The organism is Cedecea neteri (genome assembly GCF_000758305.1).
GTDB lineage: Bacteria > Pseudomonadota > Gammaproteobacteria > Enterobacterales > Enterobacteriaceae > Cedecea > Cedecea neteri_C.
Genome location: NZ_CP009458.1, coordinates 1 through 115,343 on the forward strand (window position 1 = coordinate 1; position 115,343 = coordinate 115,343).

97 protein-coding genes, 2 tRNA genes, 3 rRNA genes, 1 other RNA gene, 6 pseudogenes and 1 other annotated feature (1 of these 110 running past the window's edge) are annotated in these 115,343 nt (G+C 54.4%); of the genes and pseudogenes, 40 read left to right on the plus strand and 69 right to left on the minus strand.

Translation table 11 applies throughout. The features are described 5' to 3' along the window. Position 1: 1 nt before the first annotated feature. Positions 2 to 1,332, plus strand: a pseudogene (locus tag LH23_RS24345) (FGGY-family carbohydrate kinase); the annotation flags it as partial. Beyond that, positions 1,329 to 1,926 (plus strand): annotated as a pseudogene (locus tag LH23_RS00010) (SIS domain-containing protein). The pseudogenes LH23_RS24345 and LH23_RS00010, both read left to right, overlap by 4 nt. A gap of 44 nt (positions 1,927 to 1,970) precedes the next feature. Here the strand turns inward: LH23_RS00010 and glyA are convergent. Then, a pseudogene (glyA, locus tag LH23_RS00015) lies at positions 1,971 to 3,225 on the minus strand (serine hydroxymethyltransferase). A 328-nt stretch (positions 3,226 to 3,553) separates the two neighbouring features. Between glyA and hmpA the strand changes: the two are divergent. Continuing rightward, positions 3,554 to 4,741: pseudogene (gene hmpA, locus LH23_RS00020) on the plus strand (NO-inducible flavohemoprotein). Between the two features lie 90 nt (positions 4,742 to 4,831). Here the strand turns inward: hmpA and glnB are convergent. The 5 genes and pseudogenes from glnB to purL form a co-directional block, all read right to left on the minus strand. Beyond that, positions 4,832 to 5,169: pseudogene (gene glnB, locus LH23_RS00025) on the minus strand (nitrogen regulatory protein P-II). Positions 5,170 to 5,235: 66 nt separating this feature from the next. Beyond that, a complete protein-coding gene (glrR, locus tag LH23_RS00030) occupies positions 5,236 to 6,573 on the minus strand; it encodes a two-component system response regulator GlrR (protein WP_039286660.1) in 1,338 nt (445 codons plus the stop codon). After that, entirely contained in the window at positions 6,570 to 7,331 is a 762-nt protein-coding gene (gene qseG / locus LH23_RS00035; protein ID WP_039286666.1) for a two-component system QseEF-associated lipoprotein QseG, read from the minus strand. The genes glrR and qseG overlap by 4 nt, the downstream gene beginning before the upstream one ends. Further along, positions 7,324 to 8,760, minus strand: coding sequence for a sensor histidine kinase (locus LH23_RS00040; RefSeq protein WP_039286669.1), 1,437 nt, complete (start codon positions 8,758 to 8,760; stop codon positions 7,324 to 7,326). The genes qseG and LH23_RS00040 overlap by 8 nt, the downstream gene beginning before the upstream one ends. A gap of 696 nt (positions 8,761 to 9,456) precedes the next feature. Further along, entirely contained in the window at positions 9,457 to 13,344 is a 3,888-nt protein-coding gene (gene purL, locus LH23_RS00045; RefSeq protein WP_039286671.1) for a phosphoribosylformylglycinamidine synthase, read from the minus strand. Positions 13,345 to 13,592: 248 nt separating this feature from the next. On the opposite strand from purL, the gene mltF reads away from it, so the two are divergent. After that, the gene (gene mltF / locus LH23_RS00050; RefSeq protein WP_039286675.1) at positions 13,593 to 15,143 is read left to right on the plus strand and encodes a membrane-bound lytic murein transglycosylase MltF; all 1,551 of its coding nucleotides are present in this window, start codon (positions 13,593 to 13,595) and stop codon (positions 15,141 to 15,143) included. On the opposite strand, the gene tadA is transcribed toward mltF, so the two are convergent. Both tadA and yfhb read right to left on the minus strand, forming a co-directional pair. Beyond that, a complete protein-coding gene (gene tadA, locus LH23_RS23165) occupies positions 15,034 to 15,504 on the minus strand; it encodes a tRNA adenosine(34) deaminase TadA (protein ID WP_286175196.1) in 471 nt (156 codons plus the stop codon). The genes mltF and tadA overlap by 110 nt on opposite strands. 96 nt (positions 15,505 to 15,600) lie before the next feature. Continuing rightward, positions 15,601 to 16,239, minus strand: a complete 639-nt coding sequence (gene yfhb, locus LH23_RS00060) for a phosphatidylglycerophosphatase C (RefSeq protein ID WP_039286681.1) — start codon at positions 16,237 to 16,239, stop codon at positions 15,601 to 15,603. Positions 16,240 to 16,446: 207 nt separating this feature from the next. On the opposite strand from yfhb, the gene LH23_RS00065 reads away from it, so the two are divergent. Then, positions 16,447 to 17,295, plus strand: coding sequence for a MurR/RpiR family transcriptional regulator (locus LH23_RS00065; protein ID WP_039286684.1), 849 nt, complete (start codon positions 16,447 to 16,449; stop codon positions 17,293 to 17,295). On the opposite strand, the gene LH23_RS00070 is transcribed toward LH23_RS00065, so the two are convergent. Beyond that, entirely contained in the window at positions 17,292 to 17,849 is a 558-nt protein-coding gene (locus LH23_RS00070) for a recombinase family protein (RefSeq protein ID WP_039286687.1), read from the minus strand. The genes LH23_RS00065 and LH23_RS00070 overlap by 4 nt on opposite strands. A 29-nt stretch (positions 17,850 to 17,878) precedes the next feature. Between LH23_RS00070 and LH23_RS23170 the strand changes: the two genes are divergently transcribed. Both LH23_RS23170 and LH23_RS00075 read left to right on the plus strand, forming a co-directional pair. After that, positions 17,879 to 18,232, plus strand: coding sequence for a gp53-like domain-containing protein (locus LH23_RS23170; protein WP_197062500.1), 354 nt, complete (start codon positions 17,879 to 17,881; stop codon positions 18,230 to 18,232). A gap of 1 nt (position 18,233) precedes the next feature. Next, positions 18,234 to 18,674, plus strand: coding sequence for a tail fiber assembly protein (locus tag LH23_RS00075; protein ID WP_039286690.1), 441 nt, complete (start codon positions 18,234 to 18,236; stop codon positions 18,672 to 18,674). On the opposite strand, the gene LH23_RS00080 is transcribed toward LH23_RS00075, so the two are convergent. The 21 genes from LH23_RS00080 to LH23_RS00180 form a co-directional block, all read right to left on the minus strand. Beyond that, entirely contained in the window at positions 18,646 to 19,245 is a 600-nt protein-coding gene (locus tag LH23_RS00080) for a tail fiber assembly protein (protein ID WP_039286695.1), read from the minus strand. The genes LH23_RS00075 and LH23_RS00080 overlap by 29 nt on opposite strands. Next, positions 19,245 to 20,066: a tail fiber protein gene (locus tag LH23_RS00085; protein ID WP_039286697.1), complete on the minus strand. Its 822-nt coding sequence runs from the start codon at positions 20,064 to 20,066 to the stop codon at positions 19,245 to 19,247. The genes LH23_RS00080 and LH23_RS00085 overlap by 1 nt, the downstream gene beginning before the upstream one ends. Next, the gene (locus LH23_RS00090; RefSeq protein WP_039286700.1) at positions 20,066 to 20,746 is read right to left on the minus strand and encodes a DUF2612 domain-containing protein; all 681 of its coding nucleotides are present in this window, start codon (positions 20,744 to 20,746) and stop codon (positions 20,066 to 20,068) included. The genes LH23_RS00085 and LH23_RS00090 overlap by 1 nt, the downstream gene beginning before the upstream one ends. Beyond that, positions 20,743 to 21,942 carry a baseplate J/gp47 family protein gene (locus LH23_RS00095; RefSeq protein ID WP_039286703.1) on the minus strand — a complete coding sequence of 400 codons (1,200 nt, stop codon included), beginning with the start codon at positions 21,940 to 21,942 and terminating at the stop codon, positions 20,743 to 20,745. The genes LH23_RS00090 and LH23_RS00095 overlap by 4 nt, the downstream gene beginning before the upstream one ends. After that, entirely contained in the window at positions 21,943 to 22,293 is a 351-nt protein-coding gene (locus LH23_RS00100) for a hypothetical protein (protein WP_039286706.1), read from the minus strand. Beyond that, positions 22,290 to 22,973 carry a Gp138 family membrane-puncturing spike protein gene (locus LH23_RS00105; RefSeq protein ID WP_039286709.1) on the minus strand — a complete coding sequence of 228 codons (684 nt, stop codon included), beginning with the start codon at positions 22,971 to 22,973 and terminating at the stop codon, positions 22,290 to 22,292. The genes LH23_RS00100 and LH23_RS00105 overlap by 4 nt, the downstream gene beginning before the upstream one ends. Positions 22,974 to 23,017: 44 nt before the next feature. Next, the gene (locus LH23_RS00110) at positions 23,018 to 24,019 is read right to left on the minus strand and encodes a hypothetical protein (protein ID WP_039286712.1); all 1,002 of its coding nucleotides are present in this window, start codon (positions 24,017 to 24,019) and stop codon (positions 23,018 to 23,020) included. Positions 24,020 to 24,029: 10 nt separating this feature from the next. Then, positions 24,030 to 24,338, minus strand: a complete 309-nt coding sequence (locus tag LH23_RS00115; protein ID WP_039286715.1) for a phage baseplate plug family protein — start codon at positions 24,336 to 24,338, stop codon at positions 24,030 to 24,032. A gap of 9 nt (positions 24,339 to 24,347) precedes the next feature. After that, positions 24,348 to 24,926 (minus strand): phage baseplate protein, encoded by a 579-nt coding sequence (locus LH23_RS00120; RefSeq protein WP_039286721.1) that lies wholly within the window; start codon positions 24,924 to 24,926, stop codon positions 24,348 to 24,350. Then, complete coding sequence (locus LH23_RS00125) at positions 24,926 to 26,257, minus strand: hypothetical protein (protein ID WP_039286724.1); 1,332 nt, start codon at positions 26,255 to 26,257, stop codon at positions 24,926 to 24,928. Before LH23_RS00125 ends, LH23_RS00120 begins: the two co-directional genes overlap by 1 nt. Positions 26,258 to 26,318: 61 nt before the next feature. Then, on the minus strand, positions 26,319 to 26,507 hold the full coding sequence (locus LH23_RS00130) for a DUF6889 family protein (RefSeq protein WP_052050079.1): 189 nt from the start codon (positions 26,505 to 26,507) through the stop codon (positions 26,319 to 26,321). Next, entirely contained in the window at positions 26,507 to 26,920 is a 414-nt protein-coding gene (locus tag LH23_RS00135; RefSeq protein WP_039286727.1) for a phage tail assembly chaperone, read from the minus strand. The genes LH23_RS00130 and LH23_RS00135 overlap by 1 nt, the downstream gene beginning before the upstream one ends. 3 nt (positions 26,921 to 26,923) lie before the next feature. Beyond that, positions 26,924 to 27,364, minus strand: coding sequence for a phage structural protein (locus LH23_RS00140; RefSeq protein ID WP_039286728.1), 441 nt, complete (start codon positions 27,362 to 27,364; stop codon positions 26,924 to 26,926). Between the two features lie 10 nt (positions 27,365 to 27,374). Beyond that, on the minus strand, positions 27,375 to 28,514 hold the full coding sequence (locus tag LH23_RS00145) for a DUF3383 domain-containing protein (RefSeq protein ID WP_039286729.1): 1,140 nt from the start codon (positions 28,512 to 28,514) through the stop codon (positions 27,375 to 27,377). 3 nt (positions 28,515 to 28,517) lie between these two features. Then, the gene (locus LH23_RS00150) at positions 28,518 to 29,057 is read right to left on the minus strand and encodes a hypothetical protein (protein WP_039286732.1); all 540 of its coding nucleotides are present in this window, start codon (positions 29,055 to 29,057) and stop codon (positions 28,518 to 28,520) included. 45 nt (positions 29,058 to 29,102) lie between these two features. After that, positions 29,103 to 29,981, minus strand: coding sequence for an esterase/lipase family protein (locus LH23_RS00155; RefSeq protein ID WP_039296242.1), 879 nt, complete (start codon positions 29,979 to 29,981; stop codon positions 29,103 to 29,105). Positions 29,982 to 30,031: 50 nt separating this feature from the next. Beyond that, the gene (locus LH23_RS23765) at positions 30,032 to 30,484 is read right to left on the minus strand and encodes a lysis protein (RefSeq protein WP_039286737.1); all 453 of its coding nucleotides are present in this window, start codon (positions 30,482 to 30,484) and stop codon (positions 30,032 to 30,034) included. Further along, complete coding sequence (locus LH23_RS00165) at positions 30,481 to 30,972, minus strand: lysozyme (RefSeq protein ID WP_039286739.1); 492 nt, start codon at positions 30,970 to 30,972, stop codon at positions 30,481 to 30,483. Before LH23_RS00165 ends, LH23_RS23765 begins: the two co-directional genes overlap by 4 nt. Continuing rightward, positions 30,972 to 31,271 carry a hypothetical protein gene (locus LH23_RS00170; RefSeq protein WP_008459490.1) on the minus strand — a complete coding sequence of 100 codons (300 nt, stop codon included), beginning with the start codon at positions 31,269 to 31,271 and terminating at the stop codon, positions 30,972 to 30,974. Before LH23_RS00170 ends, LH23_RS00165 begins: the two co-directional genes overlap by 1 nt. A gap of 57 nt (positions 31,272 to 31,328) precedes the next feature. Next, on the minus strand, positions 31,329 to 31,664 hold the full coding sequence (locus LH23_RS00175; RefSeq protein WP_039286747.1) for an antitermination protein N: 336 nt from the start codon (positions 31,662 to 31,664) through the stop codon (positions 31,329 to 31,331). 364 nt (positions 31,665 to 32,028) lie between these two features. Beyond that, positions 32,029 to 32,775: a LexA family transcriptional regulator gene (locus tag LH23_RS00180; RefSeq protein WP_039286750.1), complete on the minus strand. Its 747-nt coding sequence runs from the start codon at positions 32,773 to 32,775 to the stop codon at positions 32,029 to 32,031. A gap of 261 nt (positions 32,776 to 33,036) precedes the next feature. Here LH23_RS00180 and LH23_RS00185 point away from each other — a divergent pair, with 261 nt between their 5' ends. Further along, positions 33,037 to 33,297 (plus strand): YfhL family 4Fe-4S dicluster ferredoxin, encoded by a 261-nt coding sequence (locus tag LH23_RS00185; protein ID WP_039286753.1) that lies wholly within the window; start codon positions 33,037 to 33,039, stop codon positions 33,295 to 33,297. On the opposite strand, the gene acpS is transcribed toward LH23_RS00185, so the two are convergent. The 12 genes from acpS to rseD all read right to left on the minus strand — a co-directional run bounded on the left by acpS (position 33,294) and on the right by rseD (position 42,920). Continuing rightward, positions 33,294 to 33,674 carry a holo-ACP synthase gene (gene acpS, locus LH23_RS00190; RefSeq protein ID WP_008459499.1) on the minus strand — a complete coding sequence of 127 codons (381 nt, stop codon included), beginning with the start codon at positions 33,672 to 33,674 and terminating at the stop codon, positions 33,294 to 33,296. The genes LH23_RS00185 and acpS overlap by 4 nt on opposite strands. After that, positions 33,674 to 34,405, minus strand: coding sequence for a pyridoxine 5'-phosphate synthase (pdxJ, locus tag LH23_RS00195; protein WP_039286756.1), 732 nt, complete (start codon positions 34,403 to 34,405; stop codon positions 33,674 to 33,676). Before pdxJ ends, acpS begins: the two co-directional genes overlap by 1 nt. Positions 34,406 to 34,479: 74 nt before the next feature. Further along, positions 34,480 to 35,217, minus strand: coding sequence for a DNA repair protein RecO (recO, locus tag LH23_RS00200; RefSeq protein WP_039286760.1), 738 nt, complete (start codon positions 35,215 to 35,217; stop codon positions 34,480 to 34,482). Between the two features lie 6 nt (positions 35,218 to 35,223). Further along, positions 35,224 to 36,132, minus strand: a complete 909-nt coding sequence (gene era, locus LH23_RS00205; RefSeq protein ID WP_039286765.1) for a GTPase Era — start codon at positions 36,130 to 36,132, stop codon at positions 35,224 to 35,226. Next, positions 36,129 to 36,809: a ribonuclease III gene (rnc, locus tag LH23_RS00210; protein ID WP_008459505.1), complete on the minus strand. Its 681-nt coding sequence runs from the start codon at positions 36,807 to 36,809 to the stop codon at positions 36,129 to 36,131. Before rnc ends, era begins: the two co-directional genes overlap by 4 nt. 172 nt (positions 36,810 to 36,981) lie before the next feature. Beyond that, positions 36,982 to 37,956 (minus strand): signal peptidase I, encoded by a 975-nt coding sequence (gene lepB, locus LH23_RS00215; protein ID WP_039286770.1) that lies wholly within the window; start codon positions 37,954 to 37,956, stop codon positions 36,982 to 36,984. Positions 37,957 to 37,970: 14 nt separating this feature from the next. After that, positions 37,971 to 39,770, minus strand: coding sequence for a translation elongation factor 4 (gene lepA / locus LH23_RS00220; protein ID WP_039286780.1), 1,800 nt, complete (start codon positions 39,768 to 39,770; stop codon positions 37,971 to 37,973). Between the two features lie 194 nt (positions 39,771 to 39,964). Continuing rightward, a complete protein-coding gene (rseC, locus tag LH23_RS00225; RefSeq protein ID WP_039286783.1) occupies positions 39,965 to 40,447 on the minus strand; it encodes a SoxR-reducing system protein RseC in 483 nt (160 codons plus the stop codon). Beyond that, positions 40,444 to 41,409 (minus strand): sigma-E factor regulatory protein RseB, encoded by a 966-nt coding sequence (gene rseB / locus LH23_RS00230; protein ID WP_039286786.1) that lies wholly within the window; start codon positions 41,407 to 41,409, stop codon positions 40,444 to 40,446. Before rseB ends, rseC begins: the two co-directional genes overlap by 4 nt. Next, positions 41,409 to 42,056, minus strand: coding sequence for an anti-sigma-E factor RseA (gene rseA / locus LH23_RS00235; protein ID WP_039286790.1), 648 nt, complete (start codon positions 42,054 to 42,056; stop codon positions 41,409 to 41,411). Before rseA ends, rseB begins: the two co-directional genes overlap by 1 nt. Before the next feature lie 31 nt (positions 42,057 to 42,087). Beyond that, on the minus strand, positions 42,088 to 42,663 hold the full coding sequence (gene rpoE, locus LH23_RS00240) for an RNA polymerase sigma factor RpoE (RefSeq protein WP_016537822.1): 576 nt from the start codon (positions 42,661 to 42,663) through the stop codon (positions 42,088 to 42,090). Then, complete coding sequence (gene rseD, locus LH23_RS24415; protein ID WP_039286798.1) at positions 42,660 to 42,920, minus strand: rpoE leader peptide RseD; 261 nt, start codon at positions 42,918 to 42,920, stop codon at positions 42,660 to 42,662. The genes rpoE and rseD overlap by 4 nt, the downstream gene beginning before the upstream one ends. Positions 42,921 to 43,095: 175 nt before the next feature. Between rseD and nadB the strand changes: the two genes are divergently transcribed. Further along, positions 43,096 to 44,712: an L-aspartate oxidase gene (nadB, locus tag LH23_RS00250; protein ID WP_039286801.1), complete on the plus strand. Its 1,617-nt coding sequence runs from the start codon at positions 43,096 to 43,098 to the stop codon at positions 44,710 to 44,712. On the opposite strand, the gene trmN is transcribed toward nadB, so the two are convergent. Further along, positions 44,697 to 45,434 (minus strand): tRNA(1)(Val) (adenine(37)-N(6))-methyltransferase TrmN, encoded by a 738-nt coding sequence (trmN, locus tag LH23_RS00255; protein WP_039286804.1) that lies wholly within the window; start codon positions 45,432 to 45,434, stop codon positions 44,697 to 44,699. The genes nadB and trmN overlap by 16 nt on opposite strands. A 121-nt stretch (positions 45,435 to 45,555) precedes the next feature. On the opposite strand from trmN, the gene srmB reads away from it, so the two are divergent. Continuing rightward, positions 45,556 to 46,893: an ATP-dependent RNA helicase SrmB gene (gene srmB / locus LH23_RS00260; RefSeq protein WP_039286807.1), complete on the plus strand. Its 1,338-nt coding sequence runs from the start codon at positions 45,556 to 45,558 to the stop codon at positions 46,891 to 46,893. A gap of 29 nt (positions 46,894 to 46,922) precedes the next feature. On the opposite strand, the gene LH23_RS00265 is transcribed toward srmB, so the two are convergent. Further along, on the minus strand, positions 46,923 to 47,807 hold the full coding sequence (locus LH23_RS00265; protein ID WP_039286810.1) for a LysR family transcriptional regulator: 885 nt from the start codon (positions 47,805 to 47,807) through the stop codon (positions 46,923 to 46,925). A gap of 104 nt (positions 47,808 to 47,911) precedes the next feature. Between LH23_RS00265 and eamB the strand changes: the two genes are divergently transcribed. Beyond that, entirely contained in the window at positions 47,912 to 48,499 is a 588-nt protein-coding gene (gene eamB, locus LH23_RS00270; RefSeq protein ID WP_039286813.1) for a cysteine/O-acetylserine transporter, read from the plus strand. 49 nt (positions 48,500 to 48,548) lie between these two features. Here eamB and grcA read toward each other — a convergent pair whose 3' ends face one another. After that, positions 48,549 to 48,932: an autonomous glycyl radical cofactor GrcA gene (gene grcA / locus LH23_RS00275; protein ID WP_008459527.1), complete on the minus strand. Its 384-nt coding sequence runs from the start codon at positions 48,930 to 48,932 to the stop codon at positions 48,549 to 48,551. A gap of 319 nt (positions 48,933 to 49,251) precedes the next feature. Between grcA and ung the strand changes: the two genes are divergently transcribed. Continuing rightward, positions 49,252 to 49,941, plus strand: coding sequence for a uracil-DNA glycosylase (gene ung, locus LH23_RS00280; RefSeq protein ID WP_039286818.1), 690 nt, complete (start codon positions 49,252 to 49,254; stop codon positions 49,939 to 49,941). Positions 49,942 to 49,997: 56 nt separating this feature from the next. On the opposite strand, the gene LH23_RS00285 is transcribed toward ung, so the two are convergent. After that, complete coding sequence (locus LH23_RS00285) at positions 49,998 to 51,068, minus strand: tRNA/rRNA methyltransferase (RefSeq protein ID WP_039286821.1); 1,071 nt, start codon at positions 51,066 to 51,068, stop codon at positions 49,998 to 50,000. A 206-nt stretch (positions 51,069 to 51,274) separates the two neighbouring features. Here LH23_RS00285 and trxC point away from each other — a divergent pair, with 206 nt between their 5' ends. The 4 genes from trxC to pssA all read left to right on the plus strand — a co-directional run bounded on the left by trxC (position 51,275) and on the right by pssA (position 56,635). Further along, positions 51,275 to 51,694, plus strand: coding sequence for a thioredoxin TrxC (gene trxC, locus LH23_RS00290; protein WP_038479759.1), 420 nt, complete (start codon positions 51,275 to 51,277; stop codon positions 51,692 to 51,694). A 76-nt stretch (positions 51,695 to 51,770) separates the two neighbouring features. Beyond that, a complete protein-coding gene (locus LH23_RS00295; RefSeq protein WP_039286826.1) occupies positions 51,771 to 52,472 on the plus strand; it encodes a tRNA-uridine aminocarboxypropyltransferase in 702 nt (233 codons plus the stop codon). A gap of 32 nt (positions 52,473 to 52,504) precedes the next feature. Next, the gene (locus LH23_RS00300; RefSeq protein WP_039286829.1) at positions 52,505 to 55,165 is read left to right on the plus strand and encodes a bifunctional acetate--CoA ligase family protein/GNAT family N-acetyltransferase; all 2,661 of its coding nucleotides are present in this window, start codon (positions 52,505 to 52,507) and stop codon (positions 55,163 to 55,165) included. Between the two features lie 114 nt (positions 55,166 to 55,279). After that, entirely contained in the window at positions 55,280 to 56,635 is a 1,356-nt protein-coding gene (gene pssA, locus LH23_RS00305) for a CDP-diacylglycerol--serine O-phosphatidyltransferase (protein WP_039286832.1), read from the plus strand. 34 nt (positions 56,636 to 56,669) lie between these two features. Here pssA and LH23_RS00310 read toward each other — a convergent pair whose 3' ends face one another. From LH23_RS00310 to rluD, 9 genes are all read right to left on the minus strand, one after another. Further along, positions 56,670 to 57,968 (minus strand): MFS transporter, encoded by a 1,299-nt coding sequence (locus LH23_RS00310; protein WP_039286834.1) that lies wholly within the window; start codon positions 57,966 to 57,968, stop codon positions 56,670 to 56,672. A gap of 371 nt (positions 57,969 to 58,339) precedes the next feature. Next, positions 58,340 to 58,455, minus strand: a 5S ribosomal RNA gene (rrf, locus tag LH23_RS00315). Between the two features lie 99 nt (positions 58,456 to 58,554). Next, a 23S ribosomal RNA gene (locus LH23_RS00320) occupies positions 58,555 to 61,460 on the minus strand. A 197-nt stretch (positions 61,461 to 61,657) separates the two neighbouring features. Then, positions 61,658 to 61,733, minus strand: a tRNA-Ala gene (locus LH23_RS00325). Positions 61,734 to 61,846: 113 nt separating this feature from the next. Continuing rightward, positions 61,847 to 61,923 (minus strand) — tRNA-Ile (locus LH23_RS00330). A gap of 68 nt (positions 61,924 to 61,991) precedes the next feature. After that, positions 61,992 to 63,533, minus strand: a 16S ribosomal RNA gene (locus LH23_RS00335). Together the 16S, 23S and 5S rRNA genes with 2 tRNA genes alongside form the textbook arrangement of a ribosomal RNA operon. Before the next feature lie 446 nt (positions 63,534 to 63,979). Continuing rightward, a complete protein-coding gene (clpB, locus tag LH23_RS00340; RefSeq protein WP_039286837.1) occupies positions 63,980 to 66,553 on the minus strand; it encodes an ATP-dependent chaperone ClpB in 2,574 nt (857 codons plus the stop codon). 130 nt (positions 66,554 to 66,683) lie between these two features. After that, the gene (yfiH, locus tag LH23_RS00345; RefSeq protein WP_039286841.1) at positions 66,684 to 67,415 is read right to left on the minus strand and encodes a purine nucleoside phosphorylase YfiH; all 732 of its coding nucleotides are present in this window, start codon (positions 67,413 to 67,415) and stop codon (positions 66,684 to 66,686) included. Beyond that, positions 67,412 to 68,392 carry a 23S rRNA pseudouridine(1911/1915/1917) synthase RluD gene (rluD, locus tag LH23_RS00350; RefSeq protein ID WP_008458156.1) on the minus strand — a complete coding sequence of 327 codons (981 nt, stop codon included), beginning with the start codon at positions 68,390 to 68,392 and terminating at the stop codon, positions 67,412 to 67,414. Before rluD ends, yfiH begins: the two co-directional genes overlap by 4 nt. A 133-nt stretch (positions 68,393 to 68,525) precedes the next feature. Between rluD and bamD the strand changes: the two genes are divergently transcribed. From bamD to pheA, 4 genes are all read left to right on the plus strand, one after another. Continuing rightward, positions 68,526 to 69,263 (plus strand): outer membrane protein assembly factor BamD, encoded by a 738-nt coding sequence (gene bamD / locus LH23_RS00355; RefSeq protein ID WP_008458157.1) that lies wholly within the window; start codon positions 68,526 to 68,528, stop codon positions 69,261 to 69,263. A 268-nt stretch (positions 69,264 to 69,531) separates the two neighbouring features. Then, on the plus strand, positions 69,532 to 69,876 hold the full coding sequence (gene raiA / locus LH23_RS00360) for a ribosome-associated translation inhibitor RaiA (protein ID WP_008458158.1): 345 nt from the start codon (positions 69,532 to 69,534) through the stop codon (positions 69,874 to 69,876). A 108-nt stretch (positions 69,877 to 69,984) separates the two neighbouring features. Continuing rightward, positions 69,985 to 70,109: a sequence feature (Phe leader region), on the plus strand. Continuing rightward, positions 69,986 to 70,033, plus strand: coding sequence for a pheA operon leader peptide PheL (pheL, locus tag LH23_RS24150; protein ID WP_193216298.1), 48 nt, complete (start codon positions 69,986 to 69,988; stop codon positions 70,031 to 70,033). (Overlaps the previous feature by 48 nt.) A 21-nt stretch (positions 70,110 to 70,130) precedes the next feature. Continuing rightward, positions 70,131 to 71,291: a bifunctional chorismate mutase/prephenate dehydratase gene (pheA, locus tag LH23_RS00365; protein ID WP_039286850.1), complete on the plus strand. Its 1,161-nt coding sequence runs from the start codon at positions 70,131 to 70,133 to the stop codon at positions 71,289 to 71,291. 37 nt (positions 71,292 to 71,328) lie between these two features. On the opposite strand, the gene LH23_RS00370 is transcribed toward pheA, so the two are convergent. The 3 genes from LH23_RS00370 to aroF form a co-directional block, all read right to left on the minus strand. Beyond that, on the minus strand, positions 71,329 to 72,201 hold the full coding sequence (locus tag LH23_RS00370) for an SMP-30/gluconolactonase/LRE family protein (protein ID WP_039286853.1): 873 nt from the start codon (positions 72,199 to 72,201) through the stop codon (positions 71,329 to 71,331). 77 nt (positions 72,202 to 72,278) lie between these two features. After that, positions 72,279 to 73,400, minus strand: a complete 1,122-nt coding sequence (tyrA, locus tag LH23_RS00375) for a bifunctional chorismate mutase/prephenate dehydrogenase (protein ID WP_039286856.1) — start codon at positions 73,398 to 73,400, stop codon at positions 72,279 to 72,281. Positions 73,401 to 73,410: 10 nt separating this feature from the next. After that, a complete protein-coding gene (gene aroF, locus LH23_RS00380) occupies positions 73,411 to 74,481 on the minus strand; it encodes a 3-deoxy-7-phosphoheptulonate synthase AroF (RefSeq protein ID WP_039286859.1) in 1,071 nt (356 codons plus the stop codon). 541 nt (positions 74,482 to 75,022) lie between these two features. On the opposite strand from aroF, the gene LH23_RS00385 reads away from it, so the two are divergent. The 3 genes from LH23_RS00385 to LH23_RS00395 are packed head-to-tail and all read left to right on the plus strand — an operon-like array spanning position 75,023 to position 77,212. Next, positions 75,023 to 75,493, plus strand: coding sequence for a YfiR family protein (locus LH23_RS00385; RefSeq protein ID WP_139827424.1), 471 nt, complete (start codon positions 75,023 to 75,025; stop codon positions 75,491 to 75,493). After that, complete coding sequence (gene dgcN, locus LH23_RS00390) at positions 75,486 to 76,730, plus strand: diguanylate cyclase DgcN (RefSeq protein WP_039286865.1); 1,245 nt, start codon at positions 75,486 to 75,488, stop codon at positions 76,728 to 76,730. The genes LH23_RS00385 and dgcN overlap by 8 nt, the downstream gene beginning before the upstream one ends. Then, positions 76,727 to 77,212 (plus strand): OmpA family protein, encoded by a 486-nt coding sequence (locus tag LH23_RS00395; RefSeq protein WP_039286867.1) that lies wholly within the window; start codon positions 76,727 to 76,729, stop codon positions 77,210 to 77,212. Before dgcN ends, LH23_RS00395 begins: the two co-directional genes overlap by 4 nt. A 74-nt stretch (positions 77,213 to 77,286) precedes the next feature. Here the strand turns inward: LH23_RS00395 and rplS are convergent, their stop codons facing one another. The 5 genes from rplS to ffh all read right to left on the minus strand — a co-directional run bounded on the left by rplS (position 77,287) and on the right by ffh (position 80,903). After that, complete coding sequence (gene rplS, locus LH23_RS00400) at positions 77,287 to 77,634, minus strand: 50S ribosomal protein L19 (protein ID WP_008458168.1); 348 nt, start codon at positions 77,632 to 77,634, stop codon at positions 77,287 to 77,289. Between the two features lie 164 nt (positions 77,635 to 77,798). Continuing rightward, positions 77,799 to 78,566 carry a tRNA (guanosine(37)-N1)-methyltransferase TrmD gene (gene trmD, locus LH23_RS00405; protein WP_039286871.1) on the minus strand — a complete coding sequence of 256 codons (768 nt, stop codon included), beginning with the start codon at positions 78,564 to 78,566 and terminating at the stop codon, positions 77,799 to 77,801. Between the two features lie 46 nt (positions 78,567 to 78,612). After that, positions 78,613 to 79,161: a ribosome maturation factor RimM gene (gene rimM, locus LH23_RS00410; protein ID WP_008458170.1), complete on the minus strand. Its 549-nt coding sequence runs from the start codon at positions 79,159 to 79,161 to the stop codon at positions 78,613 to 78,615. 18 nt (positions 79,162 to 79,179) lie between these two features. After that, complete coding sequence (gene rpsP, locus LH23_RS00415) at positions 79,180 to 79,428, minus strand: 30S ribosomal protein S16 (protein WP_038479704.1); 249 nt, start codon at positions 79,426 to 79,428, stop codon at positions 79,180 to 79,182. 113 nt (positions 79,429 to 79,541) lie between these two features. Beyond that, positions 79,542 to 80,903 carry a signal recognition particle protein gene (gene ffh, locus LH23_RS00420; protein ID WP_039286878.1) on the minus strand — a complete coding sequence of 454 codons (1,362 nt, stop codon included), beginning with the start codon at positions 80,901 to 80,903 and terminating at the stop codon, positions 79,542 to 79,544. Positions 80,904 to 81,070: 167 nt separating this feature from the next. Here ffh and LH23_RS00425 point away from each other — a divergent pair, with 167 nt between their 5' ends. Next, complete coding sequence (locus tag LH23_RS00425) at positions 81,071 to 81,859, plus strand: cytochrome C assembly family protein (RefSeq protein ID WP_008458173.1); 789 nt, start codon at positions 81,071 to 81,073, stop codon at positions 81,857 to 81,859. Between the two features lie 24 nt (positions 81,860 to 81,883). Continuing rightward, a complete protein-coding gene (locus LH23_RS00430; protein ID WP_039286882.1) occupies positions 81,884 to 83,170 on the plus strand; it encodes an HlyC/CorC family transporter in 1,287 nt (428 codons plus the stop codon). A 48-nt stretch (positions 83,171 to 83,218) separates the two neighbouring features. Here the strand turns inward: LH23_RS00430 and grpE are convergent, their stop codons facing one another. Further along, positions 83,219 to 83,797: a nucleotide exchange factor GrpE gene (grpE, locus tag LH23_RS00435; RefSeq protein ID WP_008458175.1), complete on the minus strand. Its 579-nt coding sequence runs from the start codon at positions 83,795 to 83,797 to the stop codon at positions 83,219 to 83,221. Positions 83,798 to 83,920: 123 nt separating this feature from the next. Between grpE and nadK the strand changes: the two genes are divergently transcribed. From nadK to bamE, 3 genes are all read left to right on the plus strand, one after another. Continuing rightward, the gene (nadK, locus tag LH23_RS00440) at positions 83,921 to 84,799 is read left to right on the plus strand and encodes an NAD(+) kinase (protein ID WP_008458177.1); all 879 of its coding nucleotides are present in this window, start codon (positions 83,921 to 83,923) and stop codon (positions 84,797 to 84,799) included. A 210-nt stretch (positions 84,800 to 85,009) separates the two neighbouring features. Then, on the plus strand, positions 85,010 to 86,671 hold the full coding sequence (recN, locus tag LH23_RS00445; protein WP_039286897.1) for a DNA repair protein RecN: 1,662 nt from the start codon (positions 85,010 to 85,012) through the stop codon (positions 86,669 to 86,671). A 219-nt stretch (positions 86,672 to 86,890) separates the two neighbouring features. Next, complete coding sequence (gene bamE / locus LH23_RS00450; protein WP_008458182.1) at positions 86,891 to 87,235, plus strand: outer membrane protein assembly factor BamE; 345 nt, start codon at positions 86,891 to 86,893, stop codon at positions 87,233 to 87,235. Positions 87,236 to 87,297: 62 nt separating this feature from the next. On the opposite strand, the gene LH23_RS00455 is transcribed toward bamE, so the two are convergent. After that, positions 87,298 to 87,588, minus strand: coding sequence for an RnfH family protein (locus LH23_RS00455; protein WP_039286900.1), 291 nt, complete (start codon positions 87,586 to 87,588; stop codon positions 87,298 to 87,300). Further along, entirely contained in the window at positions 87,578 to 88,015 is a 438-nt protein-coding gene (locus LH23_RS00460; RefSeq protein WP_039286903.1) for a type II toxin-antitoxin system RatA family toxin, read from the minus strand. The genes LH23_RS00455 and LH23_RS00460 overlap by 11 nt, the downstream gene beginning before the upstream one ends. A 153-nt stretch (positions 88,016 to 88,168) precedes the next feature. Between LH23_RS00460 and smpB the strand changes: the two genes are divergently transcribed. The 9 genes and pseudogenes from smpB to LH23_RS00495 all read left to right on the plus strand — a co-directional run bounded on the left by smpB (position 88,169) and on the right by LH23_RS00495 (position 109,659). After that, positions 88,169 to 88,651 carry an SsrA-binding protein SmpB gene (gene smpB / locus LH23_RS00465; protein ID WP_008458185.1) on the plus strand — a complete coding sequence of 161 codons (483 nt, stop codon included), beginning with the start codon at positions 88,169 to 88,171 and terminating at the stop codon, positions 88,649 to 88,651. 787 nt (positions 88,652 to 89,438) lie between these two features. Further along, a complete protein-coding gene (locus tag LH23_RS00470; protein WP_039286906.1) occupies positions 89,439 to 102,011 on the plus strand; it encodes a BapA/Bap/LapF family large adhesin in 12,573 nt (4,190 codons plus the stop codon). 81 nt (positions 102,012 to 102,092) lie between these two features. Further along, the gene (locus LH23_RS00475; protein WP_039286909.1) at positions 102,093 to 103,499 is read left to right on the plus strand and encodes a TolC family outer membrane protein; all 1,407 of its coding nucleotides are present in this window, start codon (positions 102,093 to 102,095) and stop codon (positions 103,497 to 103,499) included. After that, positions 103,496 to 105,703, plus strand: a complete 2,208-nt coding sequence (locus tag LH23_RS00480; RefSeq protein WP_039286912.1) for a type I secretion system permease/ATPase — start codon at positions 103,496 to 103,498, stop codon at positions 105,701 to 105,703. Before LH23_RS00475 ends, LH23_RS00480 begins: the two co-directional genes overlap by 4 nt. 7 nt (positions 105,704 to 105,710) lie before the next feature. Beyond that, positions 105,711 to 106,874 (plus strand): HlyD family type I secretion periplasmic adaptor subunit, encoded by a 1,164-nt coding sequence (locus LH23_RS00485; protein WP_156107057.1) that lies wholly within the window; start codon positions 105,711 to 105,713, stop codon positions 106,872 to 106,874. A gap of 117 nt (positions 106,875 to 106,991) precedes the next feature. Further along, positions 106,992 to 107,355: a transfer-messenger RNA gene (ssrA, locus tag LH23_RS23190) on the plus strand. 120 nt (positions 107,356 to 107,475) lie between these two features. Next, positions 107,476 to 108,444, plus strand: coding sequence for a hypothetical protein (locus LH23_RS00490; protein WP_231560182.1), 969 nt, complete (start codon positions 107,476 to 107,478; stop codon positions 108,442 to 108,444). A gap of 49 nt (positions 108,445 to 108,493) precedes the next feature. Beyond that, a pseudogene (locus LH23_RS24225) lies at positions 108,494 to 108,751 on the plus strand (integrase); the annotation flags it as partial. 104 nt (positions 108,752 to 108,855) lie between these two features. Beyond that, positions 108,856 to 109,659, plus strand: a complete 804-nt coding sequence (locus LH23_RS00495; protein ID WP_039286918.1) for a hypothetical protein — start codon at positions 108,856 to 108,858, stop codon at positions 109,657 to 109,659. A gap of 205 nt (positions 109,660 to 109,864) precedes the next feature. On the opposite strand, the gene LH23_RS23885 is transcribed toward LH23_RS00495, so the two are convergent. Together LH23_RS23885 and LH23_RS00505 are read right to left on the minus strand one after the other, a co-directional pair. Continuing rightward, positions 109,865 to 110,197, minus strand: a complete 333-nt coding sequence (locus LH23_RS23885) for a hypothetical protein (RefSeq protein WP_039286921.1) — start codon at positions 110,195 to 110,197, stop codon at positions 109,865 to 109,867. A 91-nt stretch (positions 110,198 to 110,288) separates the two neighbouring features. Further along, the gene (locus LH23_RS00505; protein WP_039286924.1) at positions 110,289 to 110,690 is read right to left on the minus strand and encodes a hypothetical protein; all 402 of its coding nucleotides are present in this window, start codon (positions 110,688 to 110,690) and stop codon (positions 110,289 to 110,291) included. A 311-nt stretch (positions 110,691 to 111,001) separates the two neighbouring features. On the opposite strand from LH23_RS00505, the gene LH23_RS00510 reads away from it, so the two are divergent. The 3 genes from LH23_RS00510 to LH23_RS00520 all read left to right on the plus strand — a co-directional run bounded on the left by LH23_RS00510 (position 111,002) and on the right by LH23_RS00520 (position 114,963). Then, positions 111,002 to 111,340, plus strand: a complete 339-nt coding sequence (locus LH23_RS00510) for a SymE family type I addiction module toxin (RefSeq protein ID WP_052050087.1) — start codon at positions 111,002 to 111,004, stop codon at positions 111,338 to 111,340. A 238-nt stretch (positions 111,341 to 111,578) separates the two neighbouring features. Next, positions 111,579 to 112,868, plus strand: a complete 1,290-nt coding sequence (locus LH23_RS00515; RefSeq protein WP_039286927.1) for an HlyD family secretion protein — start codon at positions 111,579 to 111,581, stop codon at positions 112,866 to 112,868. Continuing rightward, complete coding sequence (locus LH23_RS00520; protein WP_039286930.1) at positions 112,861 to 114,963, plus strand: peptidase domain-containing ABC transporter; 2,103 nt, start codon at positions 112,861 to 112,863, stop codon at positions 114,961 to 114,963. The genes LH23_RS00515 and LH23_RS00520 overlap by 8 nt, the downstream gene beginning before the upstream one ends. 197 nt (positions 114,964 to 115,160) lie before the next feature. Here the strand turns inward: LH23_RS00520 and LH23_RS00525 are convergent, their stop codons facing one another. Next, positions 115,161 to 115,343 carry the 3' portion of a hypothetical protein gene (locus LH23_RS00525; RefSeq protein ID WP_039286933.1) on the minus strand. Its footprint extends 69 nt past the window's final position, so only the last 183 of its 252 coding nucleotides appear in the window; its start codon lies off the right edge, out of view — the gene reads right to left on this strand; its stop codon occupies positions 115,161 to 115,163.

The following is a 115,343-nucleotide window of genomic DNA, read 5'->3' on the forward strand; positions in this document are numbered from 1 at the left end:
CAGCGAACAAAACATCATTGTGTGGATGGATCACCGCGCCATCACCCAGGCCGACAGAATTAACGCCCTGCACCACCGCGTGCTGGACTACGTGGGCGGGATTATTTCCCCGGAAATGCAGACGCCAAAATTGCTGTGGCTTAAACAGCACATGCCGAATACCTGGTCGAACGCGGCTACTATTTTGACCTGCCGGACTTCCTGACCTGGCGCGCCACCGGGGATGATACCCGCTCACTCTGTTCCACCGTTTGTAAATGGACCTACATGGGCCACGAAGACAAATGGGACAGCAGTTATTTCCGCCAGATTGGGCTGGAAGATTTGCTGGAGCACGATGCAGAAAAAATTGGCCGCTATGTGAAAACCATGGGCGAGCCTCTGGGCCACGGCCTGACGCAGCGCGCCGCAAGCGAGATGGGACTGATTGCCGGCACCGCCGTCAGCGTCTCGATTATTGATGCCCATGCCGGCACGCTCGGTACGCTCGGCGCCTGCGGTGTTTCAGGCGAAGTGGCAGATTTTGACCGCGCGTGGCGCTCATCGGCGGCACTTCTACGGGCATATGGCCATTTCAAAAGAAGCGCGCTTTATTAACGGCATTTGGGGGCCTTATTACTCCGCCGTGCTGCCGGGCTACTGGCTAAACGAAGGCGGCCAGTCGGCCACCGGGGCGCTTATCGACCATATTATTCAGTCTCACCCTTGCTATGAGACGCTGCTTGCCCAGGCGAAAACTCAGGGGCAAACCATTTATGAACTGCTGAACGCCCTGCTGCGTAAAATGGCCGGGGAGCCGGAAAACATCGCCTTCCTGACGAAGGATATGCACATCCTGCCCTACTTCCACGGCAACCGTTCCCGCGCGCCAATCCGACGCTAACCGGTGTCATCAGCGGCTGAAGCTTTCCCGCACGCCGGAAGATATGGCGCTGCAGTACCTGGCGACGATTCAGGCTATCGCGCTTGGTACCCGCCATATTATCGAAACCATGAACCACAGCGGCTACACCATCGACACCATCATGGCGAGCGGCGGCGGCACCAAAAACCCAATTTTCGTTCAGGAACACGCCAACGCCACCGGCTGCGCGATGTTGCTGCCGGAAGAGAGCGAGGCGATGCTGCTGGGCAGCGCGATGATGGGCACGGTGGCGGCGGGCGTGTTTGACTCCTTCCCGGAAGCGATGTCGGTCATGAGCCGCATTGGCAAAAACGGTCACACCGCAGACTAACCGCATCAAGCAGTACTACGACCGCAAATACAAAGTGTTCCACGAGATGTACCTCGACCACATGAAATACCGCCAGCTGATGCAGGAGGAAGCATGAGTGCCTCCTGGCAGCAGGCCGTAAACGCATGGGAAACCTGTAGTCGCGAACTTGCAGCTCTGGAACAGCACTTGAGCGAGCCGCAGTGGCTCGCCTTGCTGGCCGAACTGAGAAACTGCAAAGGCAAGATTGGGTCACCGGCGTCGGCACTTCCGGCATCGCCGCGAGGAAAATTGCCCATATGCTGGCCTGCGTCGAACACCCGGCCATTTATCTCAGCGCGACGGACGCGGCGCATGGCGATCTGGCTTTTTACGTGCGGACGATCTGATGATCATGCTTTCCCGGGGTGGGAATTCCGACGAACTGACGCGCCTGTTGCCGGGCATCGCGGCCAGAAACGTCCCGCTCATTAGCGTGACCGAAAACCCGGATTCGGCCATCGCCCAGTCGGCAAGGTTGGTGATTTCTACCGGCGTGAAGCAGGAAATGGATCCGCTGAATATGCTGGCGACCACGTCGATAATCCTGGCGCTGGCGATTTTTGATGCCGCCTGCGCCTGCCTGATGAGCGAGAGCGGTTATTCGAAAGAGACGCTGCTCGCCGTTCATCCCGGTGGGGATGTCGGGCTGACGTTAAGCCAGCAGAAATAAAAAAGGCTCCCGCCTGGGAGCCTTTCAACATTTCAGCTTAACGATTATGCGTAAACCGGGAAGCGGGAACAGATATCCAGCACTTTACCTTTGACGCGCTCGATAACCGCTTCGTCATTGATGTTGTCCAGAACGTCACACATCCAGCCAGCCAGTTCTTTCACTTCCGCTTCTTTAAAGCCACGGCGAGTCACAGCCGGAGAACCGATACGGATACCGGAGGTCACGAACGGGCTCTTCGGATCGTTTGGTACGCTGTTTTTGTTCACGGTGATGTTGGCACGGCCCAGGGCAGCGTCAGCTTCTTTACCGGTCAGGTTTTTATCAACCAGATCCAGCAGGAACAGGTGGTTTTCAGTGCCACCGGAAACCACTTTGTAGCCACGGTTCAGGAACACTTCCACCATCGCTTTGGCGTTTTTAGCAACCTGCTGCTGGTAAACCTTGAACTCAGGCTCCATTGCTTCTTTCAACGCAACGGCTTTAGCCGCGATAACGTGCATCAGCGGGCCGCCCTGCGCGCTTGGGAATACGGCAGAGTTCAGTTTCTTGTAGAGATCTTCGTCGCCGCCCTTCGCCAGGATCAGGCCGCCGCGTGGACCCGCCAGGGTTTTGTGGGTGGTGGTGGTCACAACGTGAGCGTGTGGTACCGGGTTCGGATAAACGTCTGCGGCAATCAGGCCCGCAACGTGCGCCATATCAACGAACAGGTAAGCGCCGATGCTGTCTGCGATTTCGCGCATCTTCGCCCAGTCAACCACGCCGGAGTAGGCAGAGAAGCCGCCGATGATCATCTTCGGCTTGTGCTCTTTAGCCTGCTTCGCCATGTCTTCGTAGTCAATTTTACCGGACTCATCGATACCGTAAGGAATGATGTTGTACAGTTTGCCAGAGAAGTTAACCGGGAACCGTGAGTCAGGTGGCCGCCCTGCGCGCCAGGTTCATGCCCAGCACGGTATCGCCCGGCTGCAGCAGCGCGGTGTATACCGCGAAGTTAGCCTGGGAACCGGAGTGTGGCTGCACGTTCGCATAGTCTGCACCAAACAGCTCTTTCGCACGGTCGATAGCCAGCTGCTCAACGATGTCCACATACTCGCAACCGCCGTAGTAGCGCTTGCCTGGGTAACCTTCAGCATATTTGTTTGTCAGCTGAGAACCCTGAGCCTGCATCACGCGCGGGCTGGTGTAGTTTTCGGAGGCGATCAGTTCAATGTGCTCTTCCTGACGTACTTTCTCTTGCTCCATGGCCTGCCACAGTTCGGCATCGTAATCGGCAATGTTCATTTCACGCTTTAACATTCGCATCTCCTGACTCAGCTAACGGTAAAAATTTTACTGCAATGAGGGGGCCCATTTGGGCGACGGGCAACAGTGTAAACCGAAACCCTTTCGGGTGATAGGGCTTGACAGAGGTTTTTACGCAAACGATTACCCAGGCATGAAATAAGGCTTCCATGCAATAAAGTCTGCCTCTTTTTGCCGGATATTTCTTCATCAGCGCTATGCGTATTTTTCATGTTCTGTGAACTCAGTCGTTAACAACAATAACCCATTTACAACATAAGGCCATTTCTATAAGATGCATTTAAAATGCAATTTATACATTACGCCGTTTATGGAGACCGCCATGCTAGACGCACAAACCATCGCCGTTGTTAAGTCGACCATCCCTCTGCTGGCCGCAACCGGGCCTAAACTTACCGCCCATTTTTATGAGCGCATGTTCAGCCACAACCCGGAGCTGAAGAGATCTTTAACATGAGCAATCAGCGCAACGGTGACCAGCGCGAAGCGCTGTTCAACGCCATTTGCGCGTATGCTTCCAACATCGAAAATCTGGCTGCCCTCTTGCCAGCGGTAGAGAAAATCGCCCAGAAGCACACCACCTTCCAGATCAAGCCAGAGCAATACAACATCGTGGGCAGCCATCTGCTGGCCACGTTAGACGAGCTGTTCAGCCCGGGCAGGAAGTGCTGGACGCCTGGGGAAAAGCCTACGGCGTTCTGGCGCAGGTCTTTATTAACCGCGAGTCAGAAATTTACCAGGATAACGCCGCTAAGCAGGGTGGCTGGGAAGGTACGCGTCCCTTCACTATCGTAGAGAAAAAAGAGCAAAGTTCACTGATCACCAGCTTCGAACTTGTCCCGCTGGACGGCGGCCCGGTGGCGGATTATCAGCCGGGGCAATATCTCGGCGTCTGGCTGAAGCTGTTGGTTTCCCGCATCAGGAAATTCGTCAGTACTCTTTGACCCGCCAGCCGAACGGAAAAAGCTACCGCATTGCCGTGAAGCGTGAAGAGAAAGGTATGGTCTCAAACTGGCTGCATAATCATGCTCAGGCTGGCGATCGGGTGCATCTGGCTTCACCGGCAGGCGACTTCTTTATGGACGTCAACTCCGGCACGCCGGTGACGCTGATTTCCGCAGGCGTCGGCCAGACGCCGATGCTCTCGATGCTGGACACGCTGGCGAACAGCGGCCACCAGGCGCAGGTCAACTGGCTGCACGCCGCCGAACACGGGGATGTACACGCCTTTAGCGAAGAAGTGGCCGAACTTGGCGCGAAGCTGCCGAAATTTGAAAGCCACGTCTGGTACCGTGAACCCTCCGCAGAGGATCGTGCCCTGCCGCGCTTTAATCGCGAAGGACTGATGAATTTGCTGGAAATCGAAGGGAAGTTAAGCGACCCGGCGATGCAGTTCTATCTTTGCGGCCCGATCAACTTTATGCGTTTTGCGGCGGAACAGTTAGTGAAGATTGGCGTGAATAAAGACAGCATTCACTACGAGTGCTTTGGCCCGCACAAGGTGATGTAGTTTAGTACGATTTCCCCTCACCCCAACCCTCTCCCCAAAGGGGCGAGGGAGTAAAGGCAATGTCCGCCTGGGTGAGGGTAAAAACTTAAATCAAATCGCCGCGTCATCTTCTTCGCCGGTACGAATACGCACCACGCGTGCTACATCAAACACGAAAATCTTACCGTCACCAATCTTGCCTGTCTGGGCCGTGCGGATAATGGTGTCCACGCAGGTATCAACGATATCGTCGGTCACCACAATTTCAATTTTTACTTTTGGCAGGAAGTCCACCATGTACTCGCACCGCGGTACAGCTCGGTATGCCCTTTCTGACGGCCAAAGCCTTTCACTTCCGTCACCGTCATGCCGGTAATGCCTACTTCAGCCAGCGCTTCGCGCACATCATCCAGTTTGAAAGGTTTAATAATCGCATCAATTTTTTTCATGGTATTACCGGTGTCCCCGCGCGGCGTTTTGTACTGTTAGTAATCGGTTGCTCACACTACCACAGCCTACTCTTTAAAGTCATTGGCCTCGAGTTCATGCCTGGCCAGTAATTTATAGAATTCGGTTCGGTTACGCCCCGCCATGCGCGCGGCATGGGTGACATTTCCTTTGGTAATTTGCAGCAGCTTACGCAAATAGTTTAGCTCGAACTGGTTACGCGCTTCGACAAATGTCGGCAAGGCGGTGTTTTCGCCTTCCAGCGCCTGCTCCACCAGCGCTTCGCCAATCACCGGGGCTGAGGTCAGCGCCACGCACTGCTCAATCACGTTCACCAGCTGGCGCACGTTGCCTGGCCAGCTTGCGGTCATCAGCCGCTTCATGGCGTCGGTGGAGAAACTCCGAACGAAAGGTTTGTGCCTGTCGGCGGACTGGCGTAACAAATGATTCGCCAGCAGCGGAATATCTTCGGCGCGTTCATGCAGCGCAGGAATTTTCAGGTTCACAACGTTGAGGCGGTAGAAGAGATCTTCACGAAACTCCCCGCGCTCCATGGCTTTCGGCAAGTCCCGGTGCGTGGCGGAGATAATCCGCACGTCAATGTCCAGATCGCGGTTGCTGCCCAGCGGGCGAACTTTCCGCTCCTGCAAAACGCGCAGCAGCTTAACCTGGAGCGGGATTGGCATATCGCCGATTTCATCGAGGAACAGCGTTCCACCTTCCGCCGCCTGGAACAGCCCTTCACGGCTGCTGACCGCGCCGGTAAAGGCCCCGCGAGCGTGACCAAACAGCTCGGATTCCAGCAGTTGCTCAGGCAGCGCGCCACAGTTAATCGCAATAAACGCTTTTTTGCTGCGAGGGCTGGCGTTATGTATTGCCTGAGCCAGAATCTCTTTCCCGGTGCCGCTTTGGCCGTTAATCAACACGCTGACGTCCGACTGCGCCACCATGCGCGCCTGCTCGAGCAAACGCTGCATAATCGGGCTGCGGGTCACAATGGTGTCGCGCCACATATCATCGCCAGCGATGATCGTGTGCTCAAGCGCATTGTTGATGGCCTGATAAAGCGCATCTCTGTCCACCGGCTTGGTGAGGAAGCTGAATACACCCTGCTGGGTTGCCGCCACGGCATCAGGGATAGAGCCGTGCGCAGTCAGAATGATCACCGGCATCCCCGGCTGGCCTTTTTGGATCTCCGCGAACAGCGCCATGCCGTCCATTTCGTCCATTCTGAGATCGCTTATCACCAGATCGATTTTCTCTCGCGCCAGGACTTTCAGTCCCTCAGCCCCGCTTTCAGCCGTGGTGACCGTATACCCCTCGCTCGACAGGCGCATTCCCAGCAGTTTTAACAGGCCGGGATCATCATCCACTAAGAGTAAGCGCGCGGGTTTCCTTTGCGTCATGGTTTTGCCTCCGGCTGCGATTTGTTTGGCGTACCGCTATCGTCGTCGTCGTTATCTTCCGAACTATGTGTGTCAGGCACCAGATTACTTCCCGGCTTGCGGCTGGAAAGCTGACGCTCAATATCAGTCAGATTTTCCAGCTTGCGTGTTGTGAGATCGAGCTGGCCACGCAAGCGCTGCTGCTGTTCCCGCAGCGTATCCAGCTCGCCGTCCGTTGACTGCTGCAGCTTGCTATAGCGCGTGCGCTCATCCGAAAGCTTGAGCTGTGACAACTGCCCGTCACGCCAAATCTCAAACAGGGAACGTACCTGTACAGGCACTTCGCTGGTCATGGTGTCGAGCTGGGTCATGTAACGGCGGCGCTCGGTCGGGGTAATTTTAGCCGTGGACAGCAAAATGCCGCGCTTAAATGTGTCCTGCCAGGTTTCTGCTGGCCACTGGCGAGCTTCTGCACGGGCTTCTGCCGGTGGCAGGCGCTGCGCGCAATCCATACCGCGCAGCCAGTAAAGCGGGTTACTGCTAACGTCATGTCCCGTCAGCGCCCATATTTCGGTGCAGTCCGTGGACAGGTAATCAGGAATTTGTTGTTCCGGGATATGTGGTTTGTGGGCTTCATCCAGGCTGCTGGACACGCTTGATGGTGCGCATCCTGTCAACAATGTCGCACCGGCCAGCGCCCCGGATACCCAGCCAATAAGGCGAGCCAAAGACCCGCGGCGTGGTTCACGCAATAAAAGTACTTTCATCGTTTTAATCATTCTCAGGGAAAACCGGTAATTCGATACGGAAGCATACTTCCGCGCTGTTAGCGTTAATCAGGCTAAGTTTTCCGTGCATACGGCGAATGCAATCCCTGGCGATACTTAACCCCAGGCCACTTCCCTTGACGGAACCCTTCCGCTGGTGGCTGCCCTGGAAGAAAGGCTCAAAAATCATCTCTTGTTCCGTGGCCGGAATCGGCTCGCCTGTGTTCGCGACCTCAATGTAAAGCATCGCACCCACCTGCGAACTCCGGAGGTAAATGGTACCGGATTCACTGCCGTAGTGCACCGCATTGGAGTAGAGATTATCCAGTACGCTCATCAGCAGCGTCGGCTCTGCGAGGCAAGCTTTCGGGCTTAATTGCATCTCGGTATGCATCATTTTAGCCCTTGCCGGGAGGCTGTGGGCAGAGATAACCATTTCCACGATCGGAGCCACCTCGACCCTTTCCAGGGTTACCACGCCGTCTGCCAGCTTGCGGTTATAGTCCAACAGCTGTTCAATCAGCTTTTGCAGGTGGCGACTGCTGTTGTCCAGGATGGCGACGACCTCTTTCTGGTCAGAATTGAGCGGCCCGGCAACCTGGTCAGCAAGCAGTTCCGTCCCCTCTCTCATACTGGCGAGCGGGGTTTTTAACTCATGAGAAAGATGGCGGAGAAACTCGTGGCGCTGGGATTCAAGCCAGGACAGGCGTTCGCTGAGCCAGACAATACGCTGCCCAACGGAGCGCAGTTCGCGTGGCCCTTTAAATACTTCGCTGTTGCCGAGAGAGCGCCCTTCCCCCAGCCGGTTGATCATCCGTTCGATGCCTTTAACCGGGCCGATAATCATGCGGGTGAAGATGATGACCAGCCCCAGGCTGAGCAGAAACAGCACCAGGGCCTGCCAACCGAAGAACTGGCCTCGTTCGGCAATTTCCTGCTGCAGCTGCTGTCCGCGAGAGAACACCACCGTTCGCGTGGCCTGCACCATTTCAGCATTGGTTGAGGCGAACTGCTCAAGTTGATTTGCAGCCGCTGCTTCCGGCCCGCTGTTTTTACATTTCAGTTCAGCCAGATCGCTTAAAGACTGGCTGAGCGATTGGTAGAGTTTCGGATCGGGTAATACGGAGGCGTGGGCTTCAAGCATTTGAGCATAGCGCTGACGCTGCCCCTGATACAGCTGAGCAAGGCGCGAGTCATCAAGCACGCAGTACTGGCGGTAGCTACGCTCCATTTCCAGCGCGACATTGGTCATCGCTTCGCTGCGGCGGGCATCGGTTAGCGTGGTGCGGTTAGTCAACGCGGCCTGAGCGCTCAGGGCGTTAAGACTTTGCCACGCCTGCCACGCAAGCACCAGCAGCGGTACGAGCACCAGTAAAAAGGCCATCATGACAAGCTGGCGCAAAGATCGGGGGAAAAAATGCCACTGGTTCAATAGCTTCATCTCACATTACCTGTATGACACGATGCTAGCCGCGATTGCGCGTGGTGGAAAGGTGCGATTCCCGGAAACAACAAAGGCAGGGTCAAAAACCCTGCCTTTGTTTAGGAATTAGGCGGCGCCTTACTCAACGTTTCGCCCGGAGCATGATAAGCCGCAAGGCATTTATCAAAAAATCGGACGGCAGGCACCTTTTTGTGCGTCATTCGGCGGTTTATGTAGTCTGTCTGAAAAGACGCTGACATAAGAGATTGAATGAGCCACTGAGTCTTATTAAGCAGATATCGTGCCAATATTGCGAGAAACTATTTAATCCATTGTTTTTATTATAGTTAATGACAATAGACAGAAGATATATTATGCGTAATTTTTGTTCTGAGTGTCGCCATTTCACAACACTCTTAAACCATCTCAATCACCCCATTAAAAATCAATGAGTTAAATGTCTCTTTTTGGCGACACATTAAAAACAAGAGTGTCGGGGTTTAGTGACAAAAAAAGCCCCTCACCCTGGCCCTCTCCCCAAAGGGGAGAGGGAACTGGATCGGAGCCTGTCTGGTATTTCCTACCCTATGAAAGCAAGGAACTGGATCGGAGCCTGTCTGCTATTTCCTACCCTATGAAAGCAAGGGATTGGATCGGAGCCTTTCCCCTATTTTCCCCCTCTCCCTTTTAGGGAGAGGGTCGGGGTGAGGGTAATCAGCCCAGTTGCTTACGCGCGTTACGGAAAATACGCATCCACGGGCTGTCTTCGCCCCACTCTGCCGGGTGCCAGGAATTACTCACGGTGCGGAACACGCGCTCAGGGTGCGGCATCATGATGGTGACGCGCCCGCTTTCGTTGCTCACCGCAGTGATCCCGTTCGGTGAACCGTTCGGGTTAGCCGGGTAGGTTTCGGTCACGTTCGCGAAGTTATCCACGAAGCGCAGCGCCACCAGCCCTTTGCTTTCAAGCGCGGCGAGATGAGCGGCATCACGCACTTCCACACGACCTTCGCCGTGAGAAACCGCGATAGGCATATGGGAACCGGCCATGCCCTGCAGCAGCAGCGACGGGCTGGAGGTCACCTCAACCAGGCTGAAGCGCGCTTCAAAGCGATCGGACTGGTTACGCACGAAGCGCGGCCACAAATCACTGCCTGGGATCAGCTCACGCAGGTTAGACATCATCTGGCAGCCGTTACAAACGCCAAGCGCCAGGGTTTCCGGGCGATGGAAGAAAGTTTCAAACTCATCGCGCACGCGAGCGTTGAACAGAATGGACTTCGCCCAGCCCTCACCCGCGCCCAGCACGTCACCATAAGAGAAGCCGCCGCACGCCACCAGCGTGTGGAAGCTTTCCAGCCCGGTACGGCCCGCCAGCAGGTCGCTCATATGCACGTCGATGGCGTCAAAGCCCGCACGGTGGAAGGCAGCCGCCATCTCAACGTGGGAGTTAACGCCCTGCTCACGCAGGATGGCCACTTTAGGACGCGCGCCCGTCGCGATAAACGGCGCCGCAATATCTTCTTTGATATCGAAGCTCAGCTTCACGTTCAGGCCAGGATCGTTATCGTTCGCCTTGGCGTTGTGCTCTTCATCCGCGCAGTCTGGATTGTCGCGCAGGCGCTGCATCTGCCAGGTGGTTTCTGCCCACCACATACGCAGCGTGGTGCGGCTTTCGCTGAACACCGCGTGTCCGTCAGCGCTAATGGTGAAGCGGTCACCTTCGACAGCTTTACCGAGGTAATGCACGCAGTCTGCCAGGCCGTGCTTAGCCAGCAGCGCCTCAACGGCCTCGCGATCTTCCGCGCGAACCTGGATCACGCCGCCCAGCTCTTCGTTAAACAATGCGGCCAGGCGATCGTTGCCGAGACCGGCAATATCAACCTCAACGCCGCAGTGGCCGGTAAAGGCCATTTCAGCCAGGGTCACCAGCAGCCCGCCGTCGGAGCGGTCGTGCCAGGCCAGCAGTTTGCGATCCGCCACCAGCGCCTGCATCGCGTCCCAGAAGCCTTTCAACTGCTCAACGCTGCGAACATCCGCAGGCTTGTCGCCCAGCTGGCGGTATACCTGAGACAGAGCGGTCGCGCCCAGCGCATTATGGCCTTTACCTAAATCGATCAGCAGCAGGGCGTTGTCTTCGGTGCTCAGCTGCGGCGTCACGGTGCCACGCACGTCTTCCACGCGGGCAAACGCAGTGATCACCAGCGACAGCGGAGAAGTCATCTCGCGCTGCTCGTTACCTTCCTGCCAGCGGGTTTTCATCGACATAGAGTCTTTGCCCACCGGAATGGTGATCCCCAGCGCCGGGCAAAGCTCTTCGCCCACGGCTTTAACCGCTTCATACAGACCGGCGTCTTCGCCAGGATGACCGGCTGCGGCCATCCAGTTTGCGGACAGCTTAATGCGCTTCAGCGAGCCAATTTGGGTCGCGGCGATGTTGGTTAAGGCTTCGCCCACGGCCAGACGGCCGGATGCCGCGAAGTCCAACAACGCTACTGGCGCACGTTCACCGATAGACATCGCTTCACCGTAGTAGCTGTCCAGGCTGGCGGTAGTCACCGCGCAGTTGGCGACAGGGATTTGCCACGGGCCAACCATCTGATCGCGGGACACCATACCGGTTACCGTGCGGTCGCCGATGGTCACGAGGAAGGTTTTTTCAGCCACTGTTGGCAAGTGCAGAACGCGTTTCACCGCATCGGCAATAGAAATTTCGCTGCTGTTGAAGGCATCGCCTTTGGCTTTCAGCGTCTCGACGTTGCGCTCCATCTTCGGCGTTTTGCCCAGCAGCACGTCCAGCGGCATGTCGATAGGCTGGTTATCAAAGTGGCTGTCGTTGAGCGTCAGGTGCTGTTCGGTGGTAGCTTCACCGATCACCGCATACGGCGCGCGCTCGCGGCGGCAAAGTTCATCAAACAGCGGCAGCTGCTCTGGCGCAACGGCCAGTACATAGCGCTCCTGAGATTCGTTACACCAGACTTCGAGCGGGCTCATACCCGGTTCGTCGTTAAGAATATCGCGCAGCTCGAAGCGGCCACCACGTCCACCGTCGCTGACCAGCTCAGGCATGGCGTTGGACAGGCCACCCGCGCCAACGTCGTGGATAAACAGGATTGGGTTGTCGTCGCCCATCTGCCAGCAGCGGTCGATCACTTCCTGGCAGCGGCGTTCCATTTCCGGGTTGTCGCGCTGCACGGAAGCAAAATCTAAATCCGCATCGGACTGGCCGGAAGCCATCGACGAAGCCGCCCCGCCGCCCAGGCCAATGTTCATTGCCGGGCCGCCCAGCACAATCAGCTTGGCGCCAGGGGTGATTTCGCCCTTCTGGACGTGGTCGGCACGGATGTTGCCGATCCCGCCCGCGAGCATGATAGGTTTGTGGTAGCCGCGCAGCTCCACGCCATTGTGGCTGTTCACCTGCTCTTCGTAAGTACGGAAGTAGCCGGTCAGCGCTGGACGGCCAAATTCGTTGTTAAACGCCGCCCCGCCCAGAGGGCCTTCGGTCATGATATCCAGCGCGGTAACGATGCGGTCTGGCTTACCGAAATCCTGCTCCCACGGCTGTTCGAAGCCCGGAATACGCAGGTTAGACACGGAGAAGCCCACCAGGCCCGCTTTTGGCTTGGCACCGCGTCCGGTCGCGCCTTCGTCGCGAATTTCACCGCCGGAGCCGGTTGCCGCGCCAGGCCACGGAGAGATGGCCGTCGGGTGGTTGTGGGTTTCAACCTTCATCAGGATATGCGCGTCTTCCTGGTGGAAGTCATAGCGCCCCGCTTCACGATCGGCGAAGAAGCGGCCGACGGCGGAACCTTCCATCACCGCGGCGTTGTCTTTATAGGCAGACAGCACGTAATCCGGCGTTTTCTCGAAGGTATTTTTGATCATTTTGAACAGCGATTTTGGCTGTTTCTGCCCGTCAATAATCCAGTCGGCGTTAAAGATCTTATGGCGGCAGTGCTCGGAGTTCGCCTGAGCAAACATGTACAGTTCGATGTCGTTCGGGTTACGACCAAGCTTGTTGAACGCATCCTGCAGGTAGTCGATTTCGTCTTCCGCCAGCGCCAGGCCAAGGCGAATGTTCGCTTCTACCAGCGCATCGCGCCCTTTCCCGAGCAGATCAACGCTCTGCACCGGAGCCGGTTGCTGCTGGGTAAACAGCTGCTGCGCATCGTTCAGAGAGGTAAACACGCTCTCCATCATGCGGTCGTGCAGCAGGGCTGCCACGTCCTGCAACTGCTCAGCAGTCAGCGTACTGCCGGAAACGTACCAGGCCACGCCGCGCTCAAGGCGCTTAATCTGCGGCAGGTCACAGTTGTGGGCGATATCGGTAGCTTTAGAAGACCAGGGGGAGATGGTGCCAGGGCGCGGGGTCACTAACAGCAGGGAGCCTTCCGGCGCATGCTCTGCGAGGGTTGGACCATACTTCAACAGCCGCTGCAGGCGGGCAAGCTCGTCGGCGTTCAGCGGTGCCTCGAGGTCGGCAAAATGAACATACTCGGCATAAATATCGCTTACCGGGAGGTTAGCATCGTTGAAACGGGCCAGGAGTTTGTTAATACGAAATGCCGAAAGAGCAGGCGAACCACGCAGAATTTCCATCATTAAAGATCTCTCGTCTTCAGGGCGAAGGGGGGAAAACGGGCGTCATTATAGAGAATCCTCCGCCGCGACGAAACCGTTTGCGTAGAAATAACAGCAGAAGTTTTTATTGCACGAAAAGTAAACGATATATTCTTAAAAGTTGCTTACTGGCGTTTTCTTACGCAAAATGCGCCTCATTCACTGACGGGGTTCAGACAAATCATGGTTATTGTTGGCTAAGGCTCATCCTGCTGCAGAATGTTATCTATTTGAAAAGAATAAAGATTAATTATCTGCTTATCGGTATCGTCACCTTGTTGCTGGCAGTGGCTTTATGGCCCTCCATTCCAGGTTTCAATCAAGCCGAAAACCGTATCGCCGCGATCAAAGCGCGGGGGGTTTTGCGCGTCAGTACCATTTCATCGCCGCTCACCTGGACGATGATTAACGGCAAGGCAACGGGTCTCGATTACGAGCTCGCGAAACAGTTTGCAGACTACCTGGGCGTAAAGCTATTAGTGGTCGTGCGGCCAAACATTAATGCACTGTTTGATGACCTGGATAATGACAACGCCGACCTGCTCGCCGCAGGCCTGGTGTACAACTCTCGCCGCAGCAGCGATTACCAAGCGGGACCAACCTATTATTCAGTTTCACAGCAGATGGTCTACCGCGTGGGTAGCCCGCGCCCTAAATCTCTCGGCGGCGTCAAACCTTCACAACTGGTGCTCTCTTCCGGCCAGGCCGTGGTGAGCGATCTGCAAAAGTTAAAAGAGAGTCAGTACCCCGACCTGAGCTGGAGCATCGACGCCAAACAAACCAGCAACCAGCTCTTACAGCAGGTGGTGGATGGCAATATCGCATTTACCGTCTCGGACTCCATCGCCATCAGCCTTTTCCAGCGCGTACATCCTCAACTGGCCGTTGCTCTGGACGTCACCGATGAACAGCCGGTGACCTGGTTCTCCAAACGCGATGGCGACGACAGCATGAGCGCCGCGCTGCTCGATTTCTATAATCAGATCAGCAGTGACGGGACGCTGGCAAGGGTTGAGGAAAAATACCTGGGGCATATCGGCGATTTTGATTACGTCGATACCCGAACCTTCCTGAATGCGGTGGATGCCGTTTTGCCGGAACTCCAGCCACTGTTTGAAAAGTACTCCGATGACATTGACTGGCCGCTGCTGGCCGCGATTTCCTATCAGGAATCCCACTGGGATACCCACGCGACTTCGCCGACGGGCGTGCGCGGGTTAATGATGCTGACAAAAAATACGGCCCAAAGCCTCGGCATCACCGACAGGCTGGACGCCGAACAGAGCATCAGCGGCGGCAGCCGGTATCTGAAAGATATGATGAGCAAAGTACCGGCCACGGTACCGGAATACGAGCGCATCTGGTTCGCGCTGGCGGCCTATAACATGGGCTATGCCCACATGCTGGATGCCCGCCAGCTGACGGCCAAACAGAAAGGCAACCCGGACAGCTGGGCCGATGTGAAAACACGTCTGCCGTTGCTGAGCCTGAAGCCTTATTACAGCAAAACAACCTATGGATATGCTCGTGGACACGAGGCTTACGCGTACGTGGAGAACATTCGCAAGTATCAGCTAAGTCTGGAAGGGTATTTGCAGGAGAAACAGAAGAAGGCGCTCCAGGCAGACAAGTTTGCCGAGGCTTACCCTGCGGTTGCCCCGGTTGAACTGGCTAGTCCGTCTTACGGGCCTTTTCCTTTAGGGCCTTTTTCTCCAGGCGACGAGCGCGAAAAAAATCGCTCAGCATGGCTGAGCACTCTGTCGCGAGCACCCCTTCACTGACCTGCACCTGATGGTTCATGCCGGGGTGGCCGAGCACGTCCATCAGCGAGCCTATCGCCCCGGTTTTAGCGTCACGCGCCCCAAACACTAAATGGCCAATGCGGCTATGCACCATCGCGCCTGCGCACATGACGCAGGGTTCAAGCGTGACGTAGAGCGTGGTATCCAACAGACGGTAATTTTGCAGTACCAGCCCGCCCTGGCGCAGCGCCATGATCTCCGCGTGCGCCGTAGGATCGTGGCGACCTATCGGGCGATTCCAGCCTTCACCTATGACCTGATTATTGTGTACCAGCACCGCACCGACGGGCACTTCCCCTTCATCCCAGGCTCGCTGAGCGAGGGTCAGAGCGTGGCGCATCCAGTGTTCATGGGTAAATTCTGTGTCTGACACAATGCTCTCCGCGGCAAAAGTGGGCGGCGCATTATACACACCGCTTAACGGATTCAAAACGCCTCACTCGAGCTGCTGCAGCTCTCCCTGAGGCGTGACGCGCCAGCGGTGCTCGCAGAAATACAGCAAGGGATTATCCTGATGGCTGTCGCTATAGCCGCTGTAGAGCCGCAGCGGCGCGCCGAGATGCTGCTCCAGCTGAACCACTTTTTCATGACCGAGACAGCGCAGGGTCAGGATCCACCCGCCGTGAGCCCGTGCAATCTGGCTGGCAATCACCTTCACTTCCGGCAACCACGGAGTATCAAAGTAGACTTTCTCCACCAGCGGCTGCGGCGAGCCGGTAATCAGCCAGACGTCAGCATCCGGGCTGTGCAGGTAATCCGTGAGGCGCTGCTGGACGACGGGGAATGCCCTCACCTTCTGCCGAAACCAGGCGACAAATTCGCTTTGCAGCCGCTGAAGCCGGGTCTCGCTGCGCCCAAACGTAATGCCCCATAACAGCAGGCTCATTGGCTGACGGGCTGCGCTCCCTTTGATCAGCATCATGCCGCCAATCAACGGCAGCAAGATAATAACCAACGGCACGTTAAGCGGCAGGCGGCGCAGGAGATAAAACAGGAAGCTGCCGAACATGTCCTGCTGATGCAAGGTGCCATCCAGGTCAAAAAAGATGACGCGGCGCGGGTGATGAGGTGTCAATTCAGGCTCCTTTAGGACTCGCGTTCACAAAACGACGCAAACTAAAGCCTAACAGATAGCCTCGTGGTTTTCCGCGCGCCTTCCTGGCTGGCAGGTTGAACACAACAGAATATTTAATTCGGCAACATTGCTCTATAATGGAATTTATAATTCGCTCAGATGCTTACCAGAGTAAGTCGTTATCAGAAGTGCCGCCCCGGAGGTGAAATGAACTGTTTACTGCGCATTCGAAGCCGTTACGCCATGCTTGCCCAGAGTGACCGCAAGCTGGCCGACTTTTTGCTCGCTGAGCCCGAACGCGCACGCCATCTCAGTTCACAACAGCTGGCGGAAGAAGCCGGGGTCAGCCAGTCCAGCGTCGTCAAATTCGCGCAGAAACTGGGGTTCAAGGGCTTTCCTGCGATGAAACTGGCCATCAGTGAAGCGCTGGCGAGCGGCCAGAATCCTAACTCCGTCCCGGTTCACAACCAAATTTTAGGTGACGATCCGCTGAGGCTTGTTGGGGAAAAATTGATCAAAGAGAATATCGCGGCGATGCACGCCACGCTGGATATTAATGCGGAAGAGAAATTGCTGGCGAGCGTTTCGCTGCTGCGCAATGCGCGGCGCGTGCTGCTGGTTGGAATAGGCGCATCAGGCCTGGTAGCGAAGAATTTTTCGTGGAAGTTAATGAAGATTGGTATTCACGCCGTCGCCGAGCAGGATATGCATGCCCTGCTGGCAACCGTGCAGGCGATGACGCCGGAAGACGTGCTGCTAGCCATTTCTTATTCGGGCGAGCGCCGTGAGATCAATCTGGCAGCCGATGAAGCGTTGAACGCCGGGGCGAAAATCCTCGCCATTACCGGTTTTACGCCCAACGCCCTACAGCAGCGCGCCAGTCTGTGCCTGTATACCATCGCGGAAGAACAGGCCACGCGCAGCGCCGCTATCTCCTCTACCAGCGCCCAAATGATGCTCACCGACCTGCTGTTTATGGCCCTGGTGCAACAGGACCTGGAAAACGCGCCGGAGCGGATCCGCCAGAGCGAGGCGCTGGTGAAGAAGCTTGTTTAGGGTTTCGCATTTGCCGGAAATTTTTTATACAGCGTAGAGACGCCGACATCATAAATAATTGCCACCTGCTGCCTTGTTTCTCCGGCCGCAATTAACCTCCCGGCCTGCGCCCATTGCTTTGCCGACAGTTTAGGCCGCCGCCCGCCAATTCGCCCTTCCGCTCTGGCCGCGGCCAGTCCAGCCCGGGTTCTTTCGACGATAAGCTCGCGCTCCATCTCGGCTAACGCGCCCATCACGTGAAAGAAAAATCGCCCCATTGGCGTAGAGGTATCAATGCTGTCCGTTAGGCTGCGGAAGTTAATCCCGCGCGAACGCAGTTCCTCAATAAGCGAAACAAGGTGGCGCATGCTGCGCCCCAGCCTGTCCAGCTTCCAGACGACCAACGTGTCGCCTTCGCTGAGCGTCCTGAGCACTTTTTTTAACCCTGGCCTGTCCGCCGTTTTACCGCTGATTTTATCCTCAAAAATCAGCTCACATCCTGCACACTCCAGCGCATTTTTCTGTAGCGCGGTGTTTTGGTCATTTGTTGACACCCTGACGTAGCCTACCAGCATGACGTTTTGCCTCATAAAAGGCTGGAAGCATGCCACGGCGCGGCAGGATGTGCATTTTCTTAAAGGTTGGTTTGGGGGATGGGTCTGCGAGTTTGTCTACCAATGGATGGCAGAAGCTTTCTTCCGGGCTTATTTTACAGTGGGGATACAATGTAGTTGCTAATGGTGTAGTCAGTGTAACTTTCCCTATTCCATTTCCAACTTCTTTCTTTTGTATATCAGGTAATCATGGATTTCTAAATACGACAGCTGGCCCAGCGATTGTAGTAAAAACAAGCGCAGGGATGGACCGAAATAAAGTTACACTGTTAGTAACCAACAGCTTTGCAACGATTAATACTGTTGATGGTTGGGGATGCTTCTGGATTGCTCTGGGGTGCTAAAATGAAATATATATACAGTAAATCACAAAATGCATTTTATCCTTTCTCTCTCCGTGAATTATATGAATTAACGGGTACCTGGCCTTCCGATGGTGTAGAGGTCTCTATGGAGGTTTTCGAAACTTATACATCAACGCCTCCAGTTGGTAAGCACAGAGTCACTGGAGTTGATGGATTGCCTGCATGGGAGGATATCCCATTGCCGACCAAAGAGCAGGTAGTCAGCATGATGGAAAATGAGAAAAAATCCAAAATTAATTATGCCAATGATTTTATCAATAATAAGCAATGGCAAGGAAAAGCCGCTGTTGGACGTTTAAATAATGATGGGTTGTTGCAGTACAATATATGGTTAGACTACCTGGATGCACTGGAAGCCATTGATACTTCCAGCGCACCAGATATTGAATGGCCTACGCCGCCGGTTTATCCGGCCAGCTAACATCAGGGGCGGTGGAGGTGTCTGTCGCTTTCACCGCTTTGATATAGTCCATCCAGGCAATAAGTTTTTCTTTATCAGAATCGCTGATAATACCGAGGGCAAGCTCAGTTCGCCAATCGGCTGTGACATTGTTTGCATCACTGAGCAATGTTTGCCGTTTTAGTTCCGCATCAGAAATATCACCTGCTTTCTTCGCAACGACATCGGTTACCCATTTTTCGCCGTCCCATTTATCATACGGTGATGTAGGGGCTGTGAAGGTCATACACTCGGGACAATCCCCCAGTGTCGTCACTTGAACTTGTTGCATTGTCTCTGTGTTATAAACGGTTCGACCTCTATGGTCGGATATATATTCCCATGATGTAAGATCAGTAGTACGGCAAATAGCAAAGCCGCTTTTACTTTCTCCCGGCGCGTCAATGCACGAATTTGCAGGAATACCGACACCCGCGCAGAGGTATTCAATGGATGAAGAAAGGTATTCGCGGCTCCCACCATCATAGTTAAATACTGTGACATTACCGGCAACCGTTGCGATCAGCTTTTGATTCAATTCAACTTTCGACATTATGCGGCCCTCACTATGTAATTAAAGGCCACGTTGCGCGGCCGAATAGATCCTGCATAACGATATAGCGCCGTCGCCCTAATATCTGGATCAATTGCTAACCGTCCCCAGGCAACATTCCTGCTCATCGTTTCAATTGTTTCAGACTCCCAAAAATCATGAGAAATATCTTGATCGCAGTACCATGCATTACCTGTTCCGGCTCCATCGTTACCAAAAAGCTGCCCGTTAATTTTTGTTGCCTGTTGAGTGGACGACACGGCTCTACCAGTATCAATCCCTCTCCCATCATCCCAACCACGAATAAACTCCCCACGTAAATCAGGAAGCACAAGCGCTGGGTATACCTGTGCAAGCTTTGGATATTGAGCTGCTGAAAATGCCGCACCATTACATTTCAACCATCCTATAGGTGCTGCCGACAATGCCCACGGCACAGGCACACCCACTGGTAGAGCACTCCCATCCCCCAAACCAAGGTTTGAGAGAGCCGAAGAAATCGCGGCGGCACCATCGGCCTTAATATCCGCAAACGGATTCTGGCGGCTGAGATATTGCTTCCCGAAGCCGGTGGTTAACTTCGCGAGGAAAGCGGCGATATCACCGTCGTCCAGCACATCCTGCCCGCTTTTATCGCTGACGAACTGGGCCAGCGCGGCGGCAATAAATGACGTCTGGCGCAGCGCTTTGTTCACCTGAGCGCTGCTGGCTTTACCGCCGGCAAAGCCGCTTAACAGCGCGGGCAAATTTTCCCATTCATTTTGCGGCGTGACGTTGGCGTCAGGCCGGGTTGCAAAAGGTTTAAACTGATTTGTAGCCATTAGAGTTTCCTCTCCCATGCGCCGTCGTCAAAACCGGCGATATAGTGATTGTTGATATCAAAGCCAAAGAATTTGCCGCCCTGCGACGGCGCTTCCACTGACGGGGTCTGAATGTCTCCCGCCCAGACGCCCGCCGCTTTCACCGTCAGGTATCCCTGTTTGATGGCCGCGAGAAGCTCGAGGGACACGTCAGCAATGTCCGTTTCTGGCAGAACCCAGACAGAAATGGTCATGTCCTGGTTGTCGACGATTTGCATTCGCAGCCCTGCCCCTGCCGTGGCGGCGTCCAGAATCGCGGGCAGCGTGTCGTTCTGCCCGTCCCAGTTGTTCATCGCGATTTTTGCCTTGAGGATGATGCGGTAGGTTTCATCGCTCAGTGAGGTGTAGCCTGCATCGGGATCGTAAGGTCCCTGCCACACGCCCTGGTCGTAGCCCAGGGCATCGGTGTCCCAGCTAAAATAGACGCCGGAAATCGGCTGGCTAACGACGCGGCTTCGCCCAATCCACAACCCCAGCGCATCAAGCTGCACCCCAACCGCAGCGTCGATATCAAATGCGTTGATCAGGCTTTCGGTGGTCGTTGCGGTTTCAGTAAAAGGGCGGGTACTCAGATCAACATGGGCAAAAAACAGGGGCTTGCTGGCGTGGTAGCTGGTGATGCGCCCGGTATATTTACTCATGAGCTCACCGTGATATTGATGTTGTCCACGCTGCAGGAGGCGGCCTCGTTGTAACCGATATTGACGTTAGCCGCCGCGACCGCAGAGGTGGATTTGCCGATTAGCAAGTCGGTGATGTCGTAATACCGCGCTTTCCCGCCGCTGACCACGCCGAGGTTGGCCGGGGAGTAAATGCGGCTCAGCAGCACGCTATCGCCAATGCCCAGGCCGTTGATATAGTCGGCAATCGCCTGCTTCATCTGCTCGCCGATTTGCGACGTATAGCCGGTGAACACTTTCAGCACGATGTCGACGTAAATCGGTACATTGGCGGACCGTGAGAAAGCAATACTGTGGGGATTGCCGTAGAGATCGGGCACCACAATGGACGTTGCGCCAAAGGTTGCCACGCCCTGGCCTTTTTTGCCCCTGATCGTCTGGGCAATGTCCGTCACATCCCCGCCGTCCACAATCGCAGCGATGGAATGCGGAGGCAGGCCATTGGCGTTGACGGCGCCGGTATCATTTTCGTAGAGCTTGTGGCGGGTTACGCCTGCGATGTTGGCAATCGCCCCCTCGACCGCCTCAAACGGCGTGAGCGCAGGCAAAGCAACGCTCTGCGACTGCCGGATGCGTAATTCAGCATCGCTTTCCGCCGCCACGCCCGGCGTAGCAGCCTGAGGGTTTGTGACCGCAGCCCAGCCGCGCGTTGGGGTGCCCATAATGGTAATAGATCCCGCAGGTGCCGCCATTACGCCGCTGCTGGCACAGGTTGCGGTGGCGATGACTGAGCCATCAACGCCTATCGACACCACCTCAGGCAAAAACCACGTCACCCCGCTGCCATCTCTCACAGAACCACGGGTTATGGTCGTGCCAGGAATGCCAGTGAGCAGCAGATCAACCGTCGAGAAGGTCGCCGCCCGCCTGACAATGCCATTGATCTTAACGTTGCTCGATAACGCCCGTCCCATCGCCGTCGCAGGGGAAAAGCTGTTGTAGGCAGCAATCGCCGCGTTGTTGGCGTCGTGAATGGCCAGCGCCATCAGCGAGATGAGCTGTCCGTCTTTGCTGTCCGGCTCCAGATACGCATCGGTGCCGTAGATTTGCCTGAACGCATCCATCAAAGTCCCTAACAGGCTTTGATAATCAGGCGCGGTTATCCCCTGGGCCGTTACCGTTGCCGATAACCCCAGCGTTTCAGAATTGAGGGCCATTTATGCCTCGCTGTTTAAAGTGGTGGGACCGTAAACGGTGTCGATGGTGGCGTTAAAGGTGACGGTACGTTTTTCAGTACGCGCGGCGGTGACCTCCAGCACGGACTTAACGCCCATGGTCTGGCTGACGCGGTCAATCAGCATTAATACCCAGGTGTCGTCCTGCTGTTTGCCAAGCACGGACTGGCGGTAAGGCGTGCCGGTCCGGTTATCCAGAAACCACTCGCCCTGCCACAGCTTGAGCCGGGTGCTCACCGCCTGAGCCACGCATTCCGGCGAGTTTTCCAGGAAGGTGTTTTCTCCCTGGCCAAAGGTGTAATCCCCGTCGCTGCTTTCTCTGCGGTATTTCATACCGGACCTCCCGTGTTTGCACCGCCGGACTGCACGCCGCCGTGGCGGTGCTTCGTCAGGCTTATCCCACTGGCCGAGACATCCCCGCTCACGGTCACGCTGCCTTTGATATTGACCTCCCCGGTCAGGTCAATGCTGGCCGCTGTCGCGGTAAGTTTTCCCGGCGTAGCGAGCGTGATGCTGTGGCTGTTGGGATCCAGCTCAACAAAGGCTTTGCCGTCTTCGCTGCGTAGCTGAACCGCCGTGGGGCTGATGCCGCTGATTTTTTTCGCCTGTGACTGAGGGCCGGGCAGCACGAAAGCGTCAGACAACGAGTGCTGCCGGGCATCAACCGGCTCCTGAATGCCTCCGCTTTGCCACCAAAAATCGATGGCGCGATCGGCGAATATAACCAGGCATTCATCTCCCGCTTTAAGCGGAAACGTCAGCGAGCAGCCTCCGCCATGCGGGAAAATAACTGGCACATCCACCAGCAGCGGGTAGGCGACTGAAGCGACTGTTCCATCGCGGCCCATTTTTGCCCCACGGATAGCGGGGGCTACTTCACAGGTAACAGATTGCGGATCAAAAGACTGAATAATGCCGGGTAATGCGACCCGAAGATCGTTGCTTAATGCGGCCCGGCTGGCCGCAAGCGTATCGGCCAGCTCACCGCTGAGAGCCGAAGTCGTCAGAGCCATGATTCCTCCAGGGATAAAAAAACCCGCAAAGGCGGGTCTGGCTTTTATTTATTAGAGGCGGAATGTTTTTTCCACGCCTCTCCCACATCCTCAACGTACTGGCCTGCCGGGAAGCACATCATGGTCATATACCATTGATCCCCCCGGGTATCCCCGTTGTAGGTAATGCCATAAATATCGTACACGCCGTCCGGCGAGGGCCGGATATAGTCATCCTCAGCAGTCAACGCAGGCTTATAGAGCGTGTTTTGATCTAACTTCAGCTGGCCGTGGAGCAGGATTGTGGGGTTAATCAGGCATTTCAGGGTTACACCCGCATCCGTTGACGTTTGCGGCCGCCCAATCAGTCCACTCTGGCTATTAAGACTCACGGGCGGGTGCGCTTTTTCAGCTGCGTTGAAATAGTCCAGCCGGTCATTCGACAGCTTCCAGGTGGCCTTGCACAGCTTACCGATTTGATCGAGATAGCTGCTGACTTTGCCGTGGAAGGTATACCCTCTGGGAAACTTCGTTTCAGGAAAAGGCGGCAACCTGCCGGGCAGAACGCCAAAAGGTTTCAGCGCGCCAGCCGCAAACTGGTACATGTCATATACCGTGTAGCCTTTAGCAAGCGTGGCGCTAAGCACTGCGGACATCAGCGCCTCATGGCCATCAATGGCCTGAATTAAAATCCAGTCGTCAGGAGTATCCTCTCGCCCCGTCATCCAGATGCGAATGTCGCCGCTGAAGATCACCCCAAAGTTCATGCCGTCTCGCGGCCCCCACTCGACAGGTTCGACAACCCGAATTTTTCCCACTTCGCTGCTGCTTACCACCGGTTCTAATCCGTTGTAGCCCGCAATCAGCCGGATTTTGCTGTACTCCTTCTGGGCAATACGATTCACGTTGTCCGGCGCGAGATTATAGATTTTCACCTCGGCCGTTTTGGGTGAGCTGCCGGCATGCCAGTCGATTTTAAACGTCACCTTAAAACCAGAGAGCGCAATGCCACTACCGTCTTCCTTCAGAAGCTGGAGCTCAAAGTGGCGAGACCAGTTTTGACTCATCTCCTCCCCCTTAATCTGCCGTCACGAAGTAAAGATGGCTGCCGCGCCCGAGATCGGTTTTGCTCGGGTAATCCTGAGCCTCATTATCACAGCCGATCCATAGGCCTCCGCCAAACCCAAGCCAGGTATATGGCGCCAATAAATCAGCACCAGCCACCAGCGGGATCCCGCTCACGATGGGCTGGTTGTCCGCATCGAGAATATCCAGAACCCAGCCTGCAGCATCCCGGTAAAGCAGCCGCATGCGCAGGGTCTGCCCGGCAAGTTGGATCGTAAATACCTGGTTATCCGCGCTGAGGGGAATTTCTGCAATTGACATGGTCTCTCCTCATTTTTTTTCAGGCTGAAGCGGCGTAATTTTGCCCGCCCCCATGGGAGTGGTAACCACTTTTTCGCCCTTATCGCCGACCGAAGCTGTAGTTACCCCTTCATCCATCGCCGTTTTAGGCGCTGCCGGGCGCGCTTCCGTGGCCGTCATTAATACTTCAGCCAGCACCAGCTTGCAGCCAAGAATGTTTTCCGATTTGACGCCGGTCGTCACATTCAACGTTTTGATCAGCATATTGTCGTAGGAACGACGGCGGGTGATGACCCTAAAGGGCTCTGCTTTTGTCTGTAGATCAAGCAACTGCTGGTAAATTTGTGCCGGGCTGGGGCCCGCGCTTAGCCAGGAGCCGAGCGCGGTCGTATTGGCAAAGTCAACCAGTGAACCGCCTGCCTTAAAGAGGCAATCAATCGTTACCTCGCCGGGCTCGGCCCAGGCATGGTCGCTGATGTTTGGGCCAAACTCGACGGGATGAGAGGCGATTTTCAGCGTGTCCGAATGGAGTTCGCTAATCACCACATCCGGCACCAGAAAACCCGAGAAGCTCGTGCGCGGCTGAAAGTAAGCACCAAAAATATCCATTAGCTCATGCTCCTTTCGTACTGCTGCGCCAGTTGAGAATGAACGTTGAACAAACGCTCAGATGTCTCGGTCGCCGCCAGATGAGGTTCAGAGACGCCATTCACGACGATATGGGTATTGCTGTTAATCGTCGGGGAATGCGTAGTGCTGTTGTTCGCCGTGGAGAAATCGCCAGAGGTCGCCAGGCGTTCATTGCTGGCAACCCCGGCGGGAAGTAACATTGAGACAGGATCGGGTTGGCTGAGATTATCGATCGCCACAGGAAGCCGACGACGAGTGTCTTTCTTTTCCTGGCTGTTAAACCATTCTTTGAAAGCTGACGCCCCTGCAACGGCCTTTTCGTCGAGAAAATTGAACGTACCATTAACCATTTTATAAGCTGGAGATTGGGTCACGCTACTGACCACTAGCTCTTTGCCGATGGTCATTGCCTCAGACCACTTTCCTTCTTTAAGCGCATTTATCAGCTTGCCCACCTGCCTGAACATCTCTTCCAGCGCTTTAAATTCCCCCATCAACCCTTCAAAAATCGTGCTGATAGACCATTTACTGAAATCAATGCCCAGCAAATCACCGAGCGAGCTTCCAAGCGCCTTTATCGTATTTGAAACGCCGTCGATCATGGCGGAGGCCAACTCAAGAACGGGTTTCCACGCCCCCCAGTTAATCAGGCTTTCGCCTCCATCTCGCCACTTCATGTAATCGTCATAAAGCAGGCCGATTGACGTTGCCAGCGCCAGGACTAAACCAATGGGGGAAGCCATGAATGCCGTATTCAGTCCATACCAAATCGCAATCATGCCTGCCACTGTGGCAATCACGGTTTGTGTAGAACCATCAAGCATTTGCCACCATTCAATCAACTGGGTAACCCAACCGATTGTGCCGTTGATGGCGCTGCCAACAACGTTCGCTATGCCACCCAACACACTTAAGATGCTGTTAACGGTAGGTTCGATTTTAGGAAAACTGACCAGGATTGTATTTGTCAGCGTCTCAAAGGGCTGCGCCAGATTTTGTGCCAGGCCACTGCCCGCCTTCTCACGCAAAATATCAAACACGGTTTCCAGACGATAAAGCGAAACCTGATATCGTTCAGATTGTTTAGCCGCCGTGTCGGCATCAAAATTCAGGTTGCCTGCAATCTGGTGATATTCCTCAGCATAAAAAGGAACCAGTTCAGGCGTGGCCGCAGCCTGCCGCGTGGCATAGCCTTCGGCACGATAATCCTTGAGGTTAACGCCATCAAGTTTTGCTGAAATACTGTCGATCCGAAGATCTTTTGTTAACCCATCAAAGAACGTTCCCAGCGATTCAATGAAGGAGCCCATTTTTTCTGTGGCTCCGGGGAGTTTTTCGATTAATTTATTGAGGACATCAGCAGATAAAGGACTAGCGCTCATTTTCCTCTCTCCAGCGTGCGACACAGGCCTTATTCTCGGCCTGCATCTCAAGGTAATCATTCATCAGCGCAATGTCGTAGAGATCCACCGCGCCGCTTTTCAGATCCAGCCAACTGAGGCCGAAGACCTCCGCCGGGCGAAGAATGTAATCTTCCCCGCCCGAGAGCGTCTCCAGCATCAGGCCGCCGACGGAGCCGGGTTTTCGCTGCCGGGGAGTTCTTGCAAAAAATTTCCCAGCGAGTCGGCCACCACCCGGGCCACCAGCTGCAGCAGCGTCATCAGGTCTATATCGTCAAAGGACAATGCGCCCTGACTAAAGACCGGCACCCAGCCCTTCATGTGTTCACGCGTCACGACCGACAGGCAAGGGTACAAAATGGTGTTGCAGTCCTCATCGCTGAGATCGGCAAGGGTGCGGGCAATTTTTGGCAGCACGGTTTCGAGGGCGTTACCGCCCTCCTTACCCTGTAAGCTGCGAAAATCACCCACAACGCCCGCCAGAACCGGCAGTAGTTTGCGCGCAACGCTGAGCTGCTCAAAAACGCCGAGCTTGCCAATGCGGTAGTTCACCGCTTTCAGGGTAATTTCCATGGTTTAGAACTCCCCGAGCAGCTGATCGATTTTGCCGCAGTCAAACTTCCAGTCCATGGTGCCCGCCTCTTTGCCGTTGGCATTGGCCGGTAGCTGTGAAAATGCTACGTCACGAGCGGTGACCAGATCGCCGGAGGAAGTGTTGCGCACGACAATTGTGTTCTTACCCCACAGTGCCGAGGAGAGCGTTTGGGCGTTGTAGGCCAGCATCAGCTTTTTATTCACCGGGGAGGTTTTCATCAGCGTCACGGTGATGGAGCCGTTTTTGGCCGGAGAGAGGTTATGCATCACCTCACCGTCAATGCCGACGGTCATGGTGTTTTTTGTGGTCGCCATTTCCACTTTGATCCCGGTGTCGCCGTTCGCACTGCCCGCGCCCAAATCAATCACGCCGGTTGGCCCTACAAGAGAAGCCGTAACATCCATAAAAGAATAAGTACCCATTTAAATCTCCTTAACGAACAACATTGATTTCGACGTCGGCGAAGTGCACGGCACCCGCCAGTTTGCAGGCCACCTGAATCACCGGCGCTTTACGCGCTTCGCGGTCCGACTGCGCCTGAGTGGCAACGGCAGGGGCGTAGACGTAGTAGCCTTTGGTTAGCGTGTCGCCGGAGGCCAGTTGGCCAATATCGGCGCCATTCCAGACACCCGGTGCGACCAGACCATTGGTGACCGCCTGCGCCATAGAGTGCTCAACGTTGCTCAGCAGACGGGTCACACCGGCATCGGTTTGCGGGATTTTGGTGGTGCTGGTGTAAAGCAGATTGTAGAGGTTGGTCTGCACATAGTTTTGCAGCCAGTCCAGGCCGTGGCGCTCGTCGATGAAGCTGCCGTTGCTCATCACGCCTTCCTGAATAATGGCGGTGTCGTTGTTGTAATTCACAAAGACGTTGGCATTTTTCGCGGACAGGGCATTGATTTGCGTTTGGGTCAGCGTTTCTGCGGCAATACCCGGCTCCTGCTTGAATTTCAGAGTAATGGTGGTGTTATTGCCGTTGAAGTTAACGGTAAACGCGCGGCCAAACAGAGAGGCAGCCGCAAACGGCGTAGCGCTGGAGTACTGACCAAAAGTGCGAGCAAACTTAGCCGCTTTCAGTTTGCTGAAGATATCGGTGCTGTCGTTGGCATCCAGCACTTTCGCACTAGCAGAGGTGTGGCCAAAGATACGGGAGACACCGTCACCTTCAATGACCGCCGCCACAGCCAGCACGGCTTCATCGGTAATGGTGTCGTCTGCAATCACCAGACCATACCAGTCGGTCGAGTGTGCACTCAGCGCGGAGACGCATTCGGCGATGGTTTCGCCTGCTTTGCCCTCCCCGCCTTCTTTTACCCAGCGCCCGATATACAGGTCGGCGGGCTGCGGGGACTGCTGGTAGTAGAGGCTGGCGGCTTTGTATTCCGGCGCTTCCAGACCAAAGTCGGCGGCCACGCCGCTCAGGCTGGAATAAGCACGCATACGCTCTTTGGCGTCAATAACGTTGCTCGCGCCTACGACCAGCAGTGCACCATAGTTACGGGACTGCGCCGCACGCGGCGCCATATTCACTGTCACGCTGACAATGTTAGATACAGGTAAACCCTGTGACATAGCTTACTCTCCAATGATTTTTACTGCGGATGAAAGGATGGAACGAATACCGTAGCGCCGGGCAATACTGCGCTTGAGCGCCACGGTGAGGGTGTAGCGGCGTAGCCACTGGTTATTGATAAATTCAGGGTCCGGCGTGATGTCGCCGCACTGCATAAACGTCAGGCCCAGCCGGTTCAGCTCAGCATTGTTTTGCGGCACGTTCAGGCCGTCACGAAAAAGAGCGGCAACAGCCTGAGCGCCAGGACCATAAAAGCCACAGGTCACGTCAACAGACTCGGTGCTTTGAAGTACGCTTTGATCGCTGTCCTGCGAGTGGAAGAAAGGCGTTTCCGCCTGCTTCACGTTGGTAAAAAAGTCACACCAGGTAATGCCAGCTTCCGGCGTGGCGGGCGGCGGATCGCTCCACTTCGCCATCACCATTTCCGGCGGCAGGCCCGATACTCCGACTATCCAGCCGATGAGCTCGGCATCAAGTGCATCGTCGTAATGTGGCGATGCCCCCAGCGGCGTCAGAAAGCCCGGACGCGTGGTGTCATTCATTGATTTCTCCAAAGAAAAACCGCCCGAAGGCGGTTGAGGTCAGGCTTACAGTCCTTTAGCCTGCAGACGAGCAACGTGGTCGACGTACAGCTTGACCGGGTCGCTGTTGCTGGCCACCACGCCAGCAAGCTGGTTGATGGCATCGACGTGATCCATCGAATAGTCGGAGCCAATCACCTTGCCCAGGTGGCTGCTGTAGCGGCCGACCAGGCCATCGTTCTGGAAACGCTCGTTGGTAAACAGGATGGAAAACGCCAGCATCGCCACATGCAGCGGATCGAGGTTGTTCGCCCCCTGGTTCAGCGGGTTGTAGTCGATAATCCCGCTCCACGAGTAGTAGTAGACGCCGTTATCCAGCTCTTTGCCCTGGCCGCCCCATTGCGAAGGCAGCCCCTGCGGATACTTCTTGTTAAAGGCAGCCACGCCTTCGCTGGTCAACGCATCCAGAGCATCCACGCCGGATTGCGGCAGCCGGGGTGCCCCCGCCAAAGCAGAAAGCAGCTGGCCGAAAGCCGACAGGGCCGCATTGGCGATAGACTCTGGCAGGCGGCCTGGCTTCAGCGCCAGACGAACAAGGTCTGCCACTTCGGAGCCGTGGTTAACGCCGTTCACCGAAGTGACGGAGGCAATAAGTTCAGGATGGGTCGCCGCGGCATAACGACAGGCCAGCGGCCCCTGGCTGTGACCAATCAGGTTAACTTTTGCCGCACCGGTTTCGGCCCGAACTTTACGGATAAACTCCAGCAGCTGCTCGCCGCGCATTTCATTGCTGTTTAGCGCGGAAATCGTGGCGATGTAGACCTTCGCCCCAGCCTTCTCCAGCGCCTCTTTGATGCCGTAGAAGTAGGAATAGATCCCGCCAATTTTGTCGAAACCGAACAGACCGTGGACCAGAACAATCGGGTACTTCAGGGATGTAGACATAGGAATGACCTCTTTGACGTAGGAATAAAAAAGCCTCGAAAATTCGAGGCTCAGTTCAGGCACTGATTGCGGATGTACTCCTGCAGCCCCGCCAGCTGCTTGTTGCTCGTTTCTATTCGCTCCCGGAGACGGAAATAATCCCGTTGAGCGGCGTCAGTAAGTCCGGGGGTGGCAGCATCATCCAGCCTGGAGGCGGCGGTGGAGCCAGGCACGGCCTGGCAGGTAGCGTTGACGCGCAGCCGCTTAGTGCCAGCAGCCACATCACGCTGCAGATTTTCAATGGTGAACCGGGCATGGGCTAACTCCTCGCTATAATGGGCATCCAGTTCAGCTATTGCCTGCTGGCGCCGGACAAGGTTTTGCAGCTCATTTTTTTGCTGAGCCAGCTGCTGCAGGGCTGTCTCAGCCCTTTGTTTTTGCAAGGTATACCGTTGCTGAAACCACCAGCTGCTGGCGATAAGCAGCGCAAAAACCGTCAGCACAATCGTGGTTACCGGTTTCATTTCTCCGGCCCCGGCCAGGTACAAAGCTGGTATTCCACCTCTCGGCGGTTGATCAGCCCCTGCCATTGTTTCCCACCCGCCCAAATCCATTTTTTCAGGCCAGCGCAGGCCTGCTCGTAATCACCGGCATTTAACGTTCTTAGCACGGAGGAGCGCAGAAAAGCGGCTGTGCCGACGTTGTAGGTAAAGCTGATCAAAGCGGCTCGTTGGTACTCACTAACCGGGACGGTGACTGCCCTTGAGACAACCTGAGCCGCAGGGCGAAGATCCCGATCGAGCCAGCGCCTGCACTCAGACAAGGTGTATGTTTTATCGGGAATAATGTCTTTGCCGGTATGGCCGTAACAAACGGTCAGCACTCCGGCAACATCGTAATAAGGCGTGTAGCTCACGCCTTCCAGCTCGGGCAATAGCGAACCTGCAATTGTCAGAGCGCCCGCCCCTGACAATCCGAGTAATGTTTTTCTGAGTCCGGGAGAAAGAGCCATCAGTTACCTGCCTTTTTCAGTACCTCGCTGACTGCCCTGATAATCTCAATCTGCTCGGCTCGGTTTAGGGTTTGCAAGTCATCCACCAGCGTCTGGAGGATGCGGGTGCGTTTTTGATCTTCGAGATGCTGCCGGTGGGCATCCAGCCTGCCTCCCAGCCACGAAGCCAGTGAAATCAGTACGCTAAGCAGCCCGAATATCATGTAGACCATATCCTGTGTCGTGATACCCAGACCGGCGGCAAGCGCCGCCAGCCACGCAAAAGACTGCGTGACCAGATTTGCGGGTTGGTCGTTCATGGAAGAACCTTCGGTTGAGGTGTCGAACTGCCGTTGGGGTAAAGAAGCGGCGTGGTGCTAAATCAGCGGAAGAGATTTTCCGCGTCGGGTTTGTTTGCCGGTCGCTTCCGGTAAGCCGGATTCGTTGCGAGGCGCGGCCTGATAAACGCTTTTTTGCCTGGCGTCTAACTTCTGGCGCAGTCGCTGATGATGTTCTGCCTGCTGGATGATTTGCAGGCCATAGATGTTAATGACCTCCAGCGCCCTGTCAGGACGATGCCCGGGTTTACGGGCTAGCGAGAGAATAAGCCGTGCGTCAGGTTTTGCTCTTACCCCGACTAACAGCGGGTTGGCAGCTTTCCAGATGGCCTGCTTAGCTTCCCGGCGCTGGCGGCGACGTGTCTGTGCGTCCATACAACCTCCTGTCAATCAACTTTGGTGATATCTCTCTGATATCCCAAAGCTTCTTGCTTTGGTGTATGTGCCCTTTTTCAGGGCCTGATGTTAAGGAGCGTTCACTTGCCTTGTGAGTCGGTGCGTCCTGCCGATGAATTGATATTGAACCAATAGTACAATTACGTCAAGAACCAAAAGTACGAATCATTTAAAAAAAGATTGTATTGATAATTAACTATTGATTAATAACATTATTTTTAGATGGGTTAGCATTCGAGTTGCAGCAAGGCGGCAAGGGAGCCAGCCTCAGGAGCTTACCAAGGTAAGTGACTGGGGCTGGAGAGTGTAGTCAACACGGCTGCAGCTTGAAGGATGAGCTATCTCAGGCGTGGCGGCGAATGGAATGGCTATACATCACCCGACCAATGATTTTGAGGTGCTGTTCGTTCTCTTCGCTAATGCGCCAGTCGGCATATTTGGGGTTGTCCGAGCGCACCAGCAGGCAGTCGTGGGTCATCTGCAGGCGCTTCACCAGCAGTTGTCCCTTATAGAGGAACACGTAGATGCCGTCCCCGTCGAAATAATCTTTGCCGATGTCGACGAAGATATAGTCGCCCAGCTCAATGGTGCCGGACATACTGTCGCCGGTGACGGTAATGACTTTGATCGTTGAAGCCGGGCGGTGGCCGAACAACTCCAGTGCTTCCTGACTGTCGTAAACGATGTGGTTAATGGTTTCGGTCACCTCGCTGGAGACCAGCCGCCCAGGCCCTGCGCTAGCCTCAATGTCCAGCACATCGATACGGAAACCCTGCTCTTCGCGCGGCTGGAAAGGATAAATGGCCGCCTCTTCATGGCTGCCCTGGCTTTCGCGACCTTCGCTTTGGTAGCCCGTTTCGCTGCCGTGCTGAAGCCAGAGCGCATCGGCCCGAAGAAACGTTGCCAGCTCGTACATTTTATCCTGTCGGGGGATGGCTTCGGCGTTCAGCCACTTACTGACGGCCTTGGAGGAAACGCCCAGCGCGCGCGCTATCGCCATACCGCGCCCGAACTCATCGAGGTTTGCTTCGCTGCAGGCCTGCGCCAGCCTGCGGGAAAAAGCTTCGCGCAGTTGTTCTCTCTGTACCATAAGTACGATCCCATCGTGTTTATCGTGACCAATAGTTCAATGATAACACGTACTGAAAGTACACAAAGCACAAAACTTAAAGGCGCAGTATCATTGGGGATGATCTGCTTTTGTGGTAAAGTGCGCGCCATCGAAACGTCCCTGCCTTAGCCATTATCTTTAATCAGATTTAATACTGGTTAAATATACAGGTTTTTGCAATGTTTCGGGCGAGAAATGTGAATATATCTTTTAGTCCGGTGGGGCTGGTAACAGGTTGAAATGGCGTTATTAATTACGAAGAAGTGCATCAACTGCGATATGTGCGAGCCGGAGTGCCCGAATCAGGCCATCTCCATGGGAGACGCTATCTACCAGATCGATACCGACCGCTGCACGGAATGCGTTGGCCATTACGAAACCCCGACCTGCCAGAAAGTTTGCCCGATTCCCAACACGATAATTCACGACCCGGCGCACATTGAGAGTGAAGAGCAGCTGTGGGATAAGTTCGTGCTGCTCCACCATGCGGATAAACTTTAGCTTTCGATGATCACCGTCGCGCAGGCGTAATGGCGCTCATCTGCCAGGGTAACGTGAACTGAGCGGACGCCCATTTTTTCAGCCAGCCGCTCCGCCTCTTCCCAAAACCGCAGTTGAGGTTTGCCCAGCGCGTCGTTAAACACTTCAAACTGGTTGAACGCCAGCCCGTTGCGAATTCCGGTGCCAAAAGCTTTCGCTGCTGCTTCTTTCACTGCAAAACGCTTCGCCAGAAAACGCACCGGCTGCTGATGGGCCTGGTACAGCACCCATTCGTTTTGGCTCAATACGCGCTTAGCCAGCCGGTCACCGGAACGGGAAATTACGCTCTCAATACGCGCAATTTCCACAATGTCCGTGCCGAGGCCGAGAATGGCCATTAGCGACGCGCTTCCTGCATCAGGCGTTTCATTTCAGCCACGGCCTCTTTAAGACCGCTCATTACCGCACGCCCGATAATCGCGTGGCCGATGTTCAGCTCGTGCATTTCCGGGATCCGCGCGATGGCCTGAACGTTGTGATACGTCAGACCGTGGCCAGCATTCACCTTCAGCCCTTTAGCAGCAGCATAGCTCGCGGCTTCAGCAATACGTGCCAGCTCTTTGGCCTGGGTCGCTTCGTTTTCAGCGTCCGCATAGCAACCGGTGTGAATTTCAATGTAAGGCGCCCCCACGGCCACCGCCGCGTCAATCTGCGCATGGTCGGCATCAATAAACAGAGAAACCAGAATACCGGCATCGGCAAGGCGCTGGCAGGCATCACGCATTTTATCCAGCTGACCGGCAACATCCAGACCACCTTCGGTGGTCACTTCCTGGCGTTTTTCCGGCACCAGGCAGCAGAAATGCGGTTTCGTCTGGCAGGCAATACCGATCATCTCTTCGGTGACGGCCATTTCCAGATTCATGCGGGTATCGAGGGTTTCACGCAGAACGCGAACGTCACGGTCGGTGATATGGCGGCGATCTTCACGCAGGTGCACGGTAATGCCATCGGCACCCGCCTGCTCCGCGATAAACGCGGCCTGAACCGGATCCGGGTATGCCGTGCCGCGTGCGTTACGCAGGGTAGCGATGTGATCGATGTTGACGCCTAACAGTAATTCAGCCATGACAATCCTCAGAGTTCGCAGACAGATGCCGGGCAGTGTACACCTGCCGGGGAAAGCCTGGCTACGGTCTGTGATTACTGTGAGCTATCTGAAGGCTCAGGTGGTGTTTTTTTAGGCACAAACTGGCGGAACAGCTCGCGGCTTTTGAGGGGCTTCCCCTGGAGATACGGCTTGAGGGCCATACGCGTGAAACGCTTGGCGGCACGGAGCGTGTCGGCATCGGGAAATTCGCGCTCGGCCAGCGCTCTGAGCTGGCGGCCAGTAAAGCTGCTGTGGCCAATCACCACGCTGGCAATAAAACCTTTCTCTTCGCGATAGGTGTAAGTCATGGTGTCATCGACGCCCGCCCCGCTGCCGGCGCAGTGCAGGAAATCCACGCCATAGCCAAGGTGCCCTAACAGCGCCAGCTCAAAACGGCGCAGCGCAGGCTCCGGTGTACCCGTAGCGCCGGCTAAGGCCTGAATGCAGTGGAGATAATCGAAGAACAGTTCGGAGAAGCGAGTTTCCTGCTCGAGGACGCGAGCCACTAGTTCATTGACGTACAGGCCGCTGTAGAGTGCGATACCGCTTAAAGGAAGGGCCAGCGAAACCGCTTCGGCGCTGCGCAGCGTTTTGACTTCGCCACGGCCGCCCCAGCGAACCAGCAGAGGGGTAAAAGGCTGCAAAGCGCCTTTCAGATTTGAGCGTTTAGAGCGCGCGCCTTTGGCAATCAGGCGTACGCGCCCGGACTCTTCGGAAAACAGGTCGAGCAGAAGGCTGGTTTCGCTCCAGGGGCGACTATGCAGGACAAAAGCCCGTTGCCAGCCTTCCATATAGTTTTAGCTCAGGTCGTCGGTATAACCGAGACTGCGCAGTGCACGCTCGTCATCGGCCCAGCCGGATTTCACCTTCACCCAAAGTTCGAGGTGAACTTTGGCTTCGAACATCTCTTCCATGTCTTTACGGGCTTCAATACCGATAGTTTTTATTTTGGCCCCTTTGTTGCCAATCACCATCTTCTTCTGCCCTTCGCGCTCAACGAGGATCAGCCCGTTGATGTCGTAGCCGCCGCGCTCGTTAGTCACGAACTGCTCGATTTCCACGGTCACGGAATACGGCAGCTCGGCCCCCAGGAAGCGCATCAGCTTTTCACGAATGATCTCAGACGCCATAAAGCGCTGGGAGCGATCGGTGATGTACTCTTCCGGGAAGTGGTGGGTAGCTTCCGGCAGGTGCTTACGAACGATTTCCGCGATGGTATCAACGTTCATCCCGGTTTCCGCCGAAATCGGCACGATATCGAGGAAGTTCATCTGGCTACCGAGGAACTGCAGGTGAGGCAGCAGAACGGTTTTATCCTGAACGTTGTCAACTTTGTTGACGGCCAGGATTACCGGCGCACGGCTATCGCGCAGCTTGTTCAGCACCATTTCGTCATCCGGCGTCCAGCGGGTGCCTTCCACTACGAAGATAACCAGCTCCACGTCACCGATCGAGCTGCTCGCTGCACGGTTCATCAGGCGGTTAATGGCGCGTTTTTCTTCCATGTGCAGCCCTGGGGTATCGACGTAAATCGCCTGATACGGCCCTTCGGTATGGATGCCCATGATGCGGTGACGCGTGGTTTGCGCCTTACGCGAGGTAATCGAAACTTTTTGCCCAAGCAGCTGATTCAGCAGCGTGGATTTGCCGACGTTCGGGCGGCCTACAATGGCCGCAAAGCCGCAATATGTTTTTTCTTCGCTCATTCCAGCTCCAGCTTTTTCAGCGCCTGCTCAGCCGCAGCCTGTTCCGCTTTACGGCGGCTTGAACCTGTTCCTACGACAGGCTCAGGCAGGCCACTCACCTGACAGTGAATGGTAAATTCTTGATCGTGCGCTTCACCACGCACCTGCACCACCAGATACGACGGTAGCGGCAGATGGCGACCCTGCAGGTATTCCTGCAGACGCGTTTTCGGATCTTTTTGCTTGTCGCCTGGGCTGATTTCGTCGAGACGGGTCTGATACCAGGAGAGAATCAGACGCTCAACGTTCTGAATATCGCTGTCGAGGAAGACGCCACCGATCAGCGCTTCCACGGTATCGGCAAGAATCGACTCCCGACGGAAGCCGCCACTTTTCAGTTCACCCGGCCCAAGACGCAGGCACTCACCCAGTTCGAACTCGCGGGCGATTTCTGCCAGCGTATTGCCGCGCACCAGCGTCGCGCGCATGCGGCTCATGTCGCCTTCATCTACGCGAGGAAAACGGTGATACAGCGCATTCGCGATGACATAGCTGAGAATGGAGTCACCCAAAAACTCAAGACGCTCGTTGTGTTTGCTGCTGGCACTCCGATGGGTTAATGCCTGTTGCAACAGATCCTGATGTTGAAAAGTGTAGCCCAGCTTCCGCTGCAGCCTATTTATTACGATGGGATTCATGCGATACCAAAATTAATGAATGCGTCAACTATTCAGCACACGGAACAGACCTGAAAAAAGGAAACCAACGCTGTTTCGTGTGCCGTGGCTCCCTTTCGGGAGCCAATCTTTAAAGGCGGGAATATTCTATACACAACGACAGGGGATGTCGTTAGTTTGTGGGATTAATTGTTTAATGAATGCCGCCAATCCGGCTTAAACGAACACCCGTTGGCCATTCACCTTCTTGTTTCTCGAAACTCATCCAAATTGCTGTCGCTTTACCGACCAGATTTTGCTCCGGCACAAATCCCCAATAGCGGCTGTCTGCGCTATTGTCGCGGTTATCACCCATCATGAAATAGTGACCCGGCGGAACAATCCATGTCGCCAGCGGCAAGCCGGACTGCTGGTAGTACATTCCCACCTGATCCTGAGCGATAGGCACCGTCAGAATGTTATGGGTGACGCTACCCAGCGTTTCTTTACGCTCGCTCAAGCGAACTCCGTCTTCACGGGTCTGATCTTTAGGCAACTGGAAGAAGCCGGAGGTGGCTTCACTGCCGTTGCGGCGGGCAAACGTCTGCACAAAATCGCTGGCTTCCACGTTGGAATACGTGATTGGCAGCGCATTGTCGCAGGCCTGGCCGGAACTGCAATTAGGCTGCACGGTAACTTCTTTTGACTGCGGGTCATAGCTTACCCGGTCGCCCGGCAGCCCAACAACGCGCTTAATATAATCCAGGCGCGGATCTTCAGGGTATTTAAATACCGCGATATCACCGCGTTTAGGGTGCCCGGTTTCAATTAAGGTTTTCTGATAAATCGGATCTTTAATCCCGTAGGCAAACTTCTCTACCAGAATAAAATCACCGATTAACAGCGTTGGCATCATCGAACCGGATGGGATCTGGAAAGGCTCATAAATAAATGAGCGCACCACCAGCACAATCGCCAGCACCGGGAACACCGACGCGCCGGTTTCCAGCCAGCCCGGTTTAGGGCCGACTTTTTTCAGCGTCTTTTTGTCCAGTGCATCACCGGTGGCAGCCTGTGCTGCCGCCTGTTTTTCACGACGTTTTGGTGCAAAGATAAATTTGTCCAGACACCACAAAATGCCCGTCACCAGCGTGGCTACCACGAGGATCAAAGCAAACATATTCGCCATGCCAACTCCTTAGATTATTTGCTGTCTTTGCCGACGTGCAGAATGGCCAGGAACGCTTCCTGAGGCAGCTCGACGTTACCGACCTGCTTCATGCGTTTCTTACCGTCTTTCTGTTTCTGCAGCAGCTTTTTCTTACGGCTGACGTCACCGCCGTAGCATTTAGCCAGAACGTTTTTACGCAGCTGTTTCACCGTCGAACGCGCAATAATGTGGTTGCCGATGGCAGCCTGAATCGCGATGTCGAACTGTTGGCGAGGGATCAGATCCTTCATTTTTTCCACCAGCTCACGGCCGCGGTAAGGCGCATTGTCGTTGTGTGTGATAAGCGCCAGCGCATCAACGCGATCGCCATTGATCAGTACATCAACGCGCACCATGTTGGAAGCCTGGAAACGTTTGAAATTGTAATCCAGCGATGCATAGCCGCGAGAAGTGGACTTCAGGCGATCGAAGAAGTCGAGCACCACTTCCGCCATTGGGATTTCATAGGTCAGCGCAACCTGGTTGCCGTGATAAACCATGTTGGTTTGCACGCCGCGTTTTTCGATACACAGCGTGATCACGTTGCCGAGGAACTCCTGCGGCAGCAGCATGTGACATTCCGCAATCGGCTCGCGCAGCTCTTCAATGTTGTTAAGCGGCGGCAGCTTAGACGGGCTATCAACGTAGACGATTTCTTTGCTCGTTGTTTGCACTTCGTAAACTACGGTTGGCGCGGTGGTGATCAGGTCGAGATCGTATTCACGCTCCAGACGTTCCTGGATGATTTCCATGTGCAGCAGACCCAGGAAGCCACAGCGGAAGCCGAAGCCCAGCGCCGTTGAGCTTTCTGGCTCGTAGAACAGAGAGGCATCGTTCAGGCTCAGCTTACCGAGCGCATCACGGAAGTTTTCGTAGTCGTCTGAGCTGACCGGGAACAGGCCAGCATAAACCTGCGGCTTCACTTTTTTGAAGCCAGGCAGCGCTTTGTCCGCCGGGTTACGTGCCAGCGTCAGGGTATCGCCTACCGGCGCGCCCAGGATGTCTTTGATTGCACAAACCAGCCAGCCTACTTCGCCGCACTTCAGTTCGGTACGGTCAATCTGCTTAGGCGTAAAGATGCCCAGGCGATCGGCGTTGTACACCTGGCCGGTGCTCATCACTTTGACTTTGTCGCCTTTACGCAAGGTGCCGTTTTTCACGCGGATCAGGGAAACAACGCCCAGGTAGTTATCGAACCAGGAGTCGATGATCAGCGCCTGCAGCGGTGCGTCTGGATCGCCTTCCGGCGCAGGGATATCACGCACCAGGCGTTCTAATACATCCGGTACACCAACGCCGGTTTTCGCCGAGCAGCGCACTGCGTCGGTGGCGTCGATGCCTACGATGTCTTCAATTTCTTCCGCCACGCGCTCAGGATCGGCCGCCGGCAGGTCAATTTTGTTCAGAACCGGCACCACTTCCAGGTCCATTTCCATCGCCGTGTAGCAGTTCGCCAGGGTTTGAGCCTCAACGCCCTGCCCGGCATCCACTACCAGCAGCGCCCCTTCACAGGCCGCAAGCGAGCGGGATACTTCATAAGAGAAGTCAACGTGTCCTGGGGTATCGATGAAGTTCAGCTGGTAAGTTTCACCGTCGCTGGCTTTGTAGTCGAGGGTGACGCTCTGCGCTTTGATGGTAATACCACGCTCGCGTTCCAGATCCATTGAGTCGAGGACCTGCGCGGCCATTTCACGGTCGGACAGGCCGCCGCAAATCTGGATGATACGGTCAGACAGCGTCGATTTACCGTGGTCGATGTGGGCAATAATAGAAAAGTTACGTATGTTCTTCATAGTTAGAGGTTTTATGCCTTACAAATGGCCTGTGAGCTCGGCGCTTCGCGCTGTACGGAGCAGGATGTCAGAGACTGTCTTCTGCCTGAAACGCCGCATTCTACACTACAACCAGAAAGTGAGGAAACTGCTCATCCTGCAAGCTTAGGTAAGCGATAAGCAGGATGTGCAAAGAGATGTCATTTGAAGAGAATTTATTGATTTTCAGCCGGTGGTGCGGATGTATCGACGCGCAGTGCATCCGGGCTAAGCGCAACGCTGAGAATCACCGGCTGCCAGCTCTCGCGGCGGCTGAAATGTTGGGAAAAACCGCGAGCAAGCAGGAAGCCCCCCACGCCACCAAGCAAAGCCCCGCACATAGCGGCCAGATTGGTGCCAAACAGCGTCTGGAAAAGCGCTGAGCACAAGAAAAGCCCCACCAACGGCGACATATACACCAACAACGCGGACCCTAACAGGCTGCTTTCCGCAATACCCAGTTCCACTTTTTGCCCGGCCACCAGCGGCTGCTCGCTTGGAACAGTCAAAAGATGACTGGTTTGTGGCCCCAGCTTATTCAATACGCGAGTGCCGCAGCCAGAGCGAGAAGCGCAGCTGTTGCAGGATGCTTTCACATCACAGTGCAGCAGCGCTTCACCGTTTTGCCAGGAGACGACCGTCGCCCATTCTTTAATCATTGCGCCGCTCCGTTAAACTTCACGCTATCGCCAATGCGTTTCGCCGTTTGTGGAGGCAGCTCACCGACAACGGTAATTTCGGTTTTATCACGAATTTCGGTGCTGATAGTCCGACGACCGGTACGTACCAGCTGCTCGCCATTACTTCCCTGAGCCGGGGCCTGGCTGATATTCACTGAGAAGCTAAATAGCCCGTCAGAATAAAGGCGGGATTCGATGGGCACGCCCACAGTCGGCAGCGGTCGGCGGCTGCTCGACACTTCGCTAAAGCCTTGCGGCAGCCAGGTCGGTGCCCATGTAAAGGTAGCCTTTTCTGCACCAGGAACGGAAAGCAGCGGAGGCAGCGTCGCCTTCGCTAAATTCTGCATTAGCCCGTTTGCCTGATTTTCGACAGAGAACGAAACAACCCGGAACTGTTCAAGCGTTTCGCCATCGCGATCCAGTAAATCGACGCGCAGCGGCAGCTTGGTTTCGGTATCGATCCAAACAATGTAGTTGTAGCGAGTACCGTCCCGGGCGACGACGCGAATCACTTCGCATAGCCTGTCGGCAATACGCGTACGCCCGACGGAAATAAAATCATAGTACGGCGTCAGGCGTTTGAAATCGGTATAAACGATGGAAGGCAGAGAATCGACAATGTAGTCCCCAGTAAGAGTGAATGGCTCAAGCCCAGGTTCAAAGTAGCTGATTTCATTGCCGCGCTGAACGACTTCGCGGCGCGGACCGTCCATTTGCAGGAATTGCGCAAGCGGGCGATTATCAAGACGTGCGTGGCGATAACTAAGGGACTCAATCCCTTGTTTGCTGATATTGATAAACGCCAGCTCATAATTGAGTGACTGACTAGCCTGGTTCATCTGCTGCAACAACGCCCCGGACGAAACAGTGTCCGCCGAGGCGCTGGAGGTGAACAACAGGCTGCCTGCCACGAGAGACAGGGCACACCAAAGTTGCTTCATTACTGCGATTGCGTTCCTAAAGTTTGGTTTCCTGGCACTTGCACAGCGGCTTGCTGGGTTTGCGCCTGTTCAAACTGGAGCTGCTCGGAGTGTAAACGACGCTGCAATTCATAATCCTGCAGCATAGCGTTAATACGACGACGCTGTTCCTGTACTTGCTGACTGCTGTTGCTGGCGGTCGTGTCAGACGGTACGCCCAAGCTTACCGGACTGGCTTTGCCCATCATCGGCAAGGTGTTAAACACTGGCGTTTCCGGCTGCGCGGTGCTGTCAGACTGGCCATTATAGTGCTGCACACCCACGATAACCGCAAGCGATACGCACGCAGCAACGCCCATTTGGGTAAGCTGACTCGCCCACGGACGTACCTTGTGCCAGAACGGCATTTTCTGCCACTGCTGAGGCTGCGGCTGAGATTCGGTAATGAGCGGCGCAACGTTACGCGCAGGTTCATTTGCGATAGCCGCCATCACGTTGGCAGAAATATCAAAGTGGAGCACTTCGCTGGTATCTCCGCGCATTGTGTCGCGGATAAGGTGGTAACTCTCCCAGCTTTGCTGCAATTCACTGTCGTTTGACAGGCGATTGAGCAGCTCACTATCGAGAGATTCGCCATCCATTAAAGCGGAAAGTTGTTCTTTCTGCATGCCTAAATACCCTTCCAGTAATCCGCTATCGTCAACGCCTGATAAGCGGTTGAACTTTATTATCAATAGCTTCCCTTGCGCGGAAAATACGAGAACGCACTGTACCTACCGGGCAATCCATGATGGCGGCTATCTCTTCATAGCTCAGGCCATCCAGCTCCCGTAACGTAATTGCCATACGTAAATCTTCCGGAAGCGACTCAATAGTACGGAAAACTATTTGTCTCAGTTCTTCAGACAACATTAAGTTCTCAGGGTTCGAAATTTCTTTCAATGCGCTGCCACTTTCGTAGTTTTCAGCGTCAATGGCGTCCACATCACTTGATGGAGGACGGCGGCCCTGAGCAACCAGATAATTTTTAGCCGTGTTGACCGCAATGCGATACAACCACGTATAAAACGCACTATCACCGCGGAATGAATCCAGCGCGCGATACGCTTTAATAAAAGATTCCTGCACCACGTCGGGAACATCTCCCGAAGGCACATAGCGGGAAACCAGACTCGCAACCTTATGCTGGTAGCGCACCACCAGTAGGTTAAATGATTTCTGATCTCCCTTTTGGACCCGTTCGACGAGGACCTGATCCGTTAACTGCTCGCTCATCCGAGGTAATGTCTCCCCAAACCCAATTCCCACGCGTAATCGAAATGCCACTCGAACCCTGCATTTTTGAGCAAGCTTTGAGTTTGAGTGCCCGAGGCCAGCAAAGTTCCGTTACGCCTTTGTTTTTCTGTCATGTTTAGCGGATTGCATCTTTTCATTATAAGTTCCGCTTCGCAAAACGGTAACGCCGATTCTTCTGAATCAATGCTCAAAAAGTTAGCGAGCAGAGTATCGCATGAATCCAGGTATTTCATCATCTAATCTGCCGTATATCCTTTTGTAGTGAGATTTATTTACGCAATTTGCTCAGTTCCTCGCAATCACTTTATCGACAAGCCTGTTTAGTCTGCGCAACGCTAAAACAAAAAAAGAGTGTTCAACATCTCACCTGATGCTATGCTCCGGTCACTCTTGTTTAGTAAATTAAACACAATGAACACAAATAGCGATCTGGTCTGTGACGTATTAATTGTCGGTAGCGGCGCTGCCGGTCTTTCTCTCGCGCTGCGCCTGGCTCAAACCAGCAAGGTCATTGTGCTAAGCAAAGGTCCGGTTAACGAAGGCTCAACCTTTTATGCACAGGGAGGGATTGCCGCCGTTTTCGATGAAACCGACAGTATCGCCTCTCATATTGACGATACGCTGATTGCTGGCGCGGGAATTTGCGATCGTGACGCAGTAGAATTTGTGGCAAGTAATGCAAAGCACTGCGTCCAGTGGCTGATTGATCAGGGCGTCATGTTCGATACCCACACGCTGGCGAATGGTGAGGAGAGCTACCATTTGACGCGTGAAGGCGGCCATAGCCATCGCCGTATCCTTCATTCGGCAGATGCCACCGGGAAGGAAGTTGAAACCACACTAGTCGGCAAAGCCCTCAATCACCCCAATATTCGAGTTATCGAGCGCAGCAATGCAGTAGACCTGATTATTTCGGACAAAATTGGCCTGCCGGGCACAAGGCGCGTCGTTGGGGCCTGGGTCTGGAACCGGAACCTTGAAAAGGTCGAAACTTGCCGTGCGAAATCCGTCGTTTTAGCCACCGGTGGCGCTTCAAAAGTCTATCAGTACACGACAAACCCGGACATCGCCTCCGGTGACGGTATCGCTATGGCATGGCGCGCAGGCTGCCGGGTCGCCAACCTGGAATTCAACCAGTTTCACCCGACGGCACTGTTCCATCCTCAGGCCAGAAACTTCCTGCTAACCGAAGCGTTACGCGGCGAAGGGGCATACCTGAAGCGTCCGGATGGTTCACGCTTTATGCCGGAGTTTGATGAACGTGCCGAACTTGCACCGCGTGATATCGTCGCCAGAGCTATCGATCACGAAATGAAGCGTCTGGGCGCAGACTGCATGTATCTGGATATCAGCCATAAGCCAGAGGCGTTTGTTCGCCTGCACTTCCCCACTATTTATGAGAAGCTGCTTGGGCTAGGCATTGATTTAACCAAAGATCCGGTTCCCGTGGTGCCTGCCGCGCATTATACCTGCGGCGGCGTGATGGTAGATGAACACGGGCGCACCGACGTTGACGGGCTGTATGCCATTGGCGAAGTGACGTATACCGGCCTGCACGGCGCTAACCGCATGGCATCAAACTCTCTGCTCGAATGCCTGGTTTATGGCTGGTCGGCTGCGGAAGATATTCTGAAGCGCTTACCCTATGCGCGTGAAAGTAAAAATCTGCCCGACTGGGATGACAGCCGCGTCGACAACCCTGACGAACAGGTTGTTATCCAGCACAACTGGCATGAGCTGCGGCTCTTTATGTGGGACTACGTCGGGATAGTTCGCACCACACGCCGGCTGGAGCGGGCGCTACGAAGAATTACCATGCTGCAGCAAGAGATTGATGAGTACTATGCCAATTTCCGCGTTTCAAACAATTTGCTTGAGCTGAGAAACCTGGTGCAAGTTGCCGAACTCATTGTGCGCTGCGCCATGCAGCGTAAAGAGAGTCGCGGCCTGCACTACACTCTGGATTATCCGGATCAGCTCGCTGAATCCGGCCCAAGCGTGCTTTCCCCGCTCTACATAAACAGGTAGAAGTCCTGGGTCAGGCTGCAATAACCTTCAGAGTAGGTTTGGTCTGGCCCACGGATCACCAGGCGGTCGTTGTAGTACTCACCGTTGGTCGGGGAAAGCGCGAGCATCACCCGATGCGGCAGACGAGTTTCATTGTCGGCCACATCAGTACGGTAGCGAACGTGCCAACCCTGTGATTTTGCCAGCTCGCTGAATGCCGTTCCGGCAGTTTCCGGCATGATCACACAGAAGAAACCGTCTTCGGTGATCAGTTGTTCAGCGCTGCTGAGCAAGGCCTGATGATCCAGCGTCGTGGTATAGCGTGCCTGAGCTCGTTCTGGCGATGCGCAGTTGCTGCCCTGCTCAAAGAAAGGCGGGTTACTGACAATTAAAGAGTAGCGCTGAGTTGCCTGCTGCGCCCACTCGCGGATGTCCGCGCAGTGAACGTGAATACGCGAAGCCCAGCGACAGCCTTTGGCGTTTTCTGCCGCCTGTTCTGCGGCAATCGGATCCAGTTCCACGGCTTCAATCGTGACGTCATCAGCGGTTCTCTGAGCGAGCATCAACGCCAGCAAACCGCTGCCGGTGCCAATATCCAGAACACTTTTTACGTTCACCACCGGCACCCATGCACCGAGCAGCGTCCCATCTGTTCCCACCTTCATGGCGCAGCGATCATGCGCCACAAAAAACTGTTTGAAGGTGAAACCATCCCGACGTAATACCGCTTTTTGATCCGACATCTTATCTACCTTGCAAAGAAACCGCCGTAGCATAAGTGAAACGGCCCCCTACGGAAAGACACAAACAGATGAAGATCGCAGGCATAACGTCTATAATCGGCGTCCCAAACAGAGGTAGACCATGACTGTAAGCACTTTTTCCGAACTCGAACTTGATGAAAGCCTTTTGGACGCGCTCCAGGAGAAAGGCTTTACTCGCCCGACTGCCATCCAGGCTGCGGCCATTCCTCCTGCACTTGAAGGACGCGACGTGCTGGGTTCAGCACCGACGGGTACCGGTAAAACCGCAGCTTACCTGCTGCCAGCGCTACAGCATCTGGTCGACTTTCCTCGTAAGAAATCTGGCCCGCCGCGTATTCTTATCGTCACGCCGACCCGCGAACTCGCTATGCAGGTCGCCGACCACGCGCGTGAATTGGCAAAACATACCCATCTGGATATCGCCACCATCACCGGCGGCGTAGCCTATATGAACCACGCTGAAGTTTTCAGCGAGAATCAGGATATTGTGGTTGCTACCACTGGCCGACTGCTGCAATACATAAAGGAAGAGAACTTCGACTGCCGCGCGGTTGAAACGCTGATCCTTGATGAAGCAGATCGCATGCTGGACATGGGCTTCGCGCAAGATATTGAAACCATTGCAGCGGAAACCCGCTGGCGCAAGCAAACCATGCTGTTCTCCGCTACCCTGGAAGGCAACGCGGTTAAAGACTTTGCCGAACGCCTGCTGGAAGATCCCGTTGAAGTTTCCGCCACGCCATCCACGCGTGAGCGCAAGAAGATTCATCAGTGGTACTACCGTGCCGATGACGTTGAGCACAAAACAAAATTACTTGTTCATTTGCTGAACCAGCCGGATACCACCCGCTCTATCGTTTTTGTGCGTAAGCGCGAGCGTGTGCATGAGCTGGTTGCCTGGCTGCGCGAAGCAGGCATCAACACTTGCTATCTCGAAGGTGAAATGGTGCAGGCCAAACGTAACGAAGCCATCAAGCGCCTGACCGATGGTCGCGTCAACGTTCTGGTCGCTACCGACGTTGCTGCACGTGGGATCGATATTCCTGACGTTAGCCACGTGTTTAACTTTGACCTGCCGCGCACAGCGGATATTTATCTGCACCGTATTGGCCGTACAGGTCGCGCAGGCATGAAAGGAACTGCACTTTCGCTGGTTGAAGCGCACGATCATCTTCTGCTGGGTAAAATTACCCGCTACATGAAAGAGCCGCTGAAATCCCGCGTTATCGACGAACTGCGCCCAACGACGCGTGCGCCAAGCGAAAAGCTGACCGGTAAGCCATCCAAGAAAGTGCTGGCTAAGCGCGAAGAGAAGAAGAAAGAGAAAGACAAAGAAAAGCCGCGCGTTAAAGTGCGCCATCGCGATCAGAAAAACATCGGTAAGCGCCGTAAACCAACGGCAGCTACCACGACAGAGTCGCCGAAAGCCGACGAATAACATGAACGCCGGGATAATCCCGGCGTTTTTTATTGTCCGGGTTGTGTATTTTCCTGCAAGCACTCCATAAAAATCTTCATCGCCGGGCTAACCACCTTCCCCGCGTGGTATGCACAAATCGCGTTAAGCATTAACGGCTGCTCGCTAAACGCCAGCTCCACTAACTCACCGGATGACAGCTCCTTTTCAACGGTAAAACGAGGCAGGAAACTCACGCCCAGGTTTGCCGCAACGCACTGCTTAATGCTTTCTATGCTCCAAAGCTCGATAGTATTTTCCAGCGTGATCCGGCGTTTTCTCAGCTGTGATTCGAAGATCAGTCTAAACACGCACTGCGGCTCATTGATCACAAAACTGACCGGGATATGCCTGTCCGGCTGCAGGAAATCGACATCTTTCAGCGCCGGAGATGCCACCAGCACCAGTGAAGGCTCACCGATAGCCTGCATATGCAGTGCCTCATCATTGCCTACCCGATAAAACACGCCCAGATCGACACGATCGTCCAACAGCGCATCACGAATGGTGTAGCAGTTCAGAGACTGCAGGGAGAGTTTTACCCTCGGCGCCCTTTCCTTAAAACGCTGCAGCACGTGCGGCATTTTGTACGCCAGCAATGTTTCTCCACTGGCAACCCTGAGTTCGCCTTCGGGTTCCGCATCCTGCCTTGCGGCCTGCCTGATGGTATCGATGACGCGCGTCAGCTCATAAACGTGTGGCATGAGTTTTTTACCGCTCTCGGTCAGGCGCATTCGGCGGCCAATTTTCTCAAACAGCTGCAGCGAGAGTTCCTGCTCAAGCTGCTGAATATGAAAAGTGACCGTCGACTGTGTGCAGCATAACTTTTGCGAGGCAAGTAGAAATGAGCCCTCTTCAACCACTGTTTTTAACGTGACAAACCGACGTAAATCCATCCAGCCTCCAATACATCGAAACTATCGAACTCAGAGTGTAGAAACATTCATTTTTTTAACTCTTTTGTTTTTCGTACTCTCTGCGAAAACAAAGGAGAACTCAAGTGATAGCCATTTTCTTTAGCGCTTTTTGGACGTATACCCTGATTACCGCCCTGACTCCAGGCCCCAACAACATTCTGGCGCTGAGTACTGCAACCAGCCACGGACTGCGGCAAAGCAGCCGCGTGCTGGCAGGCATGAGCCTTGGATTTCTGATAATCATGCTGCTCTGCGCAGGCATTGCTTTCTCGCTGGTCAGCCTCGATCCGAGATTTACTCGCGTTCTTGGCTGGGTAGGCGCAATTTACATTCTGTGGCTGGCGCTGAAGATAGCCACCAGCCAACCGCCTGGCTCAGCGGCCGACGTTCAGCCCATTGGCTTCTGGGCCAGCTTTGGCCTGCAATTCTTAAATGTAAAAATCATTCTTTACGGCATCACCGCTCTATCAACTTTTGTCCTGCCGTATACAACCGAGATAAGCGGCATTGTGGGAATGAGCGTGGTGCTGGCGGCGATAGGAAGCCTGGGGAATCTTTGCTGGGCGCTGGCTGGCCATGTGTTTCAGAAAGTGTTTCAGCGCTTTGGACGCACGCTGAATATTCTTCTGGCGCTGATGCTGGTTTACTGTGCAGTGCGGATTTTCTACTAACGAAAAGAGCGCCAGAAGGCGCTCTTTCTTCATTATGGCAGGAACTGAATTACAGGCTTTCAGTGAAAGTACGGGTGATCACGTCGCGCTGCTGTTCCGGGGTCAGGGAGTTAAAGCGCACCGCGTAGCCGGAAACACGAATGGTCAGCTGCGGATATTTTTCAGGATGCTTAACCGCATCTTCCAGCGTTTCACGACGCAGAACGTTAACGTTCAGGTGCTGCCCACCTTCAACGCGAACTTCCGGTTTCACTTCCATTGGAATTTCGCGGTATTCAAACTGGCCCAGTTTACTGACCGCTACTACTTCATCTTCCGCAAAACCTGCTTTCGCGCACACGCAGCGAGCTTCACCTTTTTCGCTGTCCAGCAGCCAGAAAGAGTTCAGAAGTTCGTCGTTTGCCGCTTTAGTAATTTGGATACCAGTAATCATTTTATTTCTCCCTCAGGGTAATGTGCTGATTCTTTGGGCCAGCGCTCTGGCTCATTGGTAAAACCTTTGTTGCTTTGTTGTTCTTATATCAGTCCACCAGGCGCGATTCTTTGACTTAAATCAATTAAATCCACACACTAAAAATGGCTTTAGCTGGTTTTATTTGTTTTACATCAACTTAGACAGTCAGCGCCACGCTAAAATTTTTGTAAATTTTCAACTTTATTTATCACTGTAGCTCATTGATGCCACGCACTATTTTGCTCATGAGGAAGAAGCAGTTAAGCTATCGGGCAATACAGATTCGCGGGAGAGCGAGATGACTACCCACCTCACCTGGCACGACGTGCTGGCAGAAGAGAAACAGCAGCCCTACTTTATCAATACGCTCAGCGCCGTCGCGGCAGAGCGCGCAGCGGGCGTGACCGTTTACCCTCCGCAAAAGGATGTTTTCAACGCTTTTCGCTTTACCGAGCTGGGCGATGTCAAAGTCGTGATTCTGGGGCAGGATCCCTATCATGGACCAGGCCAGGCGCATGGACTTTCATTCTCCGTCCGTCCAGGCATTGCGCCCCCGCCTTCGCTGGTCAATATGTATAAAGAGCTGGAGGCTTCCGTTCCAGGCTTTACCCGCCCTACGCACGGCTACCTTGAAAGCTGGGCGCGGCAGGGCGTGTTACTCCTCAATACAGTGCTTACCGTCGAAGCGAGCAAAGCGCATTCTCATGCTAATTTTGGCTGGGAGACTTTTACCGACAAGGTTATCGCCCTCATTAATGAACATCGTGAAGGCGTTGTGTTCCTGCTGTGGGGCGCTCATGCCCAACGCAAAGGCAGCATTATCGATCGCCAGCGTCACCATGTCCTGACCGCACCGCACCCTTCTCCGCTTTCGGCGCATCGTGGTTTTCTGGGCTGCGGGCATTTTGTTAAGGCGAATGAGTATCTGGCCGGACGCGGTGAACAGCCCATCGACTGGGTGCCGCAGTTGCCACAGGAAAATGGCTAAAGCCGGGCGAAAAAAAACCAGCAATTACGCTGGTTTTTTTATCGCTGGGAAAGGTATTACGCCTTGTTCTGGCGCCACCATTCACCCAGCAGCACGCCGGTCGCTACCGAAACGTTGAGGCTTTCAACATTCCCTGTGCCTTCAATGGCTACGCTCATATCTGCGCTTTCAAAAGTCGTGTCGGATACACCATCACGCTCCTGGCCCAGTACCAGCACCATTTTCTTAGGCAGCTCAGCTTTGTACAGCGGGGTGCCCTGATGGCTTGACGTTGTCACAATGGTGTAACCGGCTTTACGGAAAGCTTCCAGCCCATCGCCAAACGTCTCGCCGCTGATCGCCACCACGTGCTCGGCACCACCTTCTGCGGTACGAATCGCCGCGCCGGATTCCAGCAGAGAAGCATCCTGAATCAACAAGCCTTTCACGCCGAAGTGTGCACAGCTGCGCATGATTCCACCGAGGTTGTGTGGGTTGCCCACATCCTCCAGCGCCAGCACGCAGTCTTCTTCCCCGGCTTTGTTCAGCCAGGTCTGCACGCTGATGCCGCTGCGTTTTTTAATAATGAAGCAAACACCACCGTGGTGTTCCGTGCCGGAGGCTTTTGTCAGCTCGGCGTCATCCACCACGTGGTAAGCCTTGCGATTTGCCGCCATCCAGCGAAGCGCTTCTTTAAAACGAGGCGTAACGCTCTGGATAAACCAGGCACGCACGATGCTTTCCGGGCGACTCTGGAACAGTGCCTGACAAGCATTCTCCCCGTATACTCGGGCTTCTTCGGCGCGCTGGCGACGAATCACTTCCGGGTCAACGATGTGCTTAGTTGTACCTTCATTGTCAGAAGCCGACGATGAAGAGTCTACCGGGGCACGGGAAACCGTACGCCATGGAGAAGCCGCTTCACCGCGATCGCCTCTGTCGCTACGTTCATTACGATCGCGCCCGCCGCGAGGTTTATCATCGTGACGAGCCTGACGGCGACCGCCGCCTTCACCACGTGACGCACCGGCAGGACGCCCACCGCCTTTCCCGGTACGCGGGTTTTGGCTGCGCTGTTCGCTTTCGTCGTCACCGCGGACATACATCACTTTGACCTTGCCGCTTTTACCTTTAAATTCGTCGTTCATTGTTCCTCCACCTGGCTGAGCGCGAAGCGCGCAGATTACCTGATGTGCCATGGGTTAGCCATTAACTTTGCTTAAAAGCTAAAAACTATTGTACTCATCGAATAAATCACTTTGTTGGCTTCCCCATCTTCGCCGATAATATGTAACATATTTGAAACATCCGCGGTGCGTGACACCGATTTCAATCATTCTCTTTGAGGTTAGTTATGAATACCGTTTGTGCCGACTGCCAGGCTATTAACCGCATTCCTGACGACCGTATCGATGACGGTGCAAAATGCGGTCGCTGCGGTCATGAACTGTTTGACGGTGAAGTCGTCAACGCCACGACGGCGACTCTGGATAAGCTCCTGAAAGATGAGCTGCCGGTTGTGGTTGATTTTTGGGCGCCGTGGTGCGGCCCGTGCGTGAACTTCGCCCCTATTTTTGAAGATGTTGCCGAGGAGCGCAGCGGCAAAGTTCGCTTTGTGAAGGTCAACACCGAAGCGGAACAGGAACTGAGCGCACGTTTTCGCATCAGAAGCATCCCGACCATTATGATTTTCAAAAATGGCCAGGTCGTCGACATGCTGAATGGCGCCATGCCTAAAGCCCCGTTTGATAGCTGGCTGGACGAAAATATCTGATTTTGAGGGGGCATTTTTTAAGCCCCCTTTCTTTATCTACGGTAGAATGGCGTTTTTAGCCAACCATCCTTCATTAATGACCGAAAACGCCGTTCTTCGCCTTCGTGCAGCCCGCCTTGCTCGAGCAACTCGTCCCTTTCTCGCCCGTGGCAATCGCGTTCGTCGCTGCCAGCGCTGCCTGTTGCCGTTAAAAAACTGCCTGTGCGAGACACTTCAGCCGCAACATGCCCGCAGCCGCTTTTGCCTGGTGATGTTTGACACCGAACCCATGAAGCCGAGTAACACCGGGCGGCTTATTGCCGATGTTTTGCCGGAAACCGAAGCATTTCAATGGTCGCGCACGGAGCCTCCTCAGGAGCTGTTGGATCTTGTTGCTAATCCGAATTACCAGCCGATGGTGGTTTTCCCCGCCTCTTATGCCGATGTAAGTCGCGAGGTACTGACTACGCCGCCAACCACCGGTAAGCCACCGCTGTTTATCATGCTTGATGGCACGTGGACTGAAGCGCGTAAAATGTTCCGTAAAAGCCCTTATCTCGATGCGCTACCGGTCATTTCCGTAGATTTAAGTATTACCTCGGCTTATCGCCTGCGCGAGGCCCATGCGGACGGTCAGTATTGCACCGCAGAAGTCGCCGCAGCTCTGCTTGAACTGGCGGGGGATGTAGTAGCATCCAAAGGATTAACCCAGCATTTCACTCTTTTCCGCGAGCGCTATCTGGCGGGGAAACCCCATCATCAGGGCAGCATCACAGCAGAAGTGGAAGAAAACGTTTAGACTCTCCTGAACATCACTCAGGGGAGAGCGTCGTGAGTCAACGAGGCCTGGAAGCACTGCTGCGTCCAAAATCCATTGCCGTTATCGGCGCTTCGGCAAAAACCGACCGCGCCGGTTATTTAATGATGCGCAACTTGCTTGCTGGCGGATTCAACGGTCCGGTAATGCCGGTCACGCCGACTCATAAAGCCGTTTGCGGGGTGCTTGCCTGGCCAGATATTGCCAGCCTGCCGATGACCCCCGACCTCGCGATTATCTGTACGCATTCCCAACGCAATCTTACGCTGCTTGAAGCGTTGGGTAATAAAGGCTGTAAGGCCTGTATTATCTTATCTGCTCCCCCAGAGCAATTACCCGAATTGCTGGCCTGCGCCACTCGCTGGCAAATTCGTCTGCTTGGTCCGAATAGCCTGGGCCTTCTGGCTCCGTGGCAGGGACTAAATGCCAGCTTCTCTCCTGTCCCTATCCAAAAGGGTAAACTGGCGTTTATTTCTCAGTCAGCTGCGGTATCCAACACCATTCTGGACTGGGCCCAGCAGCGAGAAATGGGCTTTTCCTGGTTTATCGCGCTTGGCGATAGCCTGGATATCGACGTGGATGAACTGCTTGACTACCTGGCCAGAGATACGAAAACCAGCGCCATCCTGCTGTATCTCGAACATCTGAGCGATGCCCGACGCTTTGTTTCCGCCGCAAGAAGCGCCTCACGTAACAAACCGATTCTGGTCATCAAAAGCGGGCGCAGCAGCAAAGCGCAAACGTTACTGAAAACCCATCCAGGTCTGGATGCCGCCTGGGATGCGGCTATTCAAAGAGCAGGCTTACTTCGGGTACAGGACACTCATGAGCTTTTTTCTGCCGTAGAAACTCTCAGCCATATGAGACCTCTACGCGGTGAGCGGCTGATGATTGTCAGTAACGGCGCAGCACCTGCAGCGCTGGCCCTTGATGAGCTGTGGATACGTAATGGCAAACTAGCGACGTTAAGTGAAGAAACCCTGCAGGCTCTTGCGGGCGTGCTTCCTTCTGGCGTTGAGGCTGGAAACCCGATAGATCTACGTGATGACGCGACGCCCGGTCGTTACCTGCTGGCCGTGGAAAAATTACTGGATAGCCATGATTTTGATGCCTTAATGGTTATTCATTCCCCCAGCGCCGCCGCTCCAGGCACAGCAAGTGCCCTTGCCCTGATCGATCAGCTGCAGCGACATCCTCGTGGTAAATATCTCACCATTGTCACCAACTGGTGCGGGGAGTATTCCTCCCAGGAAGCCAGACGCCTGTTTAGCGATGCCGGTATTCCAACTTACAGAACGCCAGAGGGCGCGGTAACGGCATTTATGCACATGGTCGAGTATCGCCGTAACCAGAAGCAACTGCGCGAAACCCCTGCTCTGCCGGCTAACCTGACGGCAAACGCCAGCGACGCTCACCATCTCATTCAGCAGGCATTGCATCAGGGGGCAACAACGCTGGATACCCATGAAGTCAGGCCGGTGCTTGAAGCTTATGGCTTAGCCACCCTGCCAACGTGGATTGCAGGAGACAGCGCAGAAGCAGTCCATATCGCTGAGCAAATTGGTTATCCGGTTGCATTAAAGCTTCGTTCTCCGGATATTCCCCACAAGTCGGAAGTTCAGGGCGTTATGCTCTATTTGAGAACGGCCAGCGAAGTGCAGCAGGCCGCCGAAGCCATCATCGACCGTGTAAAAATGGCCTGGCCCCAGGCTCGTATTCACGGCCTGCTGGTGCAAAGCATGGCAAATCGCGCTGGCGCTCAGGAATTAAGAGTCGTCGTTGAGCACGATCCGGTATTTGGTCCATTGATCATGCTGGGCGAAGGCGGCGTAGAGTGGCGGCCTGAGAGGCAGGCGGCGGTCGCCCTCCCCCCGCTAAACATGAATCTGGCCCGATACCTTGTCATTCAGGCGATCAAAAGTGGCAAGATCCGAAGCCGGAGTGCATTACGTCCGCTGGATATTGCCGGGATCAGCGAAGTTTTGGTGCAAGTCTCTAACCTGATCGTTGATTGCCCGGAGATAGTGAGGCTTGATATTCATCCGTTACTGGCTTCCGGCAGCGAGTTCACCCTGCTCGATGTCACTTTGGAATTAGCCGAGTTTACGGGGGATGCGGATGCCAGGCTGGCCGTGCGTCCTTATCCTCATCAGCTTGAGGAGCTGGTACAGCTTAAAAATGGCGATCGCTGCCTGTTCCGGCCGATCCTGCCCGAGGACGAACCTCAGCTGCAACGTTTTATTGCCCAGGTAACAAAAGAGGATCTCTACTATCGCTATTTCAGCGAGATCAATGAATTTACCCATGAAGATTTAGCCAACATGACGCAGATCGACTACGATCGAGAAATGGCGTTCGTTGCCGTCAGAAGAATGAAAGGCAGTGATGAGATCCTCGGCGTCACCCGTGCCATTTCAGACCCTGACAACGTTGATGCTGAGTTCGCCGTGCTGGTTCGCTCTGATCTGAAAGGCCTCGGACTTGGCCGACGTTTACTGACTAAGCTCATTGATTACACCAAACAACACGGCCTTCAGCGCCTAAATGGCATCACGATGCCGAATAACCAGGGCATGATTACGCTGGCACGTAAACTGGGTTTCAGCGTCGATATTCAGCTAGAAGACGGCATTGTAAGTCTCACGCTCCCACTGAGTAAAAGCGCAGATTCGTGAGTAAGGTACTGGAAAACATACTCACTTTGCGTAGCAGTAGTGGTATTATCAGCAGGTTCTGACGTCTGGATTTTGCAGAGGGCCATCCAATGAAGAGAGAAGATAAGCACTGTGATGTTGTCTAAATTTAAGCGTAATAAACATCAACAACACCTTGCCCAGCTACCGAAGCTTTCTCAATCAGTTGATGATGTAGAAACCCTGTTCTCCCCAGCGGATTTCCGCGAAACGCTGTTGAAAAAAATCGCCAGCGCAACGCAGCGTATTTGTATTATTGCGTTGTATCTTGAGCAGGATGACGGCGGCAAAGGAATTCTGTCCGCGCTTTATCAAGCCAAACAGCAGCGACCAGATTTGGATGTTTCCGTTCTGGTTGACTGGCACCGTGCTCAGCGCGGACGCATTGGTGTTGCCGCAGCCAACACCAATGCGGACTGGTATCACCGCATGGCCGAACAGTTCCCTGATGTGAATGTCCCGGTCTACGGCGTTCCCGTCAATACTCGCGAAGCCCTGGGTGTGTTGCATTTCAAAGGCTTTATTATTGATGACAGCGTCATCTATAGTGGCGCCAGCCTCAACGATGTTTATCTGCATCAGCATGATAAATATCGCTATGACCGCTACCAAATCATTCGCAACCGCTCGCTGGCTGACATCATGCATGGCTGGGTTAACCAGAATCTGGTGAATGGCCGGGCGGTTCATCGTCTGGATGTCGCCGAGCGCGTAAAAAGCCCGGAAATCAAAAACGATATCCGCCTCTTCCGCCAGGAATTGCGTGAGGCTAATTTTGTCTTCCAGGGTGATGCAGATAACGATCAGCTGTCGGTGACGCCACTGGTTGGGTTGGGAAAATCCAGCCTGCTGAATAAAACGATCTTCCATCTCATGCCTTGTGCGGAGCAAAAGCTCACTATCTGCACGCCATACTTCAACCTACCTGCAGTGCTGGTCCGCAATATCATTCAACTGCTGCGGGACGGCAAGCAGGTTGAGATTATCGTTGGCGATAAGACAGCGAATGATTTCTATATTCCGGAAGATCAGCCGTTTAAGATTATTGGCGCGCTGCCTTATCTCTATGAAATTAATCTGCGCCGCTTCCTCAGCCGCCTGCAATATTATGTGAATACCGGGCAGTTGATTGTGCGTTTGTGGAAAGATGGGGATAACAGTTACCACCTAAAAGGCATGTGGGTGGACAATGAGTGGATGCTGCTGACAGGGAATAACCTTAATCCACGTGCGTGGCGCCTGGACCTGGAAAATGCCCTACTGATCCACGACCCAAAAAGAGAGCTGGAAGGTATCCGTACTAAAGAACTGGAGCTTATCCGCACACATACAACGGTCGTTCAGCATTATCGCGATTTACAAAGCATCGCCGAATATCCGGTGAAAGTGCGCAAACTGATTCGGCGTCTGCGTCGTATCCGTATTGACCGATTGATAAGCCGCATTCTTTAAAAGCTTAAGCCCTGCACTGCAGGGCTTTTTCTTTCTAGAGCTTGATGCCTTTTCCTTTACGGTGCAGCAGCAGAGAAACAGCAAATGCCAGCGCCCCCATCCCAGAGACATACCAGAAGAAGATCGTTTCGCTACCCATCGATTTCAGTGATAAGGCGACATATTCTGCGGAACCACCAAACAAAGCGTTGGCAACCGCATAAGACAGGCCGACGCCCAGAGCACGAACTTCCGGCGGGAACATTTCTGCCTTAAGAATGCCGCTGATTGAAGTGTAAAAGCTGACAATCAGCATCGCCGCCATCACCAGGGCAAAGGCTGCGTAGGGTGAACTAACATTCTGCAACGCCGTCAAAATGGGTACCGTCAATACCGCTGCCAGCCCACCAAAACAGAGCATAGAGCTACGACGGCCAATTTTATCCGACAACGCACCGAAGAACGGCTGAAGTACCATGAAAATAAACAGCGCTAAGGTCATCAACGCACTGGCCGTGTTAGCGTGCATTCCTGCAGTATTCACCAGGTATTTCTGCATATAGGTGGTGAAGGTATAGAAAGCCAGGGAACCGCCGGCAGTGAAGCCAAGCACCATAATGAAGGCTTTTTTATTTTTCCACAGCCCGGAAAGCGTTCCAGCGTCCTTATTCTCGCGGGTGGCTTTATCCGATGTTTCATCCAAAGAACGGCGAAGGTAGAGAGCAACTATCGCCAGCACGGCCCCAATCGCAAACGGGATTCTCCATCCCCAACTACGCAAATCTTCATCACTTAGTACTTGCTGGAGAACGACCACAACAAGCAACGCAGCCAGCTGCCCGCCAATAAGCGTAACGTACTGGAATGAGGCATAGAATCCTTTACGGCCTTCGACCGCCACCTCACTCATGTATGTTGCACTGGTGCCGTACTCTCCTCCAACAGATAAGCCCTGGAACAGGCGGGCTAATAGTAATAACGCTGGAGCCCATGTGCCAATGGTGGCATATCCGGGTAAGCAGGCAATCACCAGCGATCCAAAACACATCATGCAAACGGAGATCAGCATGGAGTTTTTACGTCCATGTTTATCGGCAATGTATCCGAATAACCAACCACCAATCGGCCGCATCAGAAAACCAGCGGCAAAAACACCGGCGGTTTGCAAAAGTTGAGTTGTGGTATTTCCTGTTGGGAAAAAGATATGAGCAAAGTAGAGCGAGCAGAATGAGTAAACATAAAAATCAAACCACTCGACCAGATTCCCTGATGAAGCGCCAACAATGGCCCAGACACGCCGGCGGGTATCGGCTGCCGACGGCACAATATTTGATTCACTTGTTGTTTCAATCATTTTATTTTCTTCTCCTGTCTTCCTGAATGGGTCAAATAGCCCAGGATCCAGTAAAGCAGGAGAAAGAAATTTTATGAGGTGAAGTATCTTGTTGCGGAGTTATTACATTAACTTTTGTGAACAGGCTAAGCTTTTTGCGAAAAGAGGTGGTTTAAAAAGCAAAAAACCCCGGCCTTTCGGTCGGGGTTAATGCTTAATTTGATGCCTGGCAGTTGTATGCCGGGCTGTCCTGCCCGTCACCCTGCGGGCAGCCTCCGGCTGTGCAAAATCGTTCCTGACGATTTTATCCTGCTCTCTGAGAGTTGAAAGTGGTAGAAACCAGAAAACAAAAAACCCCAGCCATCAGGCTGAGGTTTTCTGTTTTATTTGATGCCTGGCAGTTCCCTACTCTCGCATGGGGAGACCCCACACTACCATCGGCGCTACGGCGTTTCACTTCTGAGTTCGGCATGGGGTCAGGTGGGACCACCGCGCTACGGCCGCCAGGCAAATTCTGTTTATTGACCGTTATATTTTTATATAACCATCAACTAAATCCTGAACTAAGCTGAAAATTTACTTCTCTCTAAAACACCTTCGGTGTTGTAAGGTTAAGCCTCACGGATCATTAGTACTGGTTAGCTCAACGTATCGCTACGCTTACACACCCAGCCTATCAACGTCGTAGTCTTCAACGTTCCTTCAGGACCCTTAAAGGGTCAGGGAGAACTCATCTCGGGGCAAGTTTCGCGCTTAGATGCTTTCAGCGCTTATCTCTTCCGCATTTAGCTACCGGGCAATGCCATTGGCATGACAACCCGAACACCAGTGATGCGTCCACTCCGGTCCTCTCGTACTAGGAGCAGCCCCCCTCAATTCTCCAGCGCCCACGGCAGATAGGGACCGAACTGTCTCACGACGTTCTAAACCCAGCTCGCGTACCACTTTAAATGGCGAACAGCCATACCCTTGGGACCTACTTCAGCCCCAGGATGTGATGAGCCGACATCGAGGTGCCAAACACCGCCGTCGATATGAACTCTTGGGCGGTATCAGCCTGTTATCCCCGGAGTACCTTTTATCCGTTGAGCGATGGCCCTTCCATTCAGAACCACCGGATCACTAAGACCTGCTTTCGCACCTGCTCGAGCCGTCACTCTCGCAGTCAAGCTAGCTTATGCCTTTGCACTAACCTCACGATGTCCGACCGTGATTAGCTAACCTTCGTGCTCCTCCGTTACGCTTTAGGAGGAGACCGCCCCAGTCAAACTACCCACCAGACACTGTCCGCAACCCGGATCACGGGTCTACGTTAGAACATCAAACATTAAAGGGTGGTATTTCAAGGTTGGCTCCACGCAGACTGGCGTCCACGCTTCAAAGCCTCCCACCTATCCTACACATCAAGGCTCAATGTTCAGTGTCAAGCTATAGTAAAGGTTCACGGGGTCTTTCCGTCTTGCCGCGGGTACACTGCATCTTCACAGCGATTTCAATTTCACTGAGTCTCGGGTGGAGACAGCCTGGCCATCATTACGCCATTCGTGCAGGTCGGAACTTACCCGACAAGGAATTTCGCTACCTTAGGACCGTTATAGTTACGGCCGCCGTTTACCGGGGCTTCGATCAAGAGCTTCTCCTTGCGGATAACCCCATCAATTAACCTTCCGGCACCGGGCAGGCGTCACACCGTATACGTCCACTTTCGTGTTTGCACAGTGCTGTGTTTTTAATAAACAGTTGCAGCCAGCTGGTATCTTCGACTGCCTTCAGCTCCACCCGCGAGGGGTTTCACCTAACGACAGCGTGCCTTCTCCCGAAGTTACGGCACCATTTTGCCTAGTTCCTTCACCCGAGTTCTCTCAAGCGCCTTGGTATTCTCTACCTGACCACCTGTGTCGGTTTGGGGTACGATTCAATGTTACCTGATGCTTAGAGGCTTTTCCTGGAAGCAGGGCATTTGTTACTTCAGCACCGTAGTGCCTCGTCATCACACCTCAGCGTTAATAAGAGTCCGGATTTACCTAAACTCTCCGCCTACATGCTTAAACCGGGACAACCGTCGCCCGGCTAACATAGCCTTCTCCGTCCCCCCTTCGCAGTAACACCGAGTACAGGAATATTAACCTGTTTCCCATCGACTACGCCTTTCGGCCTCGCCTTAGGGGTCGACTCACCCTGCCCCGATTAACGTTGGACAGGAACCCTTGGTCTTCCGGCGAGCGGGCTTTTCACCCGCTTTATCGTTACTTATGTCAGCATTCGCACTTCTGATACCTCCAGCAAACCTCACAGTTCACCTTCAACGGCTTACAGAACGCTCCCCTACCCAACAACACATAGTGTCGCTGCCGCAGCTTCGGTGCATGGTTTAGCCCCGTTACATCTTCCGCGCAGGCCGACTCGACCAGTGAGCTATTACGCTTTCTTTAAATGATGGCTGCTTCTAAGCCAACATCCTGGCTGTCTGTGCCTTCCCACATCGTTTCCCACTTAACCATGACTTTGGGACCTTAGCTGGCGGTCTGGGTTGTTTCCCTCTTCACGACGGACGTTAGCACCCGCCGTGTGTCTCCCGTGATAACATTCTTCGGTATTCGTAGTTTGCATCGGGTTGGTAAGCCGGGATGGCCCCCTAGCCGAAACAGTGCTCTACCCCCGAAGATGAGTTCACGAGGCGCTACCTAAATAGCTTTCGGGGAGAACCAGCTATCTCCCGGTTTGATTGGCCTTTCACCCCCAGCCACAAGTCATCCGCTAATTTTTCAACATTAGTCGGTTCGGTCCTCCAGTTAGTGTTACCCAACCTTCAACCTGCCCATGGCTAGATCACCGGGTTTCGGGTCTATACCCTGCAACTTAACGCCCAGTTAAGACTCGGTTTCCCTGCGGCTCCCCTATACGGTTAACCTTGCTACAGAATATAAGTCGCTGACCCATTATACAAAAGGTACGCAGTCACCCCATAAAGAGGCTCCCACTGCTTGTACGTACACGGTTTCAGGTTCTTTTTCACTCCCCTCGCCGGGGTTCTTTTCGCCTTTCCCTCACGGTACTGGTTCACTATCGGTCAGTCAGGAGTATTTAGCCTTGGAGGATGGTCCCCCCATATTCAGACAGGATACCACGTGTCCCGCCCTACTCTTCGAACTCACAGCCTGTGCATTTTAGTGTACGGGAGTATCACCCTGTACCCTGCGACTTTCCAGACGCTTCCACTAACACACAAACTGATTCAGGTTCTGGGCTGCTCCCCGTTCGCTCGCCGCTACTGGGGGAATCTCGGTTGATTTCTTTTCCTCGGGGTACTTAGATGTTTCAGTTCCCCCGGTTCGCTTCATTACGCTATGTATTCACGTAATGATAGTGTGTCGAAACACACTGGGTTTCCCCATTCGGAAATCGCCGGCTATAACGGTTCATATCACCTTACCGACGCTTATCGCAGATTAGCACGTCCTTCATCGCCTCTGACTGCCAGGGCATCCACCGTGTACGCTTAGTCGCTTAACCTCACAACCCGAAGATGTTTCGCTTCAGATTATGAAAATTTGAGAGACTCGAACATGTCTTAACCTCATTCTTTATTACGGAAGAATGAGACGACATGTCGTTTCAATTTTCAGCTTGTTCCGGATTGTTAAAGAGCAAATACTTCGCAGCACACCGTCACCGGTACACTCTGAAGTAGATTTTTGTGCATGAAATGATGGTGGAGCTAAGCGGGATCGAACCGCTGACCTCCTGCGTGCAAGGCAGGCGCTCTCCCAGCTGAGCTATAGCCCCATCGATTTCGTAAAACCTTTGATTACCATGAATTTTCATCTGGTCAAGGCGCAACTTAGCGACGCATACTGAGGTATGCGAGTCTGAGGTGCAACGCAGAACAGGGGAAAATTTGGTAGGCCTGAGTGGACTTGAACCACCGACCTCACCCTTATCAGGGGTGCGCTCTAACCACCTGAGCTACAAGCCTATAAGGTTTTACTGCTCGTTTTCTATCAGACAATCTGTGTGAGCACTACGCGGGTTGTATCTATTAGGTAAGGAGGTGATCCAACCGCAGGTTCCCCTACGGTTACCTTGTTACGACTTCACCCCAGTCATGAATCACAAAGTGGTAAGCGCCCTCCCGAAGGTTAAGCTACCTACTTCTTTTGCAACCCACTCCCATGGTGTGACGGGCGGTGTGTACAAGGCCCGGGAACGTATTCACCGTAGCATTCTGATCTACGATTACTAGCGATTCCGACTTCATGGAGTCGAGTTGCAGACTCCAATCCGGACTACGACGCACTTTATGAGGTCCGCTTGCTCTCGCGAGGTCGCTTCTCTTTGTATGCGCCATTGTAGCACGTGTGTAGCCCTACTCGTAAGGGCCATGATGACTTGACGTCATCCCCACCTTCCTCCAGTTTATCACTGGCAGTCTCCTTTGAGTTCCCGGCCGAACCGCTGGCAACAAAGGATAAGGGTTGCGCTCGTTGCGGGACTTAACCCAACATTTCACAACACGAGCTGACGACAGCCATGCAGCACCTGTCTCAGAGTTCCCGAAGGCACCAATCCATCTCTGGAAAGTTCTCTGGATGTCAAGAGTAGGTAAGGTTCTTCGCGTTGCATCGAATTAAACCACATGCTCCACCGCTTGTGCGGGCCCCCGTCAATTCATTTGAGTTTTAACCTTGCGGCCGTACTCCCCAGGCGGTCGACTTAACGCGTTAGCTCCGGAAGCCACGCCTCAAGGGCACAACCTCCAAGTCGACATCGTTTACGGCGTGGACTACCAGGGTATCTAATCCTGTTTGCTCCCCACGCTTTCGCACCTGAGCGTCAGTCTTTGTCCAGGGGGCCGCCTTCGCCACCGGTATTCCTCCAGATCTCTACGCATTTCACCGCTACACCTGGAATTCTACCCCCCTCTACAAGACTCAAGCTTGCCAGTTTCGAATGCAGTTCCCAGGTTGAGCCCGGGGATTTCACATCCGACTTAACAAACCGCCTGCGTGCGCTTTACGCCCAGTAATTCCGATTAACGCTTGCACCCTCCGTATTACCGCGGCTGCTGGCACGGAGTTAGCCGGTGCTTCTTCTGCGAGTAACGTCAATCGCTAAGGTTATTAACCTTAACGCCTTCCTCCTCGCTGAAAGTACTTTACAACCCGAAGGCCTTCTTCATACACGCGGCATGGCTGCATCAGGCTTGCGCCCATTGTGCAATATTCCCCACTGCTGCCTCCCGTAGGAGTCTGGACCGTGTCTCAGTTCCAGTGTGGCTGGTCATCCTCTCAGACCAGCTAGGGATCGTCGCCTAGGTGAGCCATTACCCCACCTACTAGCTAATCCCATCTGGGTTCATCTGATGGCAAGAGGCCCGAAGGTCCCCCTCTTTGGTCTTGCGACGTTATGCGGTATTAGCTACCGTTTCCAGTAGTTATCCCCCTCCATCAGGCAGATCCCCAGACATTACTCACCCGTCCGCCGCTCGTCACCCAGAGAGCAAGCTCTCCCGTGCTACCGCTCGACTTGCATGTGTTAGGCCTGCCGCCAGCGTTCAATCTGAGCCATGATCAAACTCTTCAATTTAAAAGTGTTTGATGCTCAAAGAATTAAAACTGTTTATAAAATCAGTAGTCACTCTTCAAGACTTGATATTTGTTTGCATCCGAAGATGCTGAGATATCAATCCTGCGAGCGCCCACACAGATTGTCTGATAAATTGTTAAAGAGCAGTGAGTTAGGCGCTTTCGCTTGCTAACTCGAGGTGGCGTATATTACGCCTTCCTCTTTCAGAGTCAAGCGTTTATTTTCGCTTTCGTCCGACTGACTTTCGGGTTGTGAAGCCGCTTTCGAAGCCGCTTCGCCGTGTCAGTGGAGGCGCATTATAGGGAGTTCTCAGAGCCTGACAACCCCTAATTTGAAAAAACTTTCTGACTGCTCACTTTCCAGGCTAAAAGTATAAAACCCGGTCAGCAATGGCTGTTTTACAAACAAAAACGAGCCCGGATGGGCTCGTTTTTTCGTTAAGTGACTTACTGTACAGCTACGATGCGGTCGTCTTTGACTTCCAACTTTATTGTTTTGCCAGGAATCAGCTCACCGGAAAGGATTTGCTGAGCCAATGGGTTCTCAATTTGCTGCTGAATAGCGCGTTTCAACGGACGTGCACCGTAGACCGGGTCGTAACCGTTCTCGCTGATGAGCTTCAATGCGTCATCTGAGATACTTACGCCATAGCCACGCTCTTCCAGCCGTTTGTAAAGACGCTGCAACTGAATCTGCGCAATAGAAGCAATGTGGCGCTCACCGAGAGGATGGAAGACAACAACCTCATCGATACGGTTAATGAACTCCGGACGGAAGCTTTGACTCACCACGCCCAGCACCAGATCCTTCATATGGCCGTAATCCAGTTCACCGAAACGCTCCTGAATTAAGTCTGAACCAAGGTTAGAGGTCATAATGACAACCGTATTGCGGAAATCAACAGTACGGCCCTGCCCATCGGTCAGACGACCGTCGTCCAGAACCTGCAGCAGAATGTTAAACACATCCGGATGCGCTTTCTCTACCTCATCCAGCAGGATCACGGAATAAGGACGACGACGAACAGCTTCCGTCAGATAGCCACCTTCTTCATAACCAACATAACCCGGAGGCGCACCCACCAGCCGCGATACGGAATGTTTCTCCATAAACTCGGACATGTCGATACGCACCATCGCATCGTCGCTGTCGAACATAAAGTTCGCTAACGCCTTGCACAACTCCGTCTTACCTACCCCGGTTGGCCCCAGGAACAGGAACGAGCCGATTGGGCGATTAGGGTCAGATAACCCGGCACGGCTACGACGAATCGCATTAGAGACGGCTTCGACGGCTTCATCCTGACCAATCACACGCTGATGAAGCTCTTTTTCCATGCGCAGAAGTTTGTCGCGCTCCCCTTCCAGCATTCGGGCAACCGGGATCCCGGTCCAGCGAGCCAGGACTTCGGCGATTTCGGCATCCGTCACTTTATTACGCAACAGACGCATGGTTTTCCCTTCGCTTTGGGTCGCCGCGGCCAGCTGTTTTTCAAGCTCTGGAATTTTGCCGTACTGCAATTCAGACATGCGACCAAGATCACCCACGCGGCGAGCCTGCTCAATTGCGATTTTCGCCTGTTCAAGCTCAGCCTTAATGGTCTGTGTACCTGACAGCGAGGCTTTCTCCGCTTTCCACTCTTCTTCGAGCTCCGAATACTGACGCTCTTTATCTTCGAGCTCTTCATTCAACATGCTGAGACGCTTCTGACTAGCTTCATCAGATTCTTTCTTCAACGCCTGTTGTTCCAGCTTGAGCTGGATAATGCGGCGGTCAAGACGGTCCAGCTCTTCCGGCTTGGAGTCTATCTGCATACGAATGCTGGATGCGGCCTCATCAATAAGGTCAATCGCTTTATCCGGCAACTGACGATCGGCAATATAGCGGTGAGACAGCGTAGCTGCCGCGACAATCGCCGGATCGGTAATTTGCACATGGTGATGCAGCTCATAGCGTTCTTTCAGCCCACGCAGAATTGCGATGGTGTCTTCTACTGAAGGCTCAGCCACAAACACTTTTTGGAAACGACGCTCAAGCGCGGCATCTTTCTCGATATATTGGCGGTATTCATCAAGCGTGGTTGCGCCAACGCAGTGCAGTTCACCACGAGCAAGCGCCGGCTTAAGCATATTCCCGGCATCCATTGCGCCGTCTGCCTTGCCTGCGCCCACCATGGTATGCAACTCATCAATAAATAGAATGACGTTGCCTTCCTGCTTAGCGAGATCGTTCAGCACGCCTTTAAGACGCTCTTCAAATTCGCCCCGGTATTTGGCGCCAGCCACCAGCGCCCCCATATCCAGCGCAAGCACGCGTCGGCCTTTCAAGCCTTCAGGTACTTCACCATTAATGATGCGCTGTGCAAGCCCTTCAACGATGGCCGTTTTACCGACGCCCGGTTCACCAATCAGGACCGGGTTATTTTTGGTACGGCGCTGCAATACCTGGATAGTACGGCGAATTTCTTCATCACGGCCGATTACCGGGTCCAGCTTGCCTTGTTCGGCCCGCTCAGTTAAATCAACGGTATATTTCTTCAATGCCTGACGTTGGTCTTCGGCACCTTGATCGTTCACGCTCTCCCCTCCACGCATTTGCTCAATCGCGGCGGTGACGTTGGCTGGCGTTGCGCCTGCCGCTTTCAGCAGGTCGGTCAAAGTGCCGCGTGAGTCAAGTACCGCCAGAACAAACAGCTCTGACGAAATAAAGTTGTCGTTTCTTTTTTGTGCAAGCTTGTCGCACAGGTTCAATACGCGCACCAGATCCTGAGAAGGCTGGACGTCGCCGCCGGTACCTTCTACCTGCGGCAAGCGACTGAGTGCCTGCTCGATGTCGGTACGTAATTTGCCCGCATTGACTCCCGCAGAGGTCAGTAACGGACGCACGGATCCTCCCTCCTGATTGAGCAGAGCGCTCATCAGATGCAGAGGTTCGATGAATTGATTGTCGTGCCCAAGAGCAAGAGATTGGGCATCGGCGAGAGCAAGCTGGAATTTATTGGTAAGACGATCCAGACGCATAACTCCTCCCATAAACAGGTCAAATTTGCTACTGGAGATTAAATGAGGTCATCCCTCAATTATTCAAGGTTAATGACCTGAAATATATGAAGCGTGAGCTACCCGCACTGGATCGTCTTGATTCGATAGGTTATATCAGCCAGATGAAACTTGCCATACGACCTGTGGTTCTGTCGCGCCGGTATGAGAAGAAATCACCGCTTTCGGTCCAGGTACAGCGGTCGCCGCCGTACAGCTGCGTAACACCCACGTTCGCCAGCCGCTGCCTTGCAAGCTGGTAGATATCAGCATAGTACTTTTCACCCGCTGCACGGAAAGCGCTTGCCGCTTTTTCGTCCTTTGCCATAAAGGCTTCACGGACTTCCGGCCCCACCTCAAATGCCAAAGGGCCAATTGCTGGCCCGAGCCAGGCACGAATATTCTGCGGGCGATCCTGGAAACAGGCTACCGTCTCTTCGAGCACGCCTTCACATAAACCGCGCCAGCCAGCGTGCGCTGCCGCGACTTCGGTTCCGGCTTCATTACAAAACAGCACCGGCAGACAATCCGCCGTCATTACCGCACAAACCGTCCCCGGCGTATTGCTATAAGAAGCATCCGCTCGCTTTGAGGCATATGGCTCGCCCGTGAGCTTCAATACCGTTTTACCGTGCACCTGCTCAAGCCAGACTGGCTTCGAAGGCAAGTCTGCAGCTGCATAAAATAACCGGCGGTTCTCTTCAACATGAGCCAGATCGTCGCCGCAATGGGCGCCCAGATTCATCGAGTCATACGGCGCGAGGCTAACGCCACCCACGCGGGTTGAGCTACAGGCAGCAACGCCTGCCGGAAGCGGCCAGTGCGGGACGATCGTTTTGGTCATAGCCAGTCCAGTTGATCTTTATGGGTTTCGGTATCAGCACGTAGCGCTTCGATCAGTTCAACCATATCCTGTGGGATCGGCGCGCTCCACTCCATCAGAATACCGCTGATAGGATGGTACAGGCGCAGCATGGTCGCGTGTAGCGCCTGGCGGTCAAACTTGCGCAGTACGCTGACGAATTCTTCCGATGCGCCTTTCGGCGGACGAGGACGGCCACCGTAAAGCTGATCACCCACCAGCGGATGGCTGATATGTGCCATGTGAACGCGGATCTGGTGAGTACGGCCGGTTTCCAGGCGCAGACGCAGGCGCGTATGCACGCGGAAGTGTTCCATAATGCGGTAGTGTGTCACCGCTGGTTTGCCCATTGGATGCACGGACATGTGGGTACGTTTAGTTGGATGGCGGCTGATTGGTTCTTCTACCGTACCACCGCCAGTCATGTGACCAATAGCCACAGCTTCGTACTCACGGGTAATTTCACGCAGTTGAAGGGCTTCAACCAGGCGAGTTTGCGCCGGAACAGTTTTTGCTACAACCATCAGGCCGGTGGTGTCTTTATCCAGACGGTGCACAATACCCGCACGCGGCACATCCGCAATTGGCGGATAATAGTGCAGCAGCGCATTCAACACCGTGCCGTCCGGATTGCCCGCGCCGGGGTGTACAACGAGATCGCGTGGCTTATTGATCACCAGAATATCTTCATCTTCATAGACGATATTCAGCGGGATGTCCTGAGCCTCCCAGCGCACCTCTTCTTCAATTTCAGCATTGATGGTTACGCTTTCGCCACCCAACACTTTCTCCTTCGGCTTGTCCCAGACAACGCCGTTGACCGTAACTCGCTGGTCAAGAATCCATTCTTTTATGCGCGAACGCGAATAATCCGGGAACAATTCGGCCAATGCCTGATCTAAGCGTTGACCCAGTTGTGAATCGGACACCGTTTCGGTGAGTTGTACTAGTTGTGCCATAGACAGCTTCTTTCGTTAACGTTGGGTTTTACGGCAATGCCGTTTAATATAATGTGCTATTGTAGCTGGTCTTTATCGGGAGCCGGAACACGAACTCTCCCGGAAATAACATTACTTAGGAAAGTCAAACGTCATGACGCGCATGAAATATCTGGTGGCAGCGGCCACGTTGAGCCTGGCTTTGGCTGGTTGCTCCAGTTCCAAGGATGAGGTTCCTGATAATCCGCCTTCTGAGATCTACGCGACTGCCCAGCAAAAGCTGCAGGACGGTAACTTTAAAGCGGCGATAACGCAACTGGAAGCGCTGGATAACCGCTATCCATTCGGCCCGTACTCTCAGCAAGTGCAGCTCGACCTGATCTACGCCTACTACAAAAATGCGGACTTACCGCTGGCTCAGGCGGCGATCGATCGCTTTATGCGCCTCAATCCAACTCATCCAAACATTGACTACGTACTTTACATGCGTGGCCTGACAGACATGGCGTTGGATGACAGCGCGCTACAGGGCTTCTTTGGCGTTGACCGTTCCGACCGTGATCCACAGCATGCTCGCGATGCTTTTAACGACTTCTCGAAGCTGGTGCGTGGCTACCCGAACAGTCAGTACGTTACCGATGCCACTAAACGCCTCGTGTTCCTCAAAGATCGCCTGGCGAAGTATGAGCTTTCCGTGGCGCAATATTACACGAAACGCGGCGCATGGGTGGCAGTAGTTAATCGCGTTGAAGGTATGCTGCGTGATTATCCGGATACTCAGGCCACCCGTGACGGCCTGAAACTGATGGAAAATGCTTACCGCGAGCTGCAGATGCCGGGTCAGGCAGAGAAAGTGGCGAAGATCATTGCTGCCAATAGCAGCAACACCTGATAGACAATCTCACAAGAAAAACGGCAGCCTCGGCTGCCGTTTTTTTATCTGCCGACGCAAAAACTGAAACGGTTTAGCGTCAGGTCATCCCATCAAATATGGACGTAATTTCCGATAACCACAAGCCTTAAAAACACATATCCTGTCCTGCCTCACAAAAAGGTCGCCTTGACAAAAAGTGACAAAATAACGTGATTTACATCACACATTTTGACATTAAGAACGGTATGCTGGAGTTACCAAGACGGCAAAGACAAGAGGTAAATTTATGACAATGAACATTACCAGCAAGCAAATGGAAATCACTCCAGCTATTCGCCAGCATGTCGCCGACCGTCTCAGCAAACTGGACAAGTGGCAAACTCATCTCATTAATCCACATATTATCTTGTCCAAAGAGCCTCAAGGTTTTGTGGCTGATGCCACGATTAACACACCGAATGGGCACCTCGTAGCCAGTGCCAGACATGAAGATATGTATACGGCTATCAACGATTTGATCAACAAACTGGAGCGGCAGTTAAATAAAGTGCAACACAAAGGTGAAGCACGTCGCGCAGCAGGTTCAGTGAAAGACGTGTCCTTCGCAGAAGCAGAAGCTGACGAAGAGTAATACATTACTCTCCTTCCACTCACCGCAACGCGCCTCCGGGCGCGTTTTTTATTGACAGAACGAAAACAGAGCAGGTACTTTACCTCTCAGATTCCTCAGGAAACCTGACATGAAACTTTTCCCGTTCTTCTTCGCATTCTTTTTTACCTTCCCCTGACTGGGAGGCAATTCGTCGTGTGATAAAGAATGCGAAGACGAACAAACAAGCCTCCCAAACGGGAGGCTTTTTTTATGGACATCGAAAAGGTAGCGTTATGACCGAAATTAATCCGTTGCTGGCCCTGCGCGATAAAATCAGCGCGCTGGATGAAAAGCTGTTAGCCCTGCTGGCAGAGCGCCGCCTGCTGGCAGTTGAAGTTGGCAAAGCCAAACTCGCTTCTCACCGCCCGGTACGCGATATCGATCGTGAAAGAGATTTACTGGAACGCCTGATTACCCTAGGTAAAGACCACCATCTCGATGCCCACTACATCACGCGCCTGTTCCAGCTCATTATTGAAGATTCTGTACTTACCCAACAAACCCTGCTGCAGCAGCATTTGAACAAAACGAACCCGCATTCTGCCCGCATCGCTTTCCTCGGCCCTAAAGGGTCTTATTCTCACCTTGCTGCGCGCCAGTATGCCGCGCGTCACTTTGAGCAGTTCATCGAAAGCGGCTGTGCCAAATTCCATGACATCTTCAACCAGGTGGAAACCGGTCAGGCCGATTACGCTGTAGTGCCGATTGAAAATACCAGTTCGGGCGCCATTAACGACGTCTACGATCTGCTGCAGCACACTAGCCTGTCGATCGTCGCCGAAATGACCGTGCCGATTGACCATTGTGTACTGGTATCCGGCTCCACCGATCTCGAGCAAATCCAAACGGTTTATAGCCACCCTCAACCTTTCCAGCAGTGTAGCCAGTTCATTAACCGCTACCCGCACTGGAAAATTGAATACACCGAAAGTACCTCTGCGGCGATGGAAAAAGTCGCTCAGGCCAACTCGCCTCACGTTGCCGCTCTGGGCAGCGAGGCAGGAGGCGCACTTTATGGCCTGCAGGTGCTGGAACGTAATCTCGCGAACCAGACTCAGAACATCACCCGCTTCATTGTGCTGGCACGTAAGGCTGTCGAAGTATCTGACCAGGTACCCGCAAAAACCACATTGCTGATGGCGACTGGCCAGCAGGCCGGTGCCCTGGTAGAAGCACTTCTGGTATTACGTAATCACAACCTGATCATGACCAAGCTGGAATCACGTCCGATCAACGGCAACCCGTGGGAAGAAATGTTCTATCTGGATATTCAGGCAAACCTGAAAGATGAGGGCATGCGTAAGGCGCTGCGCGAGTTGGGGGAAATCACCCGTTCCCTGAAAGTACTCGGCAGCTACCCAAGCGAAAACGTTGTACCGGTCGACCCGGCCTGATAACAATGCCAGCCCGGCTAAAACCGGGCTGCACAAATCACACTTCCCGAAACTTCAGTTTTTCCATTCCGGCCACCGCAACGCGGAGGGAGAAAAGCGCCCCGGAAAGCGGTAATCGGGCCACTTCGTCTTCGTCCATGTTTTCTCTGGTGGTGGTAATAAACAGCGTTTTCATATCGTCACCGCCAAAACAGACCATAGTCGGGCAACGCACGGGCAAGCGATGCTCTTCCACAATCTCACCCTGCGGCGAAATACGCACAATGCGATAGCCATCAAACAGCGCCGTCCAGTAATAGCCTTCGCAGTCCATCGCTGCGCCATCTGGAATGCCCTCGCCTTCGGCAAATCGTCTGAAGACTTCGCGTCGGCCAGGCTCACCTTGTGCGTCCAGTGGCGTGCGGTAAATCACGGCATTGGGCGTGTCTGAGGTATACATCCATTTACCATCCGGACTAAATGCCAGCCCGTTTGCGCCATGGATATCATGCTGGATCACATGCGGTGTCAGATCGTTATCCACCCTGCAAAGTAGCGCACCGTTGTAATCGCCTGGCCCCCAGAATGTGCCGGCATAAAAACGCCCCTGCCTGTCGGTACCGCCATCGTTGAAACGCGCCAAATCAGGGTTACTCGGGTTATCACAGACTTTGCCAACGATCAGTCCGGTATTATTGGTCAGCCAGATACCACTGCGCATTGCCACAATAAACCCGCCTGACTCGCGCAAGGCAAAGCAACCTACCTCTTCAGAAAACTGAATAACATCATGTTTGCCGCTGGCCAGATGGTAGCGGTGTATTTCATTCTCAAGAATATCCGTCCAGTAGAGGCTACCTTCTTCTGCGCTCCACGTAGGGCATTCGGGTAAGTGACCGGTGTAGTCGAACAGCAGCTGCGGCTCAGACATTTCAGGGATCCTTTTGACAAACAAAAAAGCCAGCGGGCAGACTCCCACTGGCTTTTGATTATAAGACCTTTTGGCACTTACTGACGGTTATCATTTGCCTGCCGTAGCAGGACACGGCTCTCATTCTGGAAACGCTGCGCGTAATCCCCGAACCAGTGCTCCACTTTCCGGAAGCTGTCGATAAACGCCTGCTTGTCGCCGTGTTCCAGCAGGCCGATCGCCTCGCCGAACCGTTTGTAATAGCGCTTGATCAGCGCCAGGTTACTTTCCGACGACATGATTATGTCGGCATAGAGCTGTGGATCCTGAGCAAACAGTCGGCCCACCATCGCCAGCTCCAGGCGGTAAATCGGCGAAGACAAAGCCAGCAGTTGCTCAAGCTGCACGTTTTCTTCCGCCAGATGCAGACCATAGGCGAATGTGGCGAAGTGGCGCAACGCCTGAATAAACGCCATGTTCTGATCGTGCTCGACCGCGCTGGAACGGTGCAAGCGCGCACCCCAGACCTGAATCTGTTCCAACAGCCACTGATAGGCTTCTGGCTGACGGCCATCGCAGTAGACTACAACCTGTTTTGCCAGGCTGCCGCTGTCCGGGCCAAACATCGGGTGCAGACCAAGTACCGGGCCAGAATGCACAGTAAGCATCGCCTGCAGAGGGCCATTCTTCACCGACGCTAAGTCCACCAGAATGCAATCCGCCGGCAGCGGAGGCAGCTTAGCGATAACCTGCTCAGTGATATGAATCGGCACGCTGACAATCACCATGCCCGCATCGGCCAGCAGCGCCGGGGCTTTGTCCCAGTCTTCTTTTTCAAGAATACGAACCTGGTAGCCGGAAAGCGTCAGCATTTTTTCAAACAGACGGCCCATCTGGCCACCGCCGCCCACAATTACCACCGGACGCAAAGCAGGATGCAGGGTTTTAAAGCCCTTGTCGTTCTCGCTGGAGTACGACTCGCGCATCACGCGACGCAGCACGTCCTCAATTAAATCCGGCGGAACGCCCAGAGCTTCAGCCTCTTTGCGGCGAGACGCCAGCATGGAGGTTTCTCGCTCCGGCACATAAATCGGCAAGCCGAAGCGGCTTTTTACTTCACCCACTTCCGCTACCAGCTCCAGCCGCTTAGCCAGTAAATCCAGTAGCGCTTTATCCACTTCATCGATTTGATCGCGCAGCGCGGTCAATTCAGCCACCATAGTAAACCTCTTATGCCTGACGAGCCGCCAGCACACCGCTCAGATCTTTGTGGATCTCACGCAGCAGGCTGTCCGTAGTTTCCCAGTCGATGCAGGCATCGGTAACGGACACGCCGTATTTCATTTCGCTGCGCGGCTGCTCTGATGATTGATTCCCTTCATGGATATTACTTTCAATCATCAGGCCAATAATAGAGCGGTTACCATCTTTAATCTGAGCAATGGCGGATTCGGCCACGCCCGGCTGGCGACGGAAGTCTTTATTTGAGTTGCCGTGGCTGCAATCGATCATCAAGGAAGGACGCAGGCCTGCTTTCTGCATTTCAGTTTCGCACTGAGCGACATCAGCCGGACTGTAGTTCGGCGCTTTACCGCCGCGCAGAATCACATGCCCATCAGGGTTACCCTGAGTCTGCAGCAGACAAACCTGCCCTGCCTGGTTGATACCCACGAAACGATGCGGCATTGCAGCTGCACGCATCGCGTTAATCGCCGTGCCCAGACTACCGTCAGTCCCATTTTTAAAACCAACCGGCATAGAAAGGCCAGAAGCCATTTCGCGGTGGGTCTGGGATTCAGTGGTACGAGCACCAATTGCAGACCAGCTAAACAGATCGCCCAGGTATTGCGGGCTATTTGGATCCAGCGCCTCGGTTGCCAACGGCAGCCCCAGGCTTACCAACTCAACCAGCAGGCGACGCGCAATTTTCAGCCCTGCTTCCACATCAAACGAGCCATCCATATGCGGGTCGTTGATAAGCCCTTTCCAACCCACGGTCGTACGAGGCTTTTCAAAATAGACGCGCATCACGAGGTACAGACTATCGCTAACTTGTTCAGACAGAGCTTTAAAACGACGAGCGTATTCAATCGCAGCTTCCGGATCGTGGATCGAGCAAGGTCCACAAACAACCAGCAGGCGCGGATCGCGGCCAGCAATAATATTGGAGATCGTTTGGCGAGACTGCTCAATTTGCGCTTCCTGAGCCGCAGTGAGTGGAAATTCCGCTTTCAGCTGATCCGGCGTGATGAGTATCTGTTCGTCAGAGATATGAACGTTGTTGAGCGCGTCTTTTTGCATGATGTCTGTCCTGTATTTAGCTCGTTTGCGATAGTCGTTTCCTCGTCGAGGAGGGCTTACTGTAACCGCGCACAGTAAAGATTGCAATCCATTATACGTAAAATAATCGTTACACCATCAATTAAAATCCGCATAACACCATTAAATATGTAAACATAAAATTACACAAAGCATAAAAATGCGCAATTTTCGGTCAAAAATGCATGACTAAACAAAAGCGCGCGTAAAAATTCAATCTGCCTTCTATGCTGATATTATCCCTTGTGAGTGCATTTTTCGTGGGGGAAGCCGATAACGATTTACGCCATCATTCCAGGGCTATTCTCGTTATTATTTTGGATAATCAGGAATATCATCACACCTGGGAATGAATGACGGAAATACGTGGGAGTGATATGCTCGAAGGCAACATCATAAATAATAAAGGCTGGCTTCACTGGCCAGGATGCTTTTGGGCTGGTGACGCGTGAAAACCACGTCTCAACTCCGCGGGCTGGCGTTATTTTTAACGTTTGTCGTCCTCCTGCTAACAATATTCAGAATGCAAGCTGCGCAGGCAACGAGCGCCGTGCTGCCCGATAAAGTCCGCACTACAGTGACCGGGATTGTCAGCTACACACGTTGGCCTCAGTTGCAGGGGCTTCCTAAACTCTGCATATTTTCAACGGCAACCTATGCCGCGACGCTAAGCACGAAAAATAACGATATCTCATATCAACCTCTGCTCGTTCAGTCATCAGACGAGGCATTGCGAGCGAACTGCGACGGGATATATTTTGGTAACGAGTCACCACAACAGCAGTTGCAATTAATAGAACGTTATCAATCCCGGCCTTTATTACTCATTGCCGAGCAGAACCCACAATGCATAATTGGCAGTGCTTTCTGCCTGAATATTCATAATGACGCAGTTTCTTTTTCGGTAAACCTTGATGCACTCAGCCGCAGCGGCGTCAGGGTTAGCCCGGATGTATTACTGCTGGCCCGGCCAGGGAATAATAGTCATGAATAAGGATTTGACTACGTCGTCACGTCCAACGTTTAAAGGAACGTTACGTAGAATCAGCATAATCAGCGTGGTCATTGCCATGCTGGTTGTCTGGCTACTGCTTTCCGTCGCCTCGATGCTGACGCTAAAACAGTACGCTCAAAAAAATCTCGAATTGCTGGCGGTGACAGTGAGTCACAGCCTTGAAGCTGCGGTTGTTTTCCGTGATGGCACAGCAGCCAATGAAACCCTGGCTGTTCTGGGTAAACAAGGGCAATTTACCGCCGCAAAGGTGGTCGATGTTAATGGCCAGGAGCTAACGCATTGGCAGGCAGACAAGCCCTCTCAGCACGACATGGTGGGAGGCCTGGTCACCCGATGGCTATATCCTCATCCGATCAAGCAGCCTATCTGGCATAACGGCAAAATCATCGGTGAAATGCGCCTGATAGGCACGGATGCTACCGTGACCTTGTTCGTCTGGCTCTCATTAGGCGTGCTGACAGCCTGTATTTTACTCGCCTCAGTTATCGCATTAGGCATTTCACGCCATTTACACCGCGATATTGATGCCGCCCTGCAGAATATTACCGATGTTGTCCATGACGTTCGCAGTAACCGTAACTTTTCTCGCCGCGTATCACCGGAAAAAATTGAAGAGTTCCACCTCTTTGCCCAGGACTTCAACAGCTTACTGGATGAGATGGAAGAATGGCAAAAACAGCTTCAGCTGAAAAATGCTTCACTGCAGAAAACGGCGCTCCAGGATTCATTGACTAGCCTGGCAAACCGGGCTGCCTTCCGAACGGCGCTGGATAAACTGATTGCAGATCCAGAAACACTCCATAACAGTGCGTTGCTGTTTATGGACGGCGACAACTTCAAGTTTGTTAATGATACATGGGGACATGCGGCCGGAGATACCGTGCTTATCGAAGTCGCAAAACGGTTGCAGGTGTTCGCCAATACGCGTCACCTCGCCTTCCGCCTTGGCGGGGACGAATTTGCCATGCTGCTTCATTCGGTGAATAGCGAAGAACAGGCCGCTTCCGTGCTGAAACAACTGAAAGAGATAGTCGAACAGCCAATACTTTTACCTGGTGAGCACTGGGTCACCATGACCCTAAGCGTCGGCGTTGCGCTCGCAAAAGATATCACTTCAGCGGAAAGCCTGATGGAAACCGCTGACCGCAATATGTACATAGAAAAACACAAGCAACGTGAGTTGCTAATAAAACAGCCCCAAAGGGATACATTATGAAAGCTTCACGCTTATTTGCACCGGCAATCCTCTTCTCGTTTCTGTTAACCGGCTGCCAGGCACCGCCATCGACGTTCTCCCCTGAGCAAGTCGCCGCGATGCGCTCGTACGGCTTCTCTGAGTCAAACGACGGCTGGTCACTTGGGCTGTCAGACAAGATCCTGTTTGGTAAAAACCAGTACAAACTGCAGCCTGAAAGCTACCAAACCATCCAGAGCATGGCCGCCAAACTTTCAGCAACGGGCCTGAAACATGCCCGTATGGATGGTCACACCGATAACTACGGTGAAGACGGCTACAACGAACAACTCTCCCTCAAGCGAGCCAACATTGTGGCAGATGCCTGGGCCGAAGGTGCTCACATCCCACGCAGCAACCTCACAACCCAAGGTTTGGGTAAGAAATACCCGGTGGCCAGCAATAGCACTGGCGAAGGCCGCGCGGAAAACCGCCGCGTCGCGGTGGTGATCACCGCCCCATAATAAAGACAAATTTAGAGCATAAAAAAGGGCTGCCAGATGGCAGCCCTTTTATTTGGATGTCGCCTAAGCGAATCTTAGTTAAGACGCTCTTTGATACGAGCAGACTTACCAGTACGCTCACGCAGGTAGTACAGTTTAGCTTTACGAACGGCACCACGACGTTTAACAGTAATGCTGTCGATTACTGGGGAGTGAGTCTGGAATACACGCTCAACACCTTCGCCGTTAGAAATTTTACGAACAGTGAATGCAGAGTGCAGACCGCGGTTACGGATAGCGATAACCACGCCCTCAAATGCCTGCAGACGTTTTTTAGAACCTTCAACGACCCATACTTTCACTTCCACGGAGTCGCCCGGTCGGAAGGAAGGTACATCCTGTTTCATCTGTTCTTGTTCAAGTTGCTTAATAATATTGCTCATAATTTATCTCTTATCCTGGGTAAACTGATATTTCCCCGTCATATTTGAAGCTGCATCTGCGCTGGCTGCTCTCCTTCACCCGAATCACTTACTGAAGTAAGCTCATCGGGATTCACTCGCTTGCCATCTGGCTGCAACTCCAACTATTTTGGGGTTAAGGGGGCTTACGCCTGCCCATCATGTTTATGTTGCTGTTGCGTATGCTCTTTTTTGAACTCCGCCAGCAACCTTGCTTGCTCTTCAGTCAGAGCCAGGTTTTCCAAAAGTTCAGGTCTTCTAAGCCAGGTGCGGCCCAGCGACTGTTTCAGGCGCCAACGGCGAATCTCCGCATGGTTCCCCGACAGTAACACCGCCGGTACTTCCATGCCATCCAACACTTCAGGACGGGTGTAGTGAGGGCAATCCAGCAACCCTTCAGCAAACGAATCTTCGGTTGCCGATGCTTCATGTCCCAAAACGCCCGGGATAAACCGGGAGACTGAGTCAATCAGCGTCATCGCTGGTAGCTCACCGCCGCTGAGAACGTAATCGCCGATTGACCATTCTTCGTCAATTTCGGTTTGGATCACGCGCTCATCGATCCCTTCGTAACGGCCACAAACCAGAATTAACTTCTCGTTTGTTGCCAGTTCACTGACGCCAGCTTGATCAAGCTTGCGCCCCTGAGGTGAAAGATAGATAACCTTAGCACCTTCTCCCGCCGCTGCTTTCGCTGCGTGGATGGCTTCCCGCAAAGGGTTCACCATCATCAGCATTCCCGGTCCGCCGCCGTAAGGACGATCGTCCACGGTACGGTGCCGGTCATAGGTGAAGTCGCGCGGACTCCAGCTTTGAATGCTCAGCAGGCCATTTTTTACTGCCCGGCCAGTTACCCCGTAATCGGTAATTGCGCGGAACATTTCAGGAAACAGGCTAACAATACCAATAAACACGAGCCAATCCCCATTATGCTAGCGACTACCGTATGATTTCGGAGTTTTAAAAACCAGGATCCCAATCTACTTCAATGGTTTGAGTAGCGAGATCGACTTTCTTGATAACCTGCCCATCGAGGAACGGAACCAGCCGCTCCTTGATACCAAATGCATCCTTCAGGTTTGCCTTGATGACGAGAACGTCATTCGAGCCGGTTTCCATCATGTCGATGACTTTACCGAGCTGGTAGCCTTGAGTGGTCACTACCTGGCAGCCCATAAGGTCTTTCCAGTAGTAGTCACCCGCTTCAAGAGCCGGCAGCTGCGTTGAATCCACGACAATTTCGCAATTGGTCAGAAGATTCGCTGCATCCCGATCGTCAACGCCTTGCAGCTTGATGATCAGATCCTGATTGTGGTGCTTCCAGCTTTCCAGCTGTACTTGCTGCCACTGACCGCCGCGCTGGATAAACCAGGGCTGGTAGTCAAAAATGCTTTCGGCGTCTTCGGTGGAGGAAAACACTCTGAGCCAACCACGAATACCGTAGGAGGAGCCCATCTTGCCCAACACAATTGGGTTAACAGGAACCTGTGCGGCGAGTTGCTTGCTCATCATGACCACCGTGACAGATTAAGCTGCTTTCTTAGCTTCTTTGATCAGCGCAGCAACGCGATCAGAAACGGTTGCGCCCTGGCCAACCCAATGAGCTACGCGATCCAGATCCAGGCGAACGCCTTCTTCTTTCTCGTTAGCGATAGGGTTGAAGAAACCAACGCGCTCAATGAAGCGACCGTTACGTGCATTACGGCTATCAGTAACGACAACCTGGTAGAACGGACGCTTTTTAGCGCCGTGACGTGCTAAACGAATAGTTACCATAACATCCTCTTTAGTGAATAAAACGCCGGGCCCCATCGAGGGATGGAGCCCGGTGTCATATTAAAAGCCCGAAAATTTTACTGATTTCTGGGGAAAAAGCAATCGAAAAGAGCTTAGCGGCCAGGGAAACCTGGCGGCATCATCCCTTTCATACCACGCATCATTTTGGCCATGCCGCCTTTCTTCATTTTCTTCATCATGCGCTGCATGTCATCAAACTGCTTCAGCAGACGGTTAACGTCCTGTACCTGCATGCCGGAACCCTGCGCGATACGGCGCTTGCGGGAACCTTTAATGATGTCCGGCTGGGCGCGTTCTTTCAGCGTCATCGAGCTGATGATCGCCTCCATACGCACCAGCACTTTGTCGTCCATCTGGGATTTAACGTTGTCCGGTAACTGACCCATGCCCGGCAGCTTGCTCATCATGCTTGCCATGCCGCCCATGTTTTTCATCTGTTTGAGCTGTTCAAGGAAGTCGGTCAGGTCGAAGCCGTCGCCTTTTTTCAGCTTGCTGGCGAGTTTCTCAGCCTGCGCGCGGTCAACCTTACTTTCGATATCTTCAATCAGCGACAGCACGTCGCCCATGCCGAGGATACGGGAGGCAATACGGTCCGGGTGGAACGGCTCCAGCGCTTCGGTTTTCTCCCCAACGCCGAGGAATTTGATTGGCTTGCCGGTGATATGGCGAATCGACAGCGCTGCACCGCCGCGGGCGTCGCCGTCCACTTTAGTCAGCACCACGCCGGTCAGCGGCAGCGCTTCGTTGAACGCCTTCGCGGTATTCGCCGCATCCTGACCGGTCATGGCATCGACCACAAACAGCGTTTCTACCGGCTTAATTGCGGCATGAACCTGTTTGATTTCGTCCATCATCGCTTCGTCAACGTGCAAACGACCGGCGGTATCCACCAGCAGCACGTCGTAGAACTTCAGCTTCGCTTCTTTCAGCGCAGCGTTAACGATATCGACAGGTTTTTGCTGAGCGTCAGACGGGAAGAAGTCCACTTCAACCTGCTGAGCCAGGGTTTCCAGCTGTTTAATCGCCGCCGGGCGATAAACGTCCGCTGAAACCACCAACACTTTTTTCTTCTGCTTTTCGCGCAGGAATTTACCTAACTTACCGACGCTGGTAGTTTTACCGGCACCCTGCAGACCCGCCATCAGCACGACTGCCGGTGGCTGCGCCGCCAGGTTCAGGCTGCTGTTCTCTTCGCCCATCGCGGAAACCAGTTCAGCGCGAACGATTTTGACGAACTCCTGGCCCGGGGTCAGGCTTTTATTGACTTCATGCCCCACCGCTTTTTCTTTAACGCGGTTGATAAAATCACGCACTACCGGCAACGCAACGTCCGCCTCCAGCAGCGCCATGCGCACTTCGCGCAGCGTCTCTTTAACGTTTTCTTCGGTTAGCCGCCCACGGCCGCTAATATTGCGCAGGGTACGCGACAGACGGTCTGTTAAATTATCAAACATGGTATTTTGCCTAACGTGGTAACTGGGGCCGCAGCTCGCGACACAAAACTGAATTTGGCGGATTATAACATGAAGCCGCCTCGGGTGTGATCCAACGGTTGGAGCAGGCGACAGGTAACGTTATACTGACTTTTTTGTTCTCTGGCCAATTTGACCGACACCTTAATATGCCCGTTTTCGCCATTCTTGCGCTTGTAGCCTACTCCGTCAGCCTCGCGCTGATCATTCCCGGTCTTCTGCGGAAGAACAGCGGATGGCGCCGCTTTGCCATTTTGTCCGCCGCTATTGCTCTGGTCAGCCATGCGCTGGCGCTGGAAGCACGCTTCTTCACCGTCGATGGCGGGCAAAACCTGAGCCTGCTGAACGTAGGCTCCCTCGTCAGCCTGATGATTTGTACGGTAATGACCATTGTTGCCTCCCGCAATCGTGGCTGGCTGCTGTTACCGATTGTTTACGCCTTTGCGCTGATAAATCTGGCCCTGGCGACCTTTATGCCCAACGAATTTATCACCCATCTTGAAGCCACACCGGGGATGATGGTGCATATTGGCCTGTCGCTCTTTGCCTATGCGACGCTGATCATTGCCGCACTGTACGCTTTGCAGCTGGCGTGGATTGACTATCAATTGAAGAACAAAAAACTGGCCTTCAGCGCAGAAATGCCGCCGCTGATGGTGATCGAACGTAAAATGTTCCATATCACCCAGGTGGGCGTTGTCCTGCTGACGTTGACGCTGTGCACCGGTCTCTTTTATATGAAAAACCTGTTCAGCATGGAAAACGTCGACAAAGCCGTGCTGTCCATTCTTGCCTGGTTTGTCTACGTCGTTCTGCTGTGGGGGCACTATCATGAAGGATGGCGCGGCCGTCGCGTGGTCTGGTTCAACGTTGCCGGGGCGGGCATTTTAACCCTCGCTTACTTTGGCAGCCGTGTCCTGCAGCAGTTCGTTAGCTAGTTAATCTCTTAAAGGAAATCACTTTTGGAACACATCTCAACCACCACGCTGATCGTCACCCTGATCATCATGGTGGTGGTGTCCGCGTACTTCTCCGGTTCAGAAACCGGCATGATGACGCTAAACCGCTACCGCCTGCGCCACCGCGCCAAACAGGGCAACCGGGCAGCGAAGCGCGTTGAAAAACTCCTGCGTAAACCAGACCGCCTGATCAGCCTGGTGTTAATCGGGAATAACCTGGTCAATATTCTGGCTTCTGCATTAGCGACTATCGTCGGCATCCGCCTATACGGTAACGCAGGCGTGGCAATAGCGACCGGTGTTTTAACCTTTGTTGTGCTGGTGTTTGCCGAAGTCCTGCCTAAAACCATCGCCGCGCTGTATCCCGAAAAAGTTGCCTATCCAAGCAGTTGGCTGCTCGGCCCACTGCAGTTTCTGATGATGCCGCTGGTCTGGCTGCTGAATACCATCACCCGTCTGCTGATGCGCATGGTTGGCATCAAGGTCGATAACATTATTAGCACCGCGCTCAGCAAAGACGAGCTGCGAACCATCGTGCATGAATCCCGCTCGCAAATTTCGCGGCGCAACCAGGATATGTTGCTGTCGGTCCTGGATCTGGAAAAGGTCAGCGTCGATGACATCATGGTGCCGCGAAACGAAATCGTTGGCATCAATATTAATGACGACTGGAAGTCCATCGTCCGCCAGTTAACGCACTCCCCGCACGGCCGCATTGTGCTGTACCGCGACAGTCTGGATGATGCTATCGGCATGCTGCGCGTCCGCGAAGCCTACCGGCTAATGACCGAGAAAAAAGAGTTCACCAAAGAGGTGATGCTCCGTTCCGCCGATGAGATTTACTTTGTGCCGGAAGGCACCCCGCTCAGCGTGCAGTTGGTGAAATTCCAGCGCAATAAAAAGAAAGTTGGTCTGGTGGTAGATGAATACGGCGATATCCAGGGCCTGGTAACCGTAGAAGATATTCTGGAAGAGATCGTCGGTGACTTCACCACGTCCATGTCCCCAACGCTTGCGGAAGAAGTGACCCCGCAAAACGACGGCTCGGTCATCATTGAAGGCAGCGCCAACGTGCGTGAACTCAATAAAGCCTTTAACTGGACGCTGCCGGAAGACGACGCCCGCACGGTAAACGGGATGATTCTGGAAGAGATTCAGGAAATCCCGGCCGCAGGAACCCGCATCCGGCTCAGTCAATACGACATCGATATCCTCGACGTACAGGACAACATGATTAAGCAGGTGCGCGTCACGCCGGTGAAGCCGCTACGGCAAAGCGTTGAGCAATAGACGTAAAAAAGCCAGCCTCAGGGCTGGCTTTTTACTTTCGGCAACGAATCAGGCTTTGGCTACGGAAACCATCGCGGCACGAATAGTACGGCCATTCAGGGTGTAACCTTTCTGCATCACCATCAGCACGTTATTTGGCGCAACGTCGGCAGATTCAACCATCGCAATGGCCTGGTGCACGTCCGGGTTAAACGGCACGTTAGTCTCGCCAACCACTTCCACACCGAACTTGCGAACCACATCCAGCATGGACTTCTGGGTCAGTTCAATGCCTTCGATCATTGGGGCTAAATCCGGATTGGACTTGTCGGCCACTTCCAGCGCGCGATCCAGGCTGTCGATAACCGGCAGCAGTTCGTTCACGAATTTCTCCAGGGCAAACTTGTGCGCTTTCTCGATATCCTGTTCGGTGCGGCGACGCAGGTTAGCTAAATCAGCCTGGTGGCGAGGCTCAATTTCACGCTCGCGCTGCTTCATTTCTGCCAGTTGGGCCTGCAGATTTGCAATCTCTTCGTCGCGCGGATCCACGACATCGGCACCTTCTACGGCCTCGACTTCTTCGTGCTGATCCATGACGATATCTTCCGGGGCTTGCTCGTTAGGTGTTTTCTGTTCTTTACTACTCATGAAATTCTCCGCGTTTTTAGCATTCATCTCGCTGCTTCGCTTATTATGGGGATCAGTTTCAGGGTTTCAAGGGAACCTGTCATATTGTCGCAGGAACGTCTGCGAATAAGGACCACCAGGATAATGAACAAACATTTCAACTGCATCGGTATTGTCGGGCACCCGCGTCACCCCACCGCTCTGACCACGCATGAAATGCTCTATCGCTGGCTGTGCGCCAAAGGCTATGAAGTGATGGTGGAACAGCAAATCGCCCAGGAGCTTAACCTAAAACAGGTAAAAACCGGCACGCTGGCGGAGATAGGCCAGCAGGCTGACTTAGCCGTGGTCGTCGGCGGGGATGGCAATATGCTGGGTGCCGCTCGGGTGCTCGCCCGCTATGACATCAAAGTGATTGGCATCAACCGCGGTAACCTTGGCTTCCTGACCGACCTTGACCCGGACAATGCCCAGCAGCAGTTGGCGGACGTTCTTGAGGGGCATTACATCACCGAACGCCGCTTCCTGCTCGAAGCACAGGTCTGCCAGCACGATACGCCCACACGCCTCAGTACGGCGATAAACGAAGTGGTGCTTCACCCAGGCAAAGTCGCGCACATGATTGAGTTCGAAGTGTATATCGACGAAATTTTTGCGTTTTCACAGCGTTCTGACGGACTGATTATCTCTACGCCGACCGGCTCAACCGCCTATTCGCTTTCAGCCGGAGGCCCGATTCTTACGCCTTCGCTGGATGCCATCACGTTGGTACCGATGTTTCCACACACGCTGTCTGCACGCCCGCTGGTGATCAACAGCAGCAGCACCATTCGCCTGCGTTTTTCCCACATGCGCAGCGACCTTGAAATCAGCTGTGACAGCCAAATTGCACTGCCTATACAGGAAGGTGAGGACGTGCTCATTCGCCGCTGCGACTATCACCTCAATCTGATTCACCCGAAAGACTACAGCTATTTCAACACATTAAGCTCGAAACTCGGCTGGTCGAAAAAATTGTTCTAAAAAACCACCTGGCCACTTTACTGTATATAAAACCAGTTTATACTGTATGAAAACACAGTAACTCAATCGAGCTCTAAATAATTCGAGTTGCAGGCAGGCGGCAAGAGAGTGCATCCCCAGGATGCTTACCTGAGTAAGTGACTGGGGTAAGTGAAAGCAGCCAACACTCCTGCAGCTTGAAGTATGACGAGCTCATACAGGAAGGTGGCTATGCTCGCTCAACTCACCATCAGTAACTTCGCTATCGTTCGTGAACTTGAAATAGACTTTCATCACGGGATGACGGCCATCACCGGGGAAACCGGTGCCGGTAAATCTATTGCCATAGATGCGCTGGGCCTGTGCCTGGGCGGTCGCGCAGAAGCGGATATGGTGCGTTCTGGGGCAAATCGCGCGGATCTCTGCGCCCGCTTTTCCCTGAAAGATACCCCGGCGGCGCTACGCTGGCTGGAAGAAAATCAGCTGGAAGACGGCAGTGAATGCCTGCTGCGCCGCGTCATCAGCAGCGATGGCCGCTCCCGCGGTTTCATCAACGGCACGGCTGTTCCCCTTTCCCAACTGCGCGATCTCGGGCAGTTGCTTATCCAGATTCACGGGCAGCATGCCCACCAGCTCCTGCTCAAGCCGGAGCATCAAAAAACGCTGCTGGACGGCTATGCCGGTGAACAGGCGCTGACCCAGCAAATGGCAGAGCGCTACCGTGAATGGCACCAAAGCTGCCGTACGCTGGCACAGCATCAGCAGCTTGCCCAGGAGCGGTCAGCCAGGGCCGAGCTGCTCCACTACCAGCTTAAAGAGCTGAATGAGTTTTCTCCCGTTGCCGGTGAATTTGAACTGATTGATGAAGAGTACAAGCGGCTTGCCAACAGCGGCCAACTGCTCTCCACCAGCCAGCAGGCGCTGGACGTCCTGGCCGACGGGGAAGAAAGCAATCTACAAAGTCAGCTGTATACCGTGCGCCACCTCATGGGTGAACTGGTGGGCATGGATAACAAGCTCTCTGGCGTGCTGGATATGCTGGAAGAAGCCGCGATTCAGATCTCCGAAGCCAGCGACGAACTGCGTCATTACTGCGATCGGTTGGATCTGGATCCAAACCGTCTGTACGAACTGGAACAGCGTATCTCCCGCCAGATCTCTCTGGCACGTAAGCACCACATCACGCCAGAAGAGCTACCGGCTTTCCACCAGAAGTTGCTAGATGAACAGCAGTTACTGGATGAGCAAACCGGGTCATTGGAAGAATTGCTGCAGGCCGTTGCCCAGCATCACCAGCAGGCGCTTGCCGTGGCGATGGCGCTTCACCAAAGCCGAGTCAAACATGCCAATGAACTGTGCCAGTTGATTACGGAAAGCATGCACTCGCTCTCCATGCCACACGGCAAGCTCGCCATAGACGTCGACTTTAACGAAAACCACCTGACCGCCGAAGGCGCTGACCGCATTGATTTCCGCGTCAGCACTAACCCTGGGCAGCCGCTTCAGCCTCTGGCAAAAGTCGCCTCGGGCGGTGAGCTTTCTCGCATCGCGCTGGCGATTCAGGTAATAACCGCCCGTAAAATGGAAACACCGGCGCTGATCTTCGATGAAGTCGACGTGGGGATCAGCGGTCCGACCGCCGCGGTTGTGGGCAAACTGTTACGTCAGTTGGGCGAATCTACCCAGGTGATGTGCGTCACCCACTTACCGCAGGTTGCCGGCTGTGGCCACCATCACTTCTTCGTCAGCAAAGAAACCGACGGTGAAATGACCGAAACCCATATGCAGCCCCTGGATAAACGTTCTCGTCTGCAGGAGCTTGCCCGTCTTCTCGGCGGCAGTGAAGTGACCCGCAACACGCTGGCGAATGCCAAAGAGCTGCTGGCCGCCTGAGGCTTTATCATGCACGGTGTGTTTCGCACCGTGCATTGTGCAAAAAACGCCCACCCCATTCGAGAATCCGTCTTTCTGTCACCTTTTCAACCAACTTTTTTATGCTCCCACTGTCAGAGTTGAGCGCCTTGAGGTTTTAAACTGCTTAAAGGTCTATTATCATCGGCATAATACGAATGAGCCACGCACTACTCCGGCCCGAAAAGGAATCAAATCACTATGCGTTGTAAAATGCTGACTGCTGCCGCAGCGGTTCTTCTGATGTTGACCGCAGGCTGTTCCACTCTGGAGCGAGTGGTTTACCGCCCAGACATCAACCAGGGTAACTATCTGGCCCCCAATGACGTGTCCAAACTCCGCGTTGGCATGACCCAGCAGCAGGTGGCCTACACCCTCGGGACGCCAATGATGTCCGATCCATTCGGCACCAATACCTGGTTCTATGTCTTCCGCCAGCAGCCGGGCCACGAGAACGTGACTCAGCAGACGCTGACCCTGACCTTTAACAGCAGCGGCGTGCTGACCAACATCGACAACAAACCGGCCCTGACCAAAGGGGAATAAGGCTGGCTCGATGCATAAAAAAAGGTGCCCGAGGCACCTTTTTTTGTCACTTTCACACAGGATTATTTCTGGGCTGAACGTTCCGCACGCTGGCGGCGCAGCTCTTTAGGGTCAGCAATCAGCGGCCGGTAAATCTCAACCCGATCGCCGTCATTCACTTTATCCCCCAGCTTTACCGGGCGGCTATAAACCCCGACTTTGTTTTTCGCCAGATCGATATCGTCACGAAGCTCAAGCAGGCCAGAGGCGATAATCGCCTGCTCAACCGTACTGCCTTCTTCAAGCTTCACCTGGCGTAGATACTGTTTTTGCGGCAGGGCGTACACCACCTCAACCTGAATCTCACGCGACACGGTAAACCTCTTTGGCGCGGGTGGTGAATGCCTGGACCATGCTGCCGGCAAGCTCTTTAAAGATACGGCCAAAGGCCAGCTCAATCAGCTTATTGGTAAATTCGAAATCAAGCTGGAACTCAATCCGGCAGGCATCTTCGCTGAGCGGCGTGAACTTCCAGCCGCCCATCAGCTTTTTGAAGGGGCCATCCACCAGATGCATCAGGATGCTTTGATTGTCGGTCAGGATATTTCGGGTGGTAAAAGTTTTGCTGATCCCAGCTTTTGAAACGTCGACCGCCGCCGTCATCTGATTCGCCGATGCGTCAATCACCCGGCTACCGGTGCAGCCAGGTAAAAATTCCGGGTACGAATTCACGTCGTTTACTAACTGGTACATCTGCTCGGCGCTGTAGGGCACCAAAGCAGTACGGCTAATCTGCGGCATAACAATTCCTGGGAGTCATAAATCGGACAAATAATAACATTTATCACCGCGCAAACAAAAACTCTCTGCCGCTCATGCTAAGATAAGCGCTTCCTCCTCGCACAGGCTGCGGGGTGTCTTTGAACTCCTGGATTACATATACTGAGCAGCACTATGACTAAGAAAAAAGCACACAAACCAGGCTCAGCCACCATTGCGCTTAACAAGCGTGCCCGCCACGAATACTTTATCGAAGATGAGATTGAAGCGGGCCTCGCGCTGCAAGGCTGGGAAGTAAAATCATTACGTGCCGGGAAGGCAAACATCGGCGACAGCTACGTCATCTTTAAAGATGGCGAAGCGTATTTGTTTGGCGCCAACTTCACGCCGCTGACCGTCGCCTCCAGCCACGTCGTCTGCGATCCTACCCGCACCCGCAAGCTGCTGCTAAACCAGCGCGAGCTGGACAACCTGTTCGGTAGCGTCAGCCGCGACGGTTATACCATCGTCGCCCTGTCCCTCTACTGGAAAAACGCCTGGTGCAAAGTGAAAATCGGCGTAGCGAAAGGTAAGAAGCAGCATGATAAGCGTTCTGATGCGAAGGATCGTGAATGGGCCGTAGATAAAGCCCGCATCATGAAAAACGCGGGTCGTTAAGGCGATTCTCGCCCTCTCCCCTCCGCTGGCTCTTCGCCTGAAGAGCCAGCATAAAAAAATTACACGCATTTTTAATTATCAGCTATTATTGCGCAGTCAAATATTGGGACATTTAAATTAGTTAAGCGACACTAAATAATATATACTATTTTTCTTCACAATTACCTTTTCCACTAAAAATCACAAACTCATAGATATATAATATTTCCTGCATTAGTAACCCTCTTTATACTCCTCACAAAATAGATAATTTCTTCCAAGTTTTTCTTCTTTACAAAACAGAATACCCCACCAAAAAAGGCATCATGCCCCTTTCAGACACAAGGATTATTATGCCTAAAACCTCAATTCAACCAGGATAATGCAACAGCCTCGCTAAAACTTATCTTAAATCTTTCAACATGATAAGAATAGTCGTAGCCAACCGGCAGCGAGGAAACTGGCTTCAGCCGTTTGGGTGAGTCCGTTACGCTCACTGATACTTTAGAACCACTTACATAGTGTTAAATATGGCTTAAGTTGCGCTTTCATTTTTTCCTGTCTATATCATCAATAGTCTCTATTTAATAAACGACGAGCCTATGACCCTGAGAATTAACTAATTTCGATTCCGCACCGGAAACGCCCTATTTATTAATAATCACTGTCATCAATTTATTGATACAGGCCTTTTTTCGCCTATTCATCGCGAAGGGCCTCTTGTACTTAAAAATTTTGCTTTCGGTAATCAACACATTACGCCGGGCAATTGACTACCACCACGTTCATCGCGAATGGAGTGATAACAATGCGTTCAATTTCAATTATCTCTAAATTAACCGGCGTTAAAAATAACGTCGAAGCCTCTGAAATCACCTTAAAAGGTCCTTCAATTGTCGAGCTAAAAATTGAACGTGAAGAGGTCGCCAGCTACACGCGTTCAGGCCAGGACCTGGTAATCAAACTCCATTCCGGCGAAACCATTACCATCAAAAACTATTACGCCTTTGCCGATCAGGGTGGCAACCAGCTGGTGCTTGAAGGCCACGATGGCGTGCTTTGGTGGGTTCAGGATCCAGAAACCGCAGCTCACTATGAGCAAATTGCCAATATTGACGCGATCATGACCGCTACCGGTGCACATGCCGAAGGCGGCGCACTCTGGCCTTGGGTGCTGGGTGGGCTGGCCGTCGCTGCGGGCGGAGCCATTGCCGCCGCCTCAAGCGGTGGTGGCGGGCACTCTGACAGCGGAACCAACCCTGGTAATCCCGGCAGACCGGACGTTACGCCACCAGCAGCGCCGACTGGCCTTGCAGTATCTGCAGACGGCAGAACTATTACCGGTAATGCCGAACCGGGCAGCACGGTAACCATCAAAGATGCCAACGGTAATGTTCTCGGCACCGGCACCGCAGGCAGCGATGGTAGTTTCACGGTTACCCTGACCTCACCGCAGTTAGGCGGGGAAACGCTGACTGCCACTGCGACCGATCCCTCCGGTAATACCGGGCCGGGTGCCACGGTTGTCGCCCCGAATATTCCGTTGCCGGATGAGCCAACTATCACCGGCGTGATTAACGATCACCCTGGCGCACCGACCGGCGGTAACATTGGCAATAACTCACCAACCAACGACAATACTCCAACGCTGAACGGTACCGGCCAGGCCGGGACAACCGTTCATATCTACGATAACGGCGTGCAGATTGGCACCGTGGTTGTAGGGGCTAGCGGAACATGGAGCTTTACCCCTGGCAGCCCTCTGGCTGACGGTTCGCATGCGTTCACCGTTGTCGCGACAAACGAAAGGGGTGAAAGTGCCACTTCTCCAGCCTATACCATCACCATTGACACCGTACCGCCAGGGCCAGCAACAGGTCTGACGGTCAGCCCTGATGGGGAAGTCGTGACTGGTCATGCTGAAGCTGGCAGCACAATAACCATCAAAGATCCGAACGGCGTGGTCGTTGGGACAGGGACTGCCGATAACAACGGCAATATCACTATCACCCTGACAACGCCTCAGGTAGACGGTGAAACACTGAGCGTGGTCGTCACCGATCCGGCAGGCAACAACAGCCCTCCAGCCAACGTAACCGCACCAGACGTGCAGCCGCCGGTACTGCCGGTGATCACCGGCGTCCTCGACGATGTAGCGCCCGTTACCGGCAACGTGGGGAACGGCCAGTCGACTAACGACAAAACGCCAACCCTGCAGGGCACCGGGCAAGCCGGGGACACCATTCATGTTTACGCCAACGGCACTGAAATCGGCACCGCCAAGGTTGACGTCAACGGGACGTGGAGCTTTACGCCGCAAACACCTCTGGCTGATAACTCATACACCTTCACGGCGATGGCCTCTAACGTCAGGGGCGACAGCGGAACCTCGGTCAGCTACACCGTTACCGTGGATACTTCCGCGCCAGCCGAACCGACCGGCCTGATAGTCAGCGCTAACGGCGATACCGTGACGGGGCTTGCTGAGCCTGGCAGCACCGTCACCATCAAAGATGCGAACGGGAACGTGATTGGTACCGGCTCCGCCGCGCCTGTGACCGGGGTGTTCAGCATCACCCTGACCACGCCACAGCTTGATGGCAGCAATCTCCAGGTGACAGCCACCGATGCCGCAGGCAACGTCAGTCCGCCGGCAGACGCAACCGCGCCATTCTTCCCGCTGCCAACGGTACCGACGATCACCGCCATTATTGACAGCGTACCGCCCATCGTAGGTACCGTACCAAACAACCAGCCAACCAATGACCAAACCCCAACGCTGCAGGGCACCGGCGTGGCTGGCGAAACCATTCATATCTTTGATAATGGGGTTGAGATCGGCACCACCCTCGTTCTGCCCGGGGGTACCTGGAGCTTCACTCCGGGTTCCAACTTACTTGACGGCCCGCACAGCTTTACCGCCACCGCCTCTAACATTCGCGGCGACAGCGGTAATTCCGCATCCTATACCGTGGTTGTGGATACCGTCGTGAATCCGCCGGTGCTCGATCAAATTCTTGATACCACCGGCTCTATCACCGGCCCTATCGGCAACAACGGCATTACCGATGACAGCAAACCGATTTTCAGCGGCACTGGTGAAGCGGGCAGTACGTTAACCATCTTTGATAACGGTATTCCAATCGGTCAGGTCACCGTGGGCAATGACGGTAACTGGACCTTTACTCCGCCGGTCTCTCTGCTTGATGGTCCACATACGATCACCCTGCAGCAGACCGATCTGGCTGGCAACGTCAGTACGATCACCGTTGGCCCAACCTTCACCGTCGATACCATCCCGCCGGGTCCCGTCATCATTGACCTCGTGAGCCAGGACGGGACGACCGTGACCGGAACCGGTGAAGCCGGCGATACCGTAAAAGTTGTCGGTTCAAATGGCGTGGTGCTCGGCACGGCGCAAATTGACCAAACCGGGCACTTCACGCTGACGCTTTCTCCGGCTCAGACCCACGGCGGGACATTAACCGCTCAGGTGCAGGATGCCGCAGGGAACGTCGGGCCGGACACCGTATTTAGCGCCTCAAACTCCGGCTTCCCGACCGTGCCGGTTCTTGTTTCCGTGACTGACGATGTCGGCCCGATCCAGGGCCCGCTAGCCAATGGCCAGGCCACGGATGACAGTCGCCCAACGCTAACCGGGACTGCTGAAGCGGGTACCACCAGCATCACTGTCTACGATAATGGCCTGGTGATTGGATTCGCGACGCCTGACGCGAACGGTAACTGGACATTTACGCCGTTACTGCCTCTGCTCGATGGTCCACACTCCTTCACCTTTACCGCAACGAATAACAACGGCACCAGTGGTGCATCGACACCGTTTGGCGTAGTGGTGGATACCATTCCTCCGGGTCTGCCAACCGCGCTGACGGTTTCCAACGACGGGACAACGCTCAGCGGCACAGCCGAAGCCAACAGCAAAGTGACCATTACTGACGCTAACGGTAACACGCTCGGTAGCGCCACGGCGGATGGGACGGGCAGCTTCACCGTCACGCTTAACCCACCTCAGCTTAATGGGCAGCTTCTGACGGCTAAAGCCACCGACGCCGCAGGCAACACCGGGCTGGGGGCGACCATTCCTGCCCCGGACCACACGGCACCTAACGCGCCGGGCAACCTGGCAGTCTCCGCCGATGGCCTGCAGTTAACCGGTACCGCCGAAATTGGCAGCACCGTCACCGTCAAAGACGGCAACGGCAACATCATTGGCGTCGGCACCGCCGACCCAAGCGGACATTTCGATATCCTGCTGGTACCGCCGCAGCTTAACGGTCAAACGCTGCTGGTCACCGCGACGGACGCCGCCGCCAATACCAGTCTGCCTGCCACCGTGGTTGCCCAGGATCATACCCCGCCTGTCGCGCCAACCAACCTGCTGGTCAATGAAGATGGCACCATCCTGACCGGTAAAGCAGAAGCGGGCAGCACGGTAAAAGTCACCGATGCACTGGGGAATCCATTGGGCCAGGCCGTAGCCGGGCCGGACGGCAGCTTCACCATCACCCTGACCACACCGCAGGCTAACGGCCAGATTCTGGAAGTGAACGCCACGGATGCCGCGGGGAATATTGGCCCGAACGCCCCGGTCACCGCCCCGGATATCACTCCGCCAAATATGCCGATCATTGGTTCCGTGGTCGACAACGTGCCTGAGCATACCGGCAACCTGAACAACGGCGACCTGACTAACGACGACAAACCGACGATCTCCGGCACGGCTGAGGCTAACTCCACCGTGAAGATCTACGACAACGGCACGCTGATTGGCACAGTCAGCGCAGACGGAACCGGCGCATGGACATTTACGCCGACCACCTCTATCGGCCAGGGCCTGCATAGCCTGACGGTGACCGCCACCGATGCCGCAGGTAACGTCAGCCAGCCAAGCGCCGCCTTTGCGATCAACGTTGACTCCATCGCACCGACTGCACCAACGATTACCCAGGTGTATGACGATGTGGGTACCGTAACGGGGCCGGTCAGCAACAACGGCGCGACCAACGACCCAACGCCAACCCTCAGCGGCAGCGGGGAACCGGGTTCCACCATCACGGTTTACGACGGCCTGAACGTCCTGGGAACCACTACCGTGAACGGCAACGGGACCTGGACATTTACGCCAACCACGCCGCTGCTGGACGGGCCGCATTCCTTTACGGTCACGGCTTCGGATGCCGCAGGCAACGTCACCGCGCACTCCACGCCGTGGAACGTTGAGCTGATCACTGTCCTGCCAACGCCGCCGACAATCGGCGAGATAATAGATAATGTTTCCCCGGATCTTGGCCCGGTGCAGCCGGGGGGCTCCACCAACGATCCTCAGCCTGTTATTAACGGGACGGCGGGCGCTAATGCGGTCGTCCAGATATACGATGGCGCTACGCTTATCGGGACCGTCACGGCAGACGGTACTGGCGCGTGGACATTCAGGCCAACTCAGCCGCTGAGCGAAGGCTCGCATACCCTGAATGTTTATGTGACGGATGCGGCCGGAAACACCAGCACTGCCACAACGCAGATTGTGGTTATCGATACTACCCCACCAGGGGCACCGACTATCGACAGCGCGCTGGGCAACGTCTCCGGTTCGCCAGTCACGCTGATAAACGGCGGCAGCACCCAAAGTACCGAGCCGGTGATCTCCGGTAAGGGCGAAGTGGGGGCCATCATCACACTGTACGTTGACGGGGGTACAACGCCGATTGGCACAGCCACCGTCGATTCGAACGGCAACTGGAGCATCACCCCGAACGCGCCGCTGCTAAGCGGCACACACGTATTCACGACCGTAGCCACGGATGCAGCGGGTAACGCGGGGATGCCGTCCTCTGGCTTCACGCTGTCCGTTTACGCGACACCTCCAGCTCAGCCTGCCGCTCCAATTGTGACCGATGACGTGCCACCTGTCGTAGGTCCCGTTGCCCCTGGCGGCAGCACCAACGACACGACGCCAACCTTCAGCGGCACCGGCGTTGCGGGTTCGACCATCGATATTTACAACAACGGGAACGTATTAATCGGCAGCACAACCGTGCGCTCCGATGGCACCTGGAGCTTTACGCCATCGACGCCATTGGGTGAAGCGACATACAACATTACCGTCCTGGTGACCGACCCGGCGGGGAACATCAGCCCACCATCAGTCTCGATCGCCATTACCGTCGATACCACCGCGCCAGCGGCACCGACTATAGAGTCCGCCGATGATAGCGTGGGTGCCGTCACCGGCCCTCTGGGCAGCGGCTCAGTCACCGATGATGTTTCTCCGGTATTCCGCGGGACAGGCGTCACGGGTGAGACAGTCACGCTGTATAACGGCACCACCGTTATCGGGACCGCGACAGTCGACGGCAGCGGCAACTGGGCAATCACCCCAACCACTCCGCTGGTTAATGGCGTTTACAACCTGACGGCAGTTCAGACGGATGCCGCCGGTAACGCCAGCGGGCCGTCCTCAACCTTCATATTGACCGTGGACGCCACCCCGCTGACGCTGCCGGTTGTCACCGAGATTATCGATAATGTCGGGCCAATCCAGACGCCGCTCACAAACGGCAGCCTGACCGATGACACTACGCCGACCTTTACCGGGACCGGCAGCGTCGGCAGTACTGTCACGCTGTACGACACTAACGGCACTACCGTGCTTGGCAGCGCGGTGGTAGGCGCCAACGGCACCTGGAGTATCACAACCTCGACGCTGGGCGATGGGCCGCACAGCATTACCATCAAAGCGACCGATCCTGCAGGCAACTCTGTAGGGCCATCTACGCCTATCGTGATCACCGTCGATACCGTTCCACCAGCACCGCCAGTGGTGAACCCGATTACCGACGTCACCGGGGCACTGGTTACCGGGACAGCGGAGCCGGGGAGCACGGTCATTATCAAAGATAGCGACGGGCATATTCTGGGCACCGGCACGGCGTTGCCTGTGACCGGGATCTGGACCGTCACCCTGGTGCCGCCGCAGTATAACGGTGAAGCGCTCACGGCTATCGCTCAGGATGCCGCCGGGAACCAAAGCCCGGCCACGGACTTTAACGCGGGCATCAACCTGGGTATCCCGGCCGCGCCAACCATTGATACCGTGATGGACGATGTCGGGACTATTACCGGCAACATAGGAAACGGTAAATCGACCGATGACACTCAGCCAATGCTGAATGGTACAGCGGCGGCTAACGCGATGGTGCATATCTTCATTGATGGCATAAATGTCGCTACGGTATCAGCCAACGGCTCTGGCCAGTGGACATGGACCGTGACAACGCCGCTGATTCAGGGGCCGCATACCTTCACGGCCACCCAGACCGTTGGCCTGGAAACCAGCGTCCCGTCCCTGGTGTACAACATTGTTGTGGACACCATTCCGCCAGCGCAGCCGGTGATCCTCACCGTGGTGGATGCCGTCCTGCCGAACGTCGGCGGGCTGACCAACGGCCAGGCCACCAACGATCCAAAACCAACCCTGAGCGGTACGGCAGAAGCCGGTTCGACGGTGAACATCCTCGATAACGGCGTGGTTATCGGCACCGCCACTGCTAACGTCCTTGGCGTCTGGACCTTTACGCCAACGGTTAACCTCGGTGAGGGGTCGCACACCCTGACCGTGACGGCAACCGACGCCGCCGGTAACGTCAGCGTGCCTTCCACCGGCTTTGTGGTCAATGTGGATACCATCGCCCCAGCCTCGCCGGTGATCTCCACCGTCATTAACGACGTGACCTCGCAGCCAGTCACTTCCGGGCAGCCGACTAACGACAATACGCCGACCTTCAGCGGCACCGCCGAGGCGGGTAGCACGCTAATCTTTAAAGACGGCAACGTGGTGATCGGCACCGTCACGGTACCGGTAGGCGGAAACTGGACATTCACCCCAACGGTTCCGCTACTGGACGGCAACCACAACATCACCGTCACCGCGACCGATGCGGCGGGCAACGTCAGTAACCCAAGCCCTGGCTTTACCGTGGTGGTGGATACCGTGCCACCGATAGTGCCGGTTATTCTGTCCGTCACCGACGACCAGACGCTGCCTGGCAGCAGCTTGCCGCTGATTAATGGCCAGTTGACCAAAGACACTCAGCCAACCCTGACCGGTACGGCGGAAGCCAACGCCATCATCACGGTGAAAGACGGCAACAACGTGCTGGGTACGACCCAGGCGGACGGCCTGGGCAACTGGACATTCACTCCAACAACGCCGCTGGGTCAGGGGGTACATACCCTGAACGTCACGGCGACCGATGCCGCGGGTAACGTCAGTAACGCGGCCTCGTTTGGCGTGAACATTGACTCTGTCGCACCGAACCCACCGGTAATCGTTACCGTGCTGGACAACACCGCGCCGGTGCTGGGGCCAATCACCAACGGCCAGGCCACCAACGAAACCCGCCCTTCCCTGAGCGGAACGGCGGAGGCCGGGGCCACCATTAAGGTTTACAGCGACGGCAACCTGATCGGCACCACCATTGCCAATGGGTCTGGCGCGTGGACGCTGACCCCGGTGGCCGCACTCGGCAACGGTGCGCATACCTTAACCGTGACCGCGACCGATGCCGCTGGCAACGTCAGTAATCCGTCTAACGGCTTCTCACTGACCGTTGACACCATTGCGCCAAACGCGCCGGTTATCAGTAACGTGGCGGATGCCGTCGGCCCAATCGTCGGCAACTTGTCTAACGGCCAGGTCACCGACGACACCCGTCCAGTGCTGACCGGTACCGCCGAGGGCAATGCCACCGTCAGCGTGTACGACAACGGCGTTCTGCTTGGCACCGTCCAGGCAGATGCGGGCGGAGCCTGGACCTTCCGACCATCCACACCGTTGATTAACGGCGGCCATGCGCTGACCGTGACCGCGACAGACGCCGCAGGCAACGTCAGCCTGCCGTCAACAGCGTTTAACGTGGTGGTTGATACCATTGCGCCGACTCAGCCGATTGTGGTTCAGGCCTTCGATGACGTTGGTCCGGTTCAGGGGCCATTGGTAAGCGGACAAACAACGGACGACACTCAGCCAGCCCTCAGTGGGACAGCGGAAGCCAACTCCACCATTAGCATTTACGATAATGGCACCCTGATTGGCACCGTGACCACCAACGCGCTGGGCGTATGGAGCTTTACGCCGGGTACCGCGCTGCCTCTCGGCCAGCACGTGTTCACCGTCACCGCGACCGATGCGGCAGGCAACACCAGCGTACCTTCGGCTGGCTTTACCCTGACCATCGCCAGCGGCGTATCGAATACGCCAGTGCTGACCTCCGTGGTGGATGACGTCGCCGGTGGCACGGTCGGGCCATTAACCAGCGGCCAGGCTACTAACGATCCACGTCCAACCCTGAACGGGACGGCAGATGCCAACAGCACCATCAAGATTTACGATGGCGGTAACCTGATTGGCACCGTGACGGCAAACGCCCTTGGCGTTTGGGTCTTTACCCCGCCGACCGTGCTGGCAAACGGCTCGCATACCTTCACCATCACCGCCACCAATACCGCGGGCGTGGTCAGTAGCCCAACGGCAGGTTTCACCATTGTGGTGGATACCGTGGCACCTAACCAACCGGCGATAACCTCTGTGGTAGATGACGTCGGCCCGATCACAGGCCCGGTAGGCAACAACCAGCCAACGGACGACACTCGCCCAACCCTGAACGGGACCGCCGAAGCCAACGCCACGGTCAATATCTTTGATAATGGCGTACTGCTGGGGACCACAACGGCGAACGGCAGCGGCGTCTGGACGTTCACACCAACGCTGCCGCTGCTTCAGGGCAACCACTCGTTCACCGTCACCGCAACGGATGCGGCCGGTAACGTTAGCGTGCCGTCCGTTCCGGCTGGCATTATCGTTGATACCGTCCCGCCGCTGGCACCAACGGGCCTGACGGTCAACGCCACCGGTACCGTGGTGACTGGCGTTGCGGAAGCCAACAGCAAAGTGACCGTTACCTCGGCGACGGGCACCGTTCTGGGTACGGCTCAGGCTGACGGTAACGGGAACTTCAGCATTACTCTTACTCCTGCGCAAACCAGCGCCCAGCCGCTGCTGGCCTTTGCTCAGGATGCCGCCGGGAACATCGGTGTTTCCGCCAGCTTCACTGCACCGTTTACCGGTGTGCCAGGGCTGCCGGTGATCACCAGCATCGTGGACGATGTTCTGCCGAAAACCGGCGTGGTGGGCAACGGGCAGAGCACCAACGACACCCGCCCAACGATCAACGGTACTGCCGAAGCCAACGCCACCGTCAAGATTTACGACAACGGTGCGCTGCTGGGGACGGTGACCGCCAACGCGAGCGGCGTCTGGACGTTCACCCCAACCGGTGCGCTGGGTGATGGCGTACATGCCTTTACCGCCACGGCAACCAACGCCAACGGCACAGGCGGGGCATCTCTGCCAACCTCGGTGATTGTCGATACCATTCCACCGCTGATCCCGACCGGGGTTATCAGCGCCGACGGGTCAACGATCACTGGCGTCGCAGAAGCGAACAGCACCGTGACCATTACGTTGCCGGGCGGGATCACCGTCACCGGCACCGCGAATGCTTCCGGCGCGTTCAGCATCACCCTGCCGACCCGTCAGATTGAAGGACAGTCGCTGTCGATATCTGCCGCCGATGCGGCGGGTAACGTCTCGCCGTCGCTCTCCATTACCGCGCCGATCCTGCCGCTCTCTGCGAGCAGCAACGTGGTCGATCTGGCACTGACCAGCAATGCGGACATCACCACCGAGCACTACAGCGGCTACGGCAGCCTGCTGATTGGTGCGCTGGGGAGTGTGGCTTCGGTGCTGGGCAGCAATACCGCCCAGGTCGGCTTCACCATCGGCAGCGGGGCAACGGGACATGTCACCATTAATGCCGCCGCGACCGGGGTGGTGCTGTCCCTGCTGAACACGCTGGAAATCGCGATTCAGAAATATGACTCGGCCACCAACTCGTGGACCACAGTCATAGACTCTTCGCTGCCGCAGTTCCTGAACCTGCTGACCCTGGGGGCAACCGGCGTCACCCTGAACCTTGATGGCCTGGGTGAAGGGCAATACCGCGTGCTCGGCTACAACACCAGCCTGCTCGCTACCGGTGCGACGACGAACCTTGCGGTGACCGTCGAACAAACCGGCCCTGGCGTCGTCAGCGGCACCACCACCTCGACCGGGAACGTGATTACCGATCCAGGTCCTGGCGGCGCAGTCGATAACGCCCCTACCGGCACCGTGGTGACAGCGATTACCGACGGGCAGGGCGTCTCACATACGGTGGGCGCTGGCGGGCTGGATATCCAGGGCAAATACGGCACCCTGCATATCAACCAGGACGGCAGCTACACCTATACCTTAACCAACACCTCGGCGGCGGTTCTGGGCCGCACCGAGAACTTCACCTACACCATTACTCAAAACGGCATCAGCGACTCCGCACAGCTGATTGTTTCCCTGGGCAACGGGGCACCGGCCAGCACGGTCACCGCCACGGATAACACCGGTTCACTGACCTTTGGCACCGATGTTGTCGCCGTTGACCACGGGGCTTCGCAGCAAACGGGGCTGTCAGTGCTGAGCGTAGGTCTGGGGAACGTGGTTAACCTCAACCTGCTGGCTAACATGAGCAACCCGATCCTGTTTGATGTTGCGGACGGATCGACCCGCACCATGACGCTGCAGGCAAGCGTTGGCGGGGTGGCGCTGCTCTCCACCTTCGACCTGTACATCTACAAGTTCAACGTGGCGACGCAGCAGTACGAGCAGTTCCAGGTGCAGAAAACCTGGCTTACGGCGCCGCTGTTGGGCGGTTCGTCAGGCCAGTTGACCGTGACGCTCGGCGGGGGGGATTACCTGTTCCTGCTGATGAACGCCAGTGGTGTCTCGGTGCTGACCAGCTACACGCTGAATATCCTCCAGGATCACACCTACGCGGTCGACAGCCTGACGGCATCAACCACCGGTAACGTGATGCAGGATGATATCGCCCCGGCAGGCAGTCTGCTGACGGCGGTGAACGGCGTGTCTGTCTCGGCGACCGGCACTACCACTATCGTCGGCAAGTTCGGGACACTGACTATCGATGCCCACGGCAACTACACCTATACGCTGAAAAGCGGCGTAGGGGCCGACGGAATCAATACGCCAGACAGCTTCGTTTACACCGTCACCGCGCCAAACGGTGATACCGGTACCGCGTCGCTGAACATCACCGCCACGCCGCACACCGTGGATGCCGTGAACGACATCAGCTCGATTATGGCTATCACGTCGACGCAAAACACTGCGGCTTACGCGAGTGCCAACGTCGGTTCGGCGACCTGGACCACTGCGCTACTGGCCTCTACCCACGGCAATGGCAGCGGCACCTTTACCATTGCGGATAACACCGTGCTGAGCGGTGCCGCCCTGGTGTTCAAAGTGGCTTCTGGCCTGGCGTTGGGTGGGCTGTCAGTGACCTGGACGCTGAGCGATGGGCAGGGTCATACCTACACCGGTACCTTTAGTGGTGGCGTACTGCTGGGCGGCATAGCCACCATTCCGGTCACGGACCTGCATTCGGGCACCTGGACGCTGAGCTATGTTGGCAACATGGGGCCGCTAAGCGTGGGCAACATTACTGTCACGCCTACGGTTACCGGGACCTCGAACCTGCTGGACAGCTTCACGGCGCAAAGTACCGTCGTCCACGGCAACCTGTACGACGGTACCGACTCCGCTGGTGCGGCAGACCAGCTTGGCAGCGTCCATACACTGGTGACGATCACTGGGGCTAACGGCAGCACGGGAACCCTGAACCCGCTCACCAACAGCGACGCGGTAGTCACTATTCAGGGCCAGTACGGCACGCTGACCATCGGTATCGGGGGGAACTACACCTATACCCTGAATGCCGGAGTGGCACCTGGGTCAATCACCAATAAAGAGGTCTTTACCTACACCCTGAACGATCAAAACGGGCATTCGGACAGCGCCACGCTGACCATCAACATGAACCCGCAGATCGTCAGTACCGCCTATGGGGACATCATCAACGGCTCGTCGGCCTACGCCGATACGCTGGTGTACCACGTCCTTGCTGGCGGGGCGAACGACGGCACGGGCGGCAACGGGGCGGACGTCTGGAAGAACTTCTCGCTCACCCAGGGGGACCAGATCAACATCCACGACCTGCTGGTCGGCTGGAACGGGCAGACCTCAACGCTGGGCAACTACCTGAGCGTGGCTACCGTCGGCAACAACACGGTCATCTCCATCGACCGTGACGGCACCGCCGGAACATTCCACTCAACCACTCTTGTCACTTTGGAGAACGTGCACACCACACTCGATGAGCTGATCCAGAACAACCACATTGTTGCCTGATAGTTGTAGCGAAAAATCCCCGGGCGCGCAGACGCCCGGGGAATAAGACAAAAACGCAGTGCCATTTATTAGGGAAAAAATATGGGAAAATTACAGCCTGTTGCGTTATGGCTGGCTTGCGGTCTGTTTTCACTCCAGGCCTCGGCCGACGACACGCCCGTTTCTATTACGACTCAGGGTCTGGCTCAACAACAAGAGCTGCCCTCACTCGACGGCTCAACTGCCCTCCCGCTCAATGCCCCTGCGCCTGGAACCTTAACGCTGAACGACGCGGTCAACCGCTCTGTGACCTGGCATCCCAGTATTCGAGAAGCTATCGGCAAACTGTCCAGCCAGTCCGAACAGATCAACGTCGCCAAATCCAAGTACTACCCGCAGATCAGCGCCGGGATGAACAACGGCTACACCAATACCTACACCAACAGCGGCTACAGCCCGTCGTTGGTGCTTTCTCTGTCCCAGATGCTCTACGACTTCGGCAAAGTGGCAAGCCAGGTCCGCGCGGAAACCGCCGGGGAAGCACAGGCCCAGGCCAACGTGCTGGTGAGCATTGATACCGTCGGGCACGACACCGCCTCGGCCATGGTACAGGTGCAGCTCTGGCAGCAAATGGTCGACATTGCCAAAGAGCAGCTGGACGCGCTGACCGCCATTGGCCGCCTGACCCAGGAGCGTAACGACCAGGGCGCAACCTCGATGTCCGACGTGGTGCAAACCGACGCGCGTATCGAATCGGCTCGCTCACAGCTGATCCAGTATGAATCGAACCTCGACAGCACCCAGGCGACGCTGATGAGCCAGCTCGGCTGGACCAGCCTCAACAAAATCAGCCCTGATTTCCCGCAGAAGCTGAATAACAGCTGCAACGTGGCGAAACCGGACGACCGCCTGGTGCCTGCCGTGCTCGCCGCCTGGGCGCAAGCTAACGTTGCCCAGGCCAACCTGGACTACGCCAATTCACAGATGACGCCGACCATCTCGCTGGAGCCGTCCGTCCAGCACTACCTGAACAAAAACTACTCCGGCAGCGAAGTGCTGAACCGCACGCAATACTCGGCGTATATCCGCGTTGAAATGCCGATCTACCAGGGCGGTGGCCTGACGGCGCGCCGCAACGCTGCCAGCCACGCACTGGAAGCGGCACAGTCCGGTATCGACCGGGTTCGCCTGGACGTGCGCCAGAAGCTGCTGGAATCCCGCAGCCAGGCCATTAGCCTCGCCACCGCGCTCCAGGTGCTGCAGCGCCAGGAACAGCTGAGCGCCCGCACCCGCGAACTGTACCAACAGCAGTATCTCGACCTGGGCTCCCGCCCGCTGCTGGACGTGCTCAACGCCGAGCAGGAAGTCTTCCAGGCGCGCTTCGCCCAACAACAAACGCTGAGCCAGCTCCATCAACTGCAGCTTAACTGCCTGTATAACACCGGCAAATTACGCACCGCATTTGGTCTGGAACACCGCAACATCCAGTCCCTGGAGATTCAGCCATGAGCCAGACAGCCTCTCCCGCCGGGGAGTTTTTAAGCGAACAGGCCCTGACCCAATGGGCCCACGCCATCAGTCACGTCGCCGGACACTACCGCGTGGTTTGCTCTCCCGGCACCATTCAGGCCAACGCCCCGTGGTTCAAGGACAAAACCAAAGTCGCCGCGCTGACCCAACTTTCGCGCCAGGCCGGGCTTTCCTTCCACCTGCTCGGCAACACCGAAAAAGCGATATCCCAGTGGCGGCTGCCGGTGGTGGTGGACTTAGCCAACGGCCAGATCGCGGTGATCGAGCAGTTTGACGGCGAAGACACCGTGGATATCTGCTACTTCGACGAAGAACGCCACACCAACCGCCAGTCGCTCAGCAAGCTGCTGCCGGAGATCCGCTTTGTGGCCGCCCTGCGCCCGCTTTCGGCGCTGAAAGACAGCCGCGTCGACGCCTATATCTCACGCTTCAGCCCGGACTGGATGAAAGAGCTGATCATGCTGGATATTCGCCCGTACGGCCCGGTAATGCTGGCGGCGTTTTGGGTGAACGTGCTGTCGCTGGCCGGGATCCTGTTCTCGATGCAGGTGTACGACCGGGTGATCCCGGCCCAGTCGTACCCGACGCTGTACGTGCTGGCGACCGGGGTACTGATCGCCGTGGTGTTCGGCTTCATCCTGAAGGTCACGCGCAGCAACATCATGGACGTGCTGGGCAAGCGGGCCGACATGCGCATTTCGGATCGAGTGTTCAGCCACGCCCTGCGGCTGCGCAACAGCGCCGTGCCCCGCTCCACCGGCAGCTTTATTTCTCAGCTGCGCGAGCTGGAGCAGATCCGCGAGATGATCACCTCCTCGACCATCTCCACGATCGTCGATCTGCCGTTCTTTATCTTGTTCGTTGGGGTGCTGGCGATCATCGCCCCGCAGCTAGCGTGGATCGCCCCGGTCGCCGCCATCGTGATGGTGCTGCCCGGCCTGCTGCTGCAGAAAAAGCTCGCCACTCTGGCCAACCAGGCCGCCCACGAATCCACTCTGCGCAACGCCGTGCTGGTGGAAAGCGTGCAGGGGCTGGAGGACATCAAACTGATGCAGGCGGAGAACCGCTTCCTCCAGCAGTGGAACAGCTACATCCGCATTACCGCCGAGTCCGGCCTGAAAACCCGCGAACTGACCCAGGGCTTAATCAGCTGGGGGATCACCATTCAGAGCCTGGTATTTGTGGTGGTGGTGCTGTTCGGCGCCCCGCTGGTGATTGAAGGTGAAATGACCACCGGGGCCATGGTCGCCGCCTCGATGCTGGCCTCAAGGATGATTGCCCCGATGGCCAACCTGTGCGGCGTGCTCGCCCGCTGGCAGCAGGTCAAAGCTGCCAAACAGGGGCTGGACAGCATCATGCAGCTGCCGGTGGAAACCCAGCGCGATGAAAACCTCATCCACAAGGACATCCTCCACGGGCACTACCTGTTTGAAAGCGCGCAGTTCAAATACCACAGCGAAGATCCGCGCATTCCGCTGCGTATTGCCCGCCTTGAGATCCAGCGCGGCGAGCGCATTGCCGTGCTCGGACGCAACGGTGCGGGTAAATCCACGCTGCTGCAGGCGCTTGCCGGCGGGGTCGATCTCGCCAGCGGCGAAGCCCGGCTCGACGATCTCGCGATGTCGCAAATCGACATGGCGGATCTGCGCCGCAACATCGGCTTCCTGAGCCAGAACGCGCGGCTGTTTTACGGCACGCTGCGGGAAAACCTCACCCTCGGTGCACCGCACGCCAGCGACGAGGCTATCTTCGAGGCGCTGGACGTGAGCGGCGCGAGCAACTTTGTGAAGCACCTGCCCAAAGGCCTGGATCACCCGATCATGGAAGGCGGCAGCGGACTTTCCGGCGGGCAGCGGCAGTCGATCCTGCTGGCGCGAATGCTGCTGCGCTCGCCCAACATCGTGTTGCTCGATGAGCCCACCGCCTCGCTGGACGACCATACCGAACGGGAATTTATTCAGCGGCTGAACCAGTGGCTCGGCCACCGCACGCTGGTCGTCGCCACCCACCGCGTGCCGGTACTCGAGCTGGTTGAACGCGTGCTGGTGCTGAAAGACGGCCAGTTGGTAATGGATGCACCGAAGGCGCAGGCGCTCGGCGCCGCAAGACCGGCACAGGCTCAGGCCCCGGCCGCCGCCCAGACACCACCGCGGGAGTGGAACAATGAAAACCAGTCAGCATGACGTCACCATGGATGACCCGGACATCCAGCGCGAAAGCGAATTCTCCGGGGCGAGCCGCATTATCCTGCTCATCACGCTGCTGTTTGCTCTGTTCGGCGTCTGGGCGTGGTTCGGCACGCTGGACGAAGTCTCCACCGGCACCGGGAAAGTGGTGCCGAGTTCCCGCGAGCAGATTTTGCAGTCGCTGGACGGCGGGATAGTCACCGAGCTGCTGGTGCACGAGGGCGACAAAGTGCAGGCCGGGCAAATCGTCGCCCGTCTCGACCCGACCCGCTCCGAGTCCAACGTCGGGGAAAGCACGGCTCGCTACCGCGCTTCTCTGGCCTCCAGCGCGCGACTTTACGCGGAAGTGAACGACCAGCCGCTGAAGTTCCCGGACTCACTCAAAGCGTTCCCGGACCTGATCGCCTCCGAAACCCGGCTGTATAAAACCCGCCGGGCGCAGCTGAACGACTCCGAAGCCGAGCTGCGGGACGCGCTGACGTCGGTCAATAAAGAGCTGGATATCACCCAGCGGCTGGTGAAAAGCGGCGCAGCGAGCCACGTAGAAGTGCTGCGCCTGCAGCGGCAGAAAAGCGACCTGGGCCTGAGAATTACCGACCTGCGCTCGCAGTATTACGTGCAGGCGCGCGAGGCGTTATCGAAGGCCAATGCCGAAGTGGATATGCTGGACGCCATCATCAAAGGCCGTGAAGATTCGGTCACCCGCATGACTGTGCGCTCCCCGGTGCGCGGCATCGTGAAGAACATCCAGGTGACCACCATCGGCGGCGTTATTCCGCCGAACGGCGAAATGATGGAAATTGTGCCGGTGGACGATCACCTGCTGATTGAGGCGCGGCTCTCCCCGCGCGACATTGCCTTTATTCATCCAGGCCAGCGCGCGCTGGTGAAAATCACCGCCTACGATTACGCCATTTATGGCGGGCTGGAAGGCACCGTGGAAACCATCTCCCCGGACACCATTCAGGACAAAGTGAAGCCGGAAATCGTCTACTACCGGGTGTTTATCCGCACCAACCAGGACTACCTGGTGAACAAAGTCGGCCACCATTTCTCCATCTCACCGGGGATGGTGGCGACCGTGGACATTAAAACCGGGCAGAAAACCATCGTTGAGTACCTGATTAAGCCGTTCAACCGCGCCCGCGAGGCGCTGCGCGAACGTTAATTGACCGCCTATCCCGCTGGTGCTGAAGGAATTTTGTACGCCTTGCACTCAGCGGGATTTCTCTTTAGACGGCTGGTCACACGCGTAATAAATCTGTTATACTCGCCGGTACACATTGGGGCTGATTCTGGATTCGACGGGATTTGCGAAACCCAAGGTGCATGCCGAGGGGCGGTTGGCCTCGTAAAAAGCCGCAAAAAAATAGTCGCAAACGACGAAAACTACGCTTTAGCAGCTTAATAACCTGCTCTGAGCCCTCTCTCCCTAGCTTCCGCTCTTAAGACGGGGATCAAAGAGAGGTCAAACCCAAAAGAGATCGTGTGGATGCCTTGCCTGGGGTTGAAGCATTAAAACTAATCAGGATAGTCTGGTAATGGCGTGTCTGTCCGCAGTTGCCCGGCGAATGTAAAGACTGACTAAGCATGTAGTACCGAGGATGTAGAAATTTCGGACGCGGGTTCAACTCCCGCCAGCTCCACCAAATCATGATTGGATAGTGCCAGGATGGTACTATCAAAAACAGGAAGTTAGCAGTCTCAGCATGACACCGACCAGACGGTGAGGAGACAAAAAAGATACGCAAAGGAGCCGCGGCTCTTTGATGACACAGAAGCCCGCTGATGCGGGCTTTTTTTATGGGATAAGACATATGAACCAACTGCAAGAAATCATTCAGATACTAAGTACTGGTGATGAAGGCACAACAAATGCTCTCATAAAAACGAAGATCCTTCTTTTCTCTATCGGAAAAAAGGAGCTTGCTGCATGGGTAAACCATGAAATAAATGGTTATCCTGATTCAGTTTCCCTTCCCGATTATAGAATTGTTGGCACAAGAATTCTTGCAGATCTGAACAACTCCGTTCGCCTATATAGTGCTTTTCCGTTACCGATTGGCTATCTAAGTGAAGATGACTATAAAGATGCTACAACCAGTGAAGTGAGACTTTCAATCAGTCAAGTCGAAGACTTAGTAACCAATGCCGGTGATAGCCATGTACTTCAGCAGCCAATCCCTTTAGATTACGCGTTAATTAAATATTGCAAAGATATCGATAGAGGCTATGAGTTAACACGCTGTTATAAAGAGATCGCGCTACATAGCTTCGCTTCCATCCTAACTCAGGTCAGGTCACGGCTACTTGATTTTATACTTGAGCTTTCTGATCAAGTTTCTGAAATACCAGATGAGAAAAACATGACAGAAAAACTTAAAAATATCGATACATCTTCATTATTCCATAACTCAATTTTTGGAGACAATACCGTCATAAACTTCGGAAATGAAAACTCATTTTCTGTAAACAACCACATCGTAAAAAATGACACTGAATCATTAAAAGAGTATCTCTTCGCTCAAGGCTTCCCTAAATCTGATGTTAACGATTTAGAAATTGCTATTGGTGAAGATGGTCCGATAGCTAACAAGCGTGGTGAGTATGGTCAATCTGTTAGTAAATGGTTGGCAAATATTGCGAGTAAAGCAGCGCTTGGAACTTTGGGCATAGGAATAGCTGCTGCAACTCAAGCAGCAACCGCGGCTCTGAAAAAATACTACGGTCTATCATAACCATCATGGGGTGTCGGGGGCTGGTCAAACGGACGAAACGATAATTACCTTGGCCAGCCAAAAATCGTTCTCATTCATGAAATGATGCGACGATATTTGAGGCCCCAAAACAGGCAAAACCTAGGCAAACGCAGATGCGATAAGAAAGAATAGTTCCCACGCTCTGGAAAGCTGGCATTCGTTATCGCCCCCATACGAGACAAGACATACCTTCGCAACACAACTAATCAGTCGTGGAGCTAACTTGCTCTGGTTAGCTACTCATATGGGACACAAGGGACCAGAATTGCTATTCAGATATTTTTGACGATATCTTAAGGATATATGACAATTCAACATCTAAAAATCATTTTCACGGCAAAATAAAATACATAATAATCCCCAACAAACATCTCAGCAGGAGATTATAAATTGTTAAGCCTACCATCCGATAAAATACTAAGCATACTGTCATCTATTGGTACATTCGTTTCTGCAATTGCAGCTATATATGCAATTTGGTTGACGATAATACAAAAAAGACTGACATACAAACCTGAGATAATTATAAAAGATACAAATATCTCGATGGAAACATCAAAATATGATGGTTTTGATAATGATGTAATAAAAAACCAAAAAAATAAAGTAATGCGCACGAAATTTACAAATATTGGGTTAGGTGCAGCTATATCTGTTAAATACTGGTGGTCTTTTGATTATCAAAAATCATTCAAACAATACCATTCTTTATTCAGTAATACGTTAGGGTATAAGGATGAATCAATAACTACTGAATTTAAAGAAAACTGTATCTTCATTCATAATAAAAACACCACTTCAATTTTCTTAACTAAAGAGTATAGTGAGATAGATTTTTCCCTTCCATATAGTGTTGATAAAGAATCGACTGAGTTATTAATAGACGAACTACCAATAACAATTACATTAAATAAATTTTATCTATTAATGAAATCGAGAGGTAACCCTGTACTATTCATTAACGGACCAATTCTATCAATAGAATATCTAGATATAGAGGGAAGAAAGAACCTCACAAGATGGGAAACAAAATTGAAGATGAGAAGAGCAGAACTTTCTATAAACAACATGCAGGCTGACTTTTCACTTGAATTCACTCCAATACCTCGTGGATGGACTGCACGTGGACTAAAAAAGATCCGTGAAATATCTGCAGGAATTAAATTAATAGTAAATAGACGTAAAAACAGATAGTTAACAAATCACAGATGCGGATTCAACTCCCACCAGCCCACCAAAATCTTTTGTTGATAGTTGCCAGCTCCCTATACGGAGTCCTGAAAGCCCGCATGATACAAGTTATGTGGGCTTTTTTGTGTCTGAAATTAAAGCATGAAAGAGGCTTGCTCTCTCCAATTTTGGCAGGCCACATGGATGTTAGCGTCATAAATACCAGAAGTTATATTTCCCAATGGTCATCAACCCAGCTAACCGCGGAATCATCAATACTTATTTCCCAATCCGCAGACGGCAAAGCAATTTTCAGTTTAGAAAGTGCTTCAAGCCAGTAATCAACGGCTTCGATAAGCATGTTTTCATCATCAAGAGGAAGTTTAGTGGATCCTTCCAGGATGTGCCCTGACGAAGGTTCACTATAAAAGGACAAAGTCTCTTCTTCGTCTCGGTATGGGTATTTTTCATTGTAATTATCTAGAATCAATTGGATATGCTGATGTTCTAGCGAAGTCATAGGTTCATTACGTTTAGCGGAGTAATAAATTGATGAACTCATTCTTTATCTCTTAGTAGTAAGCATCTGTATCAGAAAAAACCTATGCATTGTCAGTTGATGCGGAGTAATTATTCTCCCTTCATGCCCTAACTCACCCAAAAACATGCTGAAACTCAATCTTTTCTGTCTTATCGGAAATACATAACGAGAGGAACTTCTCTTTAAAACCTGCTGGAGGTGATTTCAGGTGTGTTACAGCCTCAGGATTAGACTCTAATACATGCAACTGCGACAGCAAATTTTTTCCCATTAAGGCAGCGGCATGCTCACCTAAGCTTTCTTTATTATTTCTCAGGTAAGCGTCCAATATTTTATTTGAAGCGGCTACTGCCTCCGTTTCAGAATGCCCCAGTTCAAAGCGCGTATGGAGTAATTGATACTGAGCCTGACAAGCTGCTTCCGCCATTTCTCTCGCCTGCTCTTTTGGCCTAGGTTCTGCGGCCCAGGACATAGGTGTAACGAACAAAATCGCCAGTAAAACACCTGCTTTCATCAAAATATTGGCCTATTTTTATACATAACCGACAACAGCTAAAGATGAGCGATAGTAAACAAATATAAGATATTTTCCCCCTACCATTTTTTGGGAGGCGCATTCCATTTATCCACCCCTTTTCCCAGCCAACCCCTCCAGCAAGGTATAATTCCCGCATGAAGCAATCAGAAAGCAAAAACCAAAAGCAGTAAGAGCAGAAATAAGAGAACAGCAAGAGAGCAGTAAGAAGAGAAGTAAAAGTAGCGCGATTAAGGCAGGCGGCAACCCGCCCTAACCGCTAATCACAACCAACTAATACGGAGTTGACCATGACTGAAGAGCATAATAAGCCAGAGAAGCACATCCCCACAACAACAAGGACTTATACTGTGGGCTACATTCGAGATTCGAAAAAATTCCAGCCTTCACCCGCCATAACGTTGAATGGGTTCTGGCTTGCAGACGCCGGTTTTGATACGGGCACGAGCGTGGAGGTGCGGGTTCTGCCGGGCTGCCTGATATTGACGGCCAAAGAGCCGCTGCCGCCGGTGGAAGAGCCGGAGATCATGCAGACCCTGCGCAAGGTGTGTAAGTTTTCCGCCCGCAGGCAGAAGCAGGTCAAAGCGTTTATCGAGGACGTGATCGCCCCTAAACCGCCGGTGCGTTAACGGCTGAACCTGGCCCCGGTGAATTGCCGGGGTTAATGAACTAAATTTTACCGCCACGTTAATTTCACTTTAAATAACCCTGAAAATAAAAACCCTATTCCGGGTTCGGGCTTCTCTATTTAAAATATATTATTCCCTCCCGCCATAAGAATAAAAAATCTCACCGCATTGCTGGCGCGCTCAAACGCTTAAACTACTCTAATGAGTATAAAAAACGATGATGGCCTGCTCTCCCCCAATGAACAGAAATATATTCCGCAAGGAAGCCATAGAGCACACCCGCAGCAAATGGCTGGGTAAAGCGTTACTGATCTCCGGGTATCCCGCCTGGGTGGTGGTTTTACTCTCCGCCGCGTTTTTAATTATTTTGATAAACCTGATGGCCTTCTCCAGCTATACCCGGCGGATTAACGTCAGCGGGGAAGTCATCACCCAGCCGCACGCCATCAATATCTTCTCTCCGCAGCAGGGGTTTATCACCCACACCTGGGTTAAAACCGGCGACAAAGTGGCAAAAGGCGACCATCTTTATCAGATAGATACCAGCCGGTCGACCCAGTCGGGCAACGTCAGCCAGAACTCTATCGCCGCCATCCAGAAACAGATCCAGCTTATTGAGGAAATTATCCTCAAGCTGCAGCAAAACAAGCAGAAAACCGAGCAAAACCTCAGGCAGCAGCTGACTCAGTACCAGACCGCGCACGAGAAGTCCCTTGCCCTGGTGGCGAACGCCGCCAAAGGCATGGAAGAGATGCGCCAGAGCATGGACAACTACGACGGCTACCAGCGCAAGGGCATGATCACCAAGGACCAGCTCAACAATCAGCGCTACCTCTATTACCAGCAGCAAACCGCCTACCAAAGCCTGAACACCCAGAGCATTCAGGAAAGCCTGCAGATCACCAACCTGCAAAGCGAGCTCTCCACGCGGGCGACGGATTTTGACAACCAAATCTCCCAGTATCAGTTCCAGCTGAGCGGGCTCAACCGGCAACTGGCGGAAGTGGACGGCGGCGGGACCGTGTTTATCGACGCCCCCAGCGACGGCAAAATCGACTCCCTGAGCGTCACCCAGGGGCAGATGGTCAACGCCGGCGACAGCCTCGCCCAGCTGGTACCCAACGGAGGCGACGGCTACGCGCTGGTGCTGTGGCTCCCCAACAGCAGCCTGCCCTACGTCACGCCGGGGGACAGCATCAACATCCGCTACGAGGCTTTTCCTTTTGAGAAGTTCGGCCAGTTCCCCGGCAAGATCCTGTCGATTTCCAGCGTGCCCGCCTCGGCGCAGGAAATGGCGATGTACAACAATGTGCCCCGTCAGCCGTCCGGCACCACCAATCAGCCCTTTTACAAAGTGCTGGTCGCGCTCGACCTGAGCCGCCTCACCGCCAGAGACAACCCCCTGCGGCTCTCCAGCGGCATGAAGGCGGAATCCACGCTATTCCTGGAAAAACGCCCCGTCTACCAGTGGATGCTCGCCCCTTACTACGACCTTAAAAAAAGCCTAACCGGACCCGTGCATGAATGAATCCGCTTTTAAAGACATGATGCATCAGCTGAACTTTAGCCTGCGCCGCAGAGTGCCCCAGGTCCTGCAAACGGAAGCGGCAGAGTGCGGCCTGGCTTGCCTGGTGATGGTCTGCCGCTACCACGGCATGAACATCGACCTCTTCAACCTGCGCCAGCGGTTTGGCATCTCCTCGCACGGCGCGACGCTGGCGTTGCTGATCGACATCGCCACCCAGCTGCGCCTGAAAAGCCGCCCGCTTTCGCTGGATCTGAACGAGCTGCGCGAGCTGAAAACGCCCTGCATTCTCCACTGGGACATGAGCCACTTTGTGGTGCTGGTCGCCGTCAAACGCTCGGGCTTTGTGATCCACGATCCAGGCTTTGGCCGCCGCGTCGTGGGCCTGGCGGAAATGTCCCAGCATTTTACCGGCGTCGCGCTGGAGCTGTGGCCGGACAGCGAGTTTGCCCGCGTCACCCAGCGCAGCCGCCTCAGCTTCCGCACCCTGCTCGGCAACATCGGCGGCCTGAAAGGCTTTTTGACGAAAATCTTCTGCCTGTCTCTGGTGGTGGAGGCGATCAACCTGCTGATCCCCATCGGCACCCAGCTGGTGATGGACCACGTCATCATCGCCGAGGATCATGACTTACTGGCGCTGATCTGTATCGGGCTGCTGTTCTTTACCCTGTTTCGCACCTTCGTCAGCATGCTCCGGGCCTGGACGTCACTGGTGATGAATTCCCTGATTGAAGTGCAGTGGAAAGCGGGCATGTTCGATCACCTGCTCAAACTGCCGCTGGCCTACTTCGAGAAGCGCAAACTCGGCGATATCCAGTCCCGTTTTGGCTCCCTGGATACTATCCGCACCACGCTGACCACCAACCTGGTCAACGGCATTATCGACACCCTGATGTCGGTCGGCGTGCTGATTATGATGGTGCTTTACGGCGGCTGGCTGGTGTGGGTCGTGCTGGGCTTTACCGCCTTTTATATGGTGCTGCGCCTGGCGACCTACAACCAGTACCGCCAGGCCTCGGAAGAGAAGATCGTCAAAGGCGCGCGGGCCAATTCCCACTTTATGGAAACCCTCTACGGCATCGGCACGCTGAAAGCGCTGGGGCTGTCCACCACGCGCTCGCAGTACTGGCTCAACCTCAACATAGATACCGCCAATGCCAACATCCGCATCACCAAGCTGGATATGCTGTTTGGGGGCATCAACACCTTTATCGGAGCCGTCGACCAGATAGTGATTTTGTGGCTGGGCGCGCTGATGGTGATCAACGGCCAGATGACGCTCGGGATGTTCGTCGCCTTCAACGCCTATCGCGGGCAGTTCTCTGAGCGGGCGGCCAACCTGATCGATATGATCCTGCAGCTGCGTATGCTCGGCCTGCACAGCGACCGTATAGCCGACGTGGTGTTTACCGACACCGAAACCAGCCAGCCGCCGCGTAAGCTGCTGCCTAAAAATCAGCCCGCCAGCTTTGAAGCCCGCGACCTGGTCTTCCAGTACGACGGGCTGTCGCGGCCGATTTTCGCCGATCTGAATATCACCGTCGCTGCCGGGGAAAGCGTGGCCATCGTGGGCCCTTCCGGGATCGGGAAAACAACCTTAATGAAGGTGATGGCCGGGCTGCTAGACCCCACGCGCGGACAAATCCTGATCGACGGCCTGGACATCAGCAAAGTCGGGCTGAATAACTACCGCGACAGCATCGCCTGCGTGCTGCAGGACGACAAACTTTTTGCCGGGTCGATAGCCGACAACATCGGCAGCTTCGACATCAGCAAAGATGCAGAGCGCATTATCAGCTGCGCCCGGAACTGCAACATCCATGACGAAATTATGAGCCTGCCGATGGGCTATGAAACGCTGATTGGCGAACTGGGGGGCAACCTTTCCGGGGGGCAGAAACAGCGGCTGCTGATCGCCAGGGCGCTTTATCGTCAGCCCAATCTACTGTTTCTCGACGAGGCCACCAGCCATCTGGATCTGGCCAATGAAGCCCATATCAATGCCGCTATCGCTTCGCTGAAAATAACCCGCATCTTTATTGCCCATCGGCCGTCAACAATCGCCAGCGCTAATCGGGTCATAAATTTAGGAGAGTAACCAGAGGCTTAAATAAGAGGGGAATTCCTCTTATTTTGGGGTGGGTAATAGTGATTAAACAGAAAAGGAAAATAAATAAACGCAAATAAAATATACAGCAGCACCTTTCCGGCGGCTGCCATATATTATGGGGAGTGTTTTAATCCATTAAAATGCCGTTCCGTTATTCCATTAGGAAAAGCATTGCGTCCGTGATATTAACGCTTAGTGCTGCCGAACAGACCGGTGCCGCCAAGCAGCCCGCCCAGAATAGAACTCACACCGCTAACCACGCTATTCACCACGCCACCCACAAGCTGGGTCACGCCATTGAGAACGCCGCCCACAACCGGCAGACCGCTAACAATGCCGCCCACGGTGCCCAGCGGATCGCCCGCGCC

What these genes read in the sequence shown, in the direction of transcription:
- glrR (WP_039286660.1), bottom strand. Translation starts at nt 6,573, where the DNA reads ATGACGCAAAGGAAACCCGCGCGCTTACTCTTAGTGGATGATGATCCC.
- qseG (WP_039286666.1), bottom strand. Translation starts at nt 7,331, where the DNA reads ATGATTAAAACGATGAAAGTACTTTTATTGCGTGAACCACGCCGCGGG.
- LH23_RS00040 (WP_039286669.1), bottom strand. Translation starts at nt 8,760, where the DNA reads ATGAAGCTATTGAACCAGTGGCATTTTTTCCCCCGATCTTTGCGCCAG.
- purL (WP_039286671.1), bottom strand. Translation starts at nt 13,344, where the DNA reads ATGATGGAAATTCTGCGTGGTTCGCCTGCTCTTTCGGCATTTCGTATT.
- tadA (WP_286175196.1), bottom strand. Translation starts at nt 15,504, where the DNA reads ATGCGCCACGCTCTGACCCTCGCTCAGCGAGCCTGGGATGAAGGGGAA.
- LH23_RS00065 (WP_039286684.1), top strand. Translation starts at nt 16,447, where the DNA reads ATGAACTGTTTACTGCGCATTCGAAGCCGTTACGCCATGCTTGCCCAG.
- LH23_RS00070 (WP_039286687.1), bottom strand. Translation starts at nt 17,849, where the DNA reads ATGCTGGTAGGCTACGTCAGGGTGTCAACAAATGACCAAAACACCGCG.
- LH23_RS23170 (WP_197062500.1), top strand. Translation starts at nt 17,879, where the DNA reads ATGCCACGGCGCGGCAGGATGTGCATTTTCTTAAAGGTTGGTTTGGGG.
- LH23_RS00075 (WP_039286690.1), top strand. Translation starts at nt 18,234, where the DNA reads ATGAAATATATATACAGTAAATCACAAAATGCATTTTATCCTTTCTCT.
- LH23_RS00080 (WP_039286695.1), bottom strand. Translation starts at nt 19,245, where the DNA reads ATGTCGAAAGTTGAATTGAATCAAAAGCTGATCGCAACGGTTGCCGGT.
- LH23_RS00085 (WP_039286697.1), bottom strand. Translation starts at nt 20,066, where the DNA reads ATGGCTACAAATCAGTTTAAACCTTTTGCAACCCGGCCTGACGCCAAC.
- LH23_RS00090 (WP_039286700.1), bottom strand. Translation starts at nt 20,746, where the DNA reads ATGAGTAAATATACCGGGCGCATCACCAGCTACCACGCCAGCAAGCCC.
- LH23_RS00095 (WP_039286703.1), bottom strand. Translation starts at nt 21,942, where the DNA reads ATGGCCCTCAATTCTGAAACGCTGGGGTTATCGGCAACGGTAACGGCC.
- LH23_RS00100 (WP_039286706.1), bottom strand. Translation starts at nt 22,293, where the DNA reads ATGAAATACCGCAGAGAAAGCAGCGACGGGGATTACACCTTTGGCCAG.
- LH23_RS00105 (WP_039286709.1), bottom strand. Translation starts at nt 22,973, where the DNA reads ATGGCTCTGACGACTTCGGCTCTCAGCGGTGAGCTGGCCGATACGCTT.
- LH23_RS00110 (WP_039286712.1), bottom strand. Translation starts at nt 24,019, where the DNA reads ATGAGTCAAAACTGGTCTCGCCACTTTGAGCTCCAGCTTCTGAAGGAA.
- LH23_RS00115 (WP_039286715.1), bottom strand. Translation starts at nt 24,338, where the DNA reads ATGTCAATTGCAGAAATTCCCCTCAGCGCGGATAACCAGGTATTTACG.
- LH23_RS00120 (WP_039286721.1), bottom strand. Translation starts at nt 24,926, where the DNA reads ATGGATATTTTTGGTGCTTACTTTCAGCCGCGCACGAGCTTCTCGGGT.
- LH23_RS00125 (WP_039286724.1), bottom strand. Translation starts at nt 26,257, where the DNA reads ATGGGCTCCTTCATTGAATCGCTGGGAACGTTCTTTGATGGGTTAACA.
- LH23_RS00130 (WP_052050079.1), bottom strand. Translation starts at nt 26,507, where the DNA reads ATGCTGGAGACGCTCTCGGGCGGGGAAGATTACATTCTTCGCCCGGCG.
- LH23_RS00135 (WP_039286727.1), bottom strand. Translation starts at nt 26,920, where the DNA reads ATGGAAATTACCCTGAAAGCGGTGAACTACCGCATTGGCAAGCTCGGC.
- LH23_RS00140 (WP_039286728.1), bottom strand. Translation starts at nt 27,364, where the DNA reads ATGGGTACTTATTCTTTTATGGATGTTACGGCTTCTCTTGTAGGGCCA.
- LH23_RS00145 (WP_039286729.1), bottom strand. Translation starts at nt 28,514, where the DNA reads ATGTCACAGGGTTTACCTGTATCTAACATTGTCAGCGTGACAGTGAAT.
- LH23_RS00150 (WP_039286732.1), bottom strand. Translation starts at nt 29,057, where the DNA reads ATGAATGACACCACGCGTCCGGGCTTTCTGACGCCGCTGGGGGCATCG.
- LH23_RS00155 (WP_039296242.1), bottom strand. Translation starts at nt 29,981, where the DNA reads ATGTCTACATCCCTGAAGTACCCGATTGTTCTGGTCCACGGTCTGTTC.
- LH23_RS23765 (WP_039286737.1), bottom strand. Translation starts at nt 30,484, where the DNA reads ATGAAACCGGTAACCACGATTGTGCTGACGGTTTTTGCGCTGCTTATC.
- LH23_RS00165 (WP_039286739.1), bottom strand. Translation starts at nt 30,972, where the DNA reads ATGGCTCTTTCTCCCGGACTCAGAAAAACATTACTCGGATTGTCAGGG.
- LH23_RS00170 (WP_008459490.1), bottom strand. Translation starts at nt 31,271, where the DNA reads ATGAACGACCAACCCGCAAATCTGGTCACGCAGTCTTTTGCGTGGCTG.
- LH23_RS00175 (WP_039286747.1), bottom strand. Translation starts at nt 31,664, where the DNA reads ATGGACGCACAGACACGTCGCCGCCAGCGCCGGGAAGCTAAGCAGGCC.
- LH23_RS00180 (WP_039286750.1), bottom strand. Translation starts at nt 32,775, where the DNA reads ATGGTACAGAGAGAACAACTGCGCGAAGCTTTTTCCCGCAGGCTGGCG.
- LH23_RS00185 (WP_039286753.1), top strand. Translation starts at nt 33,037, where the DNA reads ATGGCGTTATTAATTACGAAGAAGTGCATCAACTGCGATATGTGCGAG.
- acpS (WP_008459499.1), bottom strand. Translation starts at nt 33,674, where the DNA reads ATGGCCATTCTCGGCCTCGGCACGGACATTGTGGAAATTGCGCGTATT.
- pdxJ (WP_039286756.1), bottom strand. Translation starts at nt 34,405, where the DNA reads ATGGCTGAATTACTGTTAGGCGTCAACATCGATCACATCGCTACCCTG.
- recO (WP_039286760.1), bottom strand. Translation starts at nt 35,217, where the DNA reads ATGGAAGGCTGGCAACGGGCTTTTGTCCTGCATAGTCGCCCCTGGAGC.
- era (WP_039286765.1), bottom strand. Translation starts at nt 36,132, where the DNA reads ATGAGCGAAGAAAAAACATATTGCGGCTTTGCGGCCATTGTAGGCCGC.
- rnc (WP_008459505.1), bottom strand. Translation starts at nt 36,809, where the DNA reads ATGAATCCCATCGTAATAAATAGGCTGCAGCGGAAGCTGGGCTACACT.
- lepB (WP_039286770.1), bottom strand. Translation starts at nt 37,956, where the DNA reads ATGGCGAATATGTTTGCTTTGATCCTCGTGGTAGCCACGCTGGTGACG.
- lepA (WP_039286780.1), bottom strand. Translation starts at nt 39,770, where the DNA reads ATGAAGAACATACGTAACTTTTCTATTATTGCCCACATCGACCACGGT.
- rseC (WP_039286783.1), bottom strand. Translation starts at nt 40,447, where the DNA reads ATGATTAAAGAATGGGCGACGGTCGTCTCCTGGCAAAACGGTGAAGCG.
- rseB (WP_039286786.1), bottom strand. Translation starts at nt 41,409, where the DNA reads ATGAAGCAACTTTGGTGTGCCCTGTCTCTCGTGGCAGGCAGCCTGTTG.
- rseA (WP_039286790.1), bottom strand. Translation starts at nt 42,056, where the DNA reads ATGCAGAAAGAACAACTTTCCGCTTTAATGGATGGCGAATCTCTCGAT.
- rpoE (WP_016537822.1), bottom strand. Translation starts at nt 42,663, where the DNA reads ATGAGCGAGCAGTTAACGGATCAGGTCCTCGTCGAACGGGTCCAAAAG.
- rseD (WP_039286798.1), bottom strand. Translation starts at nt 42,920, where the DNA reads ATGATGAAATACCTGGATTCATGCGATACTCTGCTCGCTAACTTTTTG.
- nadB (WP_039286801.1), top strand. Translation starts at nt 43,096, where the DNA reads ATGAACACAAATAGCGATCTGGTCTGTGACGTATTAATTGTCGGTAGC.
- trmN (WP_039286804.1), bottom strand. Translation starts at nt 45,434, where the DNA reads ATGTCGGATCAAAAAGCGGTATTACGTCGGGATGGTTTCACCTTCAAA.
- srmB (WP_039286807.1), top strand. Translation starts at nt 45,556, where the DNA reads ATGACTGTAAGCACTTTTTCCGAACTCGAACTTGATGAAAGCCTTTTG.
- LH23_RS00265 (WP_039286810.1), bottom strand. Translation starts at nt 47,807, where the DNA reads ATGGATTTACGTCGGTTTGTCACGTTAAAAACAGTGGTTGAAGAGGGC.
- grcA (WP_008459527.1), bottom strand. Translation starts at nt 48,932, where the DNA reads ATGATTACTGGTATCCAAATTACTAAAGCGGCAAACGACGAACTTCTG.
- ung (WP_039286818.1), top strand. Translation starts at nt 49,252, where the DNA reads ATGACTACCCACCTCACCTGGCACGACGTGCTGGCAGAAGAGAAACAG.
- LH23_RS00285 (WP_039286821.1), bottom strand. Translation starts at nt 51,068, where the DNA reads ATGAACGACGAATTTAAAGGTAAAAGCGGCAAGGTCAAAGTGATGTAT.
- trxC (WP_038479759.1), top strand. Translation starts at nt 51,275, where the DNA reads ATGAATACCGTTTGTGCCGACTGCCAGGCTATTAACCGCATTCCTGAC.
- LH23_RS00295 (WP_039286826.1), top strand. Translation starts at nt 51,771, where the DNA reads ATGACCGAAAACGCCGTTCTTCGCCTTCGTGCAGCCCGCCTTGCTCGA.
- pssA (WP_039286832.1), top strand. Translation starts at nt 55,280, where the DNA reads ATGTTGTCTAAATTTAAGCGTAATAAACATCAACAACACCTTGCCCAG.
- LH23_RS00310 (WP_039286834.1), bottom strand. Translation starts at nt 57,968, where the DNA reads ATGATTGAAACAACAAGTGAATCAAATATTGTGCCGTCGGCAGCCGAT.
- clpB (WP_039286837.1), bottom strand. Translation starts at nt 66,553, where the DNA reads ATGCGTCTGGATCGTCTTACCAATAAATTCCAGCTTGCTCTCGCCGAT.
- yfiH (WP_039286841.1), bottom strand. Translation starts at nt 67,415, where the DNA reads ATGACCAAAACGATCGTCCCGCACTGGCCGCTTCCGGCAGGCGTTGCT.
- rluD (WP_008458156.1), bottom strand. Translation starts at nt 68,392, where the DNA reads ATGGCACAACTAGTACAACTCACCGAAACGGTGTCCGATTCACAACTG.
- bamD (WP_008458157.1), top strand. Translation starts at nt 68,526, where the DNA reads ATGACGCGCATGAAATATCTGGTGGCAGCGGCCACGTTGAGCCTGGCT.
- raiA (WP_008458158.1), top strand. Translation starts at nt 69,532, where the DNA reads ATGACAATGAACATTACCAGCAAGCAAATGGAAATCACTCCAGCTATT.
- pheA (WP_039286850.1), top strand. Translation starts at nt 70,131, where the DNA reads ATGACCGAAATTAATCCGTTGCTGGCCCTGCGCGATAAAATCAGCGCG.
- LH23_RS00370 (WP_039286853.1), bottom strand. Translation starts at nt 72,201, where the DNA reads ATGTCTGAGCCGCAGCTGCTGTTCGACTACACCGGTCACTTACCCGAA.
- tyrA (WP_039286856.1), bottom strand. Translation starts at nt 73,400, where the DNA reads ATGGTGGCTGAATTGACCGCGCTGCGCGATCAAATCGATGAAGTGGAT.
- aroF (WP_039286859.1), bottom strand. Translation starts at nt 74,481, where the DNA reads ATGCAAAAAGACGCGCTCAACAACGTTCATATCTCTGACGAACAGATA.
- LH23_RS00385 (WP_139827424.1), top strand. Translation starts at nt 75,023, where the DNA reads ATGCAAGCTGCGCAGGCAACGAGCGCCGTGCTGCCCGATAAAGTCCGC.
- dgcN (WP_039286865.1), top strand. Translation starts at nt 75,486, where the DNA reads ATGAATAAGGATTTGACTACGTCGTCACGTCCAACGTTTAAAGGAACG.
- LH23_RS00395 (WP_039286867.1), top strand. Translation starts at nt 76,727, where the DNA reads ATGAAAGCTTCACGCTTATTTGCACCGGCAATCCTCTTCTCGTTTCTG.
- rplS (WP_008458168.1), bottom strand. Translation starts at nt 77,634, where the DNA reads ATGAGCAATATTATTAAGCAACTTGAACAAGAACAGATGAAACAGGAT.
- rimM (WP_008458170.1), bottom strand. Translation starts at nt 79,161, where the DNA reads ATGAGCAAGCAACTCGCCGCACAGGTTCCTGTTAACCCAATTGTGTTG.
- rpsP (WP_038479704.1), bottom strand. Translation starts at nt 79,428, where the DNA reads ATGGTAACTATTCGTTTAGCACGTCACGGCGCTAAAAAGCGTCCGTTC.
- ffh (WP_039286878.1), bottom strand. Translation starts at nt 80,903, where the DNA reads ATGTTTGATAATTTAACAGACCGTCTGTCGCGTACCCTGCGCAATATT.
- LH23_RS00425 (WP_008458173.1), top strand. Translation starts at nt 81,071, where the DNA reads ATGCCCGTTTTCGCCATTCTTGCGCTTGTAGCCTACTCCGTCAGCCTC.
- grpE (WP_008458175.1), bottom strand. Translation starts at nt 83,797, where the DNA reads ATGAGTAGTAAAGAACAGAAAACACCTAACGAGCAAGCCCCGGAAGAT.
- nadK (WP_008458177.1), top strand. Translation starts at nt 83,921, where the DNA reads ATGAACAAACATTTCAACTGCATCGGTATTGTCGGGCACCCGCGTCAC.
- recN (WP_039286897.1), top strand. Translation starts at nt 85,010, where the DNA reads ATGCTCGCTCAACTCACCATCAGTAACTTCGCTATCGTTCGTGAACTT.
- bamE (WP_008458182.1), top strand. Translation starts at nt 86,891, where the DNA reads ATGCGTTGTAAAATGCTGACTGCTGCCGCAGCGGTTCTTCTGATGTTG.
- LH23_RS00460 (WP_039286903.1), bottom strand. Translation starts at nt 88,015, where the DNA reads ATGCCGCAGATTAGCCGTACTGCTTTGGTGCCCTACAGCGCCGAGCAG.
- smpB (WP_008458185.1), top strand. Translation starts at nt 88,169, where the DNA reads ATGACTAAGAAAAAAGCACACAAACCAGGCTCAGCCACCATTGCGCTT.
- LH23_RS00470 (WP_039286906.1), top strand. Translation starts at nt 89,439, where the DNA reads ATGCGTTCAATTTCAATTATCTCTAAATTAACCGGCGTTAAAAATAAC.
- LH23_RS00475 (WP_039286909.1), top strand. Translation starts at nt 102,093, where the DNA reads ATGGGAAAATTACAGCCTGTTGCGTTATGGCTGGCTTGCGGTCTGTTT.
- LH23_RS00480 (WP_039286912.1), top strand. Translation starts at nt 103,496, where the DNA reads ATGAGCCAGACAGCCTCTCCCGCCGGGGAGTTTTTAAGCGAACAGGCC.
- LH23_RS00485 (WP_156107057.1), top strand. Translation starts at nt 105,711, where the DNA reads ATGGATGACCCGGACATCCAGCGCGAAAGCGAATTCTCCGGGGCGAGC.
- LH23_RS00490 (WP_231560182.1), top strand. Translation starts at nt 107,476, where the DNA reads ATGACACAGAAGCCCGCTGATGCGGGCTTTTTTTATGGGATAAGACAT.
- LH23_RS23885 (WP_039286921.1), bottom strand. Translation starts at nt 110,197, where the DNA reads ATGAGTTCATCAATTTATTACTCCGCTAAACGTAATGAACCTATGACT.
- LH23_RS00505 (WP_039286924.1), bottom strand. Translation starts at nt 110,690, where the DNA reads ATGAAAGCAGGTGTTTTACTGGCGATTTTGTTCGTTACACCTATGTCC.
- LH23_RS00510 (WP_052050087.1), top strand. Translation starts at nt 111,002, where the DNA reads ATGACTGAAGAGCATAATAAGCCAGAGAAGCACATCCCCACAACAACA.
- LH23_RS00515 (WP_039286927.1), top strand. Translation starts at nt 111,579, where the DNA reads ATGAACAGAAATATATTCCGCAAGGAAGCCATAGAGCACACCCGCAGC.
- LH23_RS00520 (WP_039286930.1), top strand. Translation starts at nt 112,861, where the DNA reads ATGAATGAATCCGCTTTTAAAGACATGATGCATCAGCTGAACTTTAGC.